At 70.8% G+C, this 98,582-nt stretch carries 79 protein-coding genes and 1 pseudogene; 29 read left to right on the top strand and 51 right to left on the bottom strand.

The window, feature by feature from the left end:
* Positions 1–319: 319 nt before the first annotated feature.
* The 7 genes from ABZ915_RS12495 to ngcE all read right to left on the bottom strand — a co-directional run bounded on the left by ABZ915_RS12495 (position 320) and on the right by ngcE (position 8,827).
* Positions 320–1,645 carry a sugar ABC transporter permease gene (locus tag ABZ915_RS12495; protein WP_361800138.1) on the bottom strand — a complete coding sequence of 442 codons (1,326 nt, stop codon included), beginning with the start codon at positions 1,643–1,645 and terminating at the stop codon, positions 320–322.
* Positions 1,642–2,433 (bottom strand): ATP-binding cassette domain-containing protein, encoded by a 792-nt coding sequence (locus ABZ915_RS12490; protein WP_361800979.1) that lies wholly within the window; start codon positions 2,431–2,433, stop codon positions 1,642–1,644. The genes ABZ915_RS12495 and ABZ915_RS12490 overlap by 4 nt, the downstream gene beginning before the upstream one ends.
* Before the next feature lie 252 nt (positions 2,434–2,685).
* The gene (locus tag ABZ915_RS12485) at positions 2,686–3,774 is read right to left on the bottom strand and encodes a substrate-binding domain-containing protein (RefSeq protein WP_361800135.1); all 1,089 of its coding nucleotides are present in this window, start codon (positions 3,772–3,774) and stop codon (positions 2,686–2,688) included.
* Between the two features lie 134 nt (positions 3,775–3,908).
* Entirely contained in the window at positions 3,909–5,108 is a 1,200-nt protein-coding gene (locus ABZ915_RS12480) for an ROK family transcriptional regulator (protein ID WP_361800132.1), read from the bottom strand.
* Positions 5,109–5,464: 356 nt separating this feature from the next.
* Positions 5,465–6,415: a carbohydrate ABC transporter permease gene (locus tag ABZ915_RS12475; protein WP_361800129.1), complete on the bottom strand. Its 951-nt coding sequence runs from the start codon at positions 6,413–6,415 to the stop codon at positions 5,465–5,467.
* 4 nt (positions 6,416–6,419) lie between these two features.
* A complete protein-coding gene (locus tag ABZ915_RS12470) occupies positions 6,420–7,346 on the bottom strand; it encodes a sugar ABC transporter permease (RefSeq protein WP_361800126.1) in 927 nt (308 codons plus the stop codon).
* A 29-nt stretch (positions 7,347–7,375) separates the two neighbouring features.
* Positions 7,376–8,827 (bottom strand): N-acetylglucosamine/diacetylchitobiose ABC transporter substrate-binding protein, encoded by a 1,452-nt coding sequence (ngcE, locus tag ABZ915_RS12465; protein ID WP_361800123.1) that lies wholly within the window; start codon positions 8,825–8,827, stop codon positions 7,376–7,378.
* Positions 8,828–9,188: 361 nt separating this feature from the next.
* Here ngcE and ABZ915_RS12460 point away from each other — a divergent pair, with 361 nt between their 5' ends.
* Positions 9,189–12,992 carry a GH92 family glycosyl hydrolase gene (locus ABZ915_RS12460; RefSeq protein WP_361800120.1) on the top strand — a complete coding sequence of 1,268 codons (3,804 nt, stop codon included), beginning with the start codon at positions 9,189–9,191 and terminating at the stop codon, positions 12,990–12,992.
* 70 nt (positions 12,993–13,062) lie between these two features.
* Here the strand turns inward: ABZ915_RS12460 and ABZ915_RS12455 are convergent, their stop codons facing one another.
* On the bottom strand, positions 13,063–16,332 hold the full coding sequence (locus tag ABZ915_RS12455; RefSeq protein ID WP_361800117.1) for a GH92 family glycosyl hydrolase: 3,270 nt from the start codon (positions 16,330–16,332) through the stop codon (positions 13,063–13,065).
* A 282-nt stretch (positions 16,333–16,614) separates the two neighbouring features.
* Here ABZ915_RS12455 and ABZ915_RS12450 point away from each other — a divergent pair, with 282 nt between their 5' ends.
* On the top strand, positions 16,615–18,882 hold the full coding sequence (locus ABZ915_RS12450; RefSeq protein WP_361800114.1) for an NEW3 domain-containing protein: 2,268 nt from the start codon (positions 16,615–16,617) through the stop codon (positions 18,880–18,882).
* Positions 18,883–19,116: 234 nt separating this feature from the next.
* Here the strand turns inward: ABZ915_RS12450 and ABZ915_RS12445 are convergent, their stop codons facing one another.
* From ABZ915_RS12445 to acnA, 8 genes are all read right to left on the bottom strand, one after another.
* Entirely contained in the window at positions 19,117–20,217 is a 1,101-nt protein-coding gene (locus ABZ915_RS12445; RefSeq protein ID WP_361800111.1) for a lytic polysaccharide monooxygenase, read from the bottom strand.
* A 184-nt stretch (positions 20,218–20,401) separates the two neighbouring features.
* The gene (locus tag ABZ915_RS12440; RefSeq protein ID WP_361800108.1) at positions 20,402–20,890 is read right to left on the bottom strand and encodes a GNAT family N-acetyltransferase; all 489 of its coding nucleotides are present in this window, start codon (positions 20,888–20,890) and stop codon (positions 20,402–20,404) included.
* Between the two features lie 155 nt (positions 20,891–21,045).
* The gene (locus ABZ915_RS12435) at positions 21,046–22,389 is read right to left on the bottom strand and encodes a serine hydrolase domain-containing protein (RefSeq protein ID WP_361800105.1); all 1,344 of its coding nucleotides are present in this window, start codon (positions 22,387–22,389) and stop codon (positions 21,046–21,048) included.
* Between the two features lie 96 nt (positions 22,390–22,485).
* Positions 22,486–23,262, bottom strand: a complete 777-nt coding sequence (locus ABZ915_RS12430; RefSeq protein WP_361800102.1) for a DUF2182 domain-containing protein — start codon at positions 23,260–23,262, stop codon at positions 22,486–22,488.
* The gene (locus tag ABZ915_RS12425) at positions 23,259–23,873 is read right to left on the bottom strand and encodes a DUF1326 domain-containing protein (RefSeq protein ID WP_361800099.1); all 615 of its coding nucleotides are present in this window, start codon (positions 23,871–23,873) and stop codon (positions 23,259–23,261) included. The genes ABZ915_RS12430 and ABZ915_RS12425 overlap by 4 nt, the downstream gene beginning before the upstream one ends.
* Positions 23,874–24,093: 220 nt before the next feature.
* On the bottom strand, positions 24,094–25,602 hold the full coding sequence (locus tag ABZ915_RS12420) for an ATP-binding protein (RefSeq protein WP_361800096.1): 1,509 nt from the start codon (positions 25,600–25,602) through the stop codon (positions 24,094–24,096).
* Positions 25,599–26,324, bottom strand: coding sequence for a response regulator transcription factor (locus tag ABZ915_RS12415; protein ID WP_361800093.1), 726 nt, complete (start codon positions 26,322–26,324; stop codon positions 25,599–25,601). The genes ABZ915_RS12420 and ABZ915_RS12415 overlap by 4 nt, the downstream gene beginning before the upstream one ends.
* Positions 26,325–26,459: 135 nt before the next feature.
* A complete protein-coding gene (acnA, locus tag ABZ915_RS12410) occupies positions 26,460–29,177 on the bottom strand; it encodes an aconitate hydratase AcnA (RefSeq protein ID WP_361800091.1) in 2,718 nt (905 codons plus the stop codon).
* Between the two features lie 283 nt (positions 29,178–29,460).
* Here acnA and ABZ915_RS12405 point away from each other — a divergent pair, with 283 nt between their 5' ends.
* Both ABZ915_RS12405 and ABZ915_RS12400 read left to right on the top strand, forming a co-directional pair.
* A complete protein-coding gene (locus ABZ915_RS12405) occupies positions 29,461–29,658 on the top strand; it encodes a DUF4236 domain-containing protein (protein WP_361800088.1) in 198 nt (65 codons plus the stop codon).
* A gap of 64 nt (positions 29,659–29,722) precedes the next feature.
* On the top strand, positions 29,723–31,252 hold the full coding sequence (locus ABZ915_RS12400) for a UDP-N-acetylglucosamine 1-carboxyvinyltransferase (RefSeq protein ID WP_361800085.1): 1,530 nt from the start codon (positions 29,723–29,725) through the stop codon (positions 31,250–31,252).
* A 6-nt stretch (positions 31,253–31,258) separates the two neighbouring features.
* On the opposite strand, the gene ABZ915_RS12395 is transcribed toward ABZ915_RS12400, so the two are convergent.
* From ABZ915_RS12395 to ABZ915_RS12385, 3 genes are all read right to left on the bottom strand, one after another.
* Positions 31,259–32,653 (bottom strand): HupE/UreJ family protein, encoded by a 1,395-nt coding sequence (locus tag ABZ915_RS12395; protein WP_361800082.1) that lies wholly within the window; start codon positions 32,651–32,653, stop codon positions 31,259–31,261.
* The gene (locus ABZ915_RS12390) at positions 32,653–33,792 is read right to left on the bottom strand and encodes a DUF3500 domain-containing protein (RefSeq protein WP_361800079.1); all 1,140 of its coding nucleotides are present in this window, start codon (positions 33,790–33,792) and stop codon (positions 32,653–32,655) included. Before ABZ915_RS12390 ends, ABZ915_RS12395 begins: the two co-directional genes overlap by 1 nt.
* Positions 33,793–34,065: 273 nt before the next feature.
* Positions 34,066–34,656: a TetR/AcrR family transcriptional regulator gene (locus tag ABZ915_RS12385; RefSeq protein WP_361800076.1), complete on the bottom strand. Its 591-nt coding sequence runs from the start codon at positions 34,654–34,656 to the stop codon at positions 34,066–34,068.
* A gap of 205 nt (positions 34,657–34,861) precedes the next feature.
* On the opposite strand from ABZ915_RS12385, the gene ABZ915_RS12380 reads away from it, so the two are divergent.
* Positions 34,862–36,196: a GAF domain-containing SpoIIE family protein phosphatase gene (locus ABZ915_RS12380; RefSeq protein ID WP_361800073.1), complete on the top strand. Its 1,335-nt coding sequence runs from the start codon at positions 34,862–34,864 to the stop codon at positions 36,194–36,196.
* A 97-nt stretch (positions 36,197–36,293) separates the two neighbouring features.
* On the top strand, positions 36,294–37,319 hold the full coding sequence (locus ABZ915_RS12375) for an MASE1 domain-containing protein (RefSeq protein WP_361800070.1): 1,026 nt from the start codon (positions 36,294–36,296) through the stop codon (positions 37,317–37,319).
* Between the two features lie 6 nt (positions 37,320–37,325).
* On the opposite strand, the gene ABZ915_RS12370 is transcribed toward ABZ915_RS12375, so the two are convergent.
* Entirely contained in the window at positions 37,326–37,781 is a 456-nt protein-coding gene (locus tag ABZ915_RS12370; RefSeq protein WP_361800067.1) for a DUF6299 family protein, read from the bottom strand.
* A gap of 243 nt (positions 37,782–38,024) precedes the next feature.
* Here ABZ915_RS12370 and ABZ915_RS12365 point away from each other — a divergent pair, with 243 nt between their 5' ends.
* Positions 38,025–38,213, top strand: a complete 189-nt coding sequence (locus tag ABZ915_RS12365) for a DUF5999 family protein (RefSeq protein ID WP_361800064.1) — start codon at positions 38,025–38,027, stop codon at positions 38,211–38,213.
* 51 nt (positions 38,214–38,264) lie between these two features.
* Here ABZ915_RS12365 and ABZ915_RS12360 read toward each other — a convergent pair whose 3' ends face one another.
* Both ABZ915_RS12360 and ABZ915_RS12355 read right to left on the bottom strand, forming a co-directional pair.
* Entirely contained in the window at positions 38,265–38,663 is a 399-nt protein-coding gene (locus ABZ915_RS12360) for a RidA family protein (RefSeq protein ID WP_361800061.1), read from the bottom strand.
* Positions 38,660–39,787, bottom strand: a complete 1,128-nt coding sequence (locus tag ABZ915_RS12355) for an acyl-CoA dehydrogenase family protein (RefSeq protein WP_361800058.1) — start codon at positions 39,785–39,787, stop codon at positions 38,660–38,662. The genes ABZ915_RS12360 and ABZ915_RS12355 overlap by 4 nt, the downstream gene beginning before the upstream one ends.
* A 63-nt stretch (positions 39,788–39,850) precedes the next feature.
* Between ABZ915_RS12355 and ABZ915_RS12350 the strand changes: the two genes are divergently transcribed.
* The 3 genes from ABZ915_RS12350 to cysC all read left to right on the top strand — a co-directional run bounded on the left by ABZ915_RS12350 (position 39,851) and on the right by cysC (position 43,013).
* Positions 39,851–41,518, top strand: coding sequence for an AMP-binding protein (locus tag ABZ915_RS12350; protein WP_361800976.1), 1,668 nt, complete (start codon positions 39,851–39,853; stop codon positions 41,516–41,518).
* A 15-nt stretch (positions 41,519–41,533) separates the two neighbouring features.
* Complete coding sequence (locus ABZ915_RS12345) at positions 41,534–42,346, top strand: PaaX family transcriptional regulator C-terminal domain-containing protein (protein ID WP_361800055.1); 813 nt, start codon at positions 41,534–41,536, stop codon at positions 42,344–42,346.
* Between the two features lie 115 nt (positions 42,347–42,461).
* On the top strand, positions 42,462–43,013 hold the full coding sequence (cysC, locus tag ABZ915_RS12340) for an adenylyl-sulfate kinase (protein ID WP_361800052.1): 552 nt from the start codon (positions 42,462–42,464) through the stop codon (positions 43,011–43,013).
* A gap of 77 nt (positions 43,014–43,090) precedes the next feature.
* Here the strand turns inward: cysC and ABZ915_RS12335 are convergent.
* A pseudogene (locus ABZ915_RS12335) lies at positions 43,091–43,225 on the bottom strand (sulfate adenylyltransferase small subunit); the annotation flags it as partial.
* Here ABZ915_RS12335 and ABZ915_RS12330 point away from each other — a divergent pair.
* Complete coding sequence (locus ABZ915_RS12330; RefSeq protein ID WP_361801018.1) at positions 43,193–43,399, top strand: hypothetical protein; 207 nt, start codon at positions 43,193–43,195, stop codon at positions 43,397–43,399. The pseudogene ABZ915_RS12335 and the gene ABZ915_RS12330 overlap by 33 nt on opposite strands.
* Here ABZ915_RS12330 and ABZ915_RS12325 read toward each other — a convergent pair.
* Together ABZ915_RS12325 and ABZ915_RS12320 are read right to left on the bottom strand one after the other, a co-directional pair.
* Positions 43,383–45,704 (bottom strand): bifunctional salicylyl-CoA 5-hydroxylase/oxidoreductase, encoded by a 2,322-nt coding sequence (locus ABZ915_RS12325; RefSeq protein WP_361800049.1) that lies wholly within the window; start codon positions 45,702–45,704, stop codon positions 43,383–43,385. The two genes, ABZ915_RS12330 and ABZ915_RS12325, sit on opposite strands and share 17 nt — an antisense overlap.
* A gap of 1 nt (position 45,705) precedes the next feature.
* Positions 45,706–46,533 carry an enoyl-CoA hydratase family protein gene (locus ABZ915_RS12320; protein ID WP_361800046.1) on the bottom strand — a complete coding sequence of 276 codons (828 nt, stop codon included), beginning with the start codon at positions 46,531–46,533 and terminating at the stop codon, positions 45,706–45,708.
* Positions 46,534–46,886: 353 nt separating this feature from the next.
* Between ABZ915_RS12320 and ABZ915_RS12315 the strand changes: the two genes are divergently transcribed.
* Positions 46,887–47,339 carry an ATP-binding protein gene (locus ABZ915_RS12315; RefSeq protein WP_361800043.1) on the top strand — a complete coding sequence of 151 codons (453 nt, stop codon included), beginning with the start codon at positions 46,887–46,889 and terminating at the stop codon, positions 47,337–47,339.
* Here ABZ915_RS12315 and ABZ915_RS12310 read toward each other — a convergent pair.
* The 3 genes from ABZ915_RS12310 to ABZ915_RS12300 all read right to left on the bottom strand — a co-directional run bounded on the left by ABZ915_RS12310 (position 47,299) and on the right by ABZ915_RS12300 (position 51,201).
* Positions 47,299–48,756, bottom strand: a complete 1,458-nt coding sequence (locus tag ABZ915_RS12310) for an amino acid permease (protein ID WP_361800040.1) — start codon at positions 48,754–48,756, stop codon at positions 47,299–47,301. The two genes, ABZ915_RS12315 and ABZ915_RS12310, sit on opposite strands and share 41 nt — an antisense overlap.
* 135 nt (positions 48,757–48,891) lie before the next feature.
* On the bottom strand, positions 48,892–49,899 hold the full coding sequence (gene argF, locus ABZ915_RS12305) for an ornithine carbamoyltransferase (protein ID WP_361800037.1): 1,008 nt from the start codon (positions 49,897–49,899) through the stop codon (positions 48,892–48,894).
* A gap of 78 nt (positions 49,900–49,977) precedes the next feature.
* Complete coding sequence (locus ABZ915_RS12300) at positions 49,978–51,201, bottom strand: arginine deiminase (RefSeq protein ID WP_361800034.1); 1,224 nt, start codon at positions 51,199–51,201, stop codon at positions 49,978–49,980.
* A gap of 124 nt (positions 51,202–51,325) precedes the next feature.
* Here ABZ915_RS12300 and ABZ915_RS12295 point away from each other — a divergent pair, with 124 nt between their 5' ends.
* Together ABZ915_RS12295 and ABZ915_RS12290 are read left to right on the top strand one after the other, a co-directional pair.
* Positions 51,326–52,363 carry an SPFH domain-containing protein gene (locus ABZ915_RS12295; protein WP_361800031.1) on the top strand — a complete coding sequence of 346 codons (1,038 nt, stop codon included), beginning with the start codon at positions 51,326–51,328 and terminating at the stop codon, positions 52,361–52,363.
* Positions 52,360–53,259 (top strand): hypothetical protein, encoded by a 900-nt coding sequence (locus tag ABZ915_RS12290; protein WP_361800028.1) that lies wholly within the window; start codon positions 52,360–52,362, stop codon positions 53,257–53,259. Before ABZ915_RS12295 ends, ABZ915_RS12290 begins: the two co-directional genes overlap by 4 nt.
* Positions 53,260–53,268: 9 nt before the next feature.
* On the opposite strand, the gene ABZ915_RS12285 is transcribed toward ABZ915_RS12290, so the two are convergent.
* The 11 genes from ABZ915_RS12285 to ABZ915_RS12235 all read right to left on the bottom strand — a co-directional run bounded on the left by ABZ915_RS12285 (position 53,269) and on the right by ABZ915_RS12235 (position 65,887).
* Entirely contained in the window at positions 53,269–53,811 is a 543-nt protein-coding gene (locus ABZ915_RS12285; protein ID WP_361800025.1) for a DUF5825 family protein, read from the bottom strand.
* Entirely contained in the window at positions 53,808–55,673 is a 1,866-nt protein-coding gene (locus tag ABZ915_RS12280) for a RiPP maturation radical SAM C-methyltransferase (protein ID WP_361800022.1), read from the bottom strand. Before ABZ915_RS12280 ends, ABZ915_RS12285 begins: the two co-directional genes overlap by 4 nt.
* Before the next feature lie 216 nt (positions 55,674–55,889).
* Positions 55,890–58,445 carry a polynucleotide kinase-phosphatase gene (locus ABZ915_RS12275; protein ID WP_361800019.1) on the bottom strand — a complete coding sequence of 852 codons (2,556 nt, stop codon included), beginning with the start codon at positions 58,443–58,445 and terminating at the stop codon, positions 55,890–55,892.
* Complete coding sequence (locus ABZ915_RS12270; protein ID WP_361800016.1) at positions 58,442–59,908, bottom strand: 3' terminal RNA ribose 2'-O-methyltransferase Hen1; 1,467 nt, start codon at positions 59,906–59,908, stop codon at positions 58,442–58,444. Before ABZ915_RS12270 ends, ABZ915_RS12275 begins: the two co-directional genes overlap by 4 nt.
* Positions 59,909–60,224: 316 nt before the next feature.
* Positions 60,225–61,160: a hypothetical protein gene (locus tag ABZ915_RS12265; RefSeq protein ID WP_361800013.1), complete on the bottom strand. Its 936-nt coding sequence runs from the start codon at positions 61,158–61,160 to the stop codon at positions 60,225–60,227.
* A gap of 162 nt (positions 61,161–61,322) precedes the next feature.
* The gene (locus ABZ915_RS12260; RefSeq protein WP_361800010.1) at positions 61,323–61,814 is read right to left on the bottom strand and encodes a hypothetical protein; all 492 of its coding nucleotides are present in this window, start codon (positions 61,812–61,814) and stop codon (positions 61,323–61,325) included.
* Between the two features lie 138 nt (positions 61,815–61,952).
* Positions 61,953–62,876 carry an LLM class F420-dependent oxidoreductase gene (locus ABZ915_RS12255; protein WP_361800007.1) on the bottom strand — a complete coding sequence of 308 codons (924 nt, stop codon included), beginning with the start codon at positions 62,874–62,876 and terminating at the stop codon, positions 61,953–61,955.
* An 87-nt stretch (positions 62,877–62,963) separates the two neighbouring features.
* Complete coding sequence (locus tag ABZ915_RS12250) at positions 62,964–63,437, bottom strand: DUF6099 family protein (RefSeq protein ID WP_361800004.1); 474 nt, start codon at positions 63,435–63,437, stop codon at positions 62,964–62,966.
* A gap of 205 nt (positions 63,438–63,642) precedes the next feature.
* The gene (locus tag ABZ915_RS12245; RefSeq protein ID WP_361800001.1) at positions 63,643–63,984 is read right to left on the bottom strand and encodes a nucleotide pyrophosphohydrolase; all 342 of its coding nucleotides are present in this window, start codon (positions 63,982–63,984) and stop codon (positions 63,643–63,645) included.
* On the bottom strand, positions 63,981–65,285 hold the full coding sequence (locus ABZ915_RS12240; protein ID WP_361799998.1) for an ATP-binding protein: 1,305 nt from the start codon (positions 65,283–65,285) through the stop codon (positions 63,981–63,983). Before ABZ915_RS12240 ends, ABZ915_RS12245 begins: the two co-directional genes overlap by 4 nt.
* A 212-nt stretch (positions 65,286–65,497) precedes the next feature.
* Complete coding sequence (locus ABZ915_RS12235; RefSeq protein ID WP_361799995.1) at positions 65,498–65,887, bottom strand: cell division protein SepF; 390 nt, start codon at positions 65,885–65,887, stop codon at positions 65,498–65,500.
* A gap of 313 nt (positions 65,888–66,200) precedes the next feature.
* Here ABZ915_RS12235 and ABZ915_RS12230 point away from each other — a divergent pair, with 313 nt between their 5' ends.
* Complete coding sequence (locus tag ABZ915_RS12230) at positions 66,201–67,883, top strand: hypothetical protein (RefSeq protein WP_361799992.1); 1,683 nt, start codon at positions 66,201–66,203, stop codon at positions 67,881–67,883.
* Positions 67,884–67,885: 2 nt separating this feature from the next.
* On the opposite strand, the gene ABZ915_RS12225 is transcribed toward ABZ915_RS12230, so the two are convergent.
* On the bottom strand, positions 67,886–68,401 hold the full coding sequence (locus ABZ915_RS12225) for a YceI family protein (protein WP_361799989.1): 516 nt from the start codon (positions 68,399–68,401) through the stop codon (positions 67,886–67,888).
* Between the two features lie 94 nt (positions 68,402–68,495).
* On the opposite strand from ABZ915_RS12225, the gene ABZ915_RS12220 reads away from it, so the two are divergent.
* From ABZ915_RS12220 to meaB, 4 genes are all read left to right on the top strand, one after another.
* Positions 68,496–68,996, top strand: coding sequence for a helix-turn-helix domain-containing protein (locus ABZ915_RS12220; RefSeq protein WP_361799986.1), 501 nt, complete (start codon positions 68,496–68,498; stop codon positions 68,994–68,996).
* An 84-nt stretch (positions 68,997–69,080) separates the two neighbouring features.
* Positions 69,081–70,889, top strand: a complete 1,809-nt coding sequence (locus ABZ915_RS12215) for a methylmalonyl-CoA mutase subunit beta (protein WP_361799983.1) — start codon at positions 69,081–69,083, stop codon at positions 70,887–70,889.
* On the top strand, positions 70,889–73,063 hold the full coding sequence (gene scpA, locus ABZ915_RS12210) for a methylmalonyl-CoA mutase (RefSeq protein WP_361799980.1): 2,175 nt from the start codon (positions 70,889–70,891) through the stop codon (positions 73,061–73,063). The genes ABZ915_RS12215 and scpA overlap by 1 nt, the downstream gene beginning before the upstream one ends.
* 6 nt (positions 73,064–73,069) lie before the next feature.
* Complete coding sequence (gene meaB, locus ABZ915_RS12205; protein WP_361799977.1) at positions 73,070–74,065, top strand: methylmalonyl Co-A mutase-associated GTPase MeaB; 996 nt, start codon at positions 73,070–73,072, stop codon at positions 74,063–74,065.
* On the opposite strand, the gene ABZ915_RS12200 is transcribed toward meaB, so the two are convergent.
* Positions 74,062–74,949, bottom strand: coding sequence for a LysR substrate-binding domain-containing protein (locus ABZ915_RS12200; RefSeq protein ID WP_361799974.1), 888 nt, complete (start codon positions 74,947–74,949; stop codon positions 74,062–74,064). The two genes, meaB and ABZ915_RS12200, sit on opposite strands and share 4 nt — an antisense overlap.
* A 112-nt stretch (positions 74,950–75,061) precedes the next feature.
* Positions 75,062–75,502, bottom strand: a complete 441-nt coding sequence (locus tag ABZ915_RS12195) for an Lrp/AsnC family transcriptional regulator (RefSeq protein WP_361799971.1) — start codon at positions 75,500–75,502, stop codon at positions 75,062–75,064.
* 80 nt (positions 75,503–75,582) lie between these two features.
* Here ABZ915_RS12195 and ABZ915_RS12190 point away from each other — a divergent pair, with 80 nt between their 5' ends.
* The 3 genes from ABZ915_RS12190 to ABZ915_RS12180 are packed head-to-tail and all read left to right on the top strand — an operon-like array spanning position 75,583 to position 77,448.
* Positions 75,583–76,317, top strand: coding sequence for an AzlC family ABC transporter permease (locus ABZ915_RS12190; protein WP_361799969.1), 735 nt, complete (start codon positions 75,583–75,585; stop codon positions 76,315–76,317).
* Positions 76,310–76,636, top strand: a complete 327-nt coding sequence (locus ABZ915_RS12185) for an AzlD domain-containing protein (protein ID WP_361799966.1) — start codon at positions 76,310–76,312, stop codon at positions 76,634–76,636. The genes ABZ915_RS12190 and ABZ915_RS12185 overlap by 8 nt, the downstream gene beginning before the upstream one ends.
* A 20-nt stretch (positions 76,637–76,656) precedes the next feature.
* On the top strand, positions 76,657–77,448 hold the full coding sequence (locus ABZ915_RS12180; RefSeq protein ID WP_361799963.1) for a thioesterase family protein: 792 nt from the start codon (positions 76,657–76,659) through the stop codon (positions 77,446–77,448).
* A gap of 46 nt (positions 77,449–77,494) precedes the next feature.
* Here the strand turns inward: ABZ915_RS12180 and ABZ915_RS12175 are convergent, their stop codons facing one another.
* Positions 77,495–78,685, bottom strand: coding sequence for a hypothetical protein (locus tag ABZ915_RS12175; RefSeq protein ID WP_361799960.1), 1,191 nt, complete (start codon positions 78,683–78,685; stop codon positions 77,495–77,497).
* A gap of 377 nt (positions 78,686–79,062) precedes the next feature.
* Between ABZ915_RS12175 and ABZ915_RS12170 the strand changes: the two genes are divergently transcribed.
* From ABZ915_RS12170 to ABZ915_RS12160, 3 genes are all read left to right on the top strand, one after another.
* Positions 79,063–79,446, top strand: coding sequence for a hypothetical protein (locus tag ABZ915_RS12170; RefSeq protein ID WP_361799957.1), 384 nt, complete (start codon positions 79,063–79,065; stop codon positions 79,444–79,446).
* A gap of 6 nt (positions 79,447–79,452) precedes the next feature.
* Positions 79,453–83,355 carry an AAA domain-containing protein gene (locus ABZ915_RS12165; RefSeq protein WP_361799954.1) on the top strand — a complete coding sequence of 1,301 codons (3,903 nt, stop codon included), beginning with the start codon at positions 79,453–79,455 and terminating at the stop codon, positions 83,353–83,355.
* Positions 83,356–83,853: 498 nt separating this feature from the next.
* Positions 83,854–84,591 (top strand): aminoglycoside phosphotransferase family protein, encoded by a 738-nt coding sequence (locus ABZ915_RS12160; RefSeq protein ID WP_361799951.1) that lies wholly within the window; start codon positions 83,854–83,856, stop codon positions 84,589–84,591.
* A 593-nt stretch (positions 84,592–85,184) separates the two neighbouring features.
* On the opposite strand, the gene ABZ915_RS12155 is transcribed toward ABZ915_RS12160, so the two are convergent.
* Both ABZ915_RS12155 and ABZ915_RS12150 read right to left on the bottom strand, forming a co-directional pair.
* Complete coding sequence (locus ABZ915_RS12155; protein ID WP_361799948.1) at positions 85,185–85,874, bottom strand: response regulator; 690 nt, start codon at positions 85,872–85,874, stop codon at positions 85,185–85,187.
* Positions 85,871–87,565 carry a sensor histidine kinase gene (locus ABZ915_RS12150; RefSeq protein WP_361799945.1) on the bottom strand — a complete coding sequence of 565 codons (1,695 nt, stop codon included), beginning with the start codon at positions 87,563–87,565 and terminating at the stop codon, positions 85,871–85,873. The genes ABZ915_RS12155 and ABZ915_RS12150 overlap by 4 nt, the downstream gene beginning before the upstream one ends.
* Before the next feature lie 234 nt (positions 87,566–87,799).
* Here ABZ915_RS12150 and ABZ915_RS12145 point away from each other — a divergent pair, with 234 nt between their 5' ends.
* From ABZ915_RS12145 to ABZ915_RS12135, 3 genes are all read left to right on the top strand, one after another.
* The gene (locus tag ABZ915_RS12145; RefSeq protein WP_361799942.1) at positions 87,800–88,660 is read left to right on the top strand and encodes an ABC transporter ATP-binding protein; all 861 of its coding nucleotides are present in this window, start codon (positions 87,800–87,802) and stop codon (positions 88,658–88,660) included.
* Positions 88,657–89,538, top strand: a complete 882-nt coding sequence (locus ABZ915_RS12140) for an ABC transporter permease (protein ID WP_361799939.1) — start codon at positions 88,657–88,659, stop codon at positions 89,536–89,538. The genes ABZ915_RS12145 and ABZ915_RS12140 overlap by 4 nt, the downstream gene beginning before the upstream one ends.
* A gap of 64 nt (positions 89,539–89,602) precedes the next feature.
* Entirely contained in the window at positions 89,603–90,697 is a 1,095-nt protein-coding gene (locus ABZ915_RS12135) for an ABC transporter substrate-binding protein (protein ID WP_361799936.1), read from the top strand.
* An 81-nt stretch (positions 90,698–90,778) separates the two neighbouring features.
* Here the strand turns inward: ABZ915_RS12135 and ABZ915_RS12130 are convergent, their stop codons facing one another.
* From ABZ915_RS12130 to ABZ915_RS12105, 6 genes are all read right to left on the bottom strand, one after another.
* On the bottom strand, positions 90,779–92,206 hold the full coding sequence (locus ABZ915_RS12130; protein ID WP_361799932.1) for a hypothetical protein: 1,428 nt from the start codon (positions 92,204–92,206) through the stop codon (positions 90,779–90,781).
* 408 nt (positions 92,207–92,614) lie between these two features.
* Positions 92,615–93,451, bottom strand: a complete 837-nt coding sequence (locus tag ABZ915_RS12125; RefSeq protein WP_361799929.1) for a hypothetical protein — start codon at positions 93,449–93,451, stop codon at positions 92,615–92,617.
* A gap of 221 nt (positions 93,452–93,672) precedes the next feature.
* Positions 93,673–94,947, bottom strand: a complete 1,275-nt coding sequence (locus ABZ915_RS12120; protein ID WP_361799926.1) for a hypothetical protein — start codon at positions 94,945–94,947, stop codon at positions 93,673–93,675.
* Between the two features lie 38 nt (positions 94,948–94,985).
* Entirely contained in the window at positions 94,986–96,194 is a 1,209-nt protein-coding gene (locus ABZ915_RS12115) for a HAMP domain-containing sensor histidine kinase (RefSeq protein WP_361799923.1), read from the bottom strand.
* A gap of 50 nt (positions 96,195–96,244) precedes the next feature.
* On the bottom strand, positions 96,245–96,898 hold the full coding sequence (locus tag ABZ915_RS12110; RefSeq protein ID WP_361799920.1) for a response regulator transcription factor: 654 nt from the start codon (positions 96,896–96,898) through the stop codon (positions 96,245–96,247).
* Between the two features lie 123 nt (positions 96,899–97,021).
* Positions 97,022–97,342, bottom strand: coding sequence for a hypothetical protein (locus ABZ915_RS12105; RefSeq protein ID WP_361799918.1), 321 nt, complete (start codon positions 97,340–97,342; stop codon positions 97,022–97,024).
* Between the two features lie 403 nt (positions 97,343–97,745).
* On the opposite strand from ABZ915_RS12105, the gene ABZ915_RS12100 reads away from it, so the two are divergent.
* On the top strand, positions 97,746–98,531 hold the full coding sequence (locus ABZ915_RS12100) for a hypothetical protein (RefSeq protein ID WP_361799915.1): 786 nt from the start codon (positions 97,746–97,748) through the stop codon (positions 98,529–98,531).
* Positions 98,532–98,582 lie beyond the last annotated feature (51 nt).

Here is a 98,582-nt window from a genome sequence, read left to right as displayed (position 1 = left end):
GGGCACGGGGCTGCACCGATATGCGGCTCCGCCGCGCGGACGCGAACACAGGGACCGAGCAACCACAGCACGCCCAAAGGGGCACGGGGCTGCACCGATATGCGGCTCCGCCGCGCGGACGCGAACACAGGGACCGAGCAACCACGGCACGCCCAAAGGGGCACGGGGCTGCACTGATATGCGGCTCCGCCGCGCGGGCGCGACCACAGGGACCGAGCAACCACGGCACGCCCAAAGGGGCGCGGTGAACTGCGCGGCCAGCCACGACGGACCGGCACCCGCAGAACCACCGCGCCCCTGGGGCGACTGGGCGAACCGCTTACGCGCGCCCCGCGGCCTTCTGGCTGCGACGCGACACCGAGTCGATGACCACCGCACCCAGCAGCACCGCGCCGGTGATCATGTACTGGATCGACGTGTTCATGTTCAGCAGGTCCAGACCCGTCTGGATCGACTGGATCACCAGCATGCCCAGCAGGGCGGACCACACCGACCCACGGCCACCGAAGAGGCTCGTACCGCCGATGACGGCCGCCGCGATGGCGAGCATCAGCGTGTTGCCGCCACCCGCGTTCAGCGTCGCGCTCGCGGTCTGGCCCGCGAAGAACATGCCGCCGATCGCGGCGAACCCGCCGGAGATGGCGAACACGGTGATACGGACCATCGGCACGCTGATACCGGCACGGCGCGCCGCCTCGATGCCGCCACCGACCGCGAAGACCTTGCGGCCGTACGTCGTACGGCGCAGTACGAAGTCCACGACGACCAGCGCCGCGAGGAAGATCACCAGGGCGTTGGAGACACCTTCGGCGTTGTTCAGCACGGCCGCGGCGACGAAGGACGCGACGGCGAGCAGACCGACACGGACCAGGATCTCGCTGGTGGGCCGGAAGGGCACACCGGCGGCGCGACGGCGGCGCTGCTCGTTGAACGAGCCCACGGCCGTCAGCACGACACCGAGGCCGGCCAGCAGGTAGGCACCGACGATGGCCTGGTCCATGAAGAAGGAGCTCTGGCCGAAGATGTGCACCGGGCCGGAGTCGGCCGGGATGTTGATCGTGCCGCTGTCGCCCAGCAGCCACAGCATCAGACCGTTCCAGCCGAGGAAGCCGGCCAGTGTCACGACGAACGCGGGTACGCCGATCTTCGCGAAGAACCAGCCGTGCAGCGCGCCGATGCCGACGCCGGTGACGATCGTGAGGACGAGCGCCAGCCACTCGTTCATGCCGTGGTTGACGACGAAGACGGCGAACACCGTGGACGCCAGACCGCTGACCGAGCCGACGGAGAGGTCGATCTCACCGAGCAGCAGCACGAACACGAGGCCGATGGCGAGCATGCCGGTGGCCGAGAGGAAGTAGCTGATGCTCGACAGGTTGTCGGCGCTGAGGAAGCGGTCGTTCTTCACCTGGAAGATGGTCCAGATGATGATCAGGCCGATGACGACCGGCAGCGAGCCCAGCTCGCCGCCCTTGATCTTCCGCTTGAACTCGGTGATGTAGCCCTTGAAGCCCTCTTCACGGACCAGCAGGCGCGGGTCGACGATGGGGACGGCCGCGGACGTGGGGTCCTCGACGGAGGACACGGTGTCCTTGGACACGACCGGCTCCGGGTCCTTCTTCACGGTGTTCGACGTCTCGCTCACTTGGCCGCCTCCGCGGTGCGACGCCCCGCACGACGGGTCACGGCGTTGTCCGTGGCACCGGTGATCGCGGCGATGATCTCTTCGTGGCTGGTGTCCTTCACGGAGAAGGAGCCGTTGTTCTTGCCCAGGCGCAGCACGGCGACAGTGTCCGCGACGGCCTTGACGTCAGCCATGTTGTGGCTGATGAGGATGACGCCGAGGTTGCGCTCGCGCAGCCGCTCGACCAGGTCGAGGACCTGCGCGGTCTGCTCGACGCCGAGGGCGGCGGTGGGCTCGTCGAGGATGACCACCTTCGGGTCACCGATCAGGGCGCGGGCGATGGCCACGACCTGGCGCTGACCGCCGGAGAGGCTGGCGATCGGGATGCGGACGCTCGGGATGCGGATCGAGAGCGTGCTCAGCAGCTCACGGGCCTGCTTCTCCATCGACACCTCGTCGATGACGCCCCGGTGCAGCAGTTCGCGCCCGAGGAAGAGGTTGCCGACAACGTCGAGGTTGTCGCACAGCGCGAGGTCCTGGTAGACCGTCGCGACGCCGAGCCCCTGGGCGTCGTGCGGCTTGTTGATGCTGACCGGCTTGCCCTCCCACTCGATGACGCCCTCATCGATGGGGTGGACACCCGCGATCGTCTTGACCAGGGTGGACTTACCTGCGCCGTTGTCGCCCACCAGGGCGACCACTTCTCCGGCGTGGACCTCCAGCTCGACGTCGGTGAGGGCCTGGACCGCACCGAATCGCTTGGAGACTCCGCGCAACGCCAGCACGGGCGTAGCGGACACGTGAACCATCTCCTTCGCCGCCTGACCGGCGGGGATGCCGCGCTTGGGGGACAGGCGCGGAGGGACGTGCGAATGCACGTGGTCAACAAGATGAACATGCGCGAATCCGCTGCCCTTGGCAACGGGTCCGTCCGACGCCCGCCCGGCAGCGGGGTATGAAGGCCGGGGCGGGCGTCGGAGGAGTTCGCGGTTCCGCCGGGTGGTCACCGGCCGCTCGACGGCGGCCGGTACCGGCGGGGAGTCGCTCCTGCGAGCGGGGGATTACTGGAGGCCGGCGGCCTTGCAGGCCTTGGCGAACTCGGCGGTGCATATGTCCTGGACGGTGTAGACCTTGTCCTTGAGCACCGTCTCCTTGATGTTGGCCTTGGTGACCGACACCGGGGTCAGCAGCTGCGAGGGCACCTTGTCGCCGGAGCCGCTGGTCTGCGTGGTCGTGGCCAGGGACTTGATGTCCTTGCCCTCGAGCAGGTTGACCGCGAGCTGGGCGGCGGCGTCGGCCTCGGGCTTGAACGCCTTGTAGACCGTGCTGGACTGGGTGCCCGCGAGGATGCGCTGGATACCCGCGAGCTCCGCGTCCTGGCCGGTCAGCGGGATGCCGCTGATGCCGGCGCCCTTGAGGGTGGTGGCGATGCCACCGGCCATGCCGTCGTTGGCGGAGTAGACGCCCGCGATCTTCTTGGCGCCCAGCTGCGTGATGGCCGCCTTCATCTTCTGCGCGGCGACGGAGTCCTTCCACAGGCCGGACTGCTCGTAGGCGATGTCGACCTTGCCGTCGAGGGCCTTGTGCGCGCCCTGCTTGAACTGGCCGGCGTTCGGGTCGGCGTCGTCACCGTTGATCATGACGACCTTCGACTTCTTGGCCTTGGAGCCGAGCGCGTCGACCAGCGCCTGGCCCTGGAGCTCGCCCACCTTGACGTTGTCGAAGGAGACGTACGCGGAGACCGGGCCCTGGGCGAGGCGGTCGTACGCGACGACCTTGATGCCCTTGTTCACGGCGGTCTGGATGGAGGACTTGATGGCGGCGGAGTCCTGGGCGCTGACCACGATGACCTTGACGCCCTTGGTGATCATGCTGCTCACCTGCTGCGCCTGCTTGGCGGCGTCACCGGCGGCGTTCGCGTACTCGACCTTGCAGTCGGCGCAGAGCTCCTTCACCTTCGCGTCGAAGAGCGGGTGGTCGAACTTCTCGTAGCGCGCGGTGACGCTGTCGGGGAGCAGCAGACCGATGGTCTTGCTGCCGCCACCGGAGGAGCTGCTGCCGGAGTCGTCCTTCTTGTCGCCGGCCTTGCCACAGGCGGCCATCGACAGGGCCATCGAAACCGCAGCGGTTCCGATCACGACTCGACGCATGGTTGCGTTCATTTGGGGGTGCCTCCCTGACAGGGCCGCAACGCTGCGGCCGAGGTGGCTCGAAGTCAACTCGGCCGCAAGTTCGACGTCAAGAAGTAAATACTTAACGAGATGGCAACGGCGTCATGCGTTCTCTAAGTGAAGGCGGGTGCGGCGACCGCCAAAGTGCTGTCCAAAAGGGTAGAATCGCCCATTTCGCTGAGGGCGAGCGCAAGGGCCCCGAGCACCTCCGCGCGACCCCCGAGGGCCCCCGGGAGCACCGACAGCTGGCGGGCGGCGCTGGGGATGGCGTAGCGGCCGACGGACTCCCTGATCGGCCCCAGGACGAGCTCTCCGGCCTCGGCCAGATCGCCGCCGAGGACCACCCGGCTCGGGTTCAGCAGATTGCAGAGGTTGGCCACGCCGCTGCCGATGTGGCGGCCGACGTCGGCGATCACCCGGCGGCAGCCGGGGTCCCCGTCCCGGGCCAGCCGTACGACGCCCTCCATGGTCAGGTCGGTGCCGTGGCTGGACTGGAGGAGCGGGAGCACGTAGCGGGCGGCCGCGAAGGTCTCCAGGCAGCCGCGGTTCCCGCAGCGGCAGACCGGTCCGGCCTCGTCGAGCGTGATGTGCCCGATCTCGCCCGCCGTGCCGCCGGGGCCGCGGTAGATCTTCCCGTTGATCACCAGGCCGGCGCCGACACCGCTGGCGACCTTGATGTAAGCAAGATCACGAACCCCGCGTCCGCTGCCCCAGACCAGTTCGCCGAGGGCGCCGAGGTTGGCGTCGTTGTCCACGTGCACGGGCACGCCGAGCCGGGCCCTGAGCTCCTCGGCCGGGCGGGTACCGGTCCAGCCCGGCAGGATGGCGGTCGAGCCCAGCGTCCCGGACTCGACGTCGATCGGACCGGGTACGCCGACACCGACGCCGGCGATCTTGGAACGGTCGACGCCGGTCGCCTCGACCAGGCGGTTGACCAGCTCTTCCGCCCGGTCGAAGCCCTGTGTCGCGGAGGCGTCGACGTCCAGCGGCTCGGACTCCTCGGCGAGCACCTGGTGCGCGAGGTTCCCGATCGCCACGCGCAGGTGCGTGTGGCCGAAGTCGACGCCGATGACGATGCCGGCGTCACCGCTGAGGGAGACGCTGCGGGCCCGCCGGCCGCCGGCCGAGGTGGGGGTGACCTCGACTGTCCCGCCGTCCTTCAGTTCCCGCACGATATTGGAGACCGTCGCGGCGGACAGCCCGGTCGTCCGTGCGATCTCGGCCTGCGTGAGCGACCCGGCCAGCCGCACCGCCCGTACGACCCGTTCCAGGTTGGCTCGGTGCAGCGACGACTGCGACCCCGGAGTCTCCATCGACCCATCCACTCCCGCCATCGGCCGGGCGGCCCCTGCGCCGCCCGTGGCCCAGGTCACATCTGCGGAACCGGGCCACTTACAAGTTATGAACTCCAAACTCCGCTGAACGGCTTGCCGCAGTCAAGACCTTGACGGAAATCGCTGTCGCTTCGTATGTTGCGCCCCCGACATCCGCAGGATGCCCCCAGTCCACCTCGGAGCTGGGCGGGAGCCGTTCCGAAGGGGGTTCGAGGGGGGTGGCGGGGCTGCTGCGGTGGCCTGACGAGGGGGCGCCGAGGGGCCGGGGGGATCATTCAGCCGCGGAACCCACGGGGCCGCGGAGCGGTCGCCGGCACCGGCCGCCGGCGAGCAGGCTATTTCAATGCCCCCGCCGTAAGCCCCTGCACCACCTGCCGCTGGAACACGATGTACGCGGCGAGCACCGGCAGCATCGCCATCACCAGGCCCGCGAACAGTCCCGACCAGTCACCCTTGTAGCCCTGGCTGGCGGCGAGCTGGACCAGGCCCTGGGTGAGGACGCGTTTGTCGGGGTCGGTGTTGAGGACCGTGGGGAGCATGTACTGGTTCCACTGGCCCAGGAAATTGAAGATGCCGACGCTGATCAGGCCGGGCTTGGCCATCGGCAGCATGATCTGGAAGAACGTCCGGGTATGGGAGGCGCCGTCGACGAAGGCCGCCTCCGCCACCGAGGTCGGCAGCGTACGGAAGAACGCGGTCAGGAAGAAGACCGTGAAGGGCAGCGAATAGGCGATGTAGACCAGGATCAGGCCGTGGATGGTGTTCAGCAGGCCCATGTTGTTCACGACGTAGAACAGCGGGACCAGCGCCAGCATGATCGGAAAGCTCATGCCGCCGATGAACAGGTAGTAGATGAACCGGTTGCCCGGGAAGTCGAAGCGGGCCAGGACGTACGCCGCCATGGAGCCGAGCACCAGCGTGCCGATGAGCGACCCGCCGACCACCAGGACGGTGTTCAGGAAGTAGTCGCTCATGTTGGCGTCGGTCCAGGCCCGCGCCCAGTTGTCGAAGTGCAGCTTGTCCGGGAGCGCCCAGGGTGAGCCGAAGATGGAGCTGTCGTCCTTGAAGGACGTCATCACCGCCCACAGCAGCGGCATGACCACCATGATCGCCCAGATGACCAGGATGCCGTGCGAGAAGACGTTGAGGACGCGGCCCTCCTTCTTCCGCTCGGGCCCCGCTCCGGCCGGCACGCCCACCTTCACCACCGGGACACCGGACCGGGCCGAGGCCGAGGCGGGGGTGCCGGGGGTCCCCGGAGTGTCGGGGGATTCCGTCGTCTTCATGTGATCAGAACTCCAGCCGCTCGCGACGGCCCAGCCGCATCACGACCGCGGCGAAGGCCAGCGTGACGACGAGCAGGGCGACGCCGATGGTGGTGGCGTAGGCGGCCTGACCGTCCCGGAACGCCTTCTGGTACACGTACAGGACCATCACGGTGGTCGAGTAGTCGGGGCCGCCCGGCCCGGTCGTCATGATCTGTACGACCGCGAAGGACTCGGCGCCCAGGGCGAGGATGCCCATGTAGACCCAGCCGGACTGCACGGTGTCCCACAGCAGCGGCAGGGTGATGCGGAAGAACGTGGCGGCGCGGCCGGCGCCGTCCAGCAGCGCCGCCTCGTACAGGTCCGCCGGGATGGAGGCCATGCCCGCCGAGAACAGGACCACGAAGAAGCCGACCGTGGACCAGACGAGCACCGCCATCACGCACCACAGGGCCAGGTTCGGATCGCCCAGCCACAGCGGCTGGACGTGGTCGAGGCCGATCCCGCGCAGCAGCGAGTTGATCGCGCCGCTGTCGGGGTTGTACGCGAAGGCGAACAGGAGCGAGACGATCGCGATCGACAGCACCTGGGGGAAGAAGTAGACGATCTTGTAGAAGGAGGAGCCCCGGACCCCGGAGACCACCGGGCCGCTCCTCCTTCTGCGTCCACCCACGTTGATCATGAAGGCGAAGAACAGCGCCAGGCTGATCGTCACCAGCGGCAGCACGACCGCGAACATCAAGCTGTGCTGCAAGGACTTCCAGAAGATCTCATCGTTGAGCATCCTCTTGTAGTTGTCCACGCCGACCATCTTGAATTCGGGGCTCAGGCCGGTCCAGTCCGTGAACGAGTAGTAGATGGACTGGATGAAGGGCCAGACCACGAAGAGCGCGTACAGTCCCAGGGGGAGCGCCAGGAACCCCACGATGAACCGGTACTTGCCGTGCTGCATCGCCACTCCGGTGCCGATTCGAATACGGGCTACTGGTGCTTGTAGTGCTTGATCGACGTGTCCTTCGCGGCCGCGTCGGCGAAGCCCTGGATCTTCTTGATCGTCTCCGCCGGGGTGGCCCGTCCGGCCATCATCTCGCCGAGGCCGGCCACACCGATCTGTTCCTTCTGCAACTGCACGTACCAGTCCTGGAGACGCGGATTCACGACATTGTCGCCCGCCTTCTCCAGCGCGGCCACGCCCGACTTCAGGCCGGGGGTGAGGGCGATGCCGGAGGTGCCGCCGTTGTACGCGGTCAGGGACTTCACCTTGGCCGTGAAGTTCTTCGAGGACGCCTCGCTGAGCATGATGCGCAGCTGCTCCATGCCGCCCTCGGGGTTCGCCGCCTTGGCCGGGACGACGAAGGGTTCGCCGCCGGAGGCCCAGATGGTGCCGAAGGGCAGCTTGTCGGAGGAGTCGATGCCGGTCGGCGCGGAGACGGCGAGGTTGAAGTCCTTGGGGATGACGTTCGCGGACTCGTTCTCCACCCAGGAGCCGTTCGGGATGAACAGCGCCTTGCCCTTGGCCCAGGCGGTCTGCGACTGGATGTGGTCCAGGCCCGGGGTCCCCTGAAGGATGTAGCCCTTCTTGAAGAGCTCGTAGTACGCCTCGAAACAGGCCTTGACGGCCGGGTGCTTCCAGGCGTTCGGCTCCAGGTTGTCGATGGCGTCGAGCACCTCACGGCCGCCGACCTTGCCGATCATCGGGTAGAGCGAGAAGGGGATGTAGTACGGGTACTTGCCGGCGTACGTCCAGCCCGCCATGCCCTTCTTCTTCGCCTTGGCGCACACGGCGAGCATCTGGTCCCAGGTCTCGGGGTACTTCTCGTCCAGCGAGTCCAGGGCCTTCTGGGAGTACCAGACGCCGTACACCGTGTAGGCGTAGTACATGATCCAGACCGGCTTGCCGTCGAACTGGCCCATCTCCACGATGCCGGGGCGCAGCGTGTCGCGGACCTTCTTGTTCGGGTCGTCGTACGACGGGGCGTCCAGCAGCGGGGTGAGGTCGGCGAGCTGCTTCTTGCCGACCAGGACGCCCATGTCCATCTGCTCGGCGCCGGAGTTGTCGATGAGGTCGGGCGGGTTGCCCTGGTTGAAGCGGGGCTGGAGCGTGGACTGGATCTTCTGGGTGGCGGAGAACTTCACCTTCGCCTTGGGGAAGGCCTTCTCGTAGACCTTCACGGCGTCCTGGGCGTATTCCTTGCCGAAACCGCCGTCGAACAGGACGAATTCCATCTGCGCGCTGTCGTTGACGCCGAGCGGGTTCTTAGTGGTCTTCTTGCCCGTCTTGGCCTTGTCCTGGCCGCCGCCGCCACTGCTGGCGCACGCGGACAGGAAACCCGCCGCGGGTACGCTCAGCAGACCGAGGGCCGCGGATCGCTTGATCAGATCCCGGCGGCCGACGCCGTCGGCACCGTGGTTCGCTGCGGAAATGGATCCCATGCTCAAGTCCTCGCCTTCTCCAGGACTCAGGCGGTGAACCGGATCCTCCCGGCACCGCGGTCGGGTAGCGCTGGGTCGTGCAGGAAACGCCGAGTCGTGCAGGAAACGCCGACAGGTATAGTCCACTTCTCCGCAGCGAAGCAAGATCGAACGCAAGCTTGGTCATCGGTCTTTTCCGAGTTGAGACCTCGCGGAAATATGAGCCCCCTGTGCGTTCCACGCCGGAGAAATCCGCGCTATTAGGCCTGAATGCCACGCCCAACACCCTTGACATCACGGGCCACTTGACTCCCTACTGGTTCTTGCGTTCCGCAGTTGACAACGTTGTCCGATGAGTCGGGCGCAGGGAGGGTTTCCGTAGATGCAGCGGAGAACTCGGCACAGATGGGGTCCGGCGGTCGTCCTGGCGGCCGCCTTCGTCATGGCGGTCGGATCGCAGGGGGCCGCCGTCGCTCTGCCCGCCAAGGCACCGTCCACCGACCGGGAGTTCGCATCCTCGTTCGAACAGGGTGATCCGGCGCCGGACTGGCTGAACACCGTCGACACCGAGCCGGACGGCACCAAGCGCGCCTCGGGTGTCGACGGCGGGTACAGCACCGGCATTCCGGGCAATGTGACCGACCATGTCACCGAGGTGCGGGCCAGTGGCGAGAACACGGGCGCGGGCGAGGTGAAGGAGAACCTGGTCGACGGCGAGCCCGGCACCAAATGGCTGACCTTCGAGTCCACCGGCTGGGCCGAGTTCGACCTGGACAAACCCATCAAGCTGGTGACGTACGCGCTCACCTCGGCCAATGACTTCGCCGAACGCGACCCGCAGGACTGGACCCTGCAGGGTTCCACCGACGGCAAGGACTGGAAGACCGTCGACACCCGGTCGGGCGAGTCCTTCTCCGAGCGGTTCCAGACCAAGTCCTACGACCTCGCCGCACCGGCCGAGTACCAGCACTTCCGCCTCGAGATCACGAAGAACAGCGGCGCCCCGGACATCGTGCAGCTGGCCGACGTGCAGTTCTCCACGGGCGGCGGGGGCGGCCCGGTCCCGCAGGACATGCTCTCGCTGGTCGACCGCGGTCCGAGCGGCTCGCCGACCGCGAAGGCGCGGGCCGGGTTCACCGGAAAGCGGGCACTGCGCTACGCCGGACGGCACACGGCGGCCGGCCGGGCGTACTCGTACAACAAGATCTTCGACGTGAACGTGAAGGTGGGCCGCGACACCCAGTTGTCGTACCGCCTCTTCCCCTCCATGGCGGACGGCGACCGTGACTACGACGCCACCAATGTCTCCGTGGACCTGGCCTTCACCGACGGCACCCATCTGAGCGACCTGGGCGCGAGCGACCAGCACGGCTTCCCGCTGTCGCCGCGGGGGCAGGGCGCGTCCAAGGTGCTCTACGTCAACCAGTGGAACGACGTGGTCTCCCGGATCGGCTCGGTGGCGGCCGGGAAGACGGTCGACCGGATCCTGCTGGCGTACGACTCCCCGGGCGGGCCGGCGAAGTTCCGCGGCTGGCTCGACGACGTGGCGATAAAGCCGGTCGCCCCTCAGAAGCCCAGGGCGCACCTGTCCGACTACGCGCTGACGACGCGCGGCACCAACTCCACCGGCAGCTTCTCGCGCGGCAACGACTTCCCCGCGACGGCGCTGCCGCACGGCTTCAACTTCTGGACGCCGGTGACCAACGCGTCCTCGATGAGCTGGCTGTACGAGTACGCGCGGGCCAACAACGACGACAACCTGCCGACGATCCAGGCGTTCAGCGCGAGCCACGAGCCCAGCCCCTGGATGGGCGACCGGCAGACTTTCCAGCTGATGCCGTCCGCCGCGGCGGGCACCCCGGACACCGGCCGCGAGGCGCGGGCGCTGGCGTTCCGGCACGAGAACGAGACCGCGCGGCCGTACTACTACGGGGTGCGGTTCGAGAACGGGCTCAAGGCGGAGATGACCCCGACCGACCACGCGGCGGAGCTGCGCTTCACCTATCCGGGCGCGGACGCGAGTGTGCTCTTCGACAACGTCACCGAGCAGGCGGGCCTCACCCTCGACAAGGAGCACGGTGTCGTCACCGGCTACTCCGACGTGAAGTCGGGCCTGTCGACGGGGGCGACCCGGCTGTTCGTGTACGGCGAGTTCGACAAGCCGGTGACGGGCGGCGACGCGAGCGGGGTCAAGGGCTGGCTGCGCTTCGACGCGGGCGAGGACCACACGGTCACCCTCCGCCTGGCCACCTCACTGATCAGCGTCGACCAGGCGAAGGACAACCTGCGCCAGGAGATCCCGGACGGCACCTCCTTCGACACGGTCGAGGCACGCGCCCAGCGGACCTGGGACAAGCTGCTCGGCCGGGTCGAGGTCGAGGGCGCGACCCCCGACCAGCTGACCACCCTCTACTCGGGCCTGTACCGGCTGTACCTGTACCCCAACTCGGGCTTCGAGAGCGTCGGCGGCAAGGACCAGTACGCCTCCCCCTTCTCCCCCATGCCGGGCCCGGACACCCCGACGCACACCGGCGCGAAGATCGTGGACGGCAAGGTGTACGTCAACAACGGCTTCTGGGACACCTACCGCACGACCTGGCCGGCGTACTCCCTGCTGACCCCTTCTCAGGCGGGCGAGATGGTCGACGGTTTCGTCCAGCAGTACAAGGACGGCGGCTGGACCTCGCGCTGGTCCTCCCCCGGCTACGCCGACCTGATGACCGGCACCTCCTCCGACGTGGCCTTCGCCGACGCGTACGTCAAGGGCGTCGGCTTCGACGCGAAGGCCGCGTACGACGCGGCCCTGAAGAACGCGACCGTCGTGCCGCCGATGTCGGGCGTGGGCCGCAAGGGCATGAGCACCTCGCCCTTCCTCGGCTACACCAGCACCGACACGCACGAGGGCCTGTCGTGGGCGATGGAGGGATACGTCAACGACTACGGCATCGCCAGGATGGGCCAGGCCCTGTACCGGAAGACGGGCGAGAAGCACTACGAGGAGGAGTCGGAGTACTTCCTCAACCGCGCCCAGGACTACGTCGGCCTCTTCGACGGCAAGGCCGGCTTCTTCCAGGGCCGCGACGAGAAGGGCACCTGGCGGGTCGACTCGTCGAAGTACGACCCGCGCGTGTGGGGCTACGACTACACCGAGACCAACGGCTGGGGCTACGCCTTCAGCGCCCCGCAGGACAGCCGGGGCCTGGCCAACCTGTACGGCGGCCGTGACGCCCTCGCCGACAAGCTCGACAAGTACTTCGCCACCCCGGAGACGGCCTCCCCCGACTTCGTCGGCTCCTACGGCGGTGTCATCCACGAGATGACCGAGGCCCGGGACGTCCGGATGGGCATGTACGGCCACTCCAACCAGGTCGCGCACCACGTGATCTACATGTACGACGCGGCCGGCCAGCCCTGGAAGGCCCAGGCCGCCGTCCGTGAGGCGCTGTCCCGTCTCTACACGGGCAGCGAGATCGGGCAGGGCTACCACGGCGACGAGGACAACGGCGAGCAGTCCGCCTGGTACCTGTTCTCCTCGCTCGGCCTCTACCCGCTGGTCATGGGAAGCGGCGAGTACGCGATCGGCTCCCCGCTGTTCAAGAAGGCGACCGTCCACCTGGAGAACGGCCGGGACCTGGTGGTACGGGCGCCGCGGAACAGCGCGAAGAACGTCTACGTCCAGGGTCTGACCGTCAACGGCCGCCCCTGGACCTCCACCTCGCTCCCCCACTCCCTGCTCGCCAAGGGCGCGGTCCTGGACTTCCACATGGGTTCCAAGCCCTCCACCTGGGGTTCGGGCCGGAACGCGGGCCCGGTCTCCATCACCCGGGACGACGAGGTGCCGACGCCGCGTGCGGACGTCCTCAAGGGTGACGGCCCGCTGTTCGACAACACCTCGGCGACGGACGCGACGGTCACCTCGGTGGACCTTCCGGTCACCGGCCCGGCCACGCCCGTCCAGTACACGCTGACGTCGTCGGGCGACCACACGAAGGCCCCGACCGCCTGGACCCTCCAGGGCTCCGACGACGGCGTGACCTGGCGGACCGTGGACCGCCGCTCGGGCGAATCCTTCCGGTGGGACCGCCAGACCCGGGCGTTCACCGTCCCGAAGCCGGGCACCTACGCGAGATACCGGCTGGTGCTCGACGGGGAGTCGACGCTGGCGGAGGTGGAGTTGCTGGCCTGACCTCCGCCGGCGGCAGCGGAAGGGGCGGGTCCCTCGCGGGGCCCGCCCCTTCCGTGTCGCGGCCTGTTGCTCAGCCGGTGGCGAGGGTGAAGACGTGCAGGTCGGTGTCGTCCGGGAGGCGGACGCTCCTGATGGTCCGGCCGGACGGGGCCTCGAACGGTCTGGTGGCGAAGACGTAGGTGGCCACCGGGTCCTTGTCCGCTCCCGCGACATTGCGGTACGTGGTCCTGGCGACGGTCTCGTTGCCGTACTGGACGGTTCCGGAGCCGCCGCCGACGGTCCAGTCGGTGAAGGAGAGGTCGACGGTGTCGGTGGTGCCGTCGGTGTAGGTGACGGTCGCCTTGGCCTGCTGGTTGCCGTTGACCGCGCTGCCGACGAAGGACAGCCTGGCGGCCGGGGTGGGCAGTTCGATCGTCTGGCCGGACGAGGAGGCGTTGTCCGGGCGGCCGGCCGGTGAGTCGGGCCAGGTGAAGGCGAGGCCGTCGACGGTGCTCTGGTGGCCGGGGGTCAGGCCGGACGCGGCCAGGGCCTGGCGGGAGTAGCTCCAGCCGCCGCCGTCGTAGTCGGCCTCGTCGTGGTCACCGGTGTCGTCCGAGACACCGGTGTTGTCGTAGGCGGCGAGGAGGGTGCCGGGGGCGGCCACGGTGAGGGCGACCGGCTGCTCGTACGAGGTGTCGCCGGAGGTCACCGTGATCTTCACGTCGTAGAAGCCCTGCCGGATGCCGTCGGCCGCGGTGAGCGTGATCTCCTGGGAGCCGTCGGTCACCGTGCCCTCGGCGGGCGTGGCCTGGATGCCGTCCGGGGTCTCGACCCGGAAGCGGACCTCGGGGCCGGTGCCGCCGTTCAGGGACAGGGCGCGGATGTCGGCCTTCGTGGTGCCGCCCGGCGCGACGGTGGCCGCGGTCGGGCCGACGCCGATCTGGTACGGCTGCTCGCCCGCCCGGAAGGACGGCGGGGCGTCGGTCCTGCCCCAGGCGCGGTTCGGGGTGCCGGAGAGGGTGTAGTCGAGCCTGCCGCCGTCGCGGACGAAGGAGGCGGGCAGCCAAGGCCGGTCGCTGTCGCGGCCGTCGACCTTCAGGGACTGGACGTAGGGCGCGTCGGCCGCCGCTCCCCGGGCCCGGATGGAGATGTCGTTGCCGTGCGGCCGGTCGATCTCGACGCGCTCGAACAGGGGTGAGGCGAGGACGAGTTCGGCGCGGGAGGGGACCTGGGGGTACAGGCCGAGCGCGGAGAAGACGTACCAGGACGACATGGCGCCCAGGTCGTCGTTGCCGGGGATGCCGCCCGGCGCCGTCGACCACAGCTGCCGCATCGCCGCGCGGACGGTCTCCTGTGTCTTGTAGGGGGCGCCCGCGTAGTCGTACAGGTAGGGGACGTTGAGCGAGGGCTCGTTGTCCAGTTCGGACTTGGTGCCGCCGCTGCCGGTGAAGGCCCAGCCGCCGTCGGCGTCGTGGAAGAAGTCGTCCAGCCGGGTGAGCGCCTTGTCCGTGCCGCCCATCGCCGCGAACAGGCCCGCCGGGTCGTGCTGGACCATCCAGGTGTACTGGGCCGCCGTGCCCTCCACGAAGCCGTTGCCGGTGTCCGGGGTGAAGCCGGTGACCCAGCTGCCGTCGGCCTTGCGATTGGCGATGTAGCCGCCGCCGGGGTCGGCCGCGACGTTGAAGTTGTTCTGCCACCACTGGGCGCGGTGCGCGAAGGTGTTCGCCGTGTCCTTCTCCCCGGCCGCGGCGGCGAGTTGGGAGAGCGAGAAGTCGGCGGTGGACATCTCCAGCGTCTCGGCGGCGCCGCCCCAGGCGTTGGAGACACTGGGCATGTAGTGCAGCCCCAGGTATTTGTCGAGCGAGGGACGCTGGCCCACCGACAGCACCGGCTTGCCCGCCGCGGACAGGTCCTGTGCGGTGGGGACGGTGGCCGCCTTCACCAGGGAGCCGAGAGCGCCGCGCAGGTCGAAGTGCGTGCCGCCGAAGGCCCGGATGCCCGCCAGCGCGGTGGGCGAGGGGTCGCCGTTCATCACGTGGGTGCCGCTCGCGCCGTGCAGCCAGCGGTCCCAGACCCCGCCGTTCTGCCGGGCCAGCTCGTACAGCGACTGGGCGACGTCCGAACCGGTGCGCGGATCGAGGAGGGTGAGCAGCTGCACCTGGTCGCGGTAGACGTCCCAGCCGGAGAAGGTCCCGTACTGGGCCCGGTGGCCGTGGCCGACCTGGTGCACCTCGCCGTCGCCGCCCCGGTAGCGGCGGTCGGCGTCGCTGATGACGTTGGGGTGCAGCAGGGAGTGGTAGAGGGCGGTGTAGAAGGTGGTGCGGTCGGGGTCCGTGCCGCCGCCGGTCCGGATCGCGCCGAGCCGGTCGCGCCAGGCGCGGCGGGCCGCGTCCCGTACCGCTTCGAAGGAGCGTCGTGGCGGGTTCTCGGCCGCGAGATTGGCCTCGGCGCCCGCCTGGCTGACGTAGGAGACGCCGACCTTCATGTTCACCGGACCGGTGCCGGGCGCGAACTCGACGTAGCCGCCCGCTCCCTTGCCCGCGACGGGCCGCCCGCCGTGCGAGAAGCCGCCGGTGCCGCCGGAAGCGGTCGTCGCGCCGGGGGTGAGGACATCGTCCTGCCAGGTGCCGGTGGCCTTGAAGGCGCGGTCGAAGCGGGCGGTGAAGTAGAGGGTGTAGTAGGGGCGTTGGCCCTCGGGATCGAGGTAGCCGCAGAAGTCGCCGGAGGTCACCGAGCCGGAGATCGTACGGGCCTCGGGGTCGATGCTCACCGTGGAGTCTGCCGAGCCGACCTCGGAGTTGGCGGTGCGCACCAGCAACGAGGCCGGTTTGCCGTCCGGGAAGCCGAAGCGGGCCGAGCCGGTGCGCTCGGTCGCGGTGAGGTCGGCGGTGACACCGGAGGCGAGCCCCACCTCGTAGTGACCGGGCTCCGCCTTCTCGTCGGCGTGGCTGAAGTCGGAGGCGTAGACGGCGTCCTTGGTGTCGCTCGCCGGGGAGGAGGTGACCTCGCCCGCGTACGGGAAGAACGGGATGTCGCCGCTGCCGCCCGCACAGCCCGTACCGGACATGTGGGTGAGGCTGAAGCCGCGGATGCGGGTGGCGTCGTACTGGTAGCCGCCGGGCGCGGCCGTTCTGGTCGCGTCGCCGCGGGTGTTCTCCGGGCTGAAGGAGAGCATGCCGAACGGCACGACGGCGCCCGGGAAGACGTTGCCGCCGTTCTTGGTGCCGATCAGCGGATCGACGTATGCCGTGGGGTCCTTGACGAGATCCGGCGGGGCGGCGGTCGCCGCGAAGCCGAGAGCAGGGGATCCGCCGGCCGCGAGCGCGGCGGCCAGCAGCAGGGACATGGGACGGAAACGCATGACGCGGCCCTTCCTCCTGACGGACGGGTCGCGCACCACGGGTCGCACAAGCCGCATGGACAGTAACGTGGGCCAGCCGTACCACGGAAGACCGCGTGCCGCTCCCGGGCCACGCGCGGGGCCACTCGCCGGGGCGATTCCCCTGTCGCTGCGGTGGATCAGGAGACTTGACTCGTTTTTGGCCAGGAGCTCTGTGTGGTGACTGACGTTCGATCGCGTTCACTTGACGGGACTCACGGGGTTGGTTGTTGGCGTTTTCTGAGCCGGTTGGGTGGTCGTGTCATGAGTGGACAGATCCGTGCCGTGCTGGCCGCGTTCACCGGAGTGCTGCTGCTCTCCACGGGAATCGCCGCCACGGGCGACCGGCCCGCGCGAGCCGATGACAACGGTGTCGGGCTCAAGCCCGTACTGGGGTGGAGCAGTTGGAGTTTCGTCCGCCGCGATCCGACCGCGCAGAACATCGAGGCGCAGGCGAAGGCGCTCAAGGACAGCGGACTGGCGAAGAACGGTTTCGTCTATGCCAACGTCGACGACTTCTGGTACGGATGCCCGGGCAGCCAGGGGCCGAGCGTCGACAAGTACGGCCGTTGGGTCACCGACGAGTCGAAGTTCCCGTCGAGGGGTGGTGAGAACGGCATCCAGGTCGCGGCCGACCACGTCCACTCCCTGGGGCTGAAGTTCGGCCTGTACGTCACACCCGGCGTCTCCAAGCAGGCGGTCTCGCGGAACACCGAGATCCAGGGAACCGCTTACCACGCACAGGACATCGCCACCGCGACGGCGGAGAAGAACTACAACTGCGGCGGCATGGTCGGCATCGACTACACCAAGCCCGGCGCGCAGGCGTTCATCGACTCCTGGGCCGGTCAGTTCGCCGGCTGGGGCATCGACTACCTCAAGATCGACGGCGTCGGAACCCCCGACGAACAGGACGTCAGGGCCTGGTCGGACGCCCTGCGGCACACCGGCCGCCCCGTCCACCTGGAACTGTCCAACAACCTCGACATCGACAACGCCGCCACCTGGGCCAAGCTCTCCAACGGCTGGCGCACCGGCGGCGACATCGAGTGCTACTGCGGACCGGACGGCAGCAGCTACCCCCTGACCACCTGGGCCTCCGTCGCCTCGCGGTTCGACCAGGTCGCCACCTGGGCGCCCTACGGAGGTCCCGGCGGCTACAACGACTACGACTCCCTCGAGATCGGCAACGGCGACCACAGCGGCCTGACCCCCGACGAGCGCCGGACCCAGATGAGCCTGTGGTCACTGGCCGCCTCCCCGCTCGTCCTCGGCACCGACCTGACCCACCTCGACCCGGCCGACCTCGCCCTGCTGAAGAACACCGACGTCCTCGCGGTCGACCAGGACGGCATCGACGCCAAGCGGATCTCCTGGGACGCGGACTCCCAGGTGTTCGCCAAGACCGAGCCCGACGGGGACGTCGTCGTCGGGCTGTTCAACACCGGTCCGGCTCCCCGGGAGGTGGCCACCACCGCCGCCGCACTGGGCCTGCCCCCGGCACGCGACTACGCCCTGCGGGACCTGTGGAGCCACCGGCCGACCGAGTCCGCGGGCCGGATCGCCGCCGACGTCCCGGCGCACGGCGTGGCCCTGTACCGCGTCCACGGCGCCGACCACGTGGCGGCGGGCGCGGCCCCGGCTGTCTCGCTGGCGCTGAACTGGGCCTCCACCCCGAGCGACAGCACCACGCGTACCGTGACCGCGGTCCTGTCCGACAACGGGTCCCGGCCGGTCACCGACGCGGGCCTGACGCTCACCGGGCCGTCCGGCACGAAGATCACCGCGCATTCCGCGACGCGGGCCCGGACGATCCACGGCGGCGGCGCGTTGCAGGCCACGTTCACCGTCTCCATCCCGTCCTCGGCCGAACTGTTCGCCTCCAGCGCGTTCCAGGGGGCGGCGGCCTATCGCCTTGGATCCGCCGGCACGACCCGGCTGACGGCCGGTGACACGATCATCGTCAACCACCCGGTGACGGCCCCGTACCGGACGTTCGCCTCCACCACGGCGAGCTTCAGCGAGTCCGGCAGCCGGCTCGGCATCCGCGCCCAGGGCGCCGACCTGTACAACACCACCAACGAGTACGGCTCGATCTATCTGCCCGGGGCCGAGCACGACGGTTCCGTGACCACGGTGAAGATCGACTCCCAGTCGGACACGGGCGGGTGGGCGAAGGCCGGGATCATGGTCCGCAACGACATCACCCGGTCCAGCACCTCGCCGGGCTACCTGGCCCTGGTCGTGACCCCGGGCAACGGCTACCTCCTCGACCGGGACAGCGACGGCAACGGAACGCTGGACTCCCAGGACCCGACCGGCACCGCCACCTACCCCTCGTGGCTGAAGCTGGTCCGCGACGGCACCACCTACAGCGGCTACTACTCCACCGACGGCTCCACCTGGAACCTGGTCGGCACCGAGAACGTCCCGGCCGCCGCGGCCACCCAGGACGTCGGTCTCACCCAGACCTCGCAAGCCTCGGGCACCACCGGCGAGGCCGACTTCGACGACTTCACCACCACCCCCTGACCCACAGCCGGCGAGGCGCTCACGACCCCGTGAGCGCCTCGCCGTGTCTTCGGACGGGTTCTTGACATCGTTGTCCGCTCGCGCGGTAAAGTCATGCACAGACCAAGTCGACAACGTTGTCGTGCCCCACGCCGTCGCCTCAAGCCGCGCAACAAGCCACCCAGCAAGCCCCGCACCCACCCGCACACGTCCGGGCGGGCCCCTCCCCCTTCGGGGCCCGCCCGGAGCGGTCGTTCAGCCGACCTGACAGGGCAGGGTCGTCATACTGTCACCGCCGGAGCCCTGGACGACGTATCCGAACGTCGTACTCTGGCCCGGACTCAACGAGCCGTTCCAGTCGACGTTGTGGACCATCACGCCCTGTCCGCTGTAGGTCGCGTTGCCGCTCCACAGGCTGGCCACCGACTGCCCGCTCGGCAGCGTCCAGTCGACCATCCAGCCGAGCATCGGCACGTCACCGCTGTTGGTGACGGTCACCTCGGACTGGTAGCCGCCGGGCCAGCTGTTGGTGGTCTTCCGGGTGGCCGTGCAGGTACCGGGCGGCGGCTCGGTGGGGTTGCCCGGGTCGTGGATGCCGGTGACCTCGCCGTTGCCGCCGTCGAAGACGACGTCGGAGCAGGAGTAGAAGGTCTCCGTGCTGTCGGAGCGCTGCCACACCATGTAGATGATGTGGCGCCCCGACTTGTTGGCCGGCAGCTTGCCGGACCAGGAGTAGTTGGCCTCGACCGTGCCCGGGGTGCCGTTGAGCGGCGGGTGGTCGACGGTGAGGAAGGGCTGGTCCTCCATCTCGTCCCAGGTGAGCGGCTTGGTCGGGTCGTAGCCGTCCTTGGTGACGTAGACGTAGAACCAACCCGGGTGCGCCGCCCACGCGTTGTACGAGAAGTCGACGGTCGCGCCGGAGGTCAGATGGGTGACCGGCCAGTCGTCGCGGGCGGCGTTGAAGCCGGTGAAGTTGGGGTTGCCGCCGCTGCACAGTTGGCCGTCGGGCACGAAGCCGCGGGTGCGGCCGGCGCCGTCCGAGCGCAGCACGGAGAACCAGTTGTAGAAGGGCGTGGTGCCGCTGACCTGCTGGGCCGCCTTGCAGGCGGGGTTGACGGGCTTGATCTCACCGGTGCTGGTGAGCGCGTCCTGCCAGCACAGGAAGGTACGGCTGCCCGGCTTCATCGGGGTCCCGTGCGCCTCCGCGCGGCCGCCGGCGGCGAGGATGAGACCGAGGGCGGGGACGGCGGTGAGAAGGGCCAGGAGGACGAGGAAGAGGGCGTTGCGACGGGTGGGGTGGGGTAAGCGGGGGTGCTCCGCTCCGGGCGCTGTTGTTGCCCTTGTTGTCACAGGCATGACACATCTACCTCTGGGTTGACGGTCGTGCGGGAGCTGGGGGTGCGTAGGGGTGCTGGAGGTACCGGGGACACCGGGGTGCTGGGGTGCCGGGGATGAGGTGGGAGCGAACCCAGCGGCGGGTTCCGGTCCATCGATGGGAGCGCTCCCACCTCACGTACTTCGGAAGCTAGCTCGCGGCGCGTCAGATGTAAACGGTCTGCGAGGGTGGTCTGCCGGGCCGATGCGGGTTGGTGGACATTCTGATCTTGATGTCCTCCTCGCCGTGCCGAGCCACTTCATGCAGGCCCAGGCGCCGGTAGAGGGCCTGGGCTCGCTGGTTGACGGCGAGGACGTCCAGGGTGAGGTCCCGGCCTTGGCGGCGGGCCTGGTGCAGGAGGCCGCGGATGAGCTCGCCACCGATGCCGCGTCTCTGGTGGTCGGGGTGGAGCTCGATCCGCGCCAGGTAGGTCTCCGTCGGCCGGTGCTCGACGTGGAGCAGGCCGGCGTCCGTGCCGTCGGCGGTGATGATCTGCCAGCGGCCCGGCGTGAACGCGCGGGCGTGGAAGCCGCGTTGAGCCTGTTCGTCCCAGCCCCAGACAGCCGTGATGTAGCCGCCCATGGCGGCTTTGTGCAGGTGGAAGCAGTACTCGCTGTCCGCGGCGGTGGCCGGCCGCAGGCCGATGTCGGTCACTGGGGAAGGTACGCCCTTCGCGTGCGTCGCCTGCGACATCGCCGCGGGTCTCTCGGGGTGCTCGCACTGCTCGCGAGCGGCACGTTCATGGTGGTGGCAGCAGGCTACCGCGGTGTCGGCGCGCTGACCGCGGTCGTCGGCGAGGCCCTCGTCGGTCAGTTCCCGGCTGGGACCACCGGGCCGAAGGAGGCGGCGGCTATCTGCTGGATGCAGCGGATCTCGGTGCCGTCGAGGTTGGTGGGGTTGACGGAGTAGACGATCTTGCGGGAGAGGTCGCGGGTGGCGAACACACCGCTGGTGTAGCCGGGGCGGGAGCCGGTCTTCCCCCAGACCACGACGCCGTTGGAGGACTTGACCCTCATCATGCCCATGGTCATGCAGGCCCGGCCGGCGTCCGTCTCGGTGCGGCACTGGCTGCTGTGGAAGCTGGGGACGTCGGGAACCGTGAACAGCTCGGCCTGCTGGGCCGGCGGGAGGAGACGGCCGCGGAAGAGCCCGGTCGTGAAGCGGTCGAGATCGGCGGGGGTGGAGATCATGCCGCCCTCGGCCCACGGCCAGGGGCTCTGCTCGGTGACGTCCACCGGGTGCGTGGTGCCGTCCGAGGACTTGACCGTCAGGTAGCCGTGCGAGTGCGGGCCGGGCAGGCGCGGGTCGTCGGCGTCGGGGACGTAGGTGTCGCGCAGGCCGAGGGGCCGGGTTATCCGGGACCGCACCTCGTGGGCGAAGGTGTGCCCGGTGACCTTCTCGATCAGCAGGCCGGCGACGTAGTAGTTCATCCCGTTGTACTGCTGTGCCGTGCCCGGCGCGAACTGCATCGGCTGGCCCGCCATCAGGTCGGTCACCTGCCGCGGGGTGAAGCTCTTCAGACGGTTGGCGGCGAACCATTCCGGGCTGCCGTCGCCGAAGTCCGGGCTCGCGGCGCCGCGCGGCAGTCCGCTGGTGTGATTGAGCAGCTGGCCGACCGTGACGGGCGGCAGATCGGCGGGCAGGACGCCCGGCAGGTACTGCTGGACAGGCGTGTCCAGGTCTATCCGGTGCTCGGCGGCGAGTTGGAGAACGACGGTGGCGGTGAACACCTTGGAGATGCTGCCGATCCGGATGTGCCCGTCGCCCGGGACGCCCTGACCGGTCTCCAGGTCGCCCACGCCCGAGGTGCCCGACCAGCGGCCGGCGCTGCCGGTGATCCGAAGCAGCGCGCCGGTGACGTCCGCGCTGGGCAGGCCGCCGATGGCCGCCCTGAGCTTCGCCGGGTCGAGCGCGGGCAGCGGCGCGCCCGTGGCGGAGGCGGCGGGCGCCGTGGCGGCGGCGGGAGCCTGGGCGGCGGCGGAGGCGGGAACGGCCGCGCTCGCGGCCAGTACGGCCAGTACGGCCGATAAGGCGCCGGAGGCGGCCAGGGTGGACCAACGGGTACGACGCGCACGGTAGTTCACGGTGAGGCTCTCCAAGTGGTGGCGGTCGGACCGGTGGTCGACCGGCCCGACCACGAGTCTCGTGCACACCGGCAGCGCCGCTCATCAGGGAAGACCCCTGAGCAGACCCTGAACACACCCTGACAGCCTGCCCCGAGGTGAGGGCAGCCGGTGTGCGCGGGCTCGTCACCAACCTCGCCCGTCGAGCCCCCGCATCTCGGTCATGCCGCCGCCCGTGAGGTTGGGGGCCAGCTGGGGCACCCAGAAGACGGTGATCGCGAGCGCGAGGGAGACGAGGCCGACGACGCGGGCGACGAGCGGTCCCCGCGGCGTGCGCTTCTCGGCGACGACGATGGCGGCCAGGCCCGCCATGGCCCAGAGGTTCATCACCCCGAACGCGGCGAGCAGCAGCATCAGGGACCAGCAGCATCCCAGGCAGAACGCGCCGTGATGGGCTCCGGCCCGTACGTGGCGCGAGGGGCCGCGGTACGACGCGTAGCGCAGCAGCAGGCCGATCGGTGAACGGCACTTGGCGAGGCAGAAGTCCTTGAACGGGGTGAGCTGGTAGAGACCGTTGATCGCGAAAACGGCGGCTGCCGCCGCCGTCCCCGCCGTGGGACGTGTGGTCGCGACCTGGTTCGTACCGGCGGCCAGGGCGTACGCGGGCAGTCCGGCGGCGGCCCAGACCAGCACATAGCCGGCGGTGAACGCGATCATGCGCGGCGCCTGGTGAACGGGCCCTGTCCGCGCGTACAGCGAGGCGACGGGTGCCGTGGCGGGCAGCATCATCGCGGTCATCATGATCGTCCAGGTCACCATGAAGGCGAGCAGGTCCCCCACCATGGCTCCCGATCCCATGTCGCCCCGCCGAAGTGCCACCCATGCCCAGGCCGCGGCCGCCGTGAGCAGCACCAGCCCGGTGTCACGCGCCCTGTGGCGGACGGTGATCGCCGTTCTGGTCACGCCGACCATGAGAAGGGCGCCGAGTGCCCGTTGTGGCCGGTGAAGTCCCATGAGCGGCCGTGTACGCCCTTGCCGACGGCTCGTGTCGACCGGGCGATGGTCAGTGTGCTGTTCGCCGGGTGGAACATGCCGGTGAGGCCCATCACGGGACCGTCCTCGCCGAACTGCGGGGCCACCTGGTCCTCGATCTCGATGTCGATGGCGTCCGCCACCCGCACCGTGTGGCGGCGGCCGTCGTCGTGGAAGTCGATGGGGACGCGTTCGACGCCGAGGACCTTGCCGATGAGGGGGACGACCGCCGCCATCGGTCCGCCCGCCTGCCCGGAGAAGACCTTGCCCAGCGCGTCCGCCTGGCTGTCGTCGGCGGAGGAGTCGATGTACAGCGCCACCTGCCAGTCGCCGTCGGTCATCACGCGGGGTGCGTCGACGAAGACGACGACGCTGTGGTCCGAGACGTCCACGGCGTCGACGGCTCCCCGCGCGACGTGGAACGCGAAGGTCACCTGGCAGCGCTCGTTGTCGGCGGGTGCCGTAAGGCCCGAGGTGGTGCACGGACAGACGCTGTCGCAGTTGCAGCTCTCGAAATACGTACCGTTCACATTCCAAGCCATGGTGGTTCTCCTGCCTGGTTCACACGCCTGTCAGCGATGCGAAGTGGCGCCCAGCTGGCAGAACGGAAGGCCTGATGCGGGCGCCGGCCTGATGCGGCGCCTCGGTCGCACAGCGGGAAGGGGGCCGCGGACGCGTACCGCGCGCCCGCTCGGCCACAAGATCGACATCGGGAGGGCTCCTTGGCCCGGACGGCCGCCCCGGTACTTCCCAGGCTAGTCCTCAGGCCGGCGCCGTGCCCCGGCAGGCCAGCGGGGACGGAAGGCCCGCGGTTTCCGGTGCCGCCGGGAGTCGGACGGTGAACTCCGTGCGGCCGGGGGCGCTGGTGGCGTCGATGCGGCCGTCGTGGGCCGTCGTGATCGCCGCCGCGACGGCCAGGCCGAGTCCGGAGCCGCCCTCGGCGTCCGAGGAGCGGGCGCGGGAGGCGTCCGCGCGGGTGAAGCGTTCGAAGACGGAGGGGAGGAGGTCGGGCGGGATGCCGGGGCCGTTGTCGCGGACGCGGATGACGCGGTGGGTGTCCGTGGACTCGACGGAGGCCACCACCGTCGTGCCCACCGGTGTGTGCACCCGCGCGTTGGCCAGCAGGTTGGCCACCACCTGCCGCAGACGGGCCTCGTCACCGACGACCAGGGCCGGAGCGTCCAGCCGGAGCTCGAGCTGCCAGACGTGGTCGCCGCCCGCGGCCCGCGCGTCCCACACCGCCTCGGCGACGAGCGGGGCGAGGTCCACCTCCGCGGAGTGCAGAGGGCGTCCCTCGTCCAGGCGGGCGAGCAGGAGCAGGTCCTCCACGAGGCCCGTCATCCGCGCCGACTCGGCCGACACCCGGCGCCAGGCCAGCACGGACTCGATCCGGCCGGCGCCGCGGTTCATCAGCTCGGCGTATCCGGCGATGGAGGCCAGCGGGGTGCGCAGCTCGTGGCCGGCGTCGGAGAGGAAGCGCCGCATGCGCTCCTCGCCGCGCCGGCGTTCGGCGAGGGAGGCCTCGACGTGGTCGATCATGCGGTTGAGGGCGGCGCCCACCTGGCCGGCCTCGGTGCCGGGGTCGGTGTCCCGTTCGGGCACCCGGGCCAGGCCGGTGACCTCGCCGCGGCCGAGCGGTGCGCGGGAGACCTCCACGGCGGTGGCGGCGACGCGGCCGAGCGGGCGCAGCTGGCGCCGGATGACCACCGCGCAGACGCAGCCGGCCACCGCGAGCCCGACGCCGCCGGCCACGGCCTCGACCTCCACCAGCCCGCCGATGGTGTCGAGGACGTCGTCCATGGGGAGGCCGGTGAGGACCCGGATCCCGTCCGCGTCGAGGGCGGTGACCCGGTACGTGCCGAGTCCGGGCACCGTACGGGTGTGTGCCGAGCCGTCGGCCGTGATGCCGCGCAGGGCGGTGCGCTGGGCGGAGGTGAGGGTGCGCGGCGGCGCGTCCTGGCTGACGACCGCGGCGGAGAGGATCGTGCCGTCGGTGTCGAGGCGGGCGGCGAGCATGCCGGCCGGGTGACCGTTCTCGCCCAGGAAGCTCAGGTCGGCGGTGCGCTCGGGGTGGAGCGCGGCGCCGCCCACGCTGTGTTCGGCCGCCTCGCTCACCCGGTCGTCCAGATGGCCCATGAGGTAGGCGCGCTGGGCGAAGGCGGTGGTGAGGGCCATCGCGGAGCATACGGCGACCAGGGTGGCGGTGACGAAGACCAGCATGCGGGTGCGCAGTGAGCGGCTCCTGGGCCGGGTGCGCGGTGCGGCGGTCATCTGCCGTCCTCCCCGGCCCGGATGACGTATCCCAGGCCGCGCACCGTGTGGATCATCGGCGCCCGGCCTTTGTCGATCTTCCGGCGCAGGTTGGAGATGTAGACCTCGACGAGGTTGCCGCCGCCGTCGAAGGAGCTGCTCCAGACGTGGCCGAGGATCTGCGTCTTGCTGAGCACCTGGCGTGGGTGGTCGAGGAGCAGGCCCAGCAGATCGAACTCCTTGGCGGTGAGCCGGACCGGGGTGCCCGCCCGGTACACCTCGCGGGTCTCCTCGGTCAGGACGAGGTCGCCCAGCACGCGGACGCGGTCGTCGGCCGGGGCCTGCTCGGTACCGGCCCGGCGCAGCAGTCCGCGCAGCCGCAGTACGACCTCTTCCAGGGAGAAGGGCTTGGTCACGTAGTCGTCGGCGCCGGAGTCGAGGCCGTGGATGCGGTGTTCGAGGGCGTCGCGGGCGGTGAGCATGAGGACGGGCAGCCGCGGCATCTCGTGGCGCAGCCTGCGCAGCACCTGGATCCCGTCGAGGTCGGGCAGCATCCCGTCGAGCACGACGGCGTGCGGGGCGCAGCCGCGGGCGAGCCGCAGCGCGCTGTGCCCGTCGGCCGCCGGGTACGGCCGCCAGCCCGCCTCGGTGACCGCGACGGCGAGCAGCTCGGTGAGGCCGGGCTCGTCGTCGACGATCAGCACGCGGACGCGGCCGGTTCGGGGGCCAGGGGTGCCAGTCATGTACCGATCCTGTCCCGGTCTGCTGAGGGAACGCTGTGTTCACCCTGAGGGTCGGTGATGACCTGGGACGGATACGGCGAAGGGCCGCACCCCCGTCACCGGGTGATGCGGCCCTCGACTGCCCTGCCGGACCGCTTACTTGCGGATCAGGCTGCGCAGCACGTACTGCATGATGCCGCCGTTGCGGTAGTAGTCGGCCTCACCGGGGGTGTCGATGCGGACGACCGCGTCGAACTCGACACCGCTGTCGGTGGTGACCTTCACCGTGCGCGGGATGGTGCCGTTGTTGAGCTCCTCGACACCGGTGAAGGAGAAGGTCTCCTCGCCGGTCAGACCGAGGGACTCGGCGGTGGCGCCCTCCGGGAACTGGAGCGGGAGGACGCCCATGCCGATGAGGTTCGAGCGGTGGATGCGCTCGTACGACTCGGCGATGACGGCCTTGACGCCGAGCAGCGCGGTGCCCTTGGCCGCCCAGTCGCGGGACGAGCCGGAGCCGTACTCCTTGCCGGCCAGGACGACCAGCGGGATGCCCTGCTCGATGTAGTTGCGCGAGGCGTCGTAGATGAACGACACCGGCGCGTCCGCCTGGGTGAAGTCGCGGGTGTAGCCGCCCTCGGTGCCCGGCGCGATCTGGTTGCGCAGGCGGATGTTGGCGAACGTGCCGCGGATCATGACCTCGTGGTTGCCTCGGCGGGAGCCGTAGGAGTTGAAGTCGGCGCGCTGGACGCCGTGCTCCGTGAGGTACTTGCCGGCCGGGGTGTCGGCCTTGATGGCGCCGGCCGGGGAGATGTGGTCGGTGGTCACCGAGTCGCCCAGCTTGGCCAGGACGCGGGCGCCGGAGATGTCGGAGACCGGCTCCGGGTCCATGCCCATGCCCTCGAAGTACGGGGGCTTGCGGACGTACGTCGACTCGGCGTCCCACTCGAAGGTGTTGCCGGTCGGGATCGGCAGCGCCTGCCACTGGGCGTCGCCCGCGAAGACGTCGGCGTAGGACTTGTTGAACATGTCCTCGCCGATGGCGTTCGCCACGACGTCGTTGACCTCGGCCTCGGAGGGCCAGATGTCCTTCAGGAAGACCGGGTTGCCGTCCTGGTCGGTGCCCAGGGCGTCACGCGTGATGTCCACCTTCATGGAGCCCGCGAGGGCGTACGCGACGACCAGCGGCGGGGAGGCCAGGTAGTTCATCTTGACGTCGGGGTTGATACGGCCCTCGAAGTTCCGGTTGCCGGAGAGGACCGAGGTGACCGCGAGGTCGTGGTCGTTGACGGCCTTGGAGACCTCCTCCGGCAGCGGGCCGGAGTTGCCGATGCAGGTGGTGCAGCCGTAGCCGACCAGGTTGAAGCCGACCTTGTCGAGGTACGGGGTCAGGCCCGACTTGTCGAAGTAGTCGGTGACGACCTTGGAGCCCGGGGCGAGGGTGGTCTTGACCCACGGCTTGCGGGTCAGGCCCTTCTCCACGGCCTTCTTCGCGACGAGCGCGGCGGCGACCATGACGTACGGGTTGGAGGTGTTGGTGCAGGAGGTGATGGCCGCGACCGTCACCGCGCCATGGTCGAGCGTGTAGGTCGTGCCGTCGGGGGCGGTGACCTGGACCGGGTTGGACGGGGCGCCGTTCGGGGCGACGGCCGGGGCGTCGGAGGCCGGGAAGGACTCCACGCCCGCCTCGTCCACGGCGTCGACGTAGTTGCGTACGTCCGTCTTGAACTGCTCGGCGGCGTTCGCGAGGACGATACGGTCCTGCGGGCGCTTCGGGCCGGCGATGGACGGGACGACCGTGGAGAGGTCCAGCTCGAGCTTCTCGGAGAAGTCCGGCTCGGCCTTCGGGTCCAGCCAGAGGCCCTGCTCCTTGGCGTAGGCCTCGACGAGCGCGACCTGCTGCTCGGAGCGGCCGGTCAGGCGCAGGTAGTTGATGGTCTCGTCGTCGATCGGGAAGATCGCGGCGGTGGAGCCGAACTCCGGCGACATGTTGCCGATGGTGGCGCGGTTGGCCAGGGAGGTGGCGGCGACGCCCTCGCCGTAGAACTCGACGAACTTGCCGACCACACCGTGCTTGCGCAGCATCTCGGTGATGGTGAGCACCAGGTCGGTGGCGGTGGTGCCGGTGGGCAGCTCGCCGGTCAGCTTGAAGCCGACGACCCGCGGGATGAGCATGGAGACCGGCTGGCCGAGCATGGCGGCCTCGGCCTCGATGCCGCCGACGCCCCAGCCGAGGACGCCGAGGCCGTTGACCATGGTGGTGTGCGAGTCGGTGCCGACGAGGGTGTCGGGGTACGCCTGGCCGCCGCGGACCATGACGGTGCGGGCCAGGTGCTCGATGTTCACCTGGTGGACGATGCCGGTGCCGGGCGGGACGACCTTGAACTCGTCGAAGGCGGTCTGGCCCCAGCGCAGGAACTGGTAGCGCTCCTTGTTGCGGCCGTACTCCAGCTCGACGTTCGCCTTGAAGGCGTCGTTCGTGCCGAACTTGTCGGCGATGACGGAGTGGTCGATGACCAGCTCGGCCGGGGCGAGCGGGTTGATCTTCGCCGGGTCGCCGCCGAGCTCCTTGACGGCCTCGCGCATGGTGGCGAGGTCCACGACACAGGGCACGCCGGTGAAGTCCTGCATGATCACGCGGGCCGGCGTGAACTGGATCTCCTGGCTGGGCTGCGCCTGGGAGTCCCAGCTGCCGAGGGCGCGGATGTGGTCGGCGGTGATGTTCGCGCCGTCCTCCGTGCGGAGCAGGTTCTCCAGCAGGACCTTGAGGCTGTACGGCAGGCGGGCCGAGCCCTCCACCTTGTCCAGCCGGAAGATCTCGTACGACTCGTCGCCCACCTGCAGCGTGCTGCGGGCGTCGAAGCTGTTCGCCGACACGACAGTCTCCTTCATTGATGTGCGCGTACCACCGTCAATCCTGCCGCCACGCCGGCTTGGCCGATCCAGTAAGGTAAGGCTAAGTTAGGCATCCCTTACCAGAGTGGCGACTACGGTGCGCCTCGGTAGATATCTCGATGTCGAGATAACTCTAGTACATGGGGCCGGGATGGTCATGCCCGGACCCGTCCGGAGCCGCGGCACTCCGCCACCCATCGGCACGCCACGACGGGGTATCCGAGTTGAGCGGCACTCAGTCCGGCGACCGTCGAAGGAGGCAGACATGCCGCTCACGTTCCGCAAGAGTTTCCGGATCCTGCCCGGCGTACGGCTGAACATCAACCGGCACTCCTGGTCCATCACGACGGGCGGCAGGCACGGCCCGCACCACACGCACAGCAGCACCGGACGTAGTACGACATCGGTGGATTTGCCGGGACCTTTCGGGTGGCGTCGCACCCGTTCACGCAGGGACCATTGACAGGGCGTCACCCGAACGGACCCCCCAAGAGGCGCCATCTCATATCTGAGATAACCTCAACCCCATGGCAGACGACTACCTCGTACGCATCGGCAAGCTCATCCGTGACGCCCGGCAACACCGAGGCTGGACACAGGCGCAGCTCGCGGAGGCGCTCGGCACCAGCCAGAGCGCCGTCAACCGCATCGAGCGCGGCAATCAAAACATCAGCCTTGAGATGATCGCCCGAATCGGTGAAGCCCTGGACAGCGAGATCGTGTCGCTGGGCTATGCGGGTCCGATGCATCTGCGCGTGGTCGGCGGCCGTCGGCTCTCCGGCGCCATCGACGTGAAGACCAGCAAGAACGCCTGCGTGGCCCTGCTGTGCGCCTCACTGCTCAACAAGGGGCGCACGGTGCTGCGCCGGGTGGCGCGGATCGAGGAGGTGTACCGCCTTCTGGAGGTGCTCAACTCCATCGGGGTGCGCAGCCGCTGGATCAACGACGGCGTCGACCTGGAGCTGATCCCGCCGGCCGAGCTGGACATCGCGGCGATCGACGCCGAGGCGGCGGTCCGCACGCGGTCCATCATCATGTTCTTCGGTCCCCTGCTTCACCGCATGGACCGCTTCAAGCTGCCCTACGCCGGCGGCTGCGACCTGGGCACCCGGACCATCGAGCCGCACATGATCGCGCTGCGCCGGTTCGGGCTGGACATCGCGGCCACCGAAGGCCAGTACCACGCGCAGGTCGACCGCGCGATCCGCCCGGACCGGCCGATCGTGCTGACCGAACGCGGGGACACCGTCACCGAGAACGCGCTGCTGGCCGCCGCCCGGCACGACGGCGTCACGGTCATCCGCAACGCGTCCTCCAACTACATGGTCCAGGACCTCTGCTTCTTCCTGGAGGCCCTGGGCGTCAAGGTCGAGGGCATCGGCACCACCACGCTCACCGTCCACGGCGTGCCGGACATCGACGTCGACGTCGACTACTCCCCCTCCGAAGACCCGGTCGAGGCGATGAGCCTGCTGGCCGCCGCCGTGGTCACCGAGTCGGAGCTGACGGTGCGCCGGGTGCCGATCGAGTTCCTGGAGATCGAGCTGGCCGTGCTGGAGGAGATGGGCCTCGACCACGACCGCAGCCCGGAGTACGTCGCCGACAACGGCCGCACCCGCCTGGTGGACCTCACCGTCCGGCCCTCCAAGCTGGAGGCGCCCATCGACAAGATCCACCCGATGCCGTTCCCCGGCCTGAACATCGACAACGTCCCGTTCTTCGCGGCCATCGCGGCGGTCGCCCAGGGCAAGACGCTGATCCACGACTGGGTCTACGACAACCGAGCGATCTACCTGACCGACCTCAACCGCCTCGGCGGCCGGCTCCAACTCCTCGACCCGCACCGCGTCCTGGTCGAGGGCCCGACCCGCTGGCGCGCCGCCGAGATGATGTGCCCGCCCGCACTGCGCCCCGCCGTGGTCGTGCTGCTGGCGATGATGGCGGCCGAGGGCACGTCGGTGCTGCGCAACGTGTACGTCATCAACCGGGGTTACGAGGACCTAGCGGAGCGGCTGAACTCGATCGGGGCGCAGATCGAGATCTTCCGGGACATCTGACCGTCTTCACCCCTCCTGCTCCTGGAGCACGGGCCGGGTGCCGGTCCTCGTGCTCGGGTCCTGGGCACGACGGCGGGTGGCGAGCAGCCAGAGCGTGGTGATCAGGGCGGTGGTGACGAGCACGAGGAGGAGTTGGGACGTGTGGGTGCCCGCGCTGTCCGCAGCGCGGGCCACGGGGCTGGGCAGGCCGAGGCGGTCCAGCAGCCAGCCGAGGGCCGCGAGGGCGGTCAGACCCGCACAGGCGGTGCGCACTTCGGAGCGCCTGCGCAGCCGGGTGAGGCATATCAGGCTCGGCAGGGCGAGGAGTACCAGGACGAGTTGCACGCATTCGATGCCGAGATTGAATCCCGCGAGGCTGAGTGCCAATTGGCTGGTGGAAAGGTTCATCTCGGAAAGGGTGAGCGAGAAGGCGAGCCCGTGTCCGAGACCGAATACGCCGGCGACGACGGCCTCACGCTCGGGGAAAAGCGGTCGAATGGCGTGGAAGGCGCCGACGAGGATACTGAAGGCGATGAACGCCTCGACCGGCTGCGCCGGGATGTCGAGGCGCCCGAAGGCGCTCACGGCGAGGGCGACGGAATGCCCGATGGTGAATGCGAGCGTGGTACGGCCGATTCGGCCGAGGGCGGTCCTTGGGCCCGTCGGTCCGCGCCAGCGGTTTCCGGCCGCCGACAGGGGTGCGGGCAGCAGGAGGATGAGCAGGAAAAGCAGGTGGTCGGTGCCTTCGAGAATGTGGTGGGCGCCGAGCCGGAACATGGCGTAGGTCCCGCTCCAGATGCTCCCGTCCACCAGGTCGACGGTGAGCGGGGCGATGGTCATGGTCCGGGTGTCGGTGCGGATGACTCCGACCTGGGTCGCGCTGTCCCGGCCCTCGTCGGCCACCCTGCCGGTGGCCCAGTCCTGGCGGACGGAGACCAGGACGGTGTGGGTGACGACCTGGTGGACGATGGTGTCGTAGTCGAGGACGAAGCGGCGCGGGTCCCCGCCGGCGGGCGGGGTGAGCGTGGCCTGGACGGTCAGTTCGCGGTAGGGGCCGGTCGAGGTCTGCTCGGTCCGGCCCAGGGCCATCGCCCCGAAGGTGACGGCCCATGCCGTGCCGTGGGTGGTGGTGGGGTGCACATGGGCGGCCAGGTAGCGGCGGATCACGGCGTTTCGCGCCGTCAGCTGCTCGGTCGTGGTGTGGTCGTCCAGGTCGATGCCGCTGGCCCGGGAGAAGTCGCTGACCGGCAGGTCCAGTTCGGCGTCCACCGACGACCGGTGCACGTCGAGCAGGAGCACCGAGTGCGGCATGGGATGCGCGGCGGCGGGCGGCGCTGCGAGGAGCAGCGCCGCCGTCACCGCCACCGCGATCCCGGCCAGCATGCGCAGCGCATGTGACGGTGAGATCGGCAGGCGGTTCATCAGAACGAGAACTCTCCCCCGTAGTCGGTGGTGTGGTCGCGGTAGACGGTGTGGTAGTGGATCTTGCTCGTGTAGACCACGCCGTCCTGGCAGACGAACTCGATCCAGACACCTGGTCCGTCGATGCGCACGTAGTCGCCCTGGGCGCTCAGGTCGGTGCTGCCGGAGTACGAGATGTAGGTGTCGTCGAGTTCCGACTTGTAGGTGCTGAGCACGGAGGCGGCGGTGGTGTCGTCCGCCGCGTCGACCCACGGCTTCATGGCGGCGAGGACCAGGGCCTGCTGGTCGTCGGTGAGTTCGCTGACCTTGAGCCCTTCCTTGGTCGCCGGGAAGTCGCCGTCGTCGTCCGGGCCGAGCAGCACGTCGCTGAACGAGTCGGTGAGTTTCGCCTCCGTCAGTTCGTCGTCGCTCAGACTGTCGACCATGGCCTTCATCCCGTCGTACATCCCGGACAGGGGTGCGTACGAGGTGCCGTCGTCGTCGGTCCAGCTGGTCGGCTCCACTCCGACGAAGTACGGGGTGGAGCCCTCGACCTCGCCGTCCTTGTAGGTGAGGTTGAACGCGAGGTGGTGGCCGCCGAAGTGCACCTGCCAGGTGCCGCTCGTGCTCGGGGTGCCGAGGAAGGCCAGGTAGTAGTTGCCGCTGCCGTAACCGCTGGCGGTCTCGCCCAGGTAGTCGTCGGCCTTCAGTATCTGGGTGATCTGGTCGTACCCGGTGTCGCTGCCGGTACCCGCCGCCGCCTTCAGTACGGCCTTGGCGGCGGTCAGCTGCTCGTCGCTGAGGCTGCTGAGCTCGATGCCGACGCGACAGGTGGAACCGCAGGGGAGGTTCGACCAGGCGGTCGCGTTCGCCTGGGTGAAGTCGAGAAGCACGTCCGACTGCTGATCGCTGGTCAGGGTGTTCAGGAACGTGTTGGCCGCGTCGACCACGTCCGAGACGCCGACGGAAGCCGCGGTCGTGGCCGTTGACCCGTCGGCCGACTCACTGGCCGACTCACTGGCAGAAGAGCCGCTCGTGGTGGTCGCGGCGTTCGCGTTGACGTAGATCGCCCCGAAGAGCAGGGACGTCCCCGCCGCGAAGGCGATGCCCGCGCGCTTCCACTTGCTCTTCAACCTGCGGTGAGTGTTGTTCTCTTGCACCTTGCCGGTCCCTTCGGAGGAAGATTGAGCAGGAATTCCGGAAACTGCTCCCTGAATGTGGCCGTCGAATTTCGACCGGCCTGGGGAGCTGGATATTCGATATCCGACTGAACAGCGTTTTCCGGAGCGCCCTATCCGTTGTCTGGGCAAGATAAATTCGACCAGTCGCCGCTATGGATGACATGAAGCGGCACTCAGACTCACCTATGGTTTGCTGTGGCGGACGCCCGAGGGTTTCAGGTTCTTCACCCGGCCCCGATCGGTCCGCCGGTGTCAGCTCGGTCGGTGCAGCCCCGCGATGAGGAGGCCGACCAGTCGGCGGGCGTCGTAGCGGGGATCGCTGTCCGCGCCGATGCAGAGGTTCCCTACGCCGCGCATGAGTTCGAGGGCCGTCACCTCGGAGTGGATCTCGCCGGAGGCGGTCGCGGCTTCGAGCAGTTGGGTGCACACGGGCACCAGGCGGTCGAGGAAGTAGGCGTGCAGCGCCTCGAACCCGGCGTCGCCGGACTGGAGCACGGCGGCGAGTCCGTGCTTGGTGACCAGGAAGTCGACGAAGAGGTCGATCCACTGCCCCAGGGCGGCGTACGGGGTCGCGCCGGTCGCCAGCAGGGCCGGACCGGCCTCGGCGCAGGCCTCGACCTGGTGCCGGTAGACGGCGATGATGAGGTCCGCCCGGGTCGGGAAGTGGCGGTAGATCGTGCCCGTGCCGACACCGGCCTCGGCGGCGATGTCGCGTACCGGCGCGTCCACCCCTGACGTGACGAAGACCGCGGCGGCCGCGTCGAGCAGGGTCTTCTCGTTGCGGCGGGCGTCCGCCCGCTTGGACCGGGCCGCCCGCCCCGCGCCCTCGTCGCCGTCATTCACCGCACCGCTCCCTTCGCCACCGCGCCCGCCACGGAACAGTGTTCCTCATCGCCCTGCCACAATTTCCGGAACTTGGTTCCGTTTTGTCGCATGATGCCAGAGTCCGGGCGGCCGGCCAAGCGGCGAGACATGTCATCCCTTTGCGGTCATGGCGCCCTCTTTGTGGGCATATGCCATCCTGTTTTCTAGTGAGGAGGCCGGAGGGATGGCAGGAATCGGGGAAGGGGAACAAGCCCGGCAGACTCGGCTTCCCGACCTGCACCTACGTCTGCGCGCCGAGTTGGGCCGGATCGACGATCAGTTGCGCGCCCTGCTGGGCGCCATGGACCGGCTCCAGGGCCTGCTGGACGCGGTCGTGGCCATCAGCCGGGAGGTCGAGCTGCCCGCGGTGCTGCACCGTATCGTGACCACCGCGATGGAACTGGTCGGCGCCCGCTACGGGGCTCTGGGCGTACTCTCCGAGTCCGGAGACCGCTTGGAGCAGTTCATCTCCGCCGGTCTGTCCGAGCAGGAGCACGCCGCTCTCGCCGAGACCGCCTTCCCGCGCGGCCTGGGAGTCCTCGGCCACCTGATCCACCACCCCGAGCCCCTGCGGGTCGAGGACATCCCGGCCCATCCGTCGTCCGCCGGGTTCCCGCCCAACCACCCGCTGCTGCGCACCCTGCTCGGCGTGGCCATCACCGTACGTGGCGAGATCTACGGCGACCTCTACCTCTCCGAACGGCGTGACGGACGGCCCTTCGACGCCCACGACGAGACCGTCGTCGTCGCCCTGGCCGGGGCCGCCGGCATCGCGATCGAGAACGTCCGCCTGTTCGAACAGGTGCGGGTCAGCGCCGAACAGTTCCAGCGGCTCCTGCTGCCGACACTGCCCGACCTGCGGCCTTTCACCGCCGCCGCCATCTACCGGCCCGCTGCCGAGCCCAGCCGGCTCGGCGGGGACTGGTACGACGCCATTCCGCTGCCCGGCGGTGTCGTGGCGGTCGTCATCGGTGACGTGGTCGGTCACGATCTGAAGGCCGCCGCCGCCATGGCCTCCACCCGCAACATGCTGCGCGCCCTGCTGTTCGAGCGGGGCGGTCCGCCCGGCGCGATCCTCGCCCAGCTCGACCGCACGGTGCAGACCATCACGAACCACCCCGTCACCACCACGACCCTGGCGCGCATGGAACCGGACGGACCGGGCTGGCGCCTCCACTGGAGCAGCGCGGGCCACGTCCCCCCGCTGCTGATCGCCCCCGGGCGGCGGCCGGAATACCTGTTCGCCGAGCCCGGGCTGCCGCTCGGGGTCGACACCGAGCAGCCCCGCCCCGACCACTCCCGTTTCGTGCCGCCGGGCGCCACCGTGGTCTTCTTCACGGACGGGCTGATCGAACATCCCGAGCAGCCCATCGACGAGAGCCTCGACGAGCTGACCGCCCTCGCCGCCAGGTACGCGGACCTTCCGCTCCAGGAGTTCGTCCAGGCCCTGGCCGATCACCACCCCAGCGACGGTCACGACGACATGGCCGTACTGGCCCTGCGCGCCCCGCGCGTCTGACCTCGCGCCCCCCGAACGTCCGGCCCGGTGCCCTGGAGGATGAGATGGATCCGGCGGATGATGGATTCCGGGGCGATGTCGATGCGGAGGTCGCCCGATGACTGTCGCACGGCGTGAACGACTCCGGCGCGCCGGTGTGGCCGCCCTGGACATCTGCGTCGTCGCCGCGCTGTACTACGGCTCGGCCGAGATGGGTCTGATCCAGCAGCTGGTGCGCGGCCAGGTCACCCCGCTGTGGCCGCCGACCGGTATCGCCCTGGCGAGCCTGCTCGTGCGCGGCATTCGGGTCTGGCCCGGGATCACGCTCGGCGCGCTGCTGGCGAACGTCTCCCTCGGGCCGTCGATCCCGGCCGTGCTCGCGATCGTGGCGGGAAACACCCTCGCGCCCGTCTGCTCCTACGCACTGCTGCGTCGTGCCGGTTTCCGTGTCGAACTGGACCGGCTGCGGGACGCGCTCGCACTGATCTTTCTCGGCGCGTTCGCCGGGATGCTGGTCAGCGCGACCACGGGCAGCGCGACCCTGGCCCTCGCCGGCGCACTGACCGCGGGCAGGTTCTGGCCGACGTGGTCGGTCTGGTGGACCGGGGACGCGATGGGCGTACTGGTGGTGACGCCGGTCCTGCTCGTCCTCCGCTCGGCCCACCGGCCGAAGGGGGTGCCGCCGTCCCGTTGGGTGGAGGGGCTGCTGCTCGTCGCGGCCACCGTCTGCGTCGGACTCATCGAGACCGGCGGCACGCCCCTGCTGTTCCTCGGTTTCCCGCTGCTGATCTGGGCGGCCTTCCGCTTCCAGCTGGCCGGGGCCGCGCCCTGCGCCCTGGTCGTGTCGACCTTCGCCATCGCCGCCGCCGCCCGGGGGGCGGGCCCGTTCGCCGGTCACGACCTGCTCACCAACATGATCACCCTCCAGGCGTTCAACGGCTCCTCCGCGCTGACCGCCCTGGTCCTCTCGGCGGCCGTCAGCGAGCGCAACCAGTCCCAGAAGGAGATCGCGCGAGCCTGTGGGCAACTCGCCGAGATGGTGGCCAAGGTCGCCACGGGTGGCCATCTCGCGACGCTCCCCGACGGCGTCGGCCTTAAGGACGGGGAGGAAGAGCACGGCGGACGGACCAGAAGACAGAGGTGAGCACGGTCAGTGCCGGACCAGGGTCACGTCCCGCTGCCGGACGGCGTGGAAGTACGGCAGCGGGAGGCCGCCGTGGGAGCGGAGTTCCAGGATGGCGGCCTCGACGTGGGCCATGCCCGGCCGGACCGCGTCCGCCAGGATCCGGCCCGAGTTCCTCCAGCGGTGCTCGGCGCCGTCGCAGCGGGCGACGGTGCCGCCGATGCCCTGTGTGAAGGACAGGGCGCTCCGGCTGACGGACGAGCTGACGAAGACCGGACCCGTGCCGGCGGTGCAGCGGTAGGTCCCGGACAGGGTGACGGCGCCGTCGGCGACGCGGCCCGTCGGGTCGACCGTGACGTTCTCGTACGGGGCGGCGGCCGCGGGGGCGACGGCCGTGGCGAACAGCAGCGCCGGGGCGGCGGCCCCGGTGAGCAGCAGCGCGGCGGCGCCGGCCGCCGCGCCGAGGACAGGGCGTACGGGCATGGAGGGGCTCCCGGATCGTGCGGTGGGGCTTCCACTGGTACCGGCCCCGGGTGGACCCGGGCGTGACCGTCACCCCATCGGTGGCGCGTCACGACGGTCGCGGAACGGTCCCGGAGTCGTCCGCGTGTCGACACACTTCGCGACGGGCCGTTCCGGTCGGTCCCCGCAAGGGCGCATGGTCTCTCGTACCGGGCGGCGGACGTGCCGCCCAGGCACCCGTTCCGTCCGATGCGGAGGTGCGCCATGTGTTCCCACCAGTGCCCGTCCCACGACAGCGGCGTCCCCCATGTGGTGGCCGCACACCCCGAGCAGGGCTGGAGTCTGCTGTGCGACGGGAAGATCGTCTTCGACGACACCGGTGAGCTGCTGCCCGACGGCCGGATCGTCGCGCCCCACCGGGTGCCGGCCGAGCCGCTCACCATGGCGGCCTGACCGGCTCGGTCCCCATCGGTCACGGCAGCCCGGCGTCACGGCAGCGCGACGTCACGGCAGCACGGCGAACCCGTCGAGTTCCACCGTCGCCCGGTCGTCCCACAGTCGTACGACCTCCACGACGGCCATCGCGGGATAGTCGCGGCCGGCCAGCCTCCGCCAGACGCGTCCCAGGTCGGGCGCGTGGCGGCGGTAGCCGGCGACGTCGGTGGTGTAGACGGTGACGCGGGCGAGGCAGTCGGGGGTGCCGCCGGCCGCGCGCAGGGCGGTGAGCAGGTTGCCGAGGGCCTGCTCGAACTGTTCGAGGAGAGTGTCGCCGAGGACCTTGCCGTCGGGGTCGAGCGCGGTCTGGCCCGCGAGGAAGACGATCCGGCCGCCGGTGGCGACGACCGCGTGGGAGAAGCCGGTGGGCGGGGAGAGCTCGGACGGGTTGACGCGCTCGACGGTCATCGGGCCTCCAGGTGGGCGTACAGCTCCTTGGCGATGATCCCGCGTTGCACCTCGCTGGCGCCCTCGTAGACGCGTGGGGCGCGCACCTCGCGGTAGAGGTGTTCGAGCAGGTGGCCGCGGCGCAGGGCGCGGGCGCCGTGCAGCTGGACGGCCGCGTCGACGACGTACTGCGCGGTCTCGGTGGCGAGCAGCTTCGCCATCGCCGAGCGCTTGGGGACGTCCGGGGCGCCGGCGTCGTACGCCGTCGCCGCCGCGTACACCATCAGGCGTGCCGCGTCCGTGCGCAGCGCCATCTCCGCGACCCGGTGGGCGACGGCCTGGAGGTCGCTGAGCCTGCCGCCGAAGGCCTCGCGGCGCGCGGTGTGGGCGAGGGTGGCGTCCAGCGCGGCCTGTGCCATGCCGACCGCGAAGGCGCCCACGCTGGGCCGGAAGAGGTTCAGGGTGCCCATGGCCACCCGGAAACCGCGGTCCGGCTCGCCGAGGACGTCGTCCGCGGTGACGGGTACGGCGTCGAAGTCCAGGCTGCCGATGGGGTGCGGGGAGAGCATCTCCAGGGCGGCGCCGGTCAGTCCCGGGCGGTCGGCGGGCACCAGGAAGGCGGTCACGCCTCGGGCGCCCGCTTCGGGGGTGGTGCGCGCGAACACGGTGTAGAGGTCGGCCTCGGGTGCGTTGGAGATCCAGCACTTCTCGCCGGTGAGCCGCCAGCGGCCGGGGCCGTCGGGCCGGGCCGTGAGGGACAGCGCCGCCGCGTCCGACCCGGCCCCCGGCTCGCTCAGGGCGAACGCGGCCACCGCGCCGCCGTCGGCCACCCGGGGCAGCCAGTGCTCCCGCTGGGCCGGCGTGCCGTGGGCGTGGACGGGGTGGGCGCCCAGGCCCTGGAGGGCGAGGGCGGTCTCGGCGTCGGTGCAGACCTGGGCGAGCGACTCGCGCATCAGGCACAGGTCGAGCGCGCCGGAGGTGAACAGGCGGGCCAGCAGGCCGAGGCGGCCCAGTTCGGCGACGAGCGGGCGGTTGACGCGGCCCGGCTCGCCCTTCTCGGCGAGCGGGCGCAGCCGCTCGGCGGCCAGCGTGCGCAGTTCGGCACACCAGGCCGTCTGCTCCGGTTCGAGCGAGAATGCGGGCATTCGCGGCTCTCCTCTCCTGTGTCTCCCCTCGCCTCTCCCCCCGACGGTATCGCGTCCGGTTGACTGTCGTCACCAACGCGATACGCTCGCTTGCGCGAGCCCACCGTCAAGGCCTGTCCGGCAAGGGGGCGAACCGCCATGCACGTCTCGGCTCACGTCGACACCTTCGCGCGCGACCACCTCCCGCCGCCCGGCGAATGGCCCGAGCTGCGTTTCGACCTGCCGGAGCTGCGTTACCCCGATCGGCTGAACTGCGCGGCCGAGCTGCTGGACCACGCCGACCCCGGCCGCCCCGTGTTCCACACACTCGCCGGCCCGTCCTGGACGTACGGCGACCTCCGCGCCCGTGTCGACCACGTGGCCCATGTCCTCACCCGCGACCTCGGGGTGGTCCCGGGCAACCGCGTCCTGCTGCGCGGCCCGACCACGCCGTGGCTCGCCGCCTGCTGGCTGGCGGTGCTGAAGGCGGGCGCCGTCGCGGTCACCGTGCTGGCCCAGCAGCGGCCGCACGAGCTGGCGACGATGTGCGAGATCGCCCGGGTGGGGCACGCCCTGTGCGACATCCGGGCCGTGGACGACCTGGCGAAGGCCGAGATACCGGGCCTGCGGATCACGACGTACGGCGGAGACGCGCCGGACGACCTCCTGAACCGCGCGACCCCCGCGACGCCGTACCGGGCCGTGGACACCGCCTGCGACGACGTGGCGCTGATCGCGTTCACCTCCGGCACCACCGGTCGCCCCAAGGGATGCATGCACTTCCACCGGGACGTGCTCGCCATCGCCGACACCTTCTCCCGGCATGTGCTCAGACCCCGGTCGGACGACGTCTTCACCGGCAGTCCCCCGCTGGGCTTCACCTTCGGCCTCGGCGGGCTGGTCGTCTTCCCGATGCGGGCCGGGGCCAGCGCCCTGCTCCTCGAACAGGCCGGCCCCAAGCAGCTGCTGCCCGCGATCGCCGGGCACCGTGTGTCGGTGCTGTTCACCGCGCCGACCGCGTACCGGGCCATGCTCCAGGAGGCCGCCGGCCACGACCTGTCGTCCCTGCGGCGCTGTGTCTCCGCCGGCGAGAACCTGCCCGCCGCCACCTGGCGGGCCTGGCACGAGCGCACCGGCCTGCGCGTCATCAACGGCATCGGCGCCACCGAGCTGCTGCACATCTTCGTCTCGGCCGCCGACGAGCACATCCGGCCCGGGACGACCGGCCTGCCGGTGCCGGGCTGGCAGGCGCGGGTGCAGGACGAGCACGGCGACCCCGTCCCCGACGGCGAGCCCGGTCTGCTGGCGGTGCGCGGACCGATCGGCTGCCGCTATCTCGGCGATCCGCGGCAACGGGAGTACGTGCGCGACGGCTGGAACCTGACCGGTGACACGTATGTCCGGGACGGAGACGGATACTTCCGCTACATGGCCCGCGCCGACGACATGATCATCTCCGCCGGTTACAACATCGCCGGCCCGGAGGTGGAGGACGCGCTGCTGCGTCACCCGGACGTGGTGGAGGCGGCCGTGGTCGGACGGCCGGACGAGGCGCGCGGGCAGATCGTGGTGGCGTACGCCGTGGTGCGGGAGGGCGCGGCGCGGGACGCGGAGTCGTTGCGCGCCTTCGTCAGGACCGAGCTGGCGCCCTACAAGTGCCCGCGCGAGTTCGTCTTCCTGGAAGCGCTGCCCCGCACCGCCACCGGCAAGCTCCAGCGTTTCCGGCTGCGCTCCAAAGGTGACCAGCAGTGATGCCGAAGACCTAAAATGATCAACGTGTCCGAGCAGCACGCCCCCCGGTCCCTCATCGTCACGCTCTACGGCGCGTACGGCCGCTTCATGCCCGGCCCGGTGCCCGTCGCCGAGCTGATCAGACTGCTGGCCGCGGTCGGCGTGGACGCGCCCTCCGTGCGCTCCTCGGTGTCGCGTCTGAAACGGCGCGGACTGCTGCTGCCGGCCCGCACCGCCGAGGGCGCGGCCGGGTACGCGCTCTCATCCGAGGCCCTGCAACTGCTGGAGGACGGCGACCGGCGCATCTACGCCACGGCGGCCCCGCGCGACGAGGGCTGGGTGCTCGCGGTGTTCTCGGTGCCGGAGTCGGAGCGGCAGAAGCGGCACGTGCTGCGCTCCCGGCTGGCCGGCCTGGGCTTCGGCACGGCGGCCCCCGGGGTGTGGATCGCACCGGCCCGGCTGCACGAGGAGACCCGGCACACCCTCCAGCGCCTCGGGCTCGATCCGTACGTGGACTTCTTCCGCGGCGACCACCTGGGCTTCGCGCCCACCGTCGAGGCGGTCGCCCGCTGGTGGGACCTGGCGGCGATCGCCAAGGCGCACGAGGCGTTCCTCGATGTGCACGCGCCCGTGCTGCACGCCTGGGAGCGGCGCTCGGACACCCCGCCCGAGGAGGCCTACCGCGACTACCTCCTCGCCCTCGACTCCTGGCGCCACCTGCCCTACACCGACCCCGGTCTGCCCGCCCGGCTGCTGCCCGCCGACTGGCCGGGGGCGCGCTCCGCGGCGGTCTTCCAGGGGCTGCACGAACGGCTCAGGGACGCCGGGGCGGTCTTCGCCGAAATGTGATCCTCGCCACATCGTGCGCCCCTAACGGAACCCTCAGGTTCCTCTGTCCCTCTTCTCAAGTTTCTTACCTAGCGTTCAACGATCGCCGGCGGGGTAGGAAAGAGGACTGTTGCGCATGACGACCACGGCAAGGGCTCAGGGAGCCACCGTCTGGCTCACCGGGCTGCCGAGCGCGGGCAAGACGACCATCGCCCGTCTCCTCGGCGACCGGCTGAAGGCCGAGGGACGCCGCGTGGAGGTCCTCGACGGCGACGAGATACGCCGCTTCCTCTCCGCCGGCCTCGGCTTCTCGCGGGCCGACCGCAACACCAACGTGCAGCGCATCGGCCTGGTCTCCGAGGTGCTGGCGCGCAACGGCGTGCTCTCCGTGGTCCCGGTGATCGCGCCGTACGCCGACAGCCGCGACGCGGTGCGCGCCCGGCACGAGAAGAGCGGCACGCCCTACCTGGAGGTGCACGTCGCCACCCCGGTCGAGGTGTGCGGCGAGCGGGACGTGAAGGGGCTGTACGCCAAGCAGGCCGCGGGCGAGCTGACGGGGCTGACGGGGGTCGACGACCCCTACGAGCCGCCGGGCGACCCGGCGTTGGTGCTGCGGACCGAGCGGCAGGCGCCCCGGGAGTCCGCGGACGCGGTGTACGCACTGCTGGCGGAGCGGGGTCTGGTGTGAACCACCCCCCTCTCCCACCTGGACGCGCTGGAGTCCGAGGCGGTGCACATCTTCCGCGAGGTGGCGGGCGAGTTCGGGAGCGGCACGGTCTGGAGGGGGTTGCGGGTGCCGTCGGGGCGTTCCTTGAGCACACCGCGGTCGATGTAGTCCTGTACGGAGGCCACATGGAGGCGCAGTCCGTGCTTTTCGACCGTGCGATCGCGGTAGTCGACGGCGCCACCGAACTGACCGCCCACGACCTGGGCAGGATCACCCTGCGCACCGCCGAGCCGCTGGCCCTGGACGACTACGCGGTCTCCCGCCGCACGAGCGCCTTCATCCTGATCGACCCGGCGGACGGCGCCACGCTCACCGCGGGCATGGCGGAGGTCAGCCGCCCAGCGTGAGCCGGGGCTTGGGGGCGTCCGTGCGTCCGGTCTGCGGGCGCCGGCTGCCCGCCAGGTAGGGGTCGGGCCAGACCACACCCGGACCCTCGTAGCCCTGCTCGGCCGCCGCGTGCAGCGTCCAGTGCGGGTCGTACAGGTGCGGCCGGGCCAGCGCGCACAGGTCCGTGCGGCCCGCCAGGATCAGGGAGTTGACGTCGTCCCAGGAGGAGATCGCGCCGACCGCGATCACCGGGACGCCCGCCGAGTTCCGGATGCGGTCCGCGAACGGTGTCTGGTACGAACGCCCGTACTCCGGGCGCTCGTCGGCGACCACCTGCCCGGTCGAGACGTCGATCGCGTCGGCGCCGTGCGCGGCGAAGGCGCGGGCGATCTCGACGGCGTCCTCGGCGGTGTTGCCGCCCTCGGCCCAGTCGGTGGCGGAGATCCGCACGGTCATGGGCTTCTCCCCCGGCCACACCCCGCGTACCGCGTCGAAGACCTCCAGCGGGAAGCGGAGCCGTCTCTCCAGCGAGCCGCCGTAGGCGTCCGTGCGCCGGTTGGTCAGCGGGGAGAGGAAGCCGGAGAGCAGATAGCCGTGCGCGCAGTGCAGTTCCAGCAGGTCGAAACCGGCGCGGACGGCCCGCCAGGCCGCGGCCGCGAACTGCTCGCGGATGTCGGTCAGTTGCGCGCGGGAGAGCTGGCGCGGTGTCTGGCTGCCCGCTTTGTACGGCAGTGGGGAGGCGGCCACGACCGGCCAGTTGCCCTCGGTCAGCGGTTCGTCGATGCCCTCCCACATCAGCCGGGTCGAGCCCTTGCGGCCGGAGTGGCCGAGCTGCAATCCGATCGCGGTGCCCGGGGCCTGCGCGTGCACGAAGTCGGTGATCCGCCGCCAGGCCTCGGCCTGCCTGCCGGTGTACAGGCCGGTGCAACCGGGGGTGATCCTGCCCTCCTCGCTCACGCACACCATCTCGGTCATCACCAGCCCGGCGCCACCGAGGGCCCGGGAGCCCAGGTGGACCAGGTGGAAGTCGCCGGGGACGCCGTCCTTCGCCGAGTACATGTCCATGGGAGAGACGACGACCCGGTTGCGCAGGGTCAGGCCGCGCAGCCGGAACGGGGTGAACATCGGGGGCGTGCCGGGCGGGCAGCCGAACTCGTGCTCCACGGCCCCGGTGAAGCGGGCGTCGCGCAGCCGGAGGTTGTCGTGGGTGACCCGGCGGCTGCGGGTGAGCAGGTTGAAGGCGAACTGGCGGGGCGGCTGGCCGAGGTACAGCGGGAGGTTCTCGAACCATTCGAGGCTGGCGCGGGCGGCGCGCTGGGTGGAGGCGACGACGGGCCTGCGCTCCGCCTCGTACGCGGTCAGCGCCTCGGCCGTCGTGGGCTGTTCCGTCAGGCAGGCGGCGAGCGCGAGGGCGTCCTCGACGGCGAGCTTGGTGCCGGAGCCGATGGAGAAGTGGGCGGTGTGGGCGGCGTCGCCGAGGAGGACGACGTTGCCGCAGGACCAGCGTTCGTTGACGACCGTGCGGAAGGTGGTCCAGGCGGAGTTGTTGGAGCGCAGCGGCCGGCCGCCGAGCGCGTCGGCGAAGAGCTTGGCGCAGCGCTCGACGGACTGCTTCTCGTCCATCTCCTCGAAACCGGCGGCCCGCCACACCTCCTCGCGCATCTCGACGATCACGGTGGAGGCGCCGAATTGATTCTGCGGCCCGGAGGGCCTCGTTGAGGGGTGGTGGTCGGGAGACGGGTGGGCGTACGGGTAGCCGTGGAGCTGCATCACGCCGTGCTCGGTCTCGGCGATCTCGAAGCGGAAGGCGTCGAACGCGAAGTCGGCGGCGAGCCATATGTAACGGCAGCGGTGCGTGGCCACATGGGGCCGGAACACATGGGCGTAGGCCTCGCGGGTGGTGCTGTGCACACCGTCGGCGGCGATGACGAGGTCGTACGCCTCGGAGAGCCAGGCCGGGTAGGGGGCCTCGCTGCGAAAGCGCAGCTCCACGCCGAGGTCGCCGCACCGCTGGTGCAGGATCTCCAGGAGGCGCTTCCTGCCCAGGGCGGCGAAGCCGTGTCCTGAGGAGGTCTGGCGGGTGCCGCGGTGGATGATGTCGATGTCGTCCCAGCGGACGAAGTCCCTCTGGAGGGCCTCGTAGACCACCGGGTCGGCGTGTTCTATGCCGCCGAGGGTCTCGTCGGAGAGGACCACGCCGAAGCCGAAGGTGTCGTCGGGGGCGTTGCGTTCCCAGAGGGTGATCTCGCGGGTGGGGTCGAGGCGTTTGAGCAACGCCGCGGCGTACAGGCCGCCGGGGCCACCACCGATCACGGCGACCTTCATGTCACCTCCCGCGCCATTTCGGAGGGCGCTTCTCGGTGAACGCCGCGTGGAACTCCGCGTAGTCCTCGCCGTTCATCAGCAGTGCCTGCGTGGAGGCGTCCAGCTCGACCGCCGCCGCCAGGGGCATGTCCAGTTCGGCCGTGAGCAGGGCCTTCGTCTGGGCGTGTGCGAGAGCGGGGCCGTCGGCGAGGCGGCGTGCGAGCGCCTGCGCGGCCTCGTCGGCGCGGCCCTCGTCGGTCAGCTCGCTGATCAGGCCGATCCGCTCGGCCTCGGGTGCCCGCACGGGGTCGCCCAGCATCAGCAGGCGGGTGGCGTGGCCGAGGCCGACCACGCGGGGCAGCAGATAGGCCGCGCCCATGTCGCCGCCGGACAGGCCGACCCGGGTGAAGAGGAACGCGAACCGGGCGCTCGGGTCGGCCACCCGGAAGTCCGCCGCCAGGGCCAGGACCGCTCCCGCCCCCGCGGCGACCCCGTGCACGGCGGCGATCACCGGGAAGGGGCACTCCCGTACGGCCCGTACGACCTGCCCGGTCATCCGGTTGAAGTCGAGCAGCTGGGCGGTGTCCATGGCGAGGGTGGCGCCGATGATCTCGTCGACGTCGCCGCCGGAGCAGAACCCGCGGCCCGCGCCGGCCAGCACCAGGGCCCGGACCGACCGTTCGCGGGACAGCTCGGCGAGCAGGTCGCGCAGGTCGGCGTAGGCGCCGAAGGTGAGGGCGTTGAGCTTGTCGGGACGGGCCAGGGTGACGGTGGCGACTCCGTCCGCGAGCGCGACGCGCAGGTGCTCCCAGTGGGCGGTGCGGGCGGCGGAGCCGGTGAAGGGACTCATGACGTGCGGCCTCCCTGGGCAGCGGTGCCACGTGACTCGTGCTGGCTCTACCCCACGAAGCTATCACCTATTTGTGACTGTCGTCATGAGTGCGCGACAGAGCGGGTGGGCACGACATGAGTGGGGGGCGCGGCGGAGCCGGGCGACCGAGCCGGGCGGCCCGCATGAGCCCGGTCACATCGGTCACAGGAAGTCGACACTCCGGTAACAGCGGGACCCCGCGTGAGAGGCGGGGCGCCGACGTGGGTAAGCCGCCCGGTACCGGGGCCGAAGGCTCCTTGCGGTGCCCGTCGAGGGACTCTGTAGCCGGGCCCCGTACCATGCATACGGTTGAAAGCAGGACAGCCTGCTCCATGAACGGATCCGCCTTGTACGAACGCCCCTCAGCCCCCGCCTCCTGGCGCGTCGCGCTGCCGCACACCGCCGCCGCGGTGCCGGTGGCCCGTGCGCTGGTCCGCACGGCGCTGGCCGAGCAGGAGCACGCGGCCGACTGCGACACCGCGGAGCTGCTCACGGCGGAGCTGGTGGCCAACGCGGTGGAGCACACCGCGGGCACCGGCCCGATCGAGCTGGTGGTGGAGCTCGCCCCCACCGGCTGCCGCGTCGAGGTGCACGACCCGGACCCCGCGCCGCCCGGCCATCTCACCCGTGCCGTCGTGGAGCCCCCCGATCCCTGGCAGGAGGGCGGGCGCGGGCTGCTGCTGATCCGCGCCCTCAGCTCGGCCTGCGGGCACCGGCCCACCGCGGCGGGCAAGGCGGTGTGGTTCAGACTGCCTGTGGTGCCCGCTCAGCGGCGTCCCGCGTGACCCCGGCGGTGGCCTCTGCCTCGGCGGCGGCCAGCCGGGAGTTCCGGCGCCCGTAGCCGGCGTACACCCCGAAGCCCACCACCAGGAACACCGCGAACTGGATCCAGGTCGTCCAGCCCGTCTCGTACATCAGGTACAGGCAGAAGCCGACGCCGAGCAGCGGGAGGACCGGGTACAGCGGCACCCGGAAGCTGCGGGCGAGGCCCGGCTCACGGCGGCGCAGGGCGATCACCGAGATGTTGACGACGGCCATGATGGCGAGCGTGCCGATGGTGCACAGGTTCATCACGGCGTCCAGCGAGGCGAAGGCCGCCGGGACCGCGAAGACGGTTCCGACGATCAGGGTGCCGGCGACCGGCGTGGCCGTCTTCGGCGACACCTTCTCGAAGACGCCCGGGATCAGCCCGTCCCGGGACATCGACATCAGGATGCGGGTCTGGCCGTACATCACGGCGAGCACCACGGAGGCGATGGCGACGACCGCGCCGAAGGCGATCACCCCGCCGCCGACGGCCGACCCGGTGACCTCGTTGACGACGTACGACAGCGCCGCGGGCCGGCCCGCGACCTGGTCGCCGCCGATGGCGCCGATCGCGGCGAGCGCGACCGCGCAGTACAGCAGGGTGACCACGCCCATGCAGACGAGGATCGCCACCGGGATGTCCCGGCGGGGGTTCTTCGCCTCCTCCCCGGCGGTGGTGATCGCGTCGAAGCCGATGTACGAGAAGAACGCGGCGGTGGTGCCCGCGCCGATGCCGCCGATGCCGGCGGGCGCGAACGGGGTGAGGTTGCCGTCCTTGAAGGCGCTGAAGCCGATGACGCAGAAGGCGACGAGGATGGCGATCTTGACGGCCGCCATGACGGCGGTGGCCCCGGCGCTCTCCCGGACGCCGCGCACCAGCAGCACACAGCCCATGGCGATGACGATCACGGCGGGCAGGTTGACCACTCCGCCGTCGCCCGGTCCGCCGCTGAGGGCGGCGGGCAGCTGGAGGCCGGTGAGGCTGTGCAGGAGTTCGTTGACGTACTGGCTCCAGCCGACGGCGACCGCCGAGATGGAGATGCCGTACTCCAGCAGCAGGCACCAGCCGACCAGGAAGGCGGTCGACTCGCCGAGCCCGGCGTAGGCGAAGGAGTACGACGATCCGGAGACCGGGATGGCCCCGCCCAGCTCGGCGAAGGAGAGGGCGGTGAAGACGCAGGTGATCGCCGCGAGGACGAAGGAGACGACGACGGCCGGGCCCGCCTGGGCGACCGAGTCGGACAGGCCGACGAAGATGCCGGTGCCGACGATCGCGCCGACGCCGAAGCAGATCAGCTGGAAGAGGCCCATGGTGCGCTTGAGGCCGTGACCCTCGCGGTCGGCGCCGGACTCGGCGACGAGGAGCGCGGGGGGCTTGATGCGGGGAGCGGGCATGCGGGTGGTGCTCGTTTCTGGTGGTGCGGGGGTGCGACCGGGTTCGTCGCGGCGGTGGCCCTGGAAGGGGTGACTCCGGGCCGCCGGTCAGGATAAGGCCTGGTGGGACGGGTGGGAAAAGCCTGGCGAAGTGGATCAGGCCAGGGTGGCGACGAGGACCGCCTTGATCGTGTGCAGCCGGTTCTCGGCCTCGTCGAAGACGACCGAGTGCTTCGACTCGAAGACCTCGTCCGTCACCTCCAGGGAGGTCAGCCCGTAGGTCTCGTGGATCTCGCGCCCGACCTTGGTGCCGAGGTCGTGGAAGGCCGGCAGGCAGTGCAGGAACTTCACGTCCGGGTTGCCGGTGGCGCGCAGTACGTCCGTGGTCACCGCGTACGGCGACAGCGCGGCGATGCGCTCGGCCCAGACCTCCTTGGGCTCGCCCATGGAGACCCAGACGTCGGTGGCGACGAAGTCGGCGCCTGCGACGCCCTCGCCGACCTGCTCGGTGAGGGTGACGCGGGCGCCGCTGCCCTCGGCGAGCTTGCGGGCGTGGGCGACGACGTCCTCGGCGGGCCAGTACTCCTTGGGCGCCACGATCCGCACGTCCATGCCGAGCAGGGCGCCGGTGACCAGGTAGGAGTTGCCCATGTTGAAGCGGGCGTCACCGAGGTAGGCGAAGGCGATCCGGCCGAGCGGCTTGGCGCAGTGCTCGGTCATGGTCAGCACGTCGGCGAGCATCTGGGTGGGGTGCCAGTCGTCGGTCAGCCCGTTGTAGACGGGCACACCCGCGTACGCGGCGAGTTCCTCGACCTTTTCCTGGCTGTCCCCGCGGTACTCGATCCCGTCGTACATCCGGCCCAGCACGCGCGCGGTGTCCTTCACGGACTCCTTGTGCCCGATCTGCGAGCCGGAGGGGTCGAGGTAGGTCGTGGCGGCGCCCTGGTCGGCGGCGGCGACCTCGAAGGCGCAGCGGGTGCGCGTCGAGGTCTTCTCGAAGATCAGCGCGATGTTCCTGCCCCGCAGGTACTGCGGCTCGCTCCCCGCCTTCTTGGCGGCCTTCAGCTCGGCGGCCAGCTCCACCAGCCCGCGGAACTCCTCCTCGGTGAAATCCAGCTCCTTGAGGAAGTGGCGGCCGGCGAGGGCGGTCGGGACTGTCGCCATGGGGGCGCTCCGGGGGGACGGGAACAGGAACCCTGGAAGTCTATACGACATTCCACATTTCTATACAGGCGCCCACTCCTATACGGGCGCCCGTTCGACGGGGCAGCTCATGCAGCGCGGCCCGCCCCTCCCCCGCCCCAGTTCGCTGCCCGGGATCTCGATCACCTCGATGCCCTGCTTGCGCAGATGGGTGTTGGTGGTGGAGTTGCGCTCGTAGGCGACGACGACCCCGGGCTCGACCGCCAGCACGTTGCAGCCGTCGTCCCACTGCTCGCGCTCGGCCGCGTGCACGTCCTGGGTGGCGGTGAGCACCCGGATCTCGCTCAGCCCCAGCGCCGCGGCGATCGCGCGGTGCATGTGCTCGGCCGGATGGTCGGTGACCTTGAGCTCCTTGTCCCCGGCGCCCGGTTCGATCGTGTACGAGCGGAGCATGCCGAGCCCGGCGTACTGGGTGAACGTGTCGCCGTCCACCATGGTCATCACGGTGTCGAGGTGCATGAAGGCGCGCCGCTTGGGCATGTCCAGGGCCACGATCGTGCTCGCCGAGCCGGCCGCGAACAGCTTGTGCGCGAGCATCTCCACGGCCTGCGGGGTGGTGCGCTCGCTCATGCCGATGAGGACCGCGCCGTTGCCGATCACCAGGACGTCGCCGCCCTCGATGGTGGACGGGTAGTCGGCCTGCCCCCGGGACCAGACCCGGAACGTTTCGTCACGGAACAGCGGGTGGTGCCGGTAGATCGCCTCGAAGTGCACGGTCTCGCGCTGCCGGGCGGGCAGGCGCATGGCGTTGATGGCGACCCCGTCGTAGATCCAGGCGGAGGTGTCCCGGGTGAACAGGTGGTTGGGCAGGGGGCCCAGGAGGAAGTCGTCGAGGTCCATCACATGGAAGCGGACGGAGGTGGGCTCCGCGTGCGCCTCGAGGAACTCCCGCTTGGTCATGCCTCCGATCAGCGCCTCGGCCAGCTCGGGCGCGGGCAGGGTCTCGAACGCGGCGCGGAGGTGGTCGGTGGCGAGGGGGCCGTACTCCTTCTCGTCGAAGACCCGGTCCAGGACGAGCGACCTGGCCTCGGGGACGTCCAGGGTCTCGGCCAGCAGGTCGCCGAAGAGATGGACGGTGACCCCGCGGTCGCGCAGCACGTCGGCGAACCCGTCGTGCTCGGCGCGCGCCCGGCGCACCCAGAGCACGTCGTCGAAGAGGAGGGCGTCCTTGTTGCTGGGGGTGAGCCTTTTGAGCTCCAGATCCGGCCTGTGCAGGATGACGCGGCGCAGCCGCCCGGCCTCGGAGTCGACATGGAATCCCATGCCTCCATCCTGACCACCGCCTTCTCGTTTCACCCTCGCATTGCGGTTTCTCGTTCTCGTCCCATTGACGACAAGTGATCCGATCGATTATCGTCGTCATGACGAAAAGGAATGAGGGGGTCCGATGGCCGACATCACCCGGCGCCTGGGCTGGCGCCACCTGCGCGGCGCTCCGACGGCGCACGTCCGGCACCACCGCTCGGGCACGCTGGAGCACGACGGGCCCGGTCTCAGCTTCTGGTACCGCTCGCTGACCGCCGCGCTGTCCGAGGTGCCGGTGGACGACCGGGAGCTGGCGATGACCTTCCACGCCCGCACGGCCGACTTCCAGGACGTGGCGGTGCAGGCGACGGTGACCTACCGGATCAGCGACCCGGCCGTGGCCGCCGCCCGGCTGGACTTCTCCATAGACCCGGACACCGGCGTGTGGCGGGGCGCCCCGCTGGAGCAGCTGGGCACGCTGCTGACCGAGACGGCCCAGCAGCACGCCCTGGACGTGCTGGCCCGCACCCCGCTGGCGGCCGCGCTGGCGGACGGCGTGACCGCGGTGCGGGAACGGATCGCGGCGGGCCTGGGCGCGGAGCCGCGGCTTCCGGCGACCGGCATCGAGGTCGTCGCCGTACGGGTGGTGGCGCTGCGGCCCGAGCCGGAGGTGGAGCGGGCACTGCGGACGCCGGCGCGCGAGCAGATCCAGCAGGAGGCCGACCGGGCGACCTACGAACGGCGGGCGGTGGCCGTCGAGCGGGAGCGGGCGATCGCCGAGAACGAACTCGCCAGCCAGATCGAACTCGCCCGCCGCGAGGAGCAGTTGGTCGAACAGCGCGGCACCAACGCCCGCCGCGAGGCCGAGGAGCACGCGGCGGCGGACGCCGTACGGGCCCAGGCGGAGGCGGCGCGCACGGTGAAGCTCGCGGAGGCGGAGGCCGCACGGTCGGTGCGGCTGGCCCGTGCCGAGGCCGAGGGCGCGCGGGAGGTCGGCGCGGCGCGGGCCGAGGCGCAGGCGGCCTGGCTGCGGGTGCACGCGGAGGTCGAGGTCGAGACGCTGCACGCCCTCACGGGGACCCGGCTGGCCGAGAACCTGCCGCGGATCGACAGCGTGACGGTGTCGCCGGACGTGCTGACGGGCCTGCTCGCGAAGCTGGGGACCGGGGAGCCGGCGTGAGCCTCGCCCCGCGCGCCGTGCTGGTGCACCGGACCACGGAGTACGAGGAGTTGCTGGCCCGGCACGGCACGCACGGGCAGGCCGCCTTCTTCCTCGCCTCCCGGGGCCGGGCCGTCGAGGAGGTGGCCGACCGCCACCACCGCACCCGGCGGGCGCTGGCCGAGGTCGCCTCGGCCGTGCCGCTGACCTGGCGCCAGACCACGGTCGAGCGGGGCGATCTGGACCGTTTCCTCTTCGGACCGGAGGACGTGGTCGTGGTGGTCGGCCAGGACGGGCTGGTGGCGAACGCGGCCAAGTACCTCACGGGACAGCCGGTGGTGGGCATCGACACCGACCCCGGCCGCAATCCGGGCGTCCTGGTGCGGCACCGGCCCGAGGACGCCGCGGCCCTGCTGCCGGCCGTCCGGGCCCGGGGCACGGGCGCCGAGGAACTCACCATGGTCGAGGCCGTCGCCGACGACACACAGCGGCTGGTGGCGCTCAACGAGATCTATCTCGGGGCGGCCGGTCACCAGACGGCGCGCTACCGCCTGGGCCTCGACGGCGACGGGGGTGTCGTCGAGGCCCAGGCCTCCTCCGGGGTGCTGGTGGGCACGGGGACGGGGGCGACCGGGTGGCTGCGGTCCGTGTGGCAGGAGCGGGGCAGCCGCCTCGCCCTGCCCGCGCCCGCCGAGGACCGCCTGGTGTGGTTCGTCAGGGAGGCCTGGCCGTCACCCGCCACGGGGACCTCCCTGGTCGCCGGGGAACTCCGGGCCTCCGCCGCCCTGTCGGTCACCGTCGAGTCCGACCGTCTCGTCGCGTTCGGCGACGGCATCGAGAGTGACGCTCTGGAGCTCACCCGGGGGCAGACGGTCCGGGTGGGGGTGTGCGGGCGGCGGCTGTGGCTGGTGGGCTGACGGCGGTCCTCAGATGGCGGTGCAGGGGACGGGCCAGCGCCGGATGCGGGGTGGCAGGGTCACCGCCCAGGCGTCGGTGACCAGGGCCAGCCGCTCGGCGGCCAGGAGGCCGGCGGCCGTCCGCCGGGCGGGGGGCAGGGTGTCGAGAGGCGTGGGCTCCAGCAGCGTGTGGAAGGCGGCGACCAGTTCGGGGTGGTCGAGGGTGAGCCGGGCCGCGCCGCCGGGCACCCTGCGGTCCAGGACCGTGACGAAGTCCGGGCCACGCCGGTGGTAGAGCAGCCCGAAGGAGTGGCTCGCCCGCCATTCGGTCAACTCGGGGCACTCATCCGGGCGTTCGGCCGGAGGCGGCAGGTGGCACAGGTTCCGGACGTCGTACGGGATCTCCGTACCGGCCGCCTCCCAGATGACGGTGAGCCCCAGTCCCTGACAGTCGCGCAGGAACCGCACCGCCTCCGCGGTCTCCCGGCCGCCCGCGCCCAGCCGCAGCGGCGCGGTCACCTCGACCCGGCGGCCGGTGACGCGGTGCGGGACGGTGGCGGGCAGCCCGGTCATCCGGTCGCTCCCGCGCCGTCGGGCAGGCGGACCGGCGCGTCCCAGGTGGGCAGGGAGACGTACGTGCGGCCGTCGCGGAACAACAGGCCCAGGGCGAGGGCCTGTCGGAGCCAGGCGGTGAGCGCGTCGGCGGGGACCTCGTGACCGTCCGCCGTCAGCAGCCGGTGCAGGGCGGGTTCGGTGCGGCCGTCCTCCAGGAGGCGCAGGGCGGTCGCGGACCAGCCGGTGAAGCGGTGGGTGGTGTGCGGGCGGCCGTGCCGGCGGTCGTGGACGAGGAGGACTCCCTCCTCCTCGCAGCCCTCCTCGTACTCCAGGCGGGAGTGCGGATGCCCGGCCCGCCACGCGGCGACGGCCTCCTTCAGGCGCCGCTCGACCGGGCCGCCGATGCCCGCGTCCTCGGTGTCGAACAGGTAGACGAGATCGGTGAGTTCTTCCTCGGGCAGGTCGTAGACGTGCTGGTACATCGGCGCCGGGCGCCGCTTGCCGAAGCCCAGCTCCGGGTCGGTGAAGTGCGGGCTGAACCGCTCCAGCTGGATGCGGTGGGCGCCGCTGGGCGGCTGGAGGTGGACGAGGGCCGGGAGCTGGTCGATCACCGGGTCGTAGTCCTCGGCGGTCTCGCCCGGGAAGCCGTAGAGGAGGTTCCAGGAGCAGGTGAGCGAGTGGTTCTCGCACTCCCTGAGGGTGCGGACGTTGCGGGCGCCGGTGACGCCCTTGTCCATGAGGTCGAGGACCCTGCTGCCCAGGCTCTCGATGCCGGGCTGGATGTGCACCGTGCCGGAGCGGCCGAGGAGGCCGAGCTGGTCGCGGGTGAGGTTGGACTTGACCTCGTAGTGCAGCCGCAGGTCCCAGCCGCTGTCGACGACTCGGGGCAGGAAGTCCCGGAAGTACGCCATGTCGATGATGTTGTCGACGGTGATGACGTCGAGGATGCGGTGGCGCCGGACCAGGTGGGCGATCTCGTCCCACAGCCGCTCCCCCGGCTTGGCGCGGAAGGCCATGGACGTGCCGTTGAGCCCGCAGAAGGTGCAGTGGTGCTTCTCGCCCCACCAGCAGCCCCGCGCTCCCTCGACGACCAGCTTCGGGTGGACGTACTTCACGACCGGGGAGGTCTCCAGGGCGGCCTGCCAGTGGTCGTAGTCCGGCGAGGGGATGTCGGCCGGGGCCACCGTCCGCCGGGTCTCCGGGTTGGCGCGGGACGTGTCGCCGTCCCACCAGCACAGGCCGGGGACGTCCACGGGGCGTGTGCCGTCGTCCAGGTGACGTAAGAGGGCGGGGAAGGCGTACTCGCCCTCCCCGCGCACCACCTGGTCCACGAACGGATGATTGCGGTGCAGGGCGTGCCCCATGGGGCCGTCGCAGTTGCTGCCGCCGAAGACCACGGCGAGCCCGGGGCGGCGGCGCTTGAGCTCCCGCGCGAGGGCGAGCGAGGCGACGTTCTGCATGAAGGTGCTGGTGAACCCGACGACATCGGGCTCCGCCGCCAGCACCTCGGCCGCGCACCCGGCGATGAACTCCGCCGCGTACGGGCGCATGGCGAGGGCGGTGTCGATGAAGACGCCCCGCTCCGCCGCGTAGTCCCGCAGCCGTGCCGTCCCCCAGCCGGGGTCGTCGTACAGGACGCCCGAGAAGACGAAGTCCCCGAGGCCGTGGAAGATCGAGTCGCTGCCGACCTCCACGTAGTCGCCGGGCCGCAGCCGGCCGCCGGAGCGCTCCAGCAGGAACTCCGCCCAGCGCAGCGAGCCGTGGAACTCCGTCACCTCGTCACGCGGCCGGGCCTGCCGCACCAGCCGGTGCAGCAGACCCAGTTGCAGTGAAGGCAGGTCGATCGGATGCCACGGCATCGTCACCAAGTGAACACGCATGCCGTGTCCCGCTGTATTCCGTCGTTTTCCGGTCAGCGGGTCGGTCGCTTCTCCAGGATGGCCGGCCGGCGGCTGGTGCTCCGGTCCTCGCGCACGACGACCTTCTTGATCTCCATGTCCACTCCCCAGGGACGCGTCACATCGAACACCTTTGCGCCTTACGGGAGTCCACCATATGGACGGATACCTGTGCGACACAAGGGTGTTCCGGGACACTCACAGCCGGGGGTCCACCGGCTCCGACTCCAGCGCGAGCACGCCGAACACCGCCTCGTGCACCCGCCACAGCGGCTCACCGTCCGCGAGCCGGTCCAGCGCCTCCAGGCCCAGCGCGTACTCACGGATCGCCAGCGACCGCTTGTGGTTCAGGAAGCGGGTGCGCAGCCGGGCGAGGTTGTCGGGTCGCGTGTACTCCGGACCGTAGATGATCCGCAGGTACTCACGGCCCCGGCACTTGATGCCGGGCTGGACGAGCCGCCCCTCGCTGCCGCGCACCAGCGCACCCACCGGCTTCACGACCATGCCCTCACCGCCGCGGCCGGTCATCTCCAGCCACCAGTCGACACCGGCCCGCACCGACTCCGGGTCACCGGTGTCGACGTAGAGCCGCCGGGTGGTCTGGAGCAGGCCGCTGCCGTCGTGCTCCACCAGCCGGTCGAGCAGGGCGAGCTGCTCGTCGTGCGGCAGGGCGGCGAGGCTGCGGCCCTGGACGGCGAGGATCTGGAACGGCGCCAGGCGTACGCCGTCCAGGCCCTCGGTGGTCCAGCAGTAGCGCCGGTACGCGTCCGTGAACGCGGCCGCGTTCGAGGCCCGTTCGCGCTGGCGGGCCAGCAGGTCGGTCACCTCGACGCCCCGCGCGGCGGCACCCTCCAGCGCGGCGAGCGCACCGGGGAACACCGCGCCCGACGCGGCGCCGACGGCCGCGTACTGCGACCGCAGCAGACCGGACGCCTTCAGCGACCACGGCATCAGCTCGGCATCCAGCAGGAGCCAGTCGGTGGCGAGTTCGTCCCACAGACCGGCCGCGTCGGCGGCCGACCGCAGGCGTCCGAGGATCTCCTCGGTCACCTCCTGGTCGTCGAAGAACGGGCGGCCGGTACGGGTGTACAGCGAGCCCGTGGGACCGTCGACGCCGAACCGCTTCCGCGCCGCCTCCGCGTCCCGGCACACCAGCGCCACCGCCCGCGAGCCCATGTGCTTCTCCTCGCACACGACCCGGGCGACCCCGTCGGCCGCGTACTGCGCGAAGGCCTCCACCGGGTGCTCCAGGTAGCCGTCCACCTGCGAAGTCGCAGTCGGTGCCATGGTCGGCGGCAGGTACGGCAGCAGGCGCGGGTCGACCGCGAAGCGGCTCATGACCTCCAGGGCCGCGGCGGCGTTCTCCTCACGGACGGACACCCGGCCCGAGTGCCGGGTCTCCACCACCCGGCGGCCGTGCACGTCGTTCAGGTCGAGGGGCCGGCCGTCGTGCCCGCCGGGGGCCTCGGTCCGCAGCGGCTTCGCCGGCTCGTACCAGACCCGCTCGGCCGGTACGTCGACCAGCTGGCGCTCCGGCCAGCGCAGTGCGGTGAGCTTGCCGCCGAAGACGGCGCCGGTGTCCAGGCAGATGGTGTTGTTGAGCCAGGTGGCCTCGGGGACGGGAGTGTGGCCGTAGACGACCGCCGCCCGGCCCCGGTAGTCCTCCGCCCACGGGTACCGCACGGGCAGCCCGAACTCGTCGGTCTCGCCGGTCGTGTCCCCGTACAGGGCGTGCGAGCGGACCCGGCCGGACGTCCGGCCGTGGTACTTCTCCGGCAGACCCGCGTGGCAGACCACGAGCCTGCCGCCGTCGAGGACGTAGTGGCTGACGAGCCCGTCGATGAACTCGCGTACCTCCCGCGTGAACTCCTCGCTCTCGCCCTCCATCTGCTCGATGGTCTCGGCGAGTCCGTGGGTGTGCTGGACCTTGCGGCCCTTGAGGTGGCGGCCGTACTTGTTCTCGTGGTTGCCGGGCACGCACAGCGCGTTGCCCGACTTCACCATCGACATCACGCGGCGCAGTACACCCGGGCTGTCCGGGCCGCGGTCGACGAGGTCACCGACGAAGACGGCCGTACGGCCCTCCGGGTGGACGCCGTCGGTGTAGCCCAGCTTGCCCAGCAGCGACTCCAGTTCGACGGCGCAGCCGTGGATGTCGCCGATGATGTCGAAGGGGCCGGTGAGGTGGGTGAGGTCGTTGAACCGCTTCTCGGTGACGACGGTGGCGTGCTCCACGTCCTGCACACCGCGCAGGACGTGCACCTTGCGGAAGCCCTCGCGCTCCAGGTGCCGTACCGAACGGCGGAGTTCGCGGATGTGCCGCTGGATGACCCGGCGCGGCATGTCCGCCCGGTCGGTGCGGGCCGCGTTGCGCTCGGCGCAGACCTCCTCCGGGACGTCCAGCACGATGGCGATGGGCAGCACGTCGTACCGCTTGGCCAGGTCGACCAGTTGCCGCCGGGAGTCCTGCTGCACGCTGGTCGCGTCGACGACCGTGCGGCGGCCGGCGGCGAGGCGCTTGCCCGCGATGTAGTGCAGGACGTCGAAGGCGTCCCTGGTCGCGCTCTGGTCGTTCTCGTCGTCGGAGACCAGGCCCCGGCAGAAGTCGGAGGAGATCACCTCGGTCGGCTTGAAGTGCCGGCGGGCGAAGGTCGACTTGCCGGAGCCGGAGGCGCCGACGAGCACGACGAGGGAGAGGTCGGTGACGGGGAGGACCCGTCCCCTGTGCTCTGTCGCCTCACTTGCCTCACTCATGCTGCCTTCGCCTCCTTCTTCTCCGTCGTCAGGTTGAACACGGCCATCTGTGTGGGCGGCCCGACCTCCGGGTCGTCCGGCCCGACGGGTACGAACTCCACGCCGTAGCCGTGCCGTTCGGCCACCGCGTGCGCCCACGTCCGGAACTCCTCGCGGGTCCACTCGAAGCGGTGGTCGCCGTGCCGGACATGCCCGGCCGGGAGGCTCTCCCAGCGGACGTTGTACTCGACGTTCGGCGTGGTCACCAGGACCGTCCGGGGTCGCGCGGAGCCGAACACCGCGTACTCCAGGGCAGGCAGCCGGGGCAGGTCGAGGTGCTCGATGACCTCGCTGAGCACGGCGGCGTCGTATCCCTTGAGCCGGTTGTCGGTGTACGCGAGCGAGCTCTGGAAGAGCTTGACGCGCGAGGCCTGCCGCTCGCCCATGCGGTCCAGCTTGAGCCGCCGGGAGGCGATGGTCAGCGCGCGCATCGACACGTCGACGCCGACGATCTCGGTGAACCGCGCGTCCTTCAGCAGCGCCTGCACCAACTGGCCCTGGCCGCAGCCGAGGTCGAGGACGCGGGCGGCACCGGACTCCGTCAGCGCGGCGACGATCGCGTCCCGTCGCTGCACGGCGAGCGGGGTCGGCTTCTCCTCCGTCTCGGTCTCGGCCTCGACGGCGTTGTCGATGTCCTCGACCTCGCTGTCGTCAGCTTCCGCGAGCCGCACCAGCTCCAGCCGCTCCATCGCCTGGCGGGTCAGCGACCAGCGCCGCGACAGATAGCGGCTGGTGATCAGCTTCTGCTCCGGGTGCTCCGGCAGCCAGCCCTCACCGGCGCGCAGCAGCTTGTCGACCTCGTCGGAGGCGACCCAGTAGTGCTTGGCGTCGTCGAGGACGGGGAGCAGGACGTAGAGGTGGCGCAGGGCCTCGGCGAGGGTGAGCCGCGAGGACTCCAGCACGAGACGCACGTAACGCGAGTCGCCCCACTCGGGGAATTCGGCGTCCAGGGCGACCGGCTCGGCGGTCACCGCCCAGCCGAGCGGCTCGAAGAGGCCGCGCACGAGGTCGGGGCCGCCACGGGCGGGCAGCACGGGCACCTCGATACGCAGCGGCAGCGGCTGGGTGGCCCGCTCGGGGCGGGCGTTGCACACCCCGCGCATCGCGCTGGAGAAGACGGCGCTCAGCGCCACCGCGAGCAGTGAGGAAGCGGCGTACGGCCGGTCGTTGACGTACTGCGCGAGCGCCGCGTCGGGAGCCCCGCCGCGCCCCTTGCCCTTCCCACGCCGCACCAGCGCCACCGCGTCCACCTCCAGCAGCAGCGCCGCCGTGCAGCGCTCGGCGTCCGCCTCGGGGTAGAGGACGTGTGCCGTGCCGTAGGAGGTGGAGAACGCCTGCGCCTTCTCAGGATGCTTGTGGAGGAGGAACCCCAGGTCAGTAGCCGGGTGCTGCTCGTCGCCAGTAGTCGAGATCGTCAGGAACACATGACCGATTATGGGTGCCGGTGGGCCCATGGCGGTACTGGATTACCCCGGCACAGCACGGGCGCGCGGGATGGCTCCGCCTGACGCCCCGCGGCAAGGCGGAGCCGGCGAGCACGGCTCCCAAGGCCCTTGCCGGTGGTCCCACCCGGTGGACGTACCCACTGTTCAGTGGGCTGTGTCTGCTGTTCAGTAATCTTCCGCGACATGGGCCTTTTGCCGGCGATCGCCACGGGCGTCCTCGCGATCCGGCAGCTGCGGCTCAGGGTGCGGGGGCGGGACTGGGATCAGGCCTGACGGCGGCGGCCGGCCGCCGCGCTCAGGACTTGTCGACGATCTTCCGGGCGTTGACCATGGCTCGCTCGTTGGCGGCGCGCCGGTCGTCCAGCGCCTTCTTGTTCTTGGCGATGGCGGCCTTCTGCGCGCGGCTCTCGACGGCGTGCACGGCCTGGATGTAGCCGGTGTCCAGTTTGCACTGAGCGTCGGCGGCCGCGGTCTTCTTCTCCTTGCCCGAAGGCTTGTCCGTGCCGTACCAGTCGGTGTCGGTGGACGCCTCGTCCGGGTCGGGGTAGTGGAGGCCCTTGTCCTTCATGCAGTCCGACCAGGCGCGGTTCGCCTTCTTCCACGCGGGTTCCTTCGTCGCCTGCTTGTGCGCCTCGTACCAGAGCTCCATGGCGATCGAGTAGTAGCCGCTGAGCTTCACGGCGCCGACCTTCGTCGGCTTGGGCTCGGGGCCGAAGATCTTCCGCATCGCCTCCCCCATGCACCCGCTCCTGGGGATGGGGCTGCCATGCGCCCGGTGGCTGTCGCCGGACTCGAAGACGCCGGTCAGGGCCGTGTACTGGTCGGCCGGCCACTCCATGGGCTGGTCGGACTCCTGCTGCTGCCGGTTGTGGTAGCCGTGCTCGGCCGCCAGGTCGGGATCGTCCACGCCGTACGGGCTGTCGTCGCCGACCTTGCTGCTGTTCGAGAGGGTGCCCTTCCGCACCGGGTACGTCGACTCGACCGTCCTGATGTCGAGCGACTTGAAGCCGGTGAACCCGAGCCGGACCATGCACTGCTTGGCGAGGATCCACTGCGCCTTGCCGGTGGCCTTTCCGTCGCGGGACGCCGCGTCCGGAATGTAGGCGTGCAGCGGGAACGCCTTCATGGCGTTGAGGTGGTGGGCCCCGTCGTCGGCGTCGTCGTCACCGGCGAACTGGCATGCCGACAAGGCGAGCACGCCGGTGAGGGCGAGAGGGAGGAGTTTACGCACCGGGTCATATGATCAGTCCTGGATCATGCGCGCCGTGATGGAGCCCACAGTTCCGGCACAAGGCGTTCACAGAAGAGTCATGTGATCGCCGCGATGGCTGCCGGACCCCGGTCCGACGAAGTGACCCCTCGTCAACCGGCCACAGGCAGAGGGGCCGACGGCTCACCCCGGCACGGCAGGCTCCCGTCCGCGGCCGGACGTCCTTCCCGCCAGCACCCCGAGGACCACGGCGGCGAGGCCCAGGCCGACGACGGAGGCGTTGATCCAGAAGTAGGCGGGGCTGCTCGCGTGGGTGCTGCCGTCGGCGAGGACACAGTCGAAGCGGAGCGGCACCCAGGAGGCCGTCTGGCCCACGAGCACGCCGGGCGGGAAGTCGTCGCGGCACTCGGGAGCCGGTGTGGAGTCCGCGCCGGAGGAGGACTCGTGCACGGAGAACGCGACCGCTCCGGCCCCCAGCAGATAGAGGATGACGGCGGCCCAGCCCGCCATCCACGCCGACCAGCGCAGCAGGTCGAACCGCCAGTCCGGGCGCCTGCCGGGGAGCGCCACGGAAAGGATCTTGACGATGACGGCGATCCCCCAGACGGGGACCGCGAGCCAGACCGCGATGCTCAGCAGAGCGAAGAAGGTGCCGAGCGGGGAATCGTCGTCCATCGGGAGATCCCAGCAGGGCCCGTCCGGGTGAGGCCGTGACGGAAGCCATACCTCCGGTCACAGGCTCGTCACAGCCGCGGGCGGGTGGGTCCCGGGGCCCGTGAGCCGGACCCCGGGACCGGCCGGCCGGATCGCTCGCTACGACAGCTGGGACTGGACCTGGCCGGAGATCAGCTCCAGGTGGTCCAGGTCGGCGAGGTCGAGGATCTGGAGGTAGATGCGCCGGGAGCCGATCGCGGCGTACCGGCCGATCTTGTCGACGACCTCGGCCGGGCTGCCCGCCAGGCCGTTGGCCTTCAGCTCGTCGACCTCGCGGCCGGTCGCGGCGGCCCGGCGGGCGACCTCCCGGTCGTCCTTGCCGACGCAGACGACGAGGGCGTTGGAGTACGTCAGCTCGTCGGGACGGCGGCCGGCCGCCTCAGCGGCGGCGCGCACCCGGCCGAACTGCCGCTCGCTGTCCTCGACCGAGGCGAAGGGCATGTTGAACTCGTCGCCGTACCGAGCGGCCAGCTTGGGGGTGCGGGTCGCGCCCTGTCCGCCGATCAGCACCGGGATCTTCTGCTGGGCGGGCTTGGGCAGCGCGGGCGAACCGGTGAGGTCGTAGTACGTGCCGTGGAAGTCGAAGGTGTCGCCGAGCTTGGTCTGCCACAGCCCGGTGACGATCGCCAGCTGCTCCTCGAGGCGGGCGAACTTCTCCTTGGGGAACGGGATGCCGTACGCCTTGTGCTCCTCCTCGAACCAGCCCGCGCCGAGGCCGAGTTCAATCCGGCCGCCGGACATCTGGTCGACCTGGGCGACCTGGATGGCGAGCACGCCGGGCAGCCGGAAGGTGCCGGCCGTCATCAGCGTGCCGAGGCGGATCCGCCTGGTCTCCCGGGCGAGACCGGCCAGGGTGATCCAGGCGTCGGTGGGGCCGGGGAGGCCGTCCACATCGCCCATGTGGAGATAGTGGTCCGAGCGGAAGAAGGCGTCGAAGCCGAGGTCCTCGGTGGCCTTCGCCACGGTGAGCAGGGTGTCGTAGGAGGCCCCCTGCTGGGGCTCGGTGAAGATTCGAAGGTCCATACGTCCATCCTGCATGCCGGTGACCTCGTCAACCTCACCGGTACCCGCCGTCACGCGCCGCCCGCGGCACGGATCTTCGGTCGACGGTCACCCCGCCTCTCTCTCCTGCAACGCCGCCGCCTCTCTCGCCGCCAGCTTCCTGAGCATCTCCAGGACGCGGTCCCGGGACTCGTCCGCCGCGTCGATCGCCTCCATGCACTGCCAGTACGTCGCCTCGTCGGCCGCGGCGCTGGCGATGCCGACGAGAGCGATACCGACCTCGCCGAGCAGGCCGCCGAGGCAGAGCAGGGTCTGCCGGGCGTCGTCCAGCTCGGTCAGCTGGGCGGCACGCAGGTCGCCGGGGTCCAGGGCCGGCGTGTCCAGGACACCGCAGCCCCGGCCCGCCAGCTCGGTCAGGCCCAGGGCCTCGCCCCGCAGTTCGGGCGGGCCGGAGACCGCGAGACGGCTGCCGATCGCCTGGGCCAGGGCCTGCGCCTGCCACACCTCTGTCAGTGCCTGAGCCACCTCGCTGCTGGCCGCCAGGGCACGCCTGCTCGTCACGATGAGTCGCACCGCGTCCATACGCTGCCCCCGTCCGTCCGCCCGAACTCATCTTGTTCACTACCCAGAGTGAGGGCGTGTGAGACGTAAAGCCAGAGGAAGACGGAAATTCCTGGACAACAATTCGGATTCGGCGAGCTTTTTGACTCCGTAGAGTAATGATGGAGGACGATCTTCAGTAGGGGACTTCCGCAGGGGTCTTCCGCAGGGATCTCTCGCGGAGGCGCTACGCGTCCCCGTCCCCCGGCGCCGGGAACCTCCGCTCGTTCCGGTCGATCTTGGCGTCCAGCGCGGCCAGCGGGTCGATGCCGAGCACCTCGCACAGCTGGAGCAGATAGGCGAGCACGTCGGCGACCTCGTCCGTGACACGGTGCGCGGTGCCGGGGTCGTCCATGACGCGGGCCGACTCCTCGGGCGTCAACCACTGGAAGATCTCCACCAGTTCGGAGGCCTCCACGCTGAGGGCGGCCACGAGGTTCTTGGGGGTGTGGTAGGGCTGCCAGTTCCGGGCGGCCGCGAACTCGGCCAGCCGGCGTTGCAGTTTCGCCACGTCCAGGGGTTCGGTCACGGCCTCAGGTGTACCACCGTCACGCCGTCCACCCCGGCGGCCCACGAGGCGTCCCCGACCGTCCCGAGGAGGCGGATGTGTCCGGTCCCGCAGGTCCATACCGCCAGCCGCAGCAGTTCCGCCCGCTGCCTGGCGTCCAGCGCCCGGTCCAGACCGTCGGCGAGGACGGTGAGCGAGCGCAGCGCCGCGGGGACCTCGCCGGGCGGGTCGACGTCGAGGACGCTCGGCCCGGTGAGCAGGACCAGTGCCAGCGCCAGGTACCTCAGCTCGCCGTCGCCGAGCCGCCCGAGCACCGTACGGATGCCGTCTCCCCGGTCGAGCACCGCGCGGACGGTCCCGTCGCCCAGCGGTTCGGCCAGCAGGTCGGCGACGGGGCCCGCGCAGCCGGCGCGCACCGCCGCGACCAGGTGCGCATGCCGTCGGCCGCACTCCGCGCGGGTGCGCCACAGGACGTCGGCGAGGTTGTCACAGCCGGACAGGAGCCGTCCGGAGCCCATGGGGACGGCGGCGCGCATCCCGTCGGGCCGGGGATCGCAGGCGAAGACCGAGCGCAGGGCGACGACCATCTGCTCGGCGGCGGCGAGCACCTGGCGTTGCCCGTCCGTCTTGCCGGCCACCCGCAGCGGGAGGAGCGGGGTGCCGAGCCGGTCGTCGGGGAGCGGGGCGCGGGTCACCGGTGACGAGCCGGCCGTGTGCCAGGCGGCCTGCACCGTCCTGCGGCCCGGGTCGCGCAGGGCCGTCTCGAGCAGGACCAGCCCGCCCGCGGTCAACCGCTCGCCCACGATGCGCAGTTCCGGCTCCGCCTGCACCGCGACGTCGAGCCTGACCGGGCCCTCGGCGCCGTCCGCCGTACAGCCGATACGGAAGCCGCGGCGCCGCTGGGCATCGGGCCGGGCCCGCTCCGGCACACAGGCGACCGGGTCCCGGAACGCCTCCGCGAGCTCGGCGCCGCCGCCGAGCCGGGCCAGCGCCTCGTACGCCTGAAGCGCCGTCGACTTCCCGCTGCCGCTCGGCCCGGCGAACAGGGTGAGCGGCCCGAGCGGGAACCCGGCCCGCCGGTGCCCGGCGAACGCGGAGAGCCGCAACTCGGTGATCCGCGGCCGCTCCCACGCGGACGGCCTGGCGGACGGGAGGGCCCCCGGCGCCGGGACCGGCCGTCCGCTCGCGGCGGCCGGGACGGGCTCCGGCGGCGACTCCGGCCCGCCGACCGCGACGGTGGGCGGCGAGCCCTTCTGCCGGGGTGCCCCGGCCCGCGGTCCGGGAGCGACGCTCCCGGCCGGCGGGACGGAGGCTGACGGCACGGGTGCCGACCGGACGGGGGCGGACGGCACGGGGGCCGACGGCTCGGATGACGGCGATACGGATGACGACGGCGCGGATGGCGGCGACACGGACGACGGCTGCGAGACGGGCATGACCGGACCGTAGGGCTCCGCCGGCGCGGCGAACCGTTCCCTCCCGCGGACCTTCCTACGATCGGGGGACCGGGCCCGCCCGCGACCGCCGGCCGGGCTCACGTGCCCGACACGCCCGCGCCCTCCATGAGCCCGCTGACCTCGGTGCCGGGCGGGGTGAGCAGGAAGACGTTCCGGTCGACGCGGTGCATCCCGCTGCCCAGGCCGAAGACGACCCCGGTGCTGAAGTCCAGGACGCGCTTGGCGACCTCGGTCTCGGCACCCGACAGGTCGAGCAGCACGGGCGCGCCCGCCATGATCGTCTCGGCCACGTCGCGGGCGTCGGCGAACACATTGACCCGCAGCACCACGAACCGGCGGCGGGTCTCGGTCTCCGCGTCCGGCAGCGACCGGTGGTTCACCGCGGACGGCCAGGCGTCACGGCCCCGCAGCGGCACGACCTGGGCGAGCCCCTCCCACTGTTCATCGGTGACGTCGTATCGGTTCACCGGCTCCCCCCGACCTGACTCGCACTCATTGCCTGCACCGGTCAATTCTTACGCCAAGTCACCCGTTCGGCCCAACAACGACACGAAGCGCGACAGCACCGCCCGTTTCTTTGTGCTCAGAAATAAGATATGTACGACATCACCTGTCGGCGTCGAACTCCGCCGTTTCCTGCCGGATCGAGGCTTCTTACCGCCCTCACACCGGACTCTTCACCTCCACCCGTACCCCGCTCACCGCCCCCGATTAGCGTCCGGTCTCGTGCACTTGGCAGAAACACAACGAGTGACACCCAGCCGGCGGACACAGTCGGCGGTGTCCGCCGCCCTGGACTCACCCGCTCAGTGGCACCGCGTACTGACCCTCCTGGCCGATGTGAGCCTCTTCATCGGCACCCGGGCGGTATGGACGCAGGCCGCCACGCACCGCTTGGTCCTCGCGGCCGCCATCTCCCTCTGCTATGCCTCGATGCTGGCGACCGGCGTGCTCGCGCTGACGGTCCGCCGGGCCCGCTCACTGGCCCGCCTGGACCTGCTGGTGCTGGTGACGGCGGTGACGCTCGCCGTGTGCACCTGGGCGCTGAACCACAACGGCGGCGACGAGGCGGTCCTGACCACGCAGGCCGCCAGGGAACTGGTCCACGGGCACCAGGTCTACGGTCAACCCTGGCCCTGGCTCTTCGGCCACGGTGTCGCCCTGACCCCGACCATAGACGGCGGCTACGACTACACGTACGGCTATCCCCCGCTGGCCCCGCTGCTGACCGCGCCGCTGCTGTGGCTGGGGCACGCCGGTTCCGCCGCGACGGCCGCGAGCACCGGCGCGCTGATCGTCGGCACGGTCGTGCTGTGGCGCATGCTGCCGGTGCCGTGGCGGTCGGCGGCGACGATGGCCTGTCTGGGCTTCGGCTTCCTGCCGACGTACGCCCGGGTCGGCTACCCGGCGATCATGGGCCTGGCCCTGCTCATCCCGGTCGTGGTGCGCTGGCCCCACATCGGGCGGGGCGGGCGGCTCGGCACGGCGGGGATCGCGCGGGCCGCGTGCCTGGGGGCCGCGTGCGCGGCGCAGCAACTGCCCTGGTTCGTCGCGCCGTTCCTGCTGGCCGGGATCTACGCGGTGCGCCGCGGCGAACTGGGTTCCCGGGCGGCGGGGCTGGTGCTGCTGCGCATCGCCGGGGTCGCGGCCACGGTCTGGCTGCTGATCAACACGTACTTCATCGTGCACGAGCCGGGCAGCTGGCTGTCCGGTATCGCGCTGCCGCTGACACAGGGCGCGGTGCTGCACGGTCAGGGTCTGGTGGACGTCTCGCTGTACTTCACCGACGGCAGCGACCGGCTGGACTGGTACAGCCACGCGAGCATGCTGCTGGCGGCGGCCCTGCTCGCGCTGTTCGTGCTGTTCATCAGGCGGCTGGGCCCGGCGGCGACGGTCCTGCCCTGGTGCGCCTTCTACCTGGCGACCCGCTCGCAGGACGGCTACTACCTGATGATGACCCCGCTGTGGCTGGCGGCGGCGGTCACCGTCCCCCTGTCGGACTTCGCGGGCGCCTGGCAGCCCTGGCCCCGGCCGCTGTCCGGCGCGCGGCGCCGCCCCGCCCGGATCGCCGCCGCCGCCCTGCTGCTCGCCCCGGCGCTGGTGAGCGCGGCCGTGGCGGTGACGGGCACGCCGCCGCTGCGGATGGAGCTCACCTCGGTGCACCGGGCCTCCGCGCGCGCGGTGTCGGCGGTGACCGTGCGGGTGACCAACACGGCGGACGGCGCCCTCACCCCGCACTTCATGCTGACCACGGGGCAGGGGATGAGCCGGTACTGGTCGCCGGTGAGGGGCCCGGCCACGATCCCCGCGCACTCCACGGCGACGGTCGAACTCCGGGCACCCGACGGGTGGTTCCCCCTGCCCCGGCGGACCACCCGGATCCGGCTGCGCGCGTTCACGGCGAGCCCGCAGACCCTGACCAGCCAGGACGTGCGGCTGACCGGGGCCCGCCGCAAAGGCTGAGCTCAGACCTCGGCGCGGGTGAAGCGGAGCGTGGCGGTCACCGTGGTCAGGCCGCGCATCATGCCCAGCTGGTTCCACTCCATGCCGAACTGGTCGCGGTCCACGGTGAACTCGGTCTCCAGCGTGAGCGCGTCGGCGGCCACGCCCGTCAGACGGGCGGTGAGGGTCTGCGGCCGGCTGATGCCACGGACGGTCAGCTGGCCGGTGACGTGCGCGGTGTCGCCGGCGCGGAGTTCGGCGCCGCGCACGGCGAAGGTGACCTCCGGGTGGTGGTCGGCGTCGAAGAAGTCGGCGGAGCGCAGGTGGGTGTCGCGCTTGGCGTTCCCGGTGTCGAGGGAGGCGGCGTCCAGGGTGACGGTGCCGGTGGCGGAGCCGTCGGCCGCGACCTCACCCCGGCCGGCCACGGCCGCGAAGGTCCCCTTGACGGTGACCAGGCCCCAGAAGGTCTTGTGCCCCACGGCCACGGCGGAGGCGGTCGGGTCGAGCTGCCAGAGGCCTGTTTCCACGGCGACGGTCATGGTCGTACTCCCATACGATGGTTCAAATTTGGATGACTGAATGACACCACGCTAGCCCCTCATCCAAATTTGGACAACAGGTAGACTCGAAACCATGGCAGCCGACGCCGAGCACCCCGCCGACCAGCCCACATGCCCGTCCATGAACGGCACCGGGCTACTCCCGCCGGAGCTGCGCGCCTGGATGGTCCTGCTGGCCGCGACCGGCACGGTGGAACAGCGCCTGCGCACCGTCGTGAAGGACACCCTCGACGTCTCCCACGACGAGTTCCTGATCCTGTGCCTGCTGGCCGAACAGCCCGGCGGCCTGCGCATGACCCGGGTGGCCGACCTCCTGGGCCGCCCGAAGACCCGGCTCACCTACCAGATCGCCTGTCTCCAGCACGCCGGCCTGGTCACCCGCAAGTCCGTCTGCGGCGACAAGCGCGGCATCGAGGTCACCCTCACCGACAAGGCCCGAGAGCGGCTGCGGGAGACCTCCGTCCTGCTGGCCGGAACCGTGAAACAGGCCCTCGCCGACTCCATGGGCGACGACCAGCGAGCGGCCATGTGCGCGCTGGTCCCGGACCTCGAGGACGACCCTTCCGGAGGCTGAGAGGCGCAGGTCACAGCCACCGCGAGGGAAACGTCACAGCCCCCGCTCTGCTACCACTTGAGCGCCCTGCCCTAGCATCCGAGCATGACGGTCCTGCCTGACGACGGGCTCCCACTGGCCGCCGAGTTCCCTGACGCGACACACGAGCAGTGGCAACGCCTGGTCGAGGGCGTGCTGCGCAAGTCGGGCAAGGAAGTCTCGGGCGCGGCAGCTGAGGACGCTCTGTCCACGACGCTGGAGGACGGGCTGCGCACCCGCCCCCTGTACACGGCGCGCGATACCGCGCCCGACCCCGGCCTGCCCGGTTTCGCCCCGTTCGTACGCGGCGGTCGCCCCGAAGGCAACACCGGGGGCGGCTGGGACGTACGCCAGCGGCACGCGGCGGCCGAGGACGGCGCGGCCCTGACCGACCTGGAGAACGGCGTCACCTCGCTCTGGCTCGTGGTGGGCGAGGGCGGTATCCCGGTGGCCTCGCTCGGCCGTGTGCTCGACGGCGTCTACCTCGACCTGGCGCCGGTCGTGCTCGACGCCGGCCGGGACGTGGAGGCCGCGGCCGAGGCACTGCTGCGGCTGTACGAGGAGCGGGGTGTGGACCCCAAGGTGGTGCGCGGCAGCCTCGGCGCCGACCCGCTCGGCTATCAGGCCCGCACCGGCTCGCCCCTGGACTTCGCGCCGGTCGCCGCGCTCGCCGCGCGCTGCGCCGAGTCGTACCCAGGGCTGCGCGCGCTGACCGTGGACGCGCTGCCGTACCACGAGGCGGGCGGCTCGGCCGCGCAGGAGCTGGGCCTGTCCCTGGCCACCGGCGTGGCCTACCTGCGGGAGCTGACCGAGGCGGGCCTCACCGTGGAACAGGCCGCGGGGCAGCTGGAGTTCCGGTACGCGGCCACCGCCGACCAGTTCCTGACGATCGCCAAGCTGCGCGCGGCGCGCCGGCTGTGGGCGCGGGTGGCCGAGGTGTGCGGGGCGCCGGGCGCGGGCGCGCAGGTGCAGCACGCCGTGACCTCGCCGGTGATGATGACCCGCCGCGACCCGTGGGTGAACATGCTGCGCACGACGGTGGCCACGCTGGCCGCCGGGGTCGGCGGCGCGGACGCAATCACCGTGCTGCCGTTCGACCACGACCTCGGTCTGCCGGACGCGTTCGCCCGCCGTATCGCGCGCAACACCTCCACGATCCTGGTCGAGGAGTCGCACCTGGCCCGGGTGACCGACCCGGCGGGCGGCTCCTGGTACGTGGAGCGGCTGACCGACGAACTCGCCGAGGCGAGCTGGAAGTACTTCCGTTCGATCGAGGGCGACGGCGGCCCGGCGGCCGCCCTGCGCTCCGGCCGGATCCGCACGGACCTGGCGACGACCTGGGCGGAGCGCTCCAAGAGGCTCGCCAAGCGGCGCGAACCCATCACCGGTGTCAGCGAGTTCCCGCTCCTGACGGAGAAGCCGGTGGAGCGCGAGCCCGCCCCCGAGCCGCCGTCCGGCGGGCTGCCGCGGGTGCGCCGCGACGAGGCGTACGAAACCCTGCGCGCCCGCTCGGACGCCCATCTCGCGGCGACCGGCGCCCGTCCCCGGATCTTCCTGGCGACGATCGGAGCGGCCGCCGCGTACACCGCGCGTTCGACCTTCGCCGCCAACCTCTTCCAGGCGGGCGGCATCGAGCCGGTCACGGAGGGCCGCTTCGAGGACAGCGGCGCCACCGAGGCCGTGCTGTGCTCCAGTGACGCGCTGTACGAGGAGCAGGCCGAGCAGACCGCCGGGTTCCTCAAGGCCTCCGGCGCCCGGCACGTGTTCCTCGCGGGCCGCCCCGCCGAGTACGCGGGCGTCGACAGTTACGTCTTCGCGGGCTGCGACGCCGTCACCGTCCTGTCCGCGACCCTGGACCGCATGGGAGTGTCCTGATGGGAATCCCCGACTTCTCCGGCATCGAGCTGGGGACCCCCGTCACCGGCGGGAGTGCCGAGGAGTGGCGTACGGCCGTCAAGCGGGCGACCGGGAGCGAGGAGCAGCTGTGGGAGACCCCGGAGGGCATCGGGGTCAAGCCGCTGTACACCGGCCGTGACCTGGAGGGCCTGGACTTCCTGGGGACGTACCCGGGCATCGCCCCGTACCTGCGCGGCCCGTACCCGACGATGTACGTCAACCAGCCCTGGACGATCCGCCAGTACGCGGGCTTCTCCACCGCGGAGGAGTCCAACGCGTTCTACCGGCGCAACCTGGCGGCCGGTCAGAAGGGCCTGTCGGTCGCCTTCGACCTGCCCACGCACCGGGGTTACGACAGCGACCACCCGCGGGTGACCGGTGACGTCGGCATGGCGGGCGTGGCCATCGACTCGATCTACGACATGCGGCAGCTGTTCGACGGGATTCCGCTGGACAGGATGACCGTGTCGATGACGATGAACGGCGCCGTGCTGCCGATCCTGGCGCTGTACATCGTGGCGGCGGAGGAACAGGGCGTACCGCCCGAGAAGCTGGCCGGGACCATTCAGAACGACATTCTGAAGGAGTTCATGGTCCGCAACACCTACATCTATCCGCCGAAGCCGTCGATGCGGATCATCTCCGACATCTTCGCGTACACCTCGCAGCGGATGCCCCGCTACAACTCCATCTCCATCTCCGGCTACCACATCCAGGAGGCGGGCGCGACGGCCGACCTGGAGCTGGCGTACACCCTCGCCGACGGCGTGGAGTACATCCGGGCCGGGCGGGAGGCGGGCCTGGACGTGGACGCGTTCGCGCCGCGGCTGTCCTTCTTCTGGGCGATCGGCATGAACTTCTTCATGGAGATCGCGAAGCTCAGGGCGGCCCGGCTGCTGTGGGCCAAGCTGGTCTCGCAGTTCGAGCCGCAGAACTCCAAGTCCCTGTCGCTGCGCACGCATTCGCAGACCTCGGGCTGGTCGCTGACCGCGCAGGACGTGTTCAACAACGTCACGCGCACCTGCGTGGAGGCGATGGCGGCGACCCAGGGCCACACCCAGTCGCTGCACACCAACGCCCTCGACGAGGCCCTCGCGCTGCCGACCGACTTCTCGGCGCGCATCGCCCGCAACACCCAGCTGCTGATCCAGCAGGAGTCCGGCACCACCCGGGTCATCGACCCGTGGGGCGGCAGCGCGTACGTGGAGAAGCTGACGTACGACCTCGCCCGCAAGGCCTGGCAGCACATCCAGGAGGTCGAGCAGGCGGGCGGCATGGCGCAGGCCATCGACGCGGGCATCCCGAAGCTGCGCGTGGAGGAGGCGGCGGCCCGCACCCAGGCCCGGATCGACTCGGGACGCCAGCCGGTGATCGGCGTGAACAAGTACCGCGTCGACAGCGACGAGCAGATCGAGGTCCTCAAGGTCGACAACTCCTCCGTGCGCGCCCAGCAGATCGAGAAGCTGCGGCGGCTGCGTGCGGAGCGGGACGAGACCGTCTGCCGGGACGCGCTGGACGCGCTCACCCGGGCCGCCGACGGCAAGGACAACCTGCTGGAGCTGGCCGTGCGGGCGGCCCGCGCCAAGGCGACCGTGGGCGAGATCTCCGACGCCCTGGAGAAGGTGTACGGCCGGCACGCGAGCCAGATCCGTACGATCTCCGGGGTGTACCGCAACGAAGCAGGGGAGTCCCCGAACGTGGACCGCACCCGTGCCCTGGTGGACGCCTTCGACGAGGCCGAGGGACGCCGGCCGCGCATCCTGGTCGCCAAGATGGGCCAGGACGGTCACGACCGCGGCCAGAAGGTGATCGCGACCGGCTTCGCCGACCTCGGCTTCGACGTCGACGTCGGCCCGCTGTTCCAGACGCCGGAGGAGGTCGCCCGCCAGGCGGTCGAGGCGGACGTGCACGTGGTCGGCGTGTCCTCGTTGGCCGCCGGTCACCTCACGCTCGTACCGGCGCTGCGCGAGAAGCTCGCCGAGGAGGGCCGTGAGGACATCACGATCGTGGTCGGCGGGGTGATCCCGCCGCAGGACGTGCCGGTGCTGCTGGAGATGGGTGCGGCGGCCGTGTTCCTGCCCGGGACGGTGATCCCGGACGCGGCGTACGACCTGCTGAAGCGGCTGTCGGCCGATCTCGGCCACGACCTGTAGTCCCCCATGGCAGCGATCGATCTCGACACGTATGTGAAGGGTGTGCTCGACGGGAAGCGGGCGATCGTGGCCCGCGCGATCACGCTCGTCGAGTCCACCCGTCCGCAGCACCGGGCGCTGGCGCAGGAGTTGCTCACCGAGCTGCTCCCGCACAGCGGCCGGGCGCGGCGGATCGGTATCAGCGGAGTGCCGGGGGTGGGCAAGTCGACGTTCATCGACGCGTTCGGCACGCTGCTGACCTCGCTGGGGCACCGGGTGGCGGTGCTGGCCGTGGACCCGTCGTCGACCCGCACCGGGGGCTCGATCCTGGGCGACAAGACCCGGATGGACCGGCTGGCGGTGGACCCGGCGGCGTTCGTGCGGCCCTCGCCGAGCGCGGGCACGCTGGGCGGGGTGGCGAAGGCGACCCGCGAGTCCATGGTCGTGATGGAGGCGGCGGGCTACGACGTGATCCTGGTGGAGACCGTCGGCGTGGGCCAGTCGGAGACGGCGGTGGCCGACATGGTCGACTCCTTCCTCCTGCTGACCCTGGCCCGTACCGGCGACCAGTTGCAGGGCATCAAGAAGGGCGTCCTGGAGCTGGCCGACGTGATCGCCGTCAACAAGGCGGACGGCCCGCACGAGCGCGACGCCCGCGCCGCCGCCCGTGAACTGGCGGGCGCGCTCAGGCTGATGCGCGGCAAGGACTCCTTCTGGACGCCGCCCGTGCTCAGTTGCAGCGCGCGTGAGTCGACCGGCCTGGAAACCGTCTGGGAGCGGCTCGAACAGCACCGCACGCTGCTGGACTCCACCGGACGGCTCACCGCCAAGCGCCGCGACCAGCAGGTCGACTGGACCTGGGCGATGGTCCGCGACGAACTCCTCGGCCGGCTGTACGCGGACCCGGCGGTGCGCGAGGTGACGCCCGGCCTGGAACGGGCCGTCAGAGACGGCTCCTTGACGGCCACGCTGGCCGCCGAACGCATCCTGGCGGCGTTCGAAGGGACGCCCGGCTCCTCCTAGCGGTCGCGCTGGGCATGGTGGAGGAACTCCCGTACCAGCGGCTCGTGCGTGCCGGTCCGGGAGACGAGGGACAGTTCGACGATGTCGGCTCGGTCCGTCAGGGGGCGGTGGGCGACGGTTCCCCGGACGGAGCGGACCGCCACGTTCGGTACGAGGGTGACACCGAGGCCGCAGTCCACCATCGCGAGCTGGGTCAGGACGGAGTTGGCGATGTGCCGCGCGTCGGGCGTGAACCCGGCTCTGCGGCAGGTCGCCATGAGCTGGTCGTGGTAGTCGGGTGAGGCGTCGCGGCGCAGCCAGACCCACGGCTCGTCCGCGAAACGGGTGAGGTCGACCGGGTCCGTGGTGTCCCCGGCGAGGGGATGCCCGGCCGGCAGGGCGATCACGAACCGGTCGTGGCGCCAGGGCCGCACGCGCAGGCCGCGGACCGGTGCGCTGGGCCGGATGACGGCGAGGTCGATCTCGTGCCGGGCCAGCGCCTCCTGGCCCTCCCCCGTGTCCACCTCCGTCAGGTGCACGTCGACGCGGGGCCGGGCGTGCCGGAAGGCGGCCAGCGTGCCCAGCAGGGGTTCGCCGAGGGCCGAGGTCACCACGCCGATCCGCAGCGTGCCCACCAGGCCGGCCTCGGCCTGGGCCGCCACCTCGTGGGCGTGCCGGGCGGCCGCCACCAGCTTGCGGCACTCCTCGGCGAACGAGCGTCCGGTCTCGGTGAGCCTGACCCTGCGCTCACTGCGGTCGAACAGGCGCACGCCCAGTTGCCGTTCCAGCTGGAGGATCGCCTGGCTCAGGGGCGGCTGGGACATGCCGAGCCGTTCCGCGGCCCGGCCGAAGTGCAGCGTGTCCGCGACGGCGAGGAAGTAGCGGGCCTGGCGAACCTCGATCATCAGTCGCTCCACATATCGGTGACAGCGGAAGACAGACTCCCAGTATATGAGAAGGCCCGATATTAATTGAAAATTCAAGCGAATCGGTGATGGGCACAACGGGCTCGGCCGGCTACGGGCCCGGCTTGATGGTCTTCATCGTGAAGTGCGAGGTGACGTTCCTGATCCGGGGGATCGTCATGACCCGCCGGCTGAGGAACGCCTCGTAGGCGGGCAGGTCGGCGACGGCCACGCGGAGGAAGTAGTCGGGGCTGCCGAACAGCCGCCGCAGCTCCAGTACTTCCTCGGCCCGCGCCAGGGTCTCCTCGAAGCGCTCGACCGTCTCCGCGTCCTGCGTCTCGAGACTGAGGTCGATCAGGACCTCGAAGGAACGGCCCACGGAAGCGGGGTCGATCACGGCCCGGTAGCCCTGGATGACACCGTCCGCCTCCAGCCGCTGCACCCGGCGCAGACACGGTCCGGCGGTCAGCCCGACCCGCTGGGCCAGCTCCACGTTGGTCAGCCGCCCGTCCCGCTCCAGCTCGGCAATGATTGCCTTGTCGATCGCGTCCACAGTGCAAATATTGCACGGCAGCCGCCCGCCTGAGCAATATTCGCAACCACATGCCACGGCTTCTGCGGGACGATGGATGCGTGCAACAAGACGTACTCCCCCGCTCGGCGGCGCCGGAGGCCACGGCCACGCGCCGGACCCGGATATCCCAGGGGGTCCGGGACTCCTTCTCGGCCGGCCTGGGCATCTTCCCCCTGGGCATCGCCCTCGGCCTGCTGATCATCCAGGCCGGGCTGCCCTGGTGGCTCGCGCCCGCCCTGTCCCTCGCCGCGTTCGCCGGCTCCCTGGAACTGCTGCTGGTGGGCATGATGGCCACCGTCACGCCGCTCGCCGCGGTCGCGCTGACCGTGCTCGTGGTCAACTTCCGGCACGTCTTCTACGCCTTCTCCTTCCCGCTCCACCTGGTCAGGCACCCGGTGGCCAAGGCGTACGCCGTCTACGCGATGATCGACGAGGCGTACGCCGTCAACACCGCCCTGCCCGAGCACGAACGCTCGGCAGCGCGACTGCTGGCCATGCAGATCTCGTGCGAGGCGTACTGGGTCGGCGGCGGGCTGGTCGGCGTCGCCCTGGGTGCGGCCCTGCCGGCTCCCGTCAAGGGGCTGGAGTTCGCGCTGTGCGCGCTGTTCACCGTGCTCACCCTGGACGCGTTCCGCTCCCGCGAGGAGCTTCCGTCGCTGCTGCTGGCCGGCGTGAGCGTCACCGTGGCGCTCGTCCTCACCCCGGGCATCGCCATGTTCACCGCGCTGCTGATGTTCGTCGGCCTGCTCCTCACCCGCCACTTCACCGCGGACCGGAAGGTCGCCGATGCCTAGCACCTCGTACCTGATCTCCGTCCTGGCGATCGTGTTCACCCTCACCCTCGCCCTGCGCGCGGTGCCCTTCGCCCTGCTCGGCAGGTTGCGCGACTCGGCGATCGTGCGGCGCCTGGCCGTGTGGATGCCGGTCGGCATCCTCGCGATCCTCGCGGTGACCGCACTGCACGGCACGATGACGACCGACCGGCACGGCACCTGGTACGCGCTGCTCGCCGTCGCCGTCACGATCGCCGTCCACCTGGCCTTCGGCCGCCGTACCATCCTCAGCGTCGGTGCCGGCACGGCCGTGTACGTCGTACTGCTCAACACCCTCTGACCCACCAGGAGAAGCACCCCTTGAACCCCGCCGGCTACTTCGAGCCCATCGACGACCACCGCTACAAGCCGACGACGCACGCGGGTGGGGCCTGGGACCCGGACGAGCAGCACTTCAGCCCGCTGGGCGGACTCGTCGTCCACGCCATCGACCGCCATCGGGCCGCCGGTCCGGGCAACGGCCTGGTCCTCTCCCGGATCAGCTACGACATCCTCGGCCGTCTCGCCCTCGACGAGTGCGAGATCGAGGTGGACACCATCCGCCCCGGACGGACCATCGAACTCCTCGAAGCGGTCGTCCGGATCGCCGGCCGGCCGGTCGTCCGGGCCCGCGCCTGGTTCCTGGCGGACCTGGACACCAGCGCGGTCGCGGGCGGCGCCGACGAGCGTCTCACCTCGCCGGAGTCGCTCGCCTCGTGGCCGATGTCCGAGGTCTGGCCCGGCGGCTACATCGCCTCCCTGGACGTCCGCCCCGCCGAACCGCCCCGGCCGGGCCGTACGACCGCCTGGATCTCCACGCCGCTCGATCTGGTCGCCGGCGTCCCGGTCAGCCCGCTCGCGTCCTATCTGGCCCTCGTCGACACCGCGAACGGCATAGCCGTCCGGCAGCCGCCCACCACGTGGATGTTCCCCAACGTCGACCTGACCGTCCACCTCCACCGCCAACCACGAGGCCCCTGGACCGGACTGGACACCACGGTCACCTTCGGCCCCTCCGGCCAGGGCCTCACCAGCACGGTCCTGCACGACATCGACGGCCCGGTCGGCCAGGCCCAGCAGATCCTCACGGTGCGGCCGCTGCCGGACGCGTGACCGGCGTTCCTGCCGCCCTTCGCCAGCACCCGCGCGGCCCGGCCCCCTACGCCACCGTGTGCGGCACCCAGACGGCGGCGTGGAAGGGGCCGTTGAACGAGACCGGGTCGGTGGGCGGGAGTGCCGCGCTGCCCGCGACGACGCCGTGGCAGTTGACCTGCGTCGCGGCGGAGTTGAGGCCGCCGAGGGAGGCCAGGTAGGTGTAGTCGCCGTTGTCGACACGGGAGACGAAGGCGAAGGAGTTGGGGGCGAAGTTGTCACCGACGATGAAGTTCCCGGCGATCTGCTTGACCTCGGTGACACCACGCCCGGAGCCGATCGTGGCAGTCGTGTGCGTCTTGAGGTCGAACGAGCTGGAGAGCATGCCGTCGCCGCCGACCACCGTGTTCCCGCTGATCAGCTCCGCGGTCAGGAGGTGCCACCCCAGATCCGTGCGGATGCCGGTGCGGAGGTCGTAGGCGTATCCGGTGAGGCTGTTGCCGGCCGTTCGGGACTGACCGACCACGGTTGAACCGCTGACGTCGTTGGCCGTGCTGGAGCTACCGCCGAGGGTGCCGAGGTCGGTCATGGTCCGGGTGCGCAGGTTGTACGCGAATCCGTGCGTGGTGCCGTCGGGCGTGTTCGGCAGCGAGGAGCTGCCCACGACGATCGCACCGCTGACCGCCGCCGCGGTGCTGTGGCCCGACGGGCCGGCGAGGCTGCCGAGGTCGGTCATGGTCCGGGTGCGCAGGCTGTACGCGAACGCGTGGGTGGCCACGTCGCCGGACAGCGACGACGTCCCCACCACGGTGTCACCGTCGAGGCCGGTGATGTCGGTGCTGCTGCCGCCGAGAGTGCCGACATCGACGAGCCGGCGGGTCCGGAGGTCGTAGGTGAATCCATGAGCCGAGCCGTCGGAGAGCTCCGACTCCCCGACGACGTAATCCCCTTCCACGCCGGTCGCCTTGCTGGAGCCGCCCAGCGTGCCGAGATCGGTCATGGTGTGTCTGCGCAGGTCGTACACGAAGGCGTGTTCGGCGGCGTCGCCGCTCGTCAGTGAGCTCCCGACGACCGTGTCGCCGTCGATGGCGGTCGCCTGGCTGCGGGTACCGCCCAGGGTGCCGAGGTCCTGCACGGTGTACTGCACCGACCCCGCCGCCGGCTCGGCCGACGGCCCGTCAGCCCCGTACGCCGGCCCGGCGCCCACGGCGAGCAGGCCCGCGCCCGCCAGAATCCAGGCACGTAAACGTATGCGCATGATGTCCCCCCTGAAACGATCGATCGATCGAAGCGAACACGGCGCGGCAGACCGCTGCGCCCTCCCCAGGCACGGGCCTACCGGATGCTGCACGGCTTTCACTTGTACATCGGTTCGGATCGGTCAGACAGTGGGCGGTCGGCCACAAACAGGACGTTCGTGACCGCTGGGCCGTCGCCCGCGCGTGGGCGCGCCGGAGAAGACCGTTCGAGCGGAACTGCGTCTGACGCGAGACACGCACAACCCGGCCATCATCGACCGGTTTCACGTCAACGGGCGGGACGGCGGACGTTCGTGGGCCTGCGGTGTCAGTGCCCGGCATTAGTCTCGTTCGCCCGGCGAAGAGTCGGTGAATCCAGGGGGAGTACGAGACCGCCATGCCCGAGAACCACACCGGATACCTGATCTCCGTCGTCGACGACGATCCGCTGCGCGCCCGTAAGGACGCGCGCGAACTGCTCGCCGCACTCGGCGAGGTGGACCCCACGGCCAAGCTTGACCTTCCCGAGCCCGGCCGTCCGACGGGGGCCGGCGACAAGGGCGGGCCGTCCGCCGAAACCGTCGGGTTGCTGCTGAGCGCCGGTTCGTTCGTCGTCGCGCTGGTGCAGACGTGGCTGGCGCGGGTCCCGCAGCGCACCCTCGTGGTCAAGCGACCCGACGGGGCGACCCTGCACATCACCGGCAAGGAGGCCCGCGAGGACGACACGCTGGTCCAGCGGTTCCTCGCGGACGACGGCGACGACGGCACGACGGCGGGCTGAGCGGCGATGACCGACAACGACCGGCACGCGTTACTCGTCGGCGTCTCCACCTACGACAGCGAGTCGTACGCCGACCTCCCGGCCGTACGCGCCGATCTCCACTACATGCGGGCGGTGCTCGAGAACACCGAGATCGGCATGTACAACGAGTGCGCGGTGGCCGCCGAACCGACGCGCGCGGAGATGCTGCACGCCGTCGAGACGTTCCTGGAGGCACGCCAGCCCAGTGAGACCGCGCTGCTCTACTTCAGCGGGCACGGCGAGTACTGCGAGCAGGACGGCCAGTTGTACTTCCTGACCCGGGACACCGACCCCGCCGACCTGCCGGGCACGGCCGTACCGGCGGAGTTCCTGGAGCGGATGCTCCAGTCCTGCCGGGCCGCCTCCAAGCTGGTCCTGCTGGACTGCTGCTCCAGCGGGTCCGTCGTCCAGGGCTGGACCGCCAAGGGCCCGTCGGGGGAACCGGACCGGCCCGCGCCGAGCACCCTGCTGCGACCGACCGGCGTGTACTTCATCACCGCGTCCGACGCCCTCCAGGCGGCCTCCGCGATGGCACCGCCCGGGTCGGGCCTCGGCACCTCCCGGTTCACCGGAGAGATCGTCGAGGGGCTGCGCAACGGCCGGATCAAGGAGGGCGGCTGGATCACCCCGGACGACCTCTTCGACTACCTGACCGCCCAGATGACCCGGGACGGTGTGCCGGAGGAGCAGCGGCCCACCAAGTCCACGATCAGGGCCACCCGGAGCCTTCCCTTCGCCCGGTCGGTGGCACGGCCGGTGCGGCTCCCCGCGCTCCCCCACGACGCCGCCGGAACCGTCCGGCGCTCCCCCGCGCTGCTGAAGGCCCGGGAGCTGGCGGAGGCGGACGAGCGGGACGGCGTCGACCGGCAGGGGCTGTTGCGGTACTACGCGGACTGCCTCACCGCGCAGGCGGCGGCCGGAATGCGGCCGGACCGGGACGGCGGCCGGGACAAGAAGTACTTCCTGCTGGCCCAGGGCGAGGAGACCATCCAGTCGGGGCGCGGACCGCACATCGTCGCGCCCGGAGCGCTGCCCCGGCCGCAAGAGGGGCGGAGCGGCTCGGGCACCGAGGCGGGCTCGCGGCAGGAGTACTGGTACGGCTATCCGGCGATCACGCTGCCCGCGCGGGACGGCGGCCGGGGGCGGCGTGCGACGGTGGAGCTGGCGCCGTTGCTCATCCAGCAGATGGAGCTGGCGCCGGACGAGGAGGGCCGGGACGTGCTCCGGCCCAGCGGTGTGCCGTCCCTGCACAGCGGGGTCGTCTCGGAACTCCTGGACGCCGGCGACGCGGCCGACCTGGTCGCGCGCTGGCAGCCGGCCTGGCAGGAGGGCAACGAGGCCCAGATGCTGCGCGCCATAAGGGAGTTGCTGGACGAGCTGGGGCTGCCGGAACTCGAACCGCTGGACCCGTCCGCGCTGAGCGACCGCACGGTGATGCAGGCGCTGCGGCCCGGCGCGCACAACGCGGCCGTGTTGCTGGTGCCTTCGGGCGCGGAGGCCATGGCCACCCAGGCGCTGGTGGACAACCTGCTCCAGATCTCCACGCGGACCGCGCAGATCGCGGGCACCGCCCTGGACGCGCTGCTGAACGGCGGGGCCCGGCAGGTGCCGGCTCCGACCGCCGTCGCGGCGAACCCGGTGACGCCGGTCGCTCCGGGGCCGTGCAACGAGAGCCAGGAGCTGGTGATTTCGTCGGCGATGACCCAGCCGCTGACGGTGGCGACCGGGCCGCCCGGCACAGGGAAGAGCGAGGTCGTCACGGCGGTCGTCACCACCTGTGTCACCGCGGGGCAGTCGGTGCTGGTCGCTTCCACGAACAACGAGGCCGTGAACGTCGTCGCCCAGCGCTGCGACGACATCGCACCCGGGCTGCTGATGCGGACGGGCAACGCGGAGGCGCTGGAGCGGGAGGCGGCCAAGCTGGAACGGCTGCTCGCCGAACCGGCCGGGACGTCGCGGCGCGGGTCGGCCACCGTGGGCGGCGAGCTGCGCAACACCCGGGGAACGGCAGACCAGCTGCGGGCACAGGCGGCACACCGCGTCGGCGAGGAAGGACGGCTGCTGGAACTGCTCCGCGACCGGGAGGAGCGGGCCGCCGCCCTGGAGCTGCCCCTGTCCCTGCTCGAAGAGGCCTGGGCGGCGGACGTCGACGGCGTGGCATCGCTGGGCCGGTGGGCGGAGCGGGCGTTGAAGACGGCCGGGGCCCGCTGGTGGCAGCTGGGGACATGGCGGCGCGGGCGGGCGCTCGCCACTCTGGTCGCGGCGGGGGCGGAGCGTACGGACGGTACCGGACCGGCATGGCCGAAGTGGGCGACGGGACGACCCGTGCCACCCGAACTGCTGGAGTCCCTGGCCGGGATCGTGTCCGTGGAGCGGGAGGTACGGGAACTCGTCCACCGGCACGGGGAATGGGACGAGGAAGGGCTCAAGCAATCCCGGCTCGCGACGGCGGAAGCGCTGTCCGGGCTGTCGGCGGAACTGTCCCGTGCGCTGTCCGCCGAGGCCCTGAACCGGGCCACCGGGCTCATGAACCAGCGGCTCCAGGCGCTCCGCCGCCGTTCCGGCTACCAGCGCAGCCAGAAGAACCTGATGACGCACATCAGGGGATGGGCCGTCAGCACCCACTCGGTGCGACAACTGGAACTCGCCCCGAAGCTGTTCGATCTCGTGGTCATCGACGAGGCCAGCCAGTGCTCCATCCCGTCGGTGCTGCCGCTGCTGTTCCGGGCCCGCCGGGCACTGATCATCGGGGACCCCATGCAGCTCGGGCACATCCCCGGCGTGTCCCCGCAGCAAGAGCGCCAGGCACGGGTACGGGCCGGGCTGAGCGCCGCGCAGCTGGAGCACCATCGCCTCACCTACCACGTGTACTCCTCCTACCACGCGGCCGGACAGCACGGCGACAGCGCGCTGCTCCTCGACGAGCACTACCGCTGCCACCCTCGGATCGCGGACGTCGTCAACGGACACTGCTACGGCGGCCGGTTGCGGGTGCTGACCGACGTGCGGCGACAGGTACCGGCGTACGACCCGGTGGGAGCGGCCGACCCGGCACCGGTGCTCGGCTGGGTCGACGTACCGTCCGGGGAATCGGCGCGCGGCGGCGACGGGCAGTCCTGGCGTAACGCGAAGGAGGCGGAGGCCGTCCGGCGTGTGGTCGACGGACTGCTGGCCGGGCTTCCGCCGGACGCGACGGTGGGAGTGGTCACGCCGTTCCGGGCGCAGAAGGAGACGCTGGCACGGATGTGGCGGGACGACGACCGCGTCCGGGTCGGCACCGTGCACACCTTCCAGGGCGGACAACGGGACGTGATGGTGCTCAGCCCGGTGGCCGCGCACAACACACCACCCCGCACCACGCACTGGGTCGCGAGCCAGGTCAACCTGTGGAACGTGGCGGTCACCCGGGCCAAGTCGCAGCTGATCACGGTGGGAGGCCGCGCCTTCTGGCAGGACCAGAGCGGCCTGCCCGCCCTCCTCGCCGGGCGTTCCGCACCGCTGGGCGCGGGCGACGACGGCACGACGGCCGAGACCGGCACACCTGGCCCGGTGACCGAGGCCCGCGAGGACCTCGCCGACCGCCTGCAGCGGTACCTGGCCGGACGGGGCATCACCGATCTGGAGCGGGCCGTTCTGGTGGGCGGCCACCCGGTGGACCTGCTGTTCACCGAGGCCGGCGAGAACACGGCGGTGCTGATCGACCCCGGCCCGCGGCCCGGTGCGGACCCCGCGCGGCACCTTCGGCTGACCCACGCGCGAGGCGACCTGCTCACCGGACTGCCCTCCGGAGGCCATGGGGCCAAACCCTGCTCCGTGAGCCGTACGGTGCGGGTGCCCGCCTGGCGGATCCTCGCGGGCGAGACCGCGCTGGCACCGCTGTTCGACTGAGCGCCGGACAAGGCGGCCGAGCGCGGACGGCCAGGCCCGGCGGCCCGCTCAGCCGCCGGGCAGACTCCGCACGACGTACGTCATGTGCTGGAGGTTTCCCGCCCGCAGCCACTCCGTCGGCCCGCCCACACCCTCGCTCGTCCTCCCCGAGGCTGTCGTCCCACTCCTTCGTGACCCGCACCCGGACACCCGGTCCGCGCGCGCGGCGCCGGGCCGTCTCCACCGCCGCTGCCCGCTGCCGGATCGACGTACCTGCCAACCAGTTCGGCCAGCGTCTCCGTTGCGGCTCCGGGCAATTGCGGCGGATTCCACAGTGGCCTGATAGCGGCGCGAACGGGTCTTGCGCTTCGCGATGCCCGGCGGTCGGCGCTCCAAGTGGCCCCCGTGGATGGCGGACCGAGAGGCATTTGGGCCGCCGGGCAGCGGGACGCGGTCAGCCGCGCAATCGCACGCGATGAACCCGTCGACGTCGACGGCCATCCCGGGATACTGGTCGCCATGGATGAGGTCACGGTCGTCGTCGCCCATTCCGAGCGCGCGACCCTGCGCGTCGGCGACGTGTTCCTGAAGGTGGACGCCGATCAGGCACGCATCGACGTCGAGGTCGAGGCGATGGCCCTGGCGCCGGTCCCGACCCCGGAGGTCCTGTGGCGCAAGCCGCCCGTGCTCGCGATCGCCGCGGTCCCGGGGACGGCGCTCGGCCGCCTCGGCGAGCCGTCGACCGCGTCGCCGGCAGCATGGGCCAGGGCGGGTGCCGCCGTCCGGAAGTTGCACGACGCGCCGTTGCCGCCCTGGCCCGGCCGGGGCCTGGACGAGTTGGCGGCGGATCTCGACGGCGAGTGCGAGTGGCTCGTGACGAACGGGGTCCTGCCCGCCGACCTGGTCACCCGCAACCGCCAGGTCGCCGAGGCCGCGCTCCGGCCGTGGACTCCGGTGTTCACGCACGGCGACCTCCAGATCACTCACGTGTTCGTCGATGGCGACGAGATCACCGGCATCATCGACTGGTCCGAGGCGGGCCAGGGTGATGCCCTGTTCGACCTCGCCACCTTGACGCTCGGACACGAGGAGCACCTCGGCGACGTCGTCGCCGGCTATGGCACCGACGTCGACCTCGACGTGATCCGCGCGTGGTGGTCGTTACGAAGCCTGCTGGTGGTTCGCTGGCTGGTCGAGCACGGCTTCGACCCGTCCGCGCCGGGCTGTGAGGTCGACGTGCTGAGATCCCGGATGTGAGGCCGGCGGGCCCGACTGCTACGAGTGCGTGCTGACGCATCGAGCAGGCCATCTCCTACGGCATCACGCCGTGCCACCGCGACCTGCCGCCCCGGTGGCACCCGGCCGAGCGTCCCCACCGGCGGCCGGATTGCCAGGGCACCGCGGTGTCGGCACCACCATCACCGCCGGCCCGGCTGAGCGGCCCGGAGTCCTGGAGGTTCACGCCATTCGGCGCCGCGGCGACCGCCTGAAGCGGAGCCAGGAGCACCGCCCAGCGATCTACGCTGCCCAGCAGCAGCATGCCGTCTCCGTGCCCGCCTGGGGCGACCGCCGGCTCCAGCGCGGTGGATCTCCTCGGCCGGACGTACCCGTCAGCCCTGAGCGATCAACACGAATCGCCTTCGGCCGCTGACTCCGCGCGCGTTGGGGTGCGGGCCCTCCGCAAGGAGCATGACCTGCGTCATTTCCGCGTCAAGACATCGCCCGTAACGCCCATACCGCACATCGCCGCGCCGGTGTGCGCCGCCCTGGTCGGCTGCCTCGCTCTGTCCCACCCGCGCGACGACCACGGCACGCCGGCTCTCACTCCGACCGCTCTGTCCTGATCCGGCTCAGTGCGCGACGCGGTAACGGTGCTCGGGACGTCCGGTGGCTCCGTAGCGGAGTTCGAGCCGGACCATGCCCTCCTTGACGAGGTAGGAGAGATAGCGCTGGGCTGTGGCACGGGAGACCCCGGTGCGTTCGGCGGCCTCCGCGGCTGACAAGGCGTCGTGCGTGGTGCGCAGGGTCTGGTGCAGCAGGGCGAGCGTCGGCGCGGAGTGGCCCTTGGCGGGGACGCGGGGCACGGCCGGCGGGCGGGCGGCGCTGAACAGCGCGTCCACATCGGCCTGGTCGGTCTCCGGGACCGTGCCGAGAGCCTCCATTCGGTGCTGCAACTCGCGGTAGGCGGTGAGCCGCTCGGCGAGGTCGGGCGCGCCGAAGGGTTTGACCAGGTAGCCGACGGCACCGAGTTTCATCGCGGTCCGCACCGAGGCGACGTCCCGGTCGGCGGTGATCATGATGGCGTCGGGACGGTCGCCGCCCTCGTCTCCGCTCAGCCGGCGCAGCACGTCGAGTCCGCTGCCGTCCGGCAGGAAGACGTCGAGCAGCAGCAGGTCGGGGTGGAGGTCGCGTACCGCGTCCAGCGCCGCGCCCACGGTCGCGGCCTGGCCGACCACCTCGAAGCCCTTGACGCGGGACGCGTAGTCGCAGTGGACGCGGCTGACCCGGAAGTCGTCGTCCACCACCAAGATGCGGATCACCAGCGGTCACCTCCTGTGACGCCGTCGCGCGCTCCGACCGGCACCGGCGGAGCCGTGGTGAACAGGGCGTCCTGCGGGGCCGGGGCGGCGTCGGGCACGGGCAGCGTCACGGTGAAGACCGCGCCCTGCCCCTCGTTGACCGAGATCGTGCCGCCGTGCCGCTGCACCAGGCGGTGGACGAGAGCAAGTCCCAGGCCGCGCCGCGCGGTGCCCCGGTCGGGACGGGTCGACCAGCCGTCCTCGAAGATCGACTCGGTGGTGCCCGGCGGGATGCCCGGCCCGGTGTCGGTCACCTCCACCCGCACCACGTCGACGGCCTCGATCAACGACAGCCGCACCTCCGGACCGCCCGGCCGCGCCGGTCCGGTCACGGACGCGTCGATCGCGTTGTCCAGCAGGTTGCCGACGATGGTCAGCAGCCGGCGCAGATGCGGCGGGTCCTCACCGAGGGCGGAGTCGTCGCTGAGGACGATCCGCACCCCGCGTTCCGCGGCCACCGTGATCTTGGCGACGATCAGTCCCACGAGCAGCGGGTTGCCGATCCGTTCCCGTACGGATTCGGTCAGCGCCTGCTCGGCGCCGGCCGTCTCGACGGCGAACTCGTAGGCTGCGTCGTGATCGCCGATGTCCAGCAGCCCGGCCATCGTGTGCATACGGTTGGTGAACTCGTGCTGCTGGGCGCGCAGCGCGTCGGTGAGCCCGCGGACCGAGTCCAGTTCGCGCAACAGCCCGATGAGCTCGGTGCGGTCGCGCACGGTGACCACCGCGCCCAGTTCACGGCCGTGCAGGGCGACCGGCATCCGGTTGACGACCAGGCAGTGGCCGTCGGTGAGCACGCTGATGTCGCTGCCCGCCAGGGTGCCGTCCAGGGCACGGCGCAGCCGCCCGTCCGGCAGAACCTCCTCCAGCGTGCTGCCGAGCGCGGTACCGAGGCCGAGCAGTTCGCGGGCCTCGTCGTTGACCACCGTGATCCTGCCGTCGGGGTCGAAGGCGACGACTCCCTCGCGGATACCGTGCAGCATCGCCTCCCGGTCCTGAAGCAACCCGGCGATCTCCTCCAGTTCCAGCCCGAACGTCGTCCGCTTGAGCCGCCTGGCCAACAGAAAGGCGGCCGTTGAGCCGAGCGCGACGGCGATGGCGCTGTACACGCCGAAGGTGGGCAGCTCACGCCACAGTTCGCCCAGCACATAGTGCTCGGGAATGCCCGCGGAGACCTCGCCGACCAGCTTGCCGCTGGGCCCGTACAGCGGAGCCTTGCCGTTGGCGGAACGCCCGGTCGCACCCTGGTCGGTACCGACCTGGGGCCTGCCGTCCAGCACCACGATCGGATCGCCCGTCGGTTCGCCGATCAGCGCGGGGTCGGGGTGGGAGTGGCGGATACCGCGCAGGTCGAGTACGACCACGTACGACGCCCCGGACGCCTTGCGGATCCGTTCGGCCACGGTCTGCACCACGTCGCCGCCGCCCCCGTACTGCATGGCCTGCCGGATCTGCGGTTCGGCGGCCGTGGTCTGCGCGATGTCGAGCGCCCGCTGCTCGTAGGCACGGTCGATCTCGCCCCGCTGCGCGAAGGCGAACAGCACGAAACCGATCAGCCCGGTCAGCGCCAGGATGGCCAGCTGATTGGCCAGGATCCGCGCGGAGAGCCGCCCCTTCCCGCCACGGCCGAGCAGCTTACGGATGGGTTTCACCGGTGTCTCTCGCCTGTCGTACGGCTGCCGGGCGCGGCCTCTGCGCCGTACCCGTGGTGGCGTGATTGTGCCCCCGCTTTCGGCTTTCTGCCCACCCCCGGCTCACTGAGCAGAACGAGCAAAAGCCTGGCTTACACGGCTAACGCGGGATACGGATGAAACAGCGACGTAACACCCCGCGGCCTCTAGCGTCTGCCTTCCTCGACCCCGAGGTTAGGAAGGAGACGGCCTCAGATGGCTTCGCGAAACGATGCCGCGGTGGGACCGGTCGCCGAGAAGGGCGGCCAGGACAGCGCGCGAGTCGAGATTTCCGGACTCACCAAACGATTTCTGACTCCCGCGGGCGAGGTGTTCACGGCACTGCGGGACGTGTCGTTCACCGTGGAGCCCGGCCAGTTCTGCGCGGTGGTGGGCCCGACCGGCTGTGGCAAGTCGACCACGCTGAGCATGGTGTCCGGACTCGACCGGCCCAGTGAGGGCTCGGTCAGGGTCGGCGGCCGCGAGGTGCACGGCGTCACCGACGGCGTCAGCTTCATGTTCCAGGCCGACGCGCTGCTGCCCTGGAAGACCGTGCTCGGCAACGTGCTGATGGGCCCCGTCTTCCGCGGAGTGCCCAAGCAGCAGGCCCAGGCGTCGGCACGCGACTGGCTGCGCCGGGTGGGCCTGACCGGGTTCGAGGACCGCTACCCGCACCAGCTCTCCGGCGGGATGCGCAAGCGCGTGGCGATGGCCGCGGCGCTGATCAACGAACCCCGGATCCTCATCATGGACGAGCCGTTCGGCGCCCTGGACGTGCAGACCAAGGCGATCATGTCGACCGAACTGCTGGGTCTGTGGGAGCAGATCCGCCCGTCGGTCATCTTCATCACCCACGACCTCGACGAGGCCGTGGCCCTCGCCGACCGGGTCGTCGTCATGACGTCCAGCCCCGGGTCGGTCAAGGCGGTCTTCGACATCGACCTGCCCCGCCCGCGCGGCTCGGTGCAGGAGATCCGCTTCCAGCCCCGCTTCATCGAACTTCAGCACCAGATCTGGGACTCGCTGCGCGAGGAGGTGGAGCGCGCCTACGCACGCACCGCAGGAGGTACGGCATGAGCACGGCGTCCGCAGTTTCCCCCGCTCCCGTCGAGGGCGGCGCACAGCTTTCGGCCGGGGCTGCCGCCAGACGCGCCCGCCGGCGCCGCGTCGCCCTGGTGTGGGCGGGCCGCATCGGCCTCGCGGTCCTCGTCATCGGCGGCTGGCAGGCGTTCACCACCTGGGGGATCGTCGACCCGTTCTTCTTCGGGCAGCCCTCCGGCATCGCCAAGCGGCTGGTCGACCTCTTCCGGCACGGCACCGAGTTCGGGTCCTTCTACGCGAACATCTGGACGACGATCCAGGAGGCACTGGTCGGCTTCGCCCTCGGGGCAGTCACCGGCGTGGTCTTCGGTGTCGCGCTGGGCCAGAGCCGCTTCCTCGCCGACGTCCTCGGCCCCTACATCAAGATGGTCAACGCGATCCCGCGGATCGTCCTCGGCTCCATCTTCATCGTCGCGTTCGGCATCGGCGTGCTGCCGAAGATCCTGCTCGCCGCGGTGCTGGTGTTCTTCATCGTCTTCTTCAACGCCTTCCAGGGTGTGCGCGAGGTCGACCGCAACATCCTCGCCAACGCCAAGGTGCTCGGCGCCTCCCAGCTACAGATCATCCGGCACGTCACCGTGCCCTCCGCACTCACCTGGATCATCGCCAGTCTGCACAGCGCCTTCGGCTTCGCCATCGTCGGCGCGCTGGTCGGCGAGGTGCTCGGCGCGCAGAGCGGCCTCGGCCTGGTCATCAAGACCGCGCAGAACAACTTCGACCCCAACGGCGTGTTCGCCACGATGCTCGTCATCTCCGTCATCGTGCTCGGCGCCGAGTGGGTGATCGGCAAGCTGGAGCACCGGCTGCTGGCCTGGCGACCGCCGGCCCCCTCCGAGGCATCCAACGCCCTCTGACCCGGCCCTCCCTCCCCTCCCCCGCTCTTCCCTGTCCCACCTCACAAAAGGAATGTGGCCTGCCATGTCCAGACGACCCGCCACCGTTGCCGCGTCTCTCCTCGCCGTTCTCGCCCTCGGCGCGGCCGGCGCCTGTTCCGGCAACTCCGCCAGCACCACCGCGAGCAGCGGCTCCGGCTCCACACCGACCGTCAAGATCATGGTCGGCGGCATCGACAAGCAGATCTACCTGCCCTACCAGCTCGCCCAGAACCTCGGCTTCTACAAGAAGTACGGCGTCGACGTCCAGCTCAGCACCGAGCAGGACGGCGGTGTCGGCGCCGAGGAAGCCATGGCTTCCGGGCAGGTCGACATGGCCGGCGCCTGGTACAACCACACGATCGAGTTCCAGGCGAAGGGCAAGGCGGTCGAGGACGTCGTCCAACTGTCCGGCGCACCGGGTGAGCGGGAGATGTGCGGCAAGAAGTCGGGCGTCACGTCGGGCGCCGACTTCAAGGGCAAGACCCTCGGCGTCACCGACCTGGGCTCGGGCACCGACACGCTCACCCAGTTCCTGGCCGCCAAGAAGGGCGTCAAGACAAGTCAGTTCCACCGCATCGGGGTGGGCGCGGGCTCCACCGCCATCGCCGCCCTTCAGAACGGCAAGGTCGACTGTGTGATGACGACACAGCCGACGGTCGCCGCGATCCAGAAGAAGGGTGTCGGCACCTCGGCGATCGACCTGGCCACCACCCAGGGCGCCACGGCGGCCATGGGCGGCGCCTACCCCGCGGCCAGTGTGCTCGCCCGCACCGACTGGGTGAACTCGCACAAGGACACGGTGCAGAAGGTCGTCGACGCGCTCGTCGCCACCATGCACTGGATCCACACGCACAGCACGGCCGACATAGCGAACAAGCTGCCGGCGTCGTTCGTGTCGAACCAGTTGGTGACCAAGGCCGACTACATCACCGCCCTGACCGAGGACAAGGGCCAGTTCCTCCCCGACGGCATCATGCCGGCCGGCGGCCCGAAGACCTCCCTGGCCACGGAGCGGCTCGTCGGAAACGTGAAGGGCTCGGTGGACCTCAGCAAGACGTTCACCAACGACTTCGCCGTCCAGGCCAACAAGACGGAGGGCTTCAAGACCACCACCACCCCGGCAGGGCCGACCGGCTGACCACCACCGGCACGGGGCCGCTCAGGTGACAGCCACCGGGGCGGCCCCGCACTGCGTTCCGGAGCGGGCTCTCGGCCGCGGTCACGATGGTCGCCTCCCCTGCCGTACGACGGGTGCCGTGTACGCCCGAAGACCGCCGACCTCTTCCGCGGGCCAGGTGCGCGCGTACGCGGGCGGACGGCCCCCCGGTGGCGCGAGGACGGCGAAGGACGTGCGGTGAGCGGCGCGCTTCAGTTCGGCCACGGTGGTGCTGGCGTCGTGTCCCGCCGTCTGGGCAGAGCCACAGCCGGTGTAGAAGGCGATCGGCACGGCGTCGTAGCCGCTGAGCAGACAGGGCTGCCGGACACCGAGCGTGCGGAGGGCGGCGGCGGTGCGAGACCAGTCGGCGCGGGAGGCCGCGGAGCTGTGCACAGTGTGCTCCAGGACGACGTACTGCACGGCCAGGTGACCCGCCACACCGATCGCCACCAGGCTGACGGCGACGGTGCGCGCCATCCGGCCGATCGGGGCCGTGACCAGATGGGCGAGGCCGTGGGCGACGGGGAGGGCGAGCAGGGCGTAGGCGGGCAGCAGGAAGCGGGGGGCCGCGTAGCCGATGAGGAACAGGTAGGGGACCGCGGCCGTGACGGCGCAGGCCAGCGGCAGCAGGACGGGCAGCGCACGGCGGGCGCGGACGGCGACCACCGCGCCGAGGGCGGCGAGGACGGGCAGCGCGAACCACCACAGGGTCACCGCCGGGTGGGGGGCCGCTCCGGTGCAGGGCCGGCACAGGGTGCGGCCGCCGAGACTGCGCAGTTGGTCGAGCACGGCGAGGTGCCAGCCGAGTCCGCCCTGGACGGCGGAGGCGTCGGACAGGCGCTGCGCGAGGCCGCCGTAGCTCGTGTACGCCTCGATCACCCACTCCCCGCCACCCGCCACCAGCCCCGCGACCAGCACAGCGAGCAGACGGGGGCGGCGCGGGCGGCGCAGGGAGAGCGCGAGCAGGGGCAGGACGACGTAGACCGCGTCCATCGGGCGCATCCCGGCCATCAGCGCCGCGCCCGCGAACACACCCCACCAGGCCGCCCGGTCCCTGGCGTTCGCGCGGGCACGCAGGAAGCAGCCGACGCATGCCAGGGCGCCGATGGCGACCCAGTAGTTGGGCATGGCCTCGGAGCCGTAGAACAGCGTCACCCACAGCGAGGCGAACAGGGCGCCGGACAGGGCCAGGACGCCGGGACCGAGGTGGCCTCGCCAGACGAGCAGGGCGAGGTAGAGGGCCAGACCGGAGAGGACGGCCAGGTAGATCCGGAGCAGGACGGTGGAGTCGGACCACGACGCGATCGGCGCGACCAGGAGTGAGATACCGCGGGAGCGGGGCGCGCTGAAGTAGGCGGCGGGCACGTGACCGCTGGCCTGGCTGACGTACACGGCCTCGTCCCAGCCGAGACCGAGATCCGGCCGTACGAGGACGAGCTGGGCGAGCGTGAAGGCGGCTGCCACCGCGCCGAGCCGGGGCTCGCCCCGCATGCGCCGGGTCCGGATGGTCTGTGATGGGCGGCCGGTGCGAGGGACACCGGTCCTCGTGGCGTTCGAGCCGTCGGCCATCTTGCACCTCTCGTCGTCGCACGCCACGGAATCGAATCCTCTACAGCTCGTAGGAGGACATCCCACACTACGGCTTGTAGGGTTAGAGGCGGGTGAGAAGCCGCCTCCGCACTTCTTCGTAGGGCGCCGGGCGCGGCAAGCGGCGGCCGACGCAAGACGTCCGCCGCCCGCCAGGAGCCGACCGTCTCGCCGAGGTGGTCTCCGCGATCTTCATGATCCAGAAAGCGAGGGTGACCTCGGGCAGTTTCTTCATCAGCGGCGAGGCGATCGCGGTCAATGGCCTTGGCGGCGTCAACCTGAGCACTTCCTGAGCGCCTGCCCCGCCCCTGTTCAGGCGGCGTGGCGCACGGTTCGCTGGGGCTGCGCGACGTCCTTCTGGGTCACCGCCAGATACACCACCAGACCGAGGACGACACCGAGGAACAGCACGCTCGTCGGGACGGCGCCCAGGCCCACTCCGCCGTCACCGTTCGGCTGCGAGAGGTAGTCGCCGACGGACGCGCCGAGCGGACGGGTCAGGACGTAGGCGATCCAGAAGCTCCACACCGCGTCCAGGTCAAGCGCGAAGTGCGCGAGCGCGACCGCGGCGATGACCAGGGCGAACAGGACCGCGGACAGCCAGTAGCCGAAGTTCATCCGTTCGGAGACCAGGTCGCCGGCGGCGGTCCCGAGGGCGAACGTGAACAGAACGGCGAGCCAGTAGAAGGACTCCCGGCCCGGTGTGTCGATGCTGTGGATGGAAAGCGTCCCCTCGCGCCTGTGCCAGACGCCGAAGACGACCGCGAGGACGATCGCGAAGACGGTGGTGCTGATCTCCAGCGGGACGCCCATGTTGTCGGTGAGGTTGTCGCTGATCAGCGTGCCGACGACGCTGATCAGCGCGACGGCTGTCCAGTACACGCCGGCGCGGTAGGCACCGGTGCGGAACTGCACGACCAGGACGATCGCCAGCAGGGCGCCCATCAGCACCGACACTCCGGTCAGTCCGAGCCCGGCCTTCTCGTTGAGCAGGTCGGCGGCGGTCTCACCGACCGTCGTACAGAGCACTTTGATGATCCAGAAGTAGACGGTGACCTCGGGCACCTTGTCCCAGCGCAACCGGCGACCCGAGGACGCCGCGGCATCGACCGATGAGGCCGCGGTGGTTTCCGATGTCTCGTGTGCCATGAGGCCCGACCGTGCCACGGACTACCTGAAAACATCCTGACTGCCGTACGGCCTTCTCATGGCGGCGCTCCGCCGCGCCACACCCCCGACACGGACAGCGGCAGTGTCCTGATCACCACCATGACCCTGATCGTCACGACGGCGTCGGCACCATGGCGCCACGGGCCCCGAGAGAGCGTGATCGGCGGCGACTCCGGCGGAGTCGCCGCCGATCAGGTCCGTCAGCGCATATCCGTGAGGAGGGTGCTGAGTTCGGCCTCCTGCTTTGCCGGTGACATCGGCGGGTTCGAGTGGTCGATGCCGAAGGTCTTCAGGACCTGGTCCATCTGGGCGTCGAGGAAGGTCCAGCCGGTGTTGTCGAGCGGCTGCAACGTGGCTTGGTCGGCATCCCAGAGGTCTCGCAGCGACTGGGCAGCCGCGTGGGCCTTGGTCGCGTTCCCCGACTGTGCGTCCTTGAGTGAGGTCGATGCGAGAGCCCTCAGCGCGTCGACCTTCGTGGACGGGAACTTCTTCACGGCCTGGCCAGGGGCGAGGTGAACGGTGGAGGTGGCGTCCTCCTCCGGCGCCGGGCCGACGTGCGGCTGGCTGTGAGCCCAGACCAGCAGGCCCACGGTGGCGACGGCGAGGAGGCCGAAGCCCGCCAGCGCGACGCGCTCCCTCTGCGGGTTGGCGGTGATCTGCTGGGTGTGCGTGGCGTCGTAGGTCTCGGTCACGTCGGAACGGGTCACCGTCAGGTAGATGACGGTCGCCAGGATCAGGCCGAGGAAGATCAGGCTGGTGGTGAAGGTGCCCAGTGCGAGGCCGGTCGGCTCGCCCGGCTGAGCGACCTTGGGGGAGGCGAGCCAGTCGCCGATGTTGGCGCCCAGCGGGCGGGTCAGGATGTAGGCGAGCCAGAAGGACAGCACCGGGTTCGCGCCGAACCTCCACAACAGCATGATCGCCGCGATGAGGCCGAGCGGCAGCAGGACCGAGACGCCCGGGCTCCAGCCGGTGAGTTCGAGGGTCCAGTCGCCGGTCGCGGTGCCGAGCGCGAAGGTGACGAGCACGGTGAGCCAGTAGAACGACTCACGCGGCAGCGTGTTGACCGAGTGGATCGAGAGGGTGCGCTCGCGCAGCCACCACGCGCCGAAGACCACGGCGAGCAGGACCGAGAACACCGTGGTGCTGATCCACAGCGGCACCTTGAGCTGGTCCGTCAGGATGTCGGTGTACAGCGTGCCGGTGACACTGACGACGACCACGGTCAGCCAGTACGGGAACGGGACGTACCGCTTCAGCCGCAGCTGGACGCCCAGGACCACGACGAACACCGCGGTGAAGATCCAGGCCGTGTTCACCAGGCCGACGCCCAGCTTCATGTTGATCCAGTCGGCGAAACTCTCACCGACGGTCGTGCACAAGATCTTGATCACCCAGAACCAGATGGTGACCTCGGGAACCTTGTTCAGCATCAGCCGCCCGCTGCGGTGCGTGCGGGCTTCGCTCGTCGTTGTCATGCGCCGAGGTTGGCTCGGCCAACCTGCACACAACCTGACTACGCGATCGCCTCCGCCGTGGGGAAGGTCACCTCGACGCGACCGTGACCATCCGCGATCGCACGGACCGCCACTCCCGCGGACGCGGCGAGACGTTTTACCACGGCCAGCCCCAACCCGTGCCCGGCGCCGCTGGTCACGCCCGCTTCGAAGACCCGGTCGACCTCCGCCGGGTCGAACCCCGGGCCGTCGTCGAGGACATCGATCACGACGCCCTGGGGCTGGACGCGCGCCGTGACCCAGACGCGCGAACTCGCATGCCGCAGGCCGTTCTCCAACAGGGGTGACAACACAGCCACGACGAGTTCGGTTGCCACGGCGACGTCGACATCGGTCGGGACGGCGAGCTCGATGGAGCGACCGGCGATCGCCTGTCGCGCCGCCGCCCTGAGATCGCAGCGGGTACCGCCGTCGATCCGTGTCCGGGCGGCACCCAGAATCGTCGTGATCGCCGTGTTCAGGCGGTCGACCTCGGTCAGAACGGACTCCGGTGCCACCTGGTGACCGGAGAGCTGCGCCAACTGTGCCTCGCCCCGCAGGGCCGTCAGGGGCGTCCGCAACTCGTGGGCGATCTCGTCGGTGAGCCGGCGCTCGTCCGCGAGCGTGTTGTCCACGCGGTCGAGCAGGCGGTCGAGAGTTCGCCCGAGCTCCCCGAATTCATCCCGAGGAACGCCGAGGTCGAATCGGCGCCCGGGTTCGTGATCGCCCCAGTCGTCGGCGAGAGCGGCCATGTCGTGGACCACCCGCAACGCACGACCCACCACGAGGTGCGCGACGACGCCGGCGAGCAGGATCGAGATGCCGCCCAACATGAGCGACATCGTCAGGCTGCGCTGCTCCGACGTCTCGTACGGCGTCAGATCCACCCTCACGACCACCATGACGTGGTGGCCTTCCAGCCGGATCGGCTGGGCATACAGAAGGTGACTGCCGACGGTGGTGGTCTGGGACTGCCCGGAGCCGACGAGCGCATCGACGCGGTCAAGGACGCTGCGCGGCACGATTCCGTCAATGAGGTGCCCGTCGGCGTACACCCAGGAGACCGTGTCCAGCGCTTCGTTGCCGCCCTCGATCAGCACGACGTGGCCACCTCGTACGGCCACGTTCGCCGCCACCGCCTCCGCACGTGTATGCGCCAGAGCGTTCGCGTCGGCGTCGGTCACCTGGCTCAGCAACACGTGCGAGACCACCACCAGGACTGCGACCACCGCTGTCGCGATCAGAACCGCAAGAGCGACAACCCTCCCACGGAAGCCTGTCACTCCCATCGATAGCCCACCCCCCGGACCGTCGCCAGGCGATCGGCCACGCCCAGCGCACCGAGCTTGGTCCGTAGCCGGCGAACATAGGAGTCAAGGGTGTTGTCGCTGACCTGCGCGCCATGCGGCCAGCCCGCGGCGACCAGGGCGTGGCGGCGTACCGCGTCGCCCTGTGAGGCGATGAGCCTGCCCAGCAACCGGAACTCGGTCGGCGTCAGGCTCTCGCTCGTCGAACCGTGGATCACGACATGTTTCGCCGGATCGAGAACGACGCCCCTCGGTGGGGTCGTCGCGGTTGTTCTGCGTAGCAGGGCGCGGACCCTCACCAGCAACTCCGGGATGTCGAACGGTTTCGTCATGTAGTCGTCGGCTCCCGCCTCGAAGCCGCCCACCTTGTGATGCATGCCGTCCAGAGCGGTGAGCATCAGCACCGGGGCATCAACGCCACGGGCCCGCAGCGCCAGGCAGACATCGCGGCCGTCGGCGTCCGGGAGCCCTAGATCCAGAACGACCAGGTGAGGGAGCGGCTCGAGTTGCCGCAGCAGGCTGTCCGCGGTGGAAGCGACTGCGACCGTATGGCCGTCGTGCTCAAGTGCACGCTTGAGGACGTCACGGACCGCCGCATCATCCTCACACACCACAATAAAAGCCACAGGCTGACCCTAGGTACTTCAGCAACGGTTCTCTATTTTCCCTGGCCGGCGCCCTGGTAGTGCGCGAGATCCACCAGTGCGGTGCACCCGCTGACGCAACCCCCGCCACCGACCGGGCGCTGATCACCCTCGCCCCTCCTCGAACCGTGCCGCCCGGCGCCCGCGGTACACCTCGGCGACGAGGGGGACCAGAGACACGACGACGATCAGTGCCACCAGCGGGAGCAGGTAGCGGTCGACGTTCGGGATCGACGAGCCGAGCGCGTACCCCGCGAGGGTGAGGCCGACGCTCCAGGAGTCGCCCGGCAGGAAGAATCCGACCAGCAGGCCTGTCTCGGCGAACATCACCACCGCGACGCCCAGCACACCGAAGGACGCCAGCAGGGAGTGGGCGTCGAGCACGTTCACGGCCAGCTGGGACGCCGCCGGAATCGGTGCCGTCATGGGGCAGCGTCCTTTCGGATGAATGAGTTCAGACAGACCCGGTTCCCGCGATGCCCCTCACCCTACGCCCTACCTCTACGTGATGTAGTAGCCGTTCGGGAATCGTCCGGAATCTCACATATCGCCGGGGGTCGGGCGAGACGACGGAGGTGGCGTCATGGCCGACGCCCTCCGACGATCAGCCTGTTCATCGGGACGCGTACCCCCTGGACCGCCGCGACGGTCTCGACGGTCCTCGCGCCGGTGCTATCACCCTCATAACCGCCGTGACCAGGCGCTTCGGCGAGGCATTCAGGTTGTGGTCAGGCTGGACGCGCGGTAATGAAATTCATGCACCGGAAGTCTCCAAGCGACGGTAAAGGGGCCTGGGACGGCGGAAGGGGGCCATGCCATCGTGCGCACCATGACCACAGACCGTCTCCTCGACGACCGCCCCCTCACCCCCTTGCGCACCATGGCGAACAAGGTGCCGGAAGTGACCGCCTACTTCTGGATCATCAAGGTTCTCACCACCGGGATGGGCGAGACCGCGTCGGATCTGCTGGCCAAGGTCCTCGGCCCGGTGCCGGCGGTCGGTCTCGGAGGTCTCGCCCTGGCGCTCTCCCTGGCCGTGCAGTTCGCCGTGCGCCGTTACGTCGCCTGGGTCTACTGGACGGCAGTCGTCATGGTCAGCGTCTTCGGCACGATGGCCGCCGACGTGCTGCACGTCGGTCTCGGCGTGCCGTACATCGTGTCCACTCCGCTCTTCCTCGTCACGCTGGCCGCGGTCTTCGCCCTCTGGTACGCCGTCGAGCGCACCCTGTCCATCCACAGCATCACCACCCGCAGCCGGGAGCTCTTCTACTGGGCCGCCGTCCTGGCCACCTTCGCCCTCGGCACCGCCGCCGGCGACCTCACCGCGACCGCCGGATTCGGCTACCTCGGCTCGGCCGTCCTCTTCGCCGTGGCGATCTGCGTTCCCGCACTCGCCCACCGCTTCGGAACCCTGGCCGCCGTGCCCGCTTTCTGGACGGCGTACGTCATCACCCGCCCCCTGGGCGCATCCCTCGCCGACTGGATGGCACTCGGGCACACTCGTGGCGGCCTCGGGTTCGGACTCGGTCCGGTCACCCTCGCCTGGACGGTCGCCATCGCCTGCTTCGTCGGCTACCTGGCGGTCTCACGCAAGGACACGTCCTACAACAAGTAGGACATGGGCGGGTAGCCTGTACGCGACGACGGCGAGGGAAGGCGGACGGTG

The organism is Streptomyces sp. NPDC046915, from assembly GCF_040644935.1.
GTDB lineage: Bacteria > Actinomycetota > Actinomycetes > Streptomycetales > Streptomycetaceae > Streptomyces.
Note: the sequence above shows the minus strand (reverse complement) of the source record. Positions and strands in the feature narration are given on the sequence as shown.

Excerpts from the sequence above, each read along its gene's own strand:
- ABZ915_RS12490 (WP_361800979.1), bottom strand. The coding sequence starts at position 2,433 with ATGGTTCACGTGTCCGCTACGCCCGTGCTGGCGTTGCGCGGAGTCTCC.
- ABZ915_RS12485 (WP_361800135.1), bottom strand. The coding sequence starts at position 3,774 with ATGCGTCGAGTCGTGATCGGAACCGCTGCGGTTTCGATGGCCCTGTCG.
- ABZ915_RS12480 (WP_361800132.1), bottom strand. The coding sequence starts at position 5,108 with ATGGAGACTCCGGGGTCGCAGTCGTCGCTGCACCGAGCCAACCTGGAA.
- ABZ915_RS12475 (WP_361800129.1), bottom strand. The coding sequence starts at position 6,415 with ATGAAGACGACGGAATCCCCCGACACTCCGGGGACCCCCGGCACCCCC.
- ABZ915_RS12470 (WP_361800126.1), bottom strand. The coding sequence starts at position 7,346 with ATGCAGCACGGCAAGTACCGGTTCATCGTGGGGTTCCTGGCGCTCCCC.
- ngcE (WP_361800123.1), bottom strand. The coding sequence starts at position 8,827 with ATGGGATCCATTTCCGCAGCGAACCACGGTGCCGACGGCGTCGGCCGC.
- ABZ915_RS12460 (WP_361800120.1), top strand. The coding sequence starts at position 9,189 with ATGCAGCGGAGAACTCGGCACAGATGGGGTCCGGCGGTCGTCCTGGCG.
- ABZ915_RS12455 (WP_361800117.1), bottom strand. The coding sequence starts at position 16,332 with ATGCGTTTCCGTCCCATGTCCCTGCTGCTGGCCGCCGCGCTCGCGGCC.
- ABZ915_RS12450 (WP_361800114.1), top strand. The coding sequence starts at position 16,615 with ATGAGTGGACAGATCCGTGCCGTGCTGGCCGCGTTCACCGGAGTGCTG.
- ABZ915_RS12445 (WP_361800111.1), bottom strand. The coding sequence starts at position 20,217 with ATGCCTGTGACAACAAGGGCAACAACAGCGCCCGGAGCGGAGCACCCC.
- ABZ915_RS12425 (WP_361800099.1), bottom strand. The coding sequence starts at position 23,873 with ATGGCTTGGAATGTGAACGGTACGTATTTCGAGAGCTGCAACTGCGAC.
- ABZ915_RS12420 (WP_361800096.1), bottom strand. The coding sequence starts at position 25,602 with ATGACCGCCGCACCGCGCACCCGGCCCAGGAGCCGCTCACTGCGCACC.
- ABZ915_RS12415 (WP_361800093.1), bottom strand. The coding sequence starts at position 26,324 with ATGACTGGCACCCCTGGCCCCCGAACCGGCCGCGTCCGCGTGCTGATC.
- ABZ915_RS12405 (WP_361800088.1), top strand. The coding sequence starts at position 29,461 with ATGCCGCTCACGTTCCGCAAGAGTTTCCGGATCCTGCCCGGCGTACGG.
- ABZ915_RS12400 (WP_361800085.1), top strand. The coding sequence starts at position 29,723 with ATGGCAGACGACTACCTCGTACGCATCGGCAAGCTCATCCGTGACGCC.
- ABZ915_RS12395 (WP_361800082.1), bottom strand. The coding sequence starts at position 32,653 with ATGAACCGCCTGCCGATCTCACCGTCACATGCGCTGCGCATGCTGGCC.
- ABZ915_RS12380 (WP_361800073.1), top strand. The coding sequence starts at position 34,862 with ATGGCAGGAATCGGGGAAGGGGAACAAGCCCGGCAGACTCGGCTTCCC.
- ABZ915_RS12375 (WP_361800070.1), top strand. The coding sequence starts at position 36,294 with ATGACTGTCGCACGGCGTGAACGACTCCGGCGCGCCGGTGTGGCCGCC.
- ABZ915_RS12370 (WP_361800067.1), bottom strand. The coding sequence starts at position 37,781 with ATGCCCGTACGCCCTGTCCTCGGCGCGGCGGCCGGCGCCGCCGCGCTG.
- ABZ915_RS12365 (WP_361800064.1), top strand. The coding sequence starts at position 38,025 with ATGTGTTCCCACCAGTGCCCGTCCCACGACAGCGGCGTCCCCCATGTG.
- ABZ915_RS12360 (WP_361800061.1), bottom strand. The coding sequence starts at position 38,663 with ATGACCGTCGAGCGCGTCAACCCGTCCGAGCTCTCCCCGCCCACCGGC.
- ABZ915_RS12355 (WP_361800058.1), bottom strand. The coding sequence starts at position 39,787 with ATGCCCGCATTCTCGCTCGAACCGGAGCAGACGGCCTGGTGTGCCGAA.
- ABZ915_RS12345 (WP_361800055.1), top strand. The coding sequence starts at position 41,534 with ATGATCAACGTGTCCGAGCAGCACGCCCCCCGGTCCCTCATCGTCACG.
- cysC (WP_361800052.1), top strand. The coding sequence starts at position 42,462 with ATGACGACCACGGCAAGGGCTCAGGGAGCCACCGTCTGGCTCACCGGG.
- ABZ915_RS12325 (WP_361800049.1), bottom strand. The coding sequence starts at position 45,704 with ATGAAGGTCGCCGTGATCGGTGGTGGCCCCGGCGGCCTGTACGCCGCG.
- ABZ915_RS12320 (WP_361800046.1), bottom strand. The coding sequence starts at position 46,533 with ATGAGTCCCTTCACCGGCTCCGCCGCCCGCACCGCCCACTGGGAGCAC.
- ABZ915_RS12315 (WP_361800043.1), top strand. The coding sequence starts at position 46,887 with ATGAACGGATCCGCCTTGTACGAACGCCCCTCAGCCCCCGCCTCCTGG.
- ABZ915_RS12310 (WP_361800040.1), bottom strand. The coding sequence starts at position 48,756 with ATGCCCGCTCCCCGCATCAAGCCCCCCGCGCTCCTCGTCGCCGAGTCC.
- argF (WP_361800037.1), bottom strand. The coding sequence starts at position 49,899 with ATGGCGACAGTCCCGACCGCCCTCGCCGGCCGCCACTTCCTCAAGGAG.
- ABZ915_RS12300 (WP_361800034.1), bottom strand. The coding sequence starts at position 51,201 with ATGGGATTCCATGTCGACTCCGAGGCCGGGCGGCTGCGCCGCGTCATC.
- ABZ915_RS12295 (WP_361800031.1), top strand. The coding sequence starts at position 51,326 with ATGGCCGACATCACCCGGCGCCTGGGCTGGCGCCACCTGCGCGGCGCT.
- ABZ915_RS12285 (WP_361800025.1), bottom strand. The coding sequence starts at position 53,811 with ATGACCGGGCTGCCCGCCACCGTCCCGCACCGCGTCACCGGCCGCCGG.
- ABZ915_RS12280 (WP_361800022.1), bottom strand. The coding sequence starts at position 55,673 with ATGCGTGTTCACTTGGTGACGATGCCGTGGCATCCGATCGACCTGCCT.
- ABZ915_RS12275 (WP_361800019.1), bottom strand. The coding sequence starts at position 58,445 with ATGAGTGAGGCAAGTGAGGCGACAGAGCACAGGGGACGGGTCCTCCCC.
- ABZ915_RS12260 (WP_361800010.1), bottom strand. The coding sequence starts at position 61,814 with ATGGACGACGATTCCCCGCTCGGCACCTTCTTCGCTCTGCTGAGCATC.
- ABZ915_RS12255 (WP_361800007.1), bottom strand. The coding sequence starts at position 62,876 with ATGGACCTTCGAATCTTCACCGAGCCCCAGCAGGGGGCCTCCTACGAC.
- ABZ915_RS12250 (WP_361800004.1), bottom strand. The coding sequence starts at position 63,437 with ATGGACGCGGTGCGACTCATCGTGACGAGCAGGCGTGCCCTGGCGGCC.
- ABZ915_RS12225 (WP_361799989.1), bottom strand. The coding sequence starts at position 68,401 with ATGACCGTCGCCGTGGAAACAGGCCTCTGGCAGCTCGACCCGACCGCC.
- ABZ915_RS12220 (WP_361799986.1), top strand. The coding sequence starts at position 68,496 with ATGGCAGCCGACGCCGAGCACCCCGCCGACCAGCCCACATGCCCGTCC.
- ABZ915_RS12215 (WP_361799983.1), top strand. The coding sequence starts at position 69,081 with ATGACGGTCCTGCCTGACGACGGGCTCCCACTGGCCGCCGAGTTCCCT.
- scpA (WP_361799980.1), top strand. The coding sequence starts at position 70,889 with ATGGGAATCCCCGACTTCTCCGGCATCGAGCTGGGGACCCCCGTCACC.
- meaB (WP_361799977.1), top strand. The coding sequence starts at position 73,070 with ATGGCAGCGATCGATCTCGACACGTATGTGAAGGGTGTGCTCGACGGG.
- ABZ915_RS12200 (WP_361799974.1), bottom strand. The coding sequence starts at position 74,949 with ATGATCGAGGTTCGCCAGGCCCGCTACTTCCTCGCCGTCGCGGACACG.
- ABZ915_RS12185 (WP_361799966.1), top strand. The coding sequence starts at position 76,310 with ATGCCTAGCACCTCGTACCTGATCTCCGTCCTGGCGATCGTGTTCACC.
- ABZ915_RS12175 (WP_361799960.1), bottom strand. The coding sequence starts at position 78,685 with ATGCGCATACGTTTACGTGCCTGGATTCTGGCGGGCGCGGGCCTGCTC.
- ABZ915_RS12170 (WP_361799957.1), top strand. The coding sequence starts at position 79,063 with ATGCCCGAGAACCACACCGGATACCTGATCTCCGTCGTCGACGACGAT.
- ABZ915_RS12165 (WP_361799954.1), top strand. The coding sequence starts at position 79,453 with ATGACCGACAACGACCGGCACGCGTTACTCGTCGGCGTCTCCACCTAC.
- ABZ915_RS12160 (WP_361799951.1), top strand. The coding sequence starts at position 83,854 with ATGGATGAGGTCACGGTCGTCGTCGCCCATTCCGAGCGCGCGACCCTG.
- ABZ915_RS12145 (WP_361799942.1), top strand. The coding sequence starts at position 87,800 with ATGGCTTCGCGAAACGATGCCGCGGTGGGACCGGTCGCCGAGAAGGGC.
- ABZ915_RS12140 (WP_361799939.1), top strand. The coding sequence starts at position 88,657 with ATGAGCACGGCGTCCGCAGTTTCCCCCGCTCCCGTCGAGGGCGGCGCA.
- ABZ915_RS12135 (WP_361799936.1), top strand. The coding sequence starts at position 89,603 with ATGTCCAGACGACCCGCCACCGTTGCCGCGTCTCTCCTCGCCGTTCTC.
- ABZ915_RS12130 (WP_361799932.1), bottom strand. The coding sequence starts at position 92,206 with ATGCGGGGCGAGCCCCGGCTCGGCGCGGTGGCAGCCGCCTTCACGCTC.
- ABZ915_RS12125 (WP_361799929.1), bottom strand. The coding sequence starts at position 93,451 with ATGGCACACGAGACATCGGAAACCACCGCGGCCTCATCGGTCGATGCC.
- ABZ915_RS12120 (WP_361799926.1), bottom strand. The coding sequence starts at position 94,947 with ATGACAACGACGAGCGAAGCCCGCACGCACCGCAGCGGGCGGCTGATG.
- ABZ915_RS12105 (WP_361799918.1), bottom strand. The coding sequence starts at position 97,342 with ATGACGGCACCGATTCCGGCGGCGTCCCAGCTGGCCGTGAACGTGCTC.
- ABZ915_RS12100 (WP_361799915.1), top strand. The coding sequence starts at position 97,746 with ATGACCACAGACCGTCTCCTCGACGACCGCCCCCTCACCCCCTTGCGC.